This window comes from Pseudoalteromonas sp. S4492 (assembly GCF_005886115.1).
GTDB classification, from domain to species: Bacteria; Pseudomonadota; Gammaproteobacteria; order Enterobacterales; family Alteromonadaceae; genus Pseudoalteromonas; species Pseudoalteromonas gelatinilytica.
This window is the reverse complement of sequence record NZ_PNCP01000042.1, coordinates 1-104918: the sequence shown is the minus strand read 5'-3', so window position 1 is coordinate 104918 and position 104918 is coordinate 1. Positions and strand designations below refer to the sequence as shown.

Annotated in this window: 92 protein-coding genes; 42 read left to right on the top strand and 50 right to left on the bottom strand. The window is 41.8% G+C overall.

Going from position 1 to position 104918, the window contains the following annotated elements; translation table 11 throughout:
• The 7 genes from CWC28_RS22275 to CWC28_RS14305 all read right to left on the bottom strand — a co-directional run.
• Positions 1-291 (bottom strand): transposase (locus CWC28_RS22275; protein WP_502704933.1); only part of this gene is annotated, 291 nt, incomplete at its 3' end.
• Between the two features lie 333 nt (positions 292-624).
• Positions 625-1632, bottom strand: a complete 1008-nt coding sequence (locus CWC28_RS14330) for an isocitrate dehydrogenase (protein WP_063707498.1) — start codon at positions 1630-1632, stop codon at positions 625-627.
• 215 nt (positions 1633-1847) lie between these two features.
• A complete protein-coding gene (locus CWC28_RS14325) occupies positions 1848-3533 on the bottom strand; it encodes a hypothetical protein (RefSeq protein WP_138625316.1) in 1686 nt (561 codons plus the stop codon).
• An 18-nt stretch (positions 3534-3551) separates the two neighbouring features.
• Positions 3552-3935 (bottom strand): DUF3192 domain-containing protein, encoded by a 384-nt coding sequence (locus CWC28_RS14320; RefSeq protein WP_063707493.1) that lies wholly within the window; start codon positions 3933-3935, stop codon positions 3552-3554.
• 71 nt (positions 3936-4006) lie between these two features.
• Positions 4007-4780, bottom strand: a complete 774-nt coding sequence (xni, locus tag CWC28_RS14315; protein ID WP_063707492.1) for a flap endonuclease Xni — start codon at positions 4778-4780, stop codon at positions 4007-4009.
• A gap of 11 nt (positions 4781-4791) precedes the next feature.
• Positions 4792-6135 (bottom strand): nucleotide 5'-monophosphate nucleosidase PpnN, encoded by a 1344-nt coding sequence (gene ppnN, locus CWC28_RS14310; protein WP_105181842.1) that lies wholly within the window; start codon positions 6133-6135, stop codon positions 4792-4794.
• A 71-nt stretch (positions 6136-6206) separates the two neighbouring features.
• Positions 6207-7742 carry a GGDEF domain-containing protein gene (locus CWC28_RS14305; protein ID WP_063707490.1) on the bottom strand — a complete coding sequence of 512 codons (1536 nt, stop codon included), beginning with the start codon at positions 7740-7742 and terminating at the stop codon, positions 6207-6209.
• A gap of 201 nt (positions 7743-7943) precedes the next feature.
• Between CWC28_RS14305 and CWC28_RS14300 the strand changes: the two genes are divergently transcribed.
• A complete protein-coding gene (locus CWC28_RS14300; RefSeq protein ID WP_138625315.1) occupies positions 7944-9725 on the top strand; it encodes a M61 family metallopeptidase in 1782 nt (593 codons plus the stop codon).
• 20 nt (positions 9726-9745) lie between these two features.
• Here CWC28_RS14300 and CWC28_RS14295 read toward each other — a convergent pair whose 3' ends face one another.
• From CWC28_RS14295 to CWC28_RS14280, 4 genes are all read right to left on the bottom strand, one after another.
• The gene (locus CWC28_RS14295) at positions 9746-10540 is read right to left on the bottom strand and encodes a glycosyltransferase family 25 protein (protein WP_138625314.1); all 795 of its coding nucleotides are present in this window, start codon (positions 10538-10540) and stop codon (positions 9746-9748) included.
• A gap of 64 nt (positions 10541-10604) precedes the next feature.
• Positions 10605-10790, bottom strand: coding sequence for a DUF1289 domain-containing protein (locus CWC28_RS14290; RefSeq protein ID WP_063707487.1), 186 nt, complete (start codon positions 10788-10790; stop codon positions 10605-10607).
• Between the two features lie 42 nt (positions 10791-10832).
• A complete protein-coding gene (locus CWC28_RS14285) occupies positions 10833-11345 on the bottom strand; it encodes a hypothetical protein (protein ID WP_063707486.1) in 513 nt (170 codons plus the stop codon).
• 151 nt (positions 11346-11496) lie between these two features.
• Positions 11497-12234, bottom strand: coding sequence for a DUF4097 family beta strand repeat-containing protein (locus tag CWC28_RS14280; protein WP_138625313.1), 738 nt, complete (start codon positions 12232-12234; stop codon positions 11497-11499).
• A gap of 186 nt (positions 12235-12420) precedes the next feature.
• On the opposite strand from CWC28_RS14280, the gene CWC28_RS14275 reads away from it, so the two are divergent.
• The 3 genes from CWC28_RS14275 (at position 12421) to CWC28_RS14265 (ending at position 15591) form a co-directional block, all read left to right on the top strand.
• Complete coding sequence (locus tag CWC28_RS14275) at positions 12421-12843, top strand: (R)-mandelonitrile lyase (RefSeq protein WP_063707484.1); 423 nt, start codon at positions 12421-12423, stop codon at positions 12841-12843.
• 11 nt (positions 12844-12854) lie between these two features.
• A complete protein-coding gene (locus CWC28_RS14270) occupies positions 12855-14036 on the top strand; it encodes an NAD(P)-dependent alcohol dehydrogenase (protein WP_063707483.1) in 1182 nt (393 codons plus the stop codon).
• Positions 14037-14202: 166 nt separating this feature from the next.
• Positions 14203-15591: a serine hydrolase domain-containing protein gene (locus CWC28_RS14265; protein ID WP_138625312.1), complete on the top strand. Its 1389-nt coding sequence runs from the start codon at positions 14203-14205 to the stop codon at positions 15589-15591.
• Positions 15592-15604: 13 nt separating this feature from the next.
• Here CWC28_RS14265 and lacZ read toward each other — a convergent pair whose 3' ends face one another.
• The 3 genes from lacZ to CWC28_RS14250 all read right to left on the bottom strand — a co-directional run bounded on the left by lacZ (position 15605) and on the right by CWC28_RS14250 (position 19882).
• Entirely contained in the window at positions 15605-18769 is a 3165-nt protein-coding gene (gene lacZ, locus CWC28_RS14260; RefSeq protein ID WP_138625311.1) for a beta-galactosidase, LacZ type, read from the bottom strand.
• 259 nt (positions 18770-19028) lie between these two features.
• Positions 19029-19376: a cyclophilin-like fold protein gene (locus CWC28_RS14255; RefSeq protein WP_062565934.1), complete on the bottom strand. Its 348-nt coding sequence runs from the start codon at positions 19374-19376 to the stop codon at positions 19029-19031.
• A 14-nt stretch (positions 19377-19390) separates the two neighbouring features.
• Positions 19391-19882: a (R)-mandelonitrile lyase gene (locus CWC28_RS14250; protein ID WP_105181850.1), complete on the bottom strand. Its 492-nt coding sequence runs from the start codon at positions 19880-19882 to the stop codon at positions 19391-19393.
• Between the two features lie 176 nt (positions 19883-20058).
• On the opposite strand from CWC28_RS14250, the gene CWC28_RS14245 reads away from it, so the two are divergent.
• The gene (locus CWC28_RS14245; protein WP_063707481.1) at positions 20059-20973 is read left to right on the top strand and encodes an AraC family transcriptional regulator; all 915 of its coding nucleotides are present in this window, start codon (positions 20059-20061) and stop codon (positions 20971-20973) included.
• A 107-nt stretch (positions 20974-21080) separates the two neighbouring features.
• Here the strand turns inward: CWC28_RS14245 and CWC28_RS14240 are convergent, their stop codons facing one another.
• The 9 genes from CWC28_RS14240 to hisG all read right to left on the bottom strand — a co-directional run bounded on the left by CWC28_RS14240 (position 21081) and on the right by hisG (position 29283).
• Positions 21081-22043 (bottom strand): alpha/beta hydrolase, encoded by a 963-nt coding sequence (locus tag CWC28_RS14240; protein WP_138625309.1) that lies wholly within the window; start codon positions 22041-22043, stop codon positions 21081-21083.
• Positions 22044-22215: 172 nt separating this feature from the next.
• Entirely contained in the window at positions 22216-22830 is a 615-nt protein-coding gene (hisIE, locus tag CWC28_RS14235; protein ID WP_054552013.1) for a bifunctional phosphoribosyl-AMP cyclohydrolase/phosphoribosyl-ATP diphosphatase HisIE, read from the bottom strand.
• Positions 22821-23600 carry an imidazole glycerol phosphate synthase subunit HisF gene (gene hisF, locus CWC28_RS14230; RefSeq protein ID WP_054552014.1) on the bottom strand — a complete coding sequence of 260 codons (780 nt, stop codon included), beginning with the start codon at positions 23598-23600 and terminating at the stop codon, positions 22821-22823. Before hisF ends, hisIE begins: the two co-directional genes overlap by 10 nt.
• Complete coding sequence (locus CWC28_RS14225) at positions 23582-24316, bottom strand: 1-(5-phosphoribosyl)-5-[(5-phosphoribosylamino)methylideneamino] imidazole-4-carboxamide isomerase (RefSeq protein ID WP_063707479.1); 735 nt, start codon at positions 24314-24316, stop codon at positions 23582-23584. The genes hisF and CWC28_RS14225 overlap by 19 nt, the downstream gene beginning before the upstream one ends.
• Before the next feature lie 27 nt (positions 24317-24343).
• Positions 24344-24934, bottom strand: coding sequence for an imidazole glycerol phosphate synthase subunit HisH (hisH, locus tag CWC28_RS14220; RefSeq protein WP_063707478.1), 591 nt, complete (start codon positions 24932-24934; stop codon positions 24344-24346).
• Positions 24931-25992, bottom strand: coding sequence for a bifunctional histidinol-phosphatase/imidazoleglycerol-phosphate dehydratase HisB (hisB, locus tag CWC28_RS14215; protein ID WP_138625307.1), 1062 nt, complete (start codon positions 25990-25992; stop codon positions 24931-24933). Before hisB ends, hisH begins: the two co-directional genes overlap by 4 nt.
• Positions 25989-27086: a histidinol-phosphate transaminase gene (gene hisC, locus CWC28_RS14210; protein WP_138625305.1), complete on the bottom strand. Its 1098-nt coding sequence runs from the start codon at positions 27084-27086 to the stop codon at positions 25989-25991. Before hisC ends, hisB begins: the two co-directional genes overlap by 4 nt.
• Positions 27076-28377: a histidinol dehydrogenase gene (gene hisD, locus CWC28_RS14205; RefSeq protein ID WP_138625302.1), complete on the bottom strand. Its 1302-nt coding sequence runs from the start codon at positions 28375-28377 to the stop codon at positions 27076-27078. The genes hisC and hisD overlap by 11 nt, the downstream gene beginning before the upstream one ends.
• A 6-nt stretch (positions 28378-28383) precedes the next feature.
• Complete coding sequence (gene hisG, locus CWC28_RS14200; RefSeq protein WP_054563881.1) at positions 28384-29283, bottom strand: ATP phosphoribosyltransferase; 900 nt, start codon at positions 29281-29283, stop codon at positions 28384-28386.
• 344 nt (positions 29284-29627) lie between these two features.
• On the opposite strand from hisG, the gene CWC28_RS14195 reads away from it, so the two are divergent.
• Complete coding sequence (locus tag CWC28_RS14195; RefSeq protein WP_054563880.1) at positions 29628-29861, top strand: hypothetical protein; 234 nt, start codon at positions 29628-29630, stop codon at positions 29859-29861.
• A gap of 90 nt (positions 29862-29951) precedes the next feature.
• Complete coding sequence (locus CWC28_RS14190; protein WP_138625301.1) at positions 29952-30917, top strand: sensor domain-containing diguanylate cyclase; 966 nt, start codon at positions 29952-29954, stop codon at positions 30915-30917.
• Positions 30918-30944: 27 nt separating this feature from the next.
• Here the strand turns inward: CWC28_RS14190 and CWC28_RS14185 are convergent, their stop codons facing one another.
• The 5 genes from CWC28_RS14185 to CWC28_RS14165 form a co-directional block, all read right to left on the bottom strand.
• On the bottom strand, positions 30945-32228 hold the full coding sequence (locus CWC28_RS14185; RefSeq protein ID WP_138625299.1) for a cation:proton antiporter: 1284 nt from the start codon (positions 32226-32228) through the stop codon (positions 30945-30947).
• Between the two features lie 225 nt (positions 32229-32453).
• Positions 32454-33533 (bottom strand): mechanosensitive ion channel family protein, encoded by a 1080-nt coding sequence (locus CWC28_RS14180; RefSeq protein WP_171038311.1) that lies wholly within the window; start codon positions 33531-33533, stop codon positions 32454-32456.
• 65 nt (positions 33534-33598) lie between these two features.
• Complete coding sequence (locus CWC28_RS14175) at positions 33599-35131, bottom strand: DHA2 family efflux MFS transporter permease subunit (RefSeq protein WP_063707471.1); 1533 nt, start codon at positions 35129-35131, stop codon at positions 33599-33601.
• A gap of 7 nt (positions 35132-35138) precedes the next feature.
• Positions 35139-36179, bottom strand: coding sequence for an HlyD family secretion protein (locus CWC28_RS14170; RefSeq protein ID WP_105173506.1), 1041 nt, complete (start codon positions 36177-36179; stop codon positions 35139-35141).
• A gap of 13 nt (positions 36180-36192) precedes the next feature.
• Positions 36193-36618, bottom strand: a complete 426-nt coding sequence (locus tag CWC28_RS14165; RefSeq protein ID WP_063707468.1) for a MarR family winged helix-turn-helix transcriptional regulator — start codon at positions 36616-36618, stop codon at positions 36193-36195.
• A 362-nt stretch (positions 36619-36980) separates the two neighbouring features.
• Here CWC28_RS14165 and CWC28_RS14160 point away from each other — a divergent pair, with 362 nt between their 5' ends.
• From CWC28_RS14160 to CWC28_RS14140, 5 genes are all read left to right on the top strand, one after another.
• Positions 36981-39176, top strand: coding sequence for a M4 family metallopeptidase (locus tag CWC28_RS14160; RefSeq protein WP_138625297.1), 2196 nt, complete (start codon positions 36981-36983; stop codon positions 39174-39176).
• A 68-nt stretch (positions 39177-39244) separates the two neighbouring features.
• A complete protein-coding gene (locus CWC28_RS14155) occupies positions 39245-41107 on the top strand; it encodes a M28 family metallopeptidase (protein ID WP_138625295.1) in 1863 nt (620 codons plus the stop codon).
• Positions 41108-41211: 104 nt separating this feature from the next.
• Positions 41212-43128, top strand: a complete 1917-nt coding sequence (gene yoaA, locus CWC28_RS14150; RefSeq protein ID WP_063707466.1) for a DNA repair helicase YoaA — start codon at positions 41212-41214, stop codon at positions 43126-43128.
• 10 nt (positions 43129-43138) lie between these two features.
• On the top strand, positions 43139-43831 hold the full coding sequence (gene tsaB, locus CWC28_RS14145) for a tRNA (adenosine(37)-N6)-threonylcarbamoyltransferase complex dimerization subunit type 1 TsaB (protein ID WP_138625293.1): 693 nt from the start codon (positions 43139-43141) through the stop codon (positions 43829-43831).
• A gap of 76 nt (positions 43832-43907) precedes the next feature.
• Complete coding sequence (locus CWC28_RS14140; RefSeq protein WP_138625292.1) at positions 43908-44231, top strand: hypothetical protein; 324 nt, start codon at positions 43908-43910, stop codon at positions 44229-44231.
• 88 nt (positions 44232-44319) lie between these two features.
• On the opposite strand, the gene CWC28_RS14135 is transcribed toward CWC28_RS14140, so the two are convergent.
• The gene (locus CWC28_RS14135) at positions 44320-45609 is read right to left on the bottom strand and encodes an alkaline phosphatase (protein WP_138625291.1); all 1290 of its coding nucleotides are present in this window, start codon (positions 45607-45609) and stop codon (positions 44320-44322) included.
• Positions 45610-45719: 110 nt separating this feature from the next.
• On the opposite strand from CWC28_RS14135, the gene CWC28_RS14130 reads away from it, so the two are divergent.
• The 4 genes from CWC28_RS14130 to CWC28_RS14115 all read left to right on the top strand — a co-directional run bounded on the left by CWC28_RS14130 (position 45720) and on the right by CWC28_RS14115 (position 51098).
• Complete coding sequence (locus CWC28_RS14130) at positions 45720-46571, top strand: alpha/beta fold hydrolase (protein WP_063707459.1); 852 nt, start codon at positions 45720-45722, stop codon at positions 46569-46571.
• Between the two features lie 118 nt (positions 46572-46689).
• Positions 46690-48351: a long-chain-fatty-acid--CoA ligase FadD gene (gene fadD, locus CWC28_RS14125; protein ID WP_063707457.1), complete on the top strand. Its 1662-nt coding sequence runs from the start codon at positions 46690-46692 to the stop codon at positions 48349-48351.
• 48 nt (positions 48352-48399) lie between these two features.
• On the top strand, positions 48400-49530 hold the full coding sequence (gene rnd, locus CWC28_RS14120) for a ribonuclease D (RefSeq protein WP_063707455.1): 1131 nt from the start codon (positions 48400-48402) through the stop codon (positions 49528-49530).
• Between the two features lie 1316 nt (positions 49531-50846).
• Positions 50847-51098 carry a hypothetical protein gene (locus tag CWC28_RS14115; protein ID WP_063707448.1) on the top strand — a complete coding sequence of 84 codons (252 nt, stop codon included), beginning with the start codon at positions 50847-50849 and terminating at the stop codon, positions 51096-51098.
• An 84-nt stretch (positions 51099-51182) separates the two neighbouring features.
• Here CWC28_RS14115 and CWC28_RS14110 read toward each other — a convergent pair whose 3' ends face one another.
• The 7 genes from CWC28_RS14110 to CWC28_RS14080 all read right to left on the bottom strand — a co-directional run bounded on the left by CWC28_RS14110 (position 51183) and on the right by CWC28_RS14080 (position 58712).
• Complete coding sequence (locus tag CWC28_RS14110; RefSeq protein ID WP_138625290.1) at positions 51183-52013, bottom strand: sugar phosphate isomerase/epimerase family protein; 831 nt, start codon at positions 52011-52013, stop codon at positions 51183-51185.
• Positions 52014-52081: 68 nt separating this feature from the next.
• Positions 52082-52837, bottom strand: coding sequence for a gluconate 2-dehydrogenase subunit 3 family protein (locus CWC28_RS14105; protein ID WP_105181872.1), 756 nt, complete (start codon positions 52835-52837; stop codon positions 52082-52084).
• Between the two features lie 2 nt (positions 52838-52839).
• Positions 52840-54519: a GMC family oxidoreductase gene (locus tag CWC28_RS14100; protein WP_062565634.1), complete on the bottom strand. Its 1680-nt coding sequence runs from the start codon at positions 54517-54519 to the stop codon at positions 52840-52842.
• A gap of 1 nt (position 54520) precedes the next feature.
• Positions 54521-55213, bottom strand: a complete 693-nt coding sequence (locus CWC28_RS14095) for a 3-keto-disaccharide hydrolase (protein ID WP_054552038.1) — start codon at positions 55211-55213, stop codon at positions 54521-54523.
• Positions 55214-55237: 24 nt separating this feature from the next.
• Positions 55238-56458 carry an MFS transporter gene (locus CWC28_RS14090; protein WP_105181874.1) on the bottom strand — a complete coding sequence of 407 codons (1221 nt, stop codon included), beginning with the start codon at positions 56456-56458 and terminating at the stop codon, positions 55238-55240.
• 34 nt (positions 56459-56492) lie between these two features.
• Positions 56493-57545 (bottom strand): sugar phosphate isomerase/epimerase family protein, encoded by a 1053-nt coding sequence (locus CWC28_RS14085; RefSeq protein ID WP_138625289.1) that lies wholly within the window; start codon positions 57543-57545, stop codon positions 56493-56495.
• Positions 57546-57551: 6 nt separating this feature from the next.
• Positions 57552-58712 (bottom strand): Gfo/Idh/MocA family protein, encoded by a 1161-nt coding sequence (locus CWC28_RS14080; RefSeq protein ID WP_138625288.1) that lies wholly within the window; start codon positions 58710-58712, stop codon positions 57552-57554.
• Between the two features lie 163 nt (positions 58713-58875).
• On the opposite strand from CWC28_RS14080, the gene CWC28_RS14075 reads away from it, so the two are divergent.
• Positions 58876-59601, top strand: coding sequence for an AraC family transcriptional regulator (locus CWC28_RS14075; protein ID WP_054552042.1), 726 nt, complete (start codon positions 58876-58878; stop codon positions 59599-59601).
• Here CWC28_RS14075 and CWC28_RS14070 read toward each other — a convergent pair.
• Both CWC28_RS14070 and CWC28_RS14065 read right to left on the bottom strand, forming a co-directional pair.
• Entirely contained in the window at positions 59598-60458 is an 861-nt protein-coding gene (locus CWC28_RS14070) for a glucosamine kinase nucleotide-binding domain-containing protein (protein ID WP_138625287.1), read from the bottom strand. The genes CWC28_RS14075 and CWC28_RS14070 overlap by 4 nt on opposite strands.
• A gap of 2 nt (positions 60459-60460) precedes the next feature.
• Positions 60461-61189 carry a copper homeostasis protein CutC gene (locus CWC28_RS14065; protein ID WP_063707433.1) on the bottom strand — a complete coding sequence of 243 codons (729 nt, stop codon included), beginning with the start codon at positions 61187-61189 and terminating at the stop codon, positions 60461-60463.
• A gap of 390 nt (positions 61190-61579) precedes the next feature.
• On the opposite strand from CWC28_RS14065, the gene CWC28_RS14060 reads away from it, so the two are divergent.
• Both CWC28_RS14060 and CWC28_RS14055 read left to right on the top strand, forming a co-directional pair.
• Entirely contained in the window at positions 61580-64369 is a 2790-nt protein-coding gene (locus CWC28_RS14060; protein ID WP_138625286.1) for a TonB-dependent receptor, read from the top strand.
• A 73-nt stretch (positions 64370-64442) separates the two neighbouring features.
• Complete coding sequence (locus tag CWC28_RS14055) at positions 64443-64859, top strand: GNAT family N-acetyltransferase (RefSeq protein ID WP_105173490.1); 417 nt, start codon at positions 64443-64445, stop codon at positions 64857-64859.
• Positions 64860-64897: 38 nt separating this feature from the next.
• Here the strand turns inward: CWC28_RS14055 and minE are convergent, their stop codons facing one another.
• Genes minE through minC form a run of 3 tightly spaced genes read right to left on the bottom strand, consistent with a single transcriptional unit; the run spans position 64898 to position 66682 of the window.
• The gene (gene minE / locus CWC28_RS14050; protein ID WP_054552047.1) at positions 64898-65161 is read right to left on the bottom strand and encodes a cell division topological specificity factor MinE; all 264 of its coding nucleotides are present in this window, start codon (positions 65159-65161) and stop codon (positions 64898-64900) included.
• Position 65162: 1 nt separating this feature from the next.
• Entirely contained in the window at positions 65163-65972 is an 810-nt protein-coding gene (gene minD, locus CWC28_RS14045) for a septum site-determining protein MinD (RefSeq protein ID WP_063707427.1), read from the bottom strand.
• Positions 65973-65977: 5 nt separating this feature from the next.
• On the bottom strand, positions 65978-66682 hold the full coding sequence (gene minC / locus CWC28_RS14040) for a septum site-determining protein MinC (RefSeq protein WP_063707426.1): 705 nt from the start codon (positions 66680-66682) through the stop codon (positions 65978-65980).
• A 156-nt stretch (positions 66683-66838) separates the two neighbouring features.
• Between minC and CWC28_RS14035 the strand changes: the two genes are divergently transcribed.
• On the top strand, positions 66839-67120 hold the full coding sequence (locus CWC28_RS14035; protein WP_063707425.1) for a YcgL domain-containing protein: 282 nt from the start codon (positions 66839-66841) through the stop codon (positions 67118-67120).
• On the top strand, positions 67113-68138 hold the full coding sequence (locus tag CWC28_RS14030; RefSeq protein WP_063707424.1) for a lytic murein transglycosylase: 1026 nt from the start codon (positions 67113-67115) through the stop codon (positions 68136-68138). The genes CWC28_RS14035 and CWC28_RS14030 overlap by 8 nt, the downstream gene beginning before the upstream one ends.
• Positions 68139-68772: 634 nt before the next feature.
• Here CWC28_RS14030 and CWC28_RS14025 read toward each other — a convergent pair.
• On the bottom strand, positions 68773-69330 hold the full coding sequence (locus CWC28_RS14025; RefSeq protein ID WP_055021667.1) for a GbsR/MarR family transcriptional regulator: 558 nt from the start codon (positions 69328-69330) through the stop codon (positions 68773-68775).
• 250 nt (positions 69331-69580) lie between these two features.
• On the opposite strand from CWC28_RS14025, the gene adhP reads away from it, so the two are divergent.
• The 5 genes from adhP to CWC28_RS14000 all read left to right on the top strand — a co-directional run bounded on the left by adhP (position 69581) and on the right by CWC28_RS14000 (position 72909).
• Positions 69581-70591, top strand: coding sequence for an alcohol dehydrogenase AdhP (gene adhP, locus CWC28_RS14020; RefSeq protein ID WP_063707422.1), 1011 nt, complete (start codon positions 69581-69583; stop codon positions 70589-70591).
• Between the two features lie 457 nt (positions 70592-71048).
• Positions 71049-71474, top strand: coding sequence for a hypothetical protein (locus tag CWC28_RS14015; RefSeq protein WP_063707420.1), 426 nt, complete (start codon positions 71049-71051; stop codon positions 71472-71474).
• A 115-nt stretch (positions 71475-71589) separates the two neighbouring features.
• Entirely contained in the window at positions 71590-71988 is a 399-nt protein-coding gene (locus CWC28_RS14010; RefSeq protein ID WP_063707418.1) for a hypothetical protein, read from the top strand.
• Positions 71989-72094: 106 nt separating this feature from the next.
• Complete coding sequence (locus CWC28_RS14005; protein WP_063707416.1) at positions 72095-72514, top strand: YfbO family protein; 420 nt, start codon at positions 72095-72097, stop codon at positions 72512-72514.
• Between the two features lie 98 nt (positions 72515-72612).
• Positions 72613-72909 carry an energy transducer TonB gene (locus tag CWC28_RS14000; RefSeq protein WP_233999067.1) on the top strand — a complete coding sequence of 99 codons (297 nt, stop codon included), beginning with the start codon at positions 72613-72615 and terminating at the stop codon, positions 72907-72909.
• Between the two features lie 215 nt (positions 72910-73124).
• On the opposite strand, the gene CWC28_RS13995 is transcribed toward CWC28_RS14000, so the two are convergent.
• From CWC28_RS13995 to CWC28_RS13980, 4 genes are all read right to left on the bottom strand, one after another.
• On the bottom strand, positions 73125-73421 hold the full coding sequence (locus CWC28_RS13995; RefSeq protein WP_063529932.1) for a hypothetical protein: 297 nt from the start codon (positions 73419-73421) through the stop codon (positions 73125-73127).
• Between the two features lie 98 nt (positions 73422-73519).
• A complete protein-coding gene (locus CWC28_RS13990) occupies positions 73520-74380 on the bottom strand; it encodes a tetratricopeptide repeat protein (RefSeq protein ID WP_082874126.1) in 861 nt (286 codons plus the stop codon).
• Positions 74381-74552: 172 nt separating this feature from the next.
• Positions 74553-76964 carry a TonB-dependent receptor gene (locus tag CWC28_RS13985; protein ID WP_138625285.1) on the bottom strand — a complete coding sequence of 804 codons (2412 nt, stop codon included), beginning with the start codon at positions 76962-76964 and terminating at the stop codon, positions 74553-74555.
• Positions 76965-77159: 195 nt separating this feature from the next.
• Positions 77160-78428, bottom strand: a complete 1269-nt coding sequence (locus CWC28_RS13980) for a Xaa-Pro dipeptidase (protein WP_138625284.1) — start codon at positions 78426-78428, stop codon at positions 77160-77162.
• 147 nt (positions 78429-78575) lie between these two features.
• Between CWC28_RS13980 and CWC28_RS13975 the strand changes: the two genes are divergently transcribed.
• From CWC28_RS13975 to CWC28_RS13960, 3 genes are all read left to right on the top strand, one after another.
• Positions 78576-80399 carry a DUF885 domain-containing protein gene (locus CWC28_RS13975; RefSeq protein WP_119852923.1) on the top strand — a complete coding sequence of 608 codons (1824 nt, stop codon included), beginning with the start codon at positions 78576-78578 and terminating at the stop codon, positions 80397-80399.
• A 342-nt stretch (positions 80400-80741) separates the two neighbouring features.
• On the top strand, positions 80742-81239 hold the full coding sequence (locus CWC28_RS13965) for a YcgN family cysteine cluster protein (RefSeq protein ID WP_054552059.1): 498 nt from the start codon (positions 80742-80744) through the stop codon (positions 81237-81239).
• Positions 81239-81763 carry an RNA methyltransferase gene (locus tag CWC28_RS13960; RefSeq protein WP_054563794.1) on the top strand — a complete coding sequence of 175 codons (525 nt, stop codon included), beginning with the start codon at positions 81239-81241 and terminating at the stop codon, positions 81761-81763. Before CWC28_RS13965 ends, CWC28_RS13960 begins: the two co-directional genes overlap by 1 nt.
• 26 nt (positions 81764-81789) lie before the next feature.
• On the opposite strand, the gene CWC28_RS13955 is transcribed toward CWC28_RS13960, so the two are convergent.
• Both CWC28_RS13955 and CWC28_RS13950 read right to left on the bottom strand, forming a co-directional pair.
• A complete protein-coding gene (locus CWC28_RS13955) occupies positions 81790-83526 on the bottom strand; it encodes a hypothetical protein (protein ID WP_138625283.1) in 1737 nt (578 codons plus the stop codon).
• A 75-nt stretch (positions 83527-83601) separates the two neighbouring features.
• Positions 83602-84369, bottom strand: coding sequence for a hypothetical protein (locus CWC28_RS13950; protein WP_138625282.1), 768 nt, complete (start codon positions 84367-84369; stop codon positions 83602-83604).
• A gap of 212 nt (positions 84370-84581) precedes the next feature.
• On the opposite strand from CWC28_RS13950, the gene CWC28_RS13945 reads away from it, so the two are divergent.
• Positions 84582-86225 carry a M1 family metallopeptidase gene (locus tag CWC28_RS13945; protein ID WP_138625281.1) on the top strand — a complete coding sequence of 548 codons (1644 nt, stop codon included), beginning with the start codon at positions 84582-84584 and terminating at the stop codon, positions 86223-86225.
• Positions 86226-86283: 58 nt separating this feature from the next.
• Here CWC28_RS13945 and CWC28_RS13940 read toward each other — a convergent pair whose 3' ends face one another.
• On the bottom strand, positions 86284-87237 hold the full coding sequence (locus tag CWC28_RS13940; protein WP_063707399.1) for a carbohydrate kinase family protein: 954 nt from the start codon (positions 87235-87237) through the stop codon (positions 86284-86286).
• A complete protein-coding gene (locus CWC28_RS13935) occupies positions 87237-88454 on the bottom strand; it encodes an AGE family epimerase/isomerase (protein ID WP_063707397.1) in 1218 nt (405 codons plus the stop codon). Before CWC28_RS13935 ends, CWC28_RS13940 begins: the two co-directional genes overlap by 1 nt.
• Positions 88455-88591: 137 nt before the next feature.
• On the opposite strand from CWC28_RS13935, the gene CWC28_RS13930 reads away from it, so the two are divergent.
• The 12 genes from CWC28_RS13930 (at position 88592) to CWC28_RS13880 (ending at position 104801) form a co-directional block, all read left to right on the top strand.
• On the top strand, positions 88592-89863 hold the full coding sequence (locus tag CWC28_RS13930) for a sugar MFS transporter (RefSeq protein ID WP_063707394.1): 1272 nt from the start codon (positions 88592-88594) through the stop codon (positions 89861-89863).
• A 346-nt stretch (positions 89864-90209) separates the two neighbouring features.
• Positions 90210-92099: a methyl-accepting chemotaxis protein gene (locus CWC28_RS13925; protein WP_063707392.1), complete on the top strand. Its 1890-nt coding sequence runs from the start codon at positions 90210-90212 to the stop codon at positions 92097-92099.
• A gap of 19 nt (positions 92100-92118) precedes the next feature.
• Positions 92119-93198 (top strand): diguanylate cyclase, encoded by a 1080-nt coding sequence (locus tag CWC28_RS22270; protein ID WP_244926753.1) that lies wholly within the window; start codon positions 92119-92121, stop codon positions 93196-93198.
• On the top strand, positions 93199-93804 hold the full coding sequence (locus tag CWC28_RS22265; protein WP_063707387.1) for a DsbA family protein: 606 nt from the start codon (positions 93199-93201) through the stop codon (positions 93802-93804). It begins immediately after the preceding gene.
• Positions 93805-93980: 176 nt separating this feature from the next.
• Positions 93981-94733, top strand: a complete 753-nt coding sequence (locus CWC28_RS13915; RefSeq protein WP_054552068.1) for a DUF3450 domain-containing protein — start codon at positions 93981-93983, stop codon at positions 94731-94733.
• Positions 94734-94743: 10 nt separating this feature from the next.
• Positions 94744-96111, top strand: coding sequence for a MotA/TolQ/ExbB proton channel family protein (locus CWC28_RS13910; RefSeq protein ID WP_063707382.1), 1368 nt, complete (start codon positions 94744-94746; stop codon positions 96109-96111).
• Between the two features lie 3 nt (positions 96112-96114).
• Positions 96115-96642, top strand: coding sequence for a MotA/TolQ/ExbB proton channel family protein (locus CWC28_RS13905; RefSeq protein WP_054552070.1), 528 nt, complete (start codon positions 96115-96117; stop codon positions 96640-96642).
• Positions 96643-96687: 45 nt separating this feature from the next.
• Positions 96688-97101: an ExbD/TolR family protein gene (locus CWC28_RS13900; RefSeq protein ID WP_063707380.1), complete on the top strand. Its 414-nt coding sequence runs from the start codon at positions 96688-96690 to the stop codon at positions 97099-97101.
• A gap of 12 nt (positions 97102-97113) precedes the next feature.
• Positions 97114-97719 carry an energy transducer TonB gene (locus CWC28_RS13895; RefSeq protein ID WP_062568031.1) on the top strand — a complete coding sequence of 202 codons (606 nt, stop codon included), beginning with the start codon at positions 97114-97116 and terminating at the stop codon, positions 97717-97719.
• Between the two features lie 17 nt (positions 97720-97736).
• A complete protein-coding gene (locus CWC28_RS13890) occupies positions 97737-99044 on the top strand; it encodes a tetratricopeptide repeat protein (RefSeq protein ID WP_063707378.1) in 1308 nt (435 codons plus the stop codon).
• Between the two features lie 291 nt (positions 99045-99335).
• Positions 99336-102089: a beta-helix domain-containing protein gene (locus tag CWC28_RS13885; protein WP_054563805.1), complete on the top strand. Its 2754-nt coding sequence runs from the start codon at positions 99336-99338 to the stop codon at positions 102087-102089.
• A gap of 78 nt (positions 102090-102167) precedes the next feature.
• Complete coding sequence (locus CWC28_RS13880; protein WP_138625280.1) at positions 102168-104801, top strand: TonB-dependent receptor domain-containing protein; 2634 nt, start codon at positions 102168-102170, stop codon at positions 104799-104801.
• Positions 104802-104918: the final 117 nt, after the last annotated feature.

Below are 104918 nucleotides of genomic sequence, written 5' to 3'. Positions count from 1 at the left end.
CTTATGCCACCTAATCAGAATTGCTTTATTATTCAGACGCTTTGCTTTTGCTATATCGATGTGAAGGACCAAATGCGTGTGGTTACTCATAACAGCGTAGGCGCAAATATCAATACAAAATATCCTGCCAAGTTGAAGAAGTTTGTTTTCAACCCAATCGCGCCGGTGTTCATATGAACGTCCAGTTAGTGGATCTAGTCCGCACAAATAAGCGCGACGAACACAGCGTGAAATACAGTGATAGTAGGGGGTGTTTGAAACGCTAATTAAGTTTCTACGTGGGGTTGCCATGCTCTTCTCCTCCATGAGTTGAACAATTTAAGTTTAGCCATAATTTAGAGAAGTGAGAAATATTAAGTTGAATGTCTATTTAGTCTATTAGTCTTGTGGAAGAACAAAGGGTAAAAATGGGTGTCTATTTATGTGTAGTTATGTTTTTAGATCTTGTTAGATAAAAGTGGATATCCAAATAAGAATCCATTTTTAGATCTTGTTAGATAAAAGTGGATGTCCAAATAAGAATCCAATAATGTAGGGCAACAAAAAAGCCAGTCGGAGACTGGCTTTTGATAAAGAGGTGTTTAAGGGTTATTTGCTTCTAATAAGCCTTAAACAAGAGTTCTCTTATAGACGCTCAATTACAGCTTGAGTGAAGTCTGTAGTACCGTGGCTGCCGCCAAGGTCGCGAGTTGTACGGTCGCCTGTTTTGATAACATCAGCAACAGCGCTGCGGATACGCTCTGCAGTGTCAGCCATACCTAGGTGCTCTAGCATTTGGATAGATGCTAAGATCACTGATGTTGGGTTTGCAAGGTTTTTACCAGCGATGTCTGGTGCGCTACCGTGTACAGCTTCGAAGATAGCTGCATCTTCACCAATGTTTGCGCCAGGAGCCATACCTAGACCACCAACAAGACCAGCACATAGATCAGATAAGATGTCACCGAATAAGTTTGTAGTAACGATTACATCAAACTCATCAGGAGTCATAACTAGTTTCATACATGTTGCATCAACAATCATTTCAGTTGATTCGATTTGTGGGTAACGCTCAGCGACTTCACGTGCAACTTTTAAGAATAAACCAGATGTTGATTTAAGGATGTTAGCTTTGTGTACAGCCGTTACTTTTTTACGACCTTCACGAACCGCTAGTTCGTATGCAAAAGTGACGATTTTTTCAGCACCTTCACGGGTGATTTTTGACATTGCTTCTGCTTCGTTACCATCTTCAGAAACAACTTGGCCAAGACCTGAGTACATACCTTGCGTGTTTTCACGAACTGTAATGATATCGATATCGTCGTAACGAGCTTGCGTACCTGCGAATGATTTAACAGGACGAACGTTTGCATAAAGGCCAAACTTTTTACGTAAAGTTACGTTGATTGATGTAAAACCTTCACCTACTGGTGTCGTTAATGGACCTTTTAAAGTGATCTTGTTACGCGCGATTGTGTCGATTGTTTCTTGCGGAAGTAACTCACCAGTTTTTTCTAGGGCAGCAAGGCCAGCATCAACGAATTCATAATCAAAATCGCAACCTGCAGCTTTAAGGATCTCAAGTGCTGAATCAATAATGCTAGGACCAATGCCGTCGCCTTTGATCACTGTGATGGTTTGTTTAGCCATTTACTTTTCCTATTTATGAGTAGATAAACACGTAAACTCGTCGCGAAATAGCATGCGATTTACTTGTTAGAAGGTTTACGTGGATGTGTTTGAAAATTTAAGCGGCTTTTATAGCAATTTATTCAGCTTTTTGCCAGTTTATCCTGTGAATACTGACTATAAACAGACTAAAGTTCATATTTATTTAACGTTTTCGCACTTTTTAACAACACATGCTAAAAATTGTCTGCAAATTCACAGTTTTTCAGATATGCATAAAAATCTGCTTTTGATTGCCAACCAGCAGCCGATAAACTGTCGAAAATAATCTGTTCTTGCCAACTACTAAACAGCGCCTTAGGCTGAAAAACGTAATAGGTAAATAGCTTAATCGCGACCCAATGCTTTTCATTGATATCAAGCTGTTGTTTTTTTTGTTGCTCACTGCTAAGTAAATGCTGTGTCCAGCTATTGTCACCAATCAGTTGATTTAAATACTCTGTCAAAGGAGCCTGATCTAGGTGGTTCACTCCAAATAAACAGGCAAGGGGTGGGCTTATTACCTGTTCTTCGGCCTGTTCAAATACGGTTTTGCGAGAAAGGCTCGTTGATTGATGCTCGCAAAGGTATAAAACATAAGCATATAAAGGTAAAGCAACCTGCTCAAATTGAACGGTCTCTGAGTGTTTAAATAGCGCCTGAATAATTCGCACCATATTTTCAAGTCGCTTAGAAATATGCTGAAAAAGCGGGTGCGATGTGGTTGCAACCAAACGCTGAAACAAGACTTTTTGAATAATTGCTGGGGCATTATCGTATCCGACCATTGATAAACAATGGCGTAAATCTTTGGCTCTTTGCTGTTCTTTATTGTATGGCTTCACAGCAACTGTAAGTTGCGTAATCAATTCAGGGTAGGGGCTCAAAAGCTTATTCAAACCACTGTAGCTGTACTCTTTTGATACTTTTAGCGCACTAATTAACGTTAAATAGTGCTGTCTACGCTGCTGATTAAGTGGTTGTGGCTCAACAAAGTTAATGTTTTCACTAAACCATACTGTGTATAGCAAACGAGTGTCTTGGCAAGGTCTTTGTTTATCAAATATGGTTAGATTTGCTTTAAAGCGATGCCAGCGAATCTTTTCAGGGCGACTGGCATCAACCAAAATATGGCGACCATGTTCATCAGTGGTTAAATAGATAAGCACTTGTTCCGCATACTTTACTTCACTGGCTGGAATATAAGGGCCAATATGTGCAATCAGTGCTTTTATTGCATTTTGAGCAAACTCGTTCGGTGTCCGCAAATAAATATCAGCTAAGGCTTTATGCACACTAATGTGACCACCTGATTCGCGATAAGTCGTATTCATGGCAATAATATTAGCCAAAGCAACTAGGGTTGTTGCGCCATCGTAAATCATAATTTTTGGCGCGCTTAATAGGGCTTGCTTATATTTATTTAAACGCGCTAATAAATGCTGAATCGAGAGTGTATGTGGGCCTGAGTCTTTTAGCAATTTTGCTGCTAACTGATGGCGACATTGCCAAAGCTTTTTATCTTGAGGCGTCAGTGCCTGACCTGCGGCCAATTTATTACTTTGGGATTGCACACAAAGATAATTCGCTAAACAGCAGCTAATAATTTGTTCACTAATAGCTTGGTTGTAGTTAAGACTACGACACAATATACAAGCTATAACACATTGGTTTACGACTAAATTTGTGGTGTAGCCATGGTTTGATACATACAGGCTTAATTGCGCTTGCATCCCTTTTGGGCAAGCTTGGTATATTAGGTAATACCGCTCAGCAAGGTTACTTAATAAAGGGAAAATTTGTGACCATTTTTGCTTTTGATGATAAAGCTTAAGTAGCTGGTGCGTACTATCAAATAAGCGTGCCAATTCCCGTGGCGTCACGTTTTCCATCATAAGCGGTTAGGTTTCTTGTTGATAGCTTTCATAGGCACTTGGCCCCCATAATACCAGCTGACCATTTTTAAAAAGTAGGCCTGTGCATTCATCTATGGTGGTTATCCCATCAGATTTAACATGCTGAGTGCGGTAAAAAATAATCTGCCAAACATTGTCTTTGACTCGTTTAGCATAGGTTAGATCGGGGCTGCCTAAATAATCAAGCACCGCATTAAGGTTTTCAGGCTTATCAATCGTTAGTTTTGCGATGTAGCGTTTATTAAAAGCTTCACGGTCTTGCCAGATCATGGCTTGCGGATCATCTTTATAAAAAGTGATCACAAGGGTTGCTATCAGTGCATAAACACCTAACCCAAGTACCAGATATTGGAAAACCTTTTTAAACATGTGTAACTCTATAAAACTAACGCGAATTTTCAGTATACGCTCAGTTAGCAAACTGTGCTACGAGATTGCGACTAATTGAGTCTTAACTGCTTTAAACTAAAGCCTAAGTTAATATCGGTACGCAGCATAACGAGGTTTTTTGATATCACAAACATGTCCATTTCTGAACTCAGCTTGCGTTTTAGAGTTGGGTTGAGCTCATCATCGTTAATGGCTGCTTCTATTGATTCATAATCATTTATTAGTTGCTGCGCCGACTTATTACCTATCCCTTTAACGCCCGGAATATCGTTAGTTTTATCACCAGCTAAAGCCCAAAAATCAGCAAGTCGATGCTTTGGTACATCAAAGCGTTGCTTGATATCTTCAAGCTCAATGTATTGCTTTTTGAAGTAATCAAAAATTGCAATTTGCTCAGATAAAAACGGTAAAAACCCTTTGTCGGTAGATACAATCGTCGAAGCGACATTGTTAGTCGCGGCTTTGTGAGCAAGGGTGGCAATGATATCGTCGGCTTCATCGTTATCAGGTGAAAACACCACAATGCCAGTGTCTTCAATTGCTTGTTTAAAGCGTGATAAGTTTTGCTTGAGGGTGTCAGGCATTGGTGAACGTGTACTTTTGTATGCCTCGAAGTAATGATAGCGCCAGCTTTTCTCGCCATCAAACACGGCAATAGCATGAGTCGCATTACACTGCTGGCGTAATTTTTTACAAGCATGTGCCACTCGGGCACAGCTTGCTTTTATCATATGTTCTTCACTGTGATGACTCTGATTACTATCAACAGCATAGATGCGCCTAATAAGATTTAGCGCATCTATTAAAAGTAATTGGGTTGTCACATTGGCTCCTGTTAGGCTTTGATCTCATAGCAAGGAATGTACTTACTGCCAGGTAACTTCATACGGCCTTGCTCAACAAATGCTGCCAGCAGTTTGTCCATATCAGCCATAAGCGCGGGTTCGCCACTTAGCACAAAGCGGCCATGTTGCTTAATGGCTTGTAAGCCTTCATCTTTAACATTACCAGCCACGATGCCTGAAAACGCACGGCGTAAATTTGCTGCGAGTTGCTGAGTGGGTTGATCTAAATGTAAATCTAAGCCCGACATATTAGCATGTGTTGGTGCAAACGGCTGTTGGAAATCATGATCGATTTTAAGTGTCCAGTTAAAGTAATAAGCATCACCTTGGCTTTTACGGTATTCACGTACTTCAGCCATTTTGGCTTTAAGCGTTTTACCAACGCGTTCTGGGTCATCAATGATCACTTCAAACTTATCAAGTGCAGCTTTACCCAATGTTTTCTCAACGAATTTACACAGCTCAATAAAGTAATTTTCACTTTGTTTAGGGCCAGTTAAGATCACAGGTAAACACTGCTTTTCGTTATCTGGGTGAAGCAAAATACCTAAAAGGTATAACAGCTCTTCTGCGGTACCCGCACCACCAGGGAAAATAATAATGCCATGGGCAGTACGAACGAATGCTTCTAAACGCTTTTCGATATCTGGTAAAATCACTAGCTCGTTTACAATCGGGTTAGGCGGCTCAGCAGCAATAATACTTGGTTCAGTTAAACCTAAGTAACGATTATTCGTAATACGCTGCTTGGCATGACCAATGGTGGCACCTTTCATCGGGCCTTTCATTGCCCCAGGGCCACAGCCAGTACAAATATTTAAGCCACGAAGGCCAAGCTCATAACCAACTTGCTTGGTGTATTTGTATTCAACTTCGTTAATGGAGTGGCCGCCCCAACAAACTATCATGCTTGGGTCGCTATTTACTCTTAGCGCACCTGCGTTTCGCAGCATATCAAAGACCATATGAGTAATGGCTTTTTGCTCTGTTAAATCTTTTTCGTACTTTTGACAAATAAACAGAATATCGCGAATAACCGAGAAGATATGTTCATGAATACCGGTAATAATTTCGCCATCAACAAAAGCAGATTCAGGTGGGTTTTCAAGTTCGATTTTAATCCCACGTTCGCGGCTTAATAAGCGAATATCAAAGTCTTCGTATTTATTGTAAATTTCAGAGCTTGAGTCGGTGTGGCTGCCCACATTGAGAACCGCGAGCACACAGTTCCTAAATAATTTATAGCGCTCGCTGGTGGATGATTGTTCGAGTAGATCAACTTCTAGTTGCGATAGTAAATCCAGTACACCTGTAGGATTCAGTTGTTTTAACATAAGCACTCTCCCGGCTCGTCAATGAGCCTTTATCATTGTGTGTCAAAGACCTCACTTAGTAGATGAGGCCTTTATTTGCTAATGCAAACTTTATTTCGTCCCTCGTTCTTGGCTTTGTATAGTGCTTCGTCTGCACGGTCAAAGGCAATCAGCGGGGTATCACCTTTTTTCAATTGGGTTGCACCAAGAGAAATGGTGATTTCTACTTGCTTATCTTTAAATTTAAACGGAATGCCTTGAATTGTTTTGCGCAGTTTTTCAAGCGGCATAGCGGCATTTTCAATCGACATTCCTGTCATTAATAACACAAACTCTTCGCCACCGTAACGGGCAATAAAGTCTGATTTACGAATTGATTTTTGTAGTGCTTTAGCAATCACTTGCAGCGTTTTATCACCAGCACTGTGGCCATATTTGTCATTGATTGATTTAAAGTGGTCAACATCTATCACCACAAAGGTAATGTCTGATTCTTGCACATTAAATAAGTTAAATTCATGACTAAAACGCTCATCAAACGCAGCACGGTTTGGCAACTTAGTTAGGCCATCGAGTAAGCTTTTAAAGCGCTGCTCATTGAGGCGCTGTTTGTAGGTCGAAAGCTTTGTTTCTAAATGACTAATGCGGCTATTAATATCGTTAAAGCTTGCAAGTAAGTTCTCGCGTTCTGCTTGTTCTAGTTTTTCTTTTGCAATTAAATCATCACTTAATGATTTTAACTCTTCTTCTACTAGCTCTTTAAGCGAAGAAATAGACGTGGCTTGCTGCGTTTGCGTGTGCAAGTTTTTAATCTTTGCTTCAATTTGTTTGTTAAGCGTTTCGTATTCAGCGCTGAGTGATTCTGAATGCTTACTGGTAGAAACAATAGAATGATGTAAATCTTCGATTGTTTGATTTAAAGAGATCAAAAAGCTTTGAGCAGATTGGCGCTCTTTACTCATATTACGCGTGACAATGCTGATAATGTTCAGCGCCGAATCAAGCAGGTCGTCAACACTATCATTATGAGTAATTTGACTTTTGATAGTCTTAATTTGCTCGGCACTTTCATCTTCAAGCACTAAGTCATTTGCTAGGGTTAGTAGCTGTCTAGCAAGTTCAGGTTTGATTTGCGCCTCAGCTGTACTTGTTGTTGCAAGCTTAGCTTGAAGGGCTTGATGATAGATAACCACTAGCTTTGAAAGTAGTGGTACAAAGTCATGATTAGACTGAATATTATTTAATTCATGATCGAGTAAATAGCGTAATGAGCGACGGGCATCATCGGGTAAGCCTTTTACTTTTTGTAGCTGTTTACCTGCATCTGTAACGCTTTGGTTCAATTCGCGTTGCAATGTCATCTGCTTGGTTTCTTGTTGCCTTAATAGGCCAAGCACGTCATCGATAAATGGCGTCAGCAATTCAAACTTAACCCCTTTCTTAAGGGCATTTCTGAATTTAGCTAAACGATTGTCTAACTCAATGTCTAGTCCTTTACAGCTGAGCGAGAGTTTCGCTGCGAACTGAGAAAGTACATCAACTTGATGCTTGCGCGCGTCCTCGACCACTGTTCGAGCGTCGATCGCTTGCTTTAACTTTTTATTAAGAACATCATGCTGCTGCTGCACCTAGTAATACCGCCATCAAGATTCAAATTGCTATACGCTAAGTTTACAACAAATTAATACGAAATGTAGGTTCCAAGTCAAAAACTTAGCTATTTTGTCTATCAAACTTGTTGCAATGGCAGTTTATCGGTTTTTAATTCACATTTTTTCTCGCAATTGTTAGGCTATTTCGCAATTTTGATAGTAATAAAAAGAGTTGTTATGAAAAAGTTTTTGGCAATGTCTATTTTGGCGGCCTGTTCTAGCAGTGCGTTTGCAGATGTAAACTACTCACTGTCTATTACTCAGCCTGAGCATCATCTAGGTAATGTGAGTGTTGAATTTCCCCAAACTGCTCAAGCACATTTAGATATTAAACTACCTGCATGGCGAACTGGTCGTTACGAAATTTTAAACCTTGCCAATGGCGTACGCTTTTTCGAAGCAAAAGACGATGACGGTAAACCACTAAAGTGGGAAAAAATTGATCACAGCACTTGGCGTGTTCACCTAAATGAGCCAACTCAAGTTAATGTGGATTACCAAGTGTACGCAAACGAGCTAGGCAAACGTGCTCGTCACATTGATGACAGCCATGCATTTATTGATGCATCGGGCTTTTTCATGTTCAGCGAATCATTTCGTCAAGACCCGGTAACCGTAAAACTAAATGTACCAAAAGCATGGCGTTCAGTATCGGGAATGGAAAACGCGGGTTCTAAACACAGCTTTAAAGCCGCTGATTACGATATCTTAGTCGATTCACCAATCGAAAGTGGCATCAATGAGCTACATAAGTTCACCGTTGATGGCCGTGAATACGAACTCGTTATTTGGGGTGATGGCAACTACGACGTAGATAAAATGCTAACCGACCTTAAAAAGCTAGTCACAACGGGTAATGTTATTTGGGATGGTTACCCGTATGAGCGTTATGTATTTATGGTTCATGCTACGTCAGGTGCCGGCGGTGCCACCGAGCATTTAAACTCAACAATTATCCAGCGCCCACGTGACCGTTTTGGTTCTCGCAAAGATTACCTTGCGTTTATCAGCACCGCAGCACACGAATTTATTCATACGTGGAACGTGAAAGCGTACCGTCCTAAAGGTATTGCACCTTACGACTACACCAATATTAACTACGCAAAAACATTATGGATTGCAGAGGGCTCAACCAGCTACTTTGAAGATCACTTAATGGTGCGCTCGGGTATTGAAACAACGGATGAGTTCTTTGGTACGTTAACAAAAACGATTAATCGTCACTTACAAACACCAGGTCGTGAAGTGCAAAGTGCAACCGAAACAAGCTTTGATAAGTGGATCAACCAAGGCGGCGACCACGCTCGTAACTACAGCACCAATATCTATTTAGAAGGTTCATTGATCTCAATGGCACTTGATATTGATTTGCTAGAAAAAAGCGATGGCAAAATCAGTTACCGCGATGTTCACCGTGCACTTTACAACAAGCATCGTTTACCAGATGGCTTTACCCCTGATGATGTAAAAGCGATTTTAAAAGAGCTAACAGGTCGCGATTACAGTGCTTGGTGGCAAGCGAATGTGGATGAGCCAGCTGCTATCGACTTTGATTCGCTACTTGCAAAAGTCGGTTTAGGTTTAACTCGCCCAGAAGGCGCAAAATCAGTACCGAGTATTGATTCTATGGCAAAAGATAGCGGTGAGTTACTAACTCTGACTCATGTTCGTCGTGGTGGCGCTGCATGGCAAGCGGGCTTAACGACAGATGATAAAATTGTCGCGTTCAACAAAAAGCATGTGGGTAAAGATTTAACTGCCAGCCTCGAAACCTTTAAAGCAGGCGACACAGTCACTGTTGATTTCATTAGACGTGATGCACTTCAAAGCACAACGCTGACACTGAGCGAAGACTTTGATAAAGAGAAAAAGGTTAAAGCATTAAAAGATGCAACACCAGCTCAAATGGCATTGTTTAAAGCATGGATGGGTGTTGACCACCCAAATCAAGCTAAATAACAGTCAAGCAAAATAACTCGTTAATGATTTTTGATTGGTAAGAGAGGAGCTGCGGCTCCTTTCTTTTTGTTTGGTGTTTGCTGCGCTTTTACAAACTGCTTAGTGTATTGTGCGTTTAATAGTGCACTGTGAAGTTGCTGCTTTTTACGTCGCCAAAACGACTTTTTAACTTTGCTTGATCTATCACGAATATCGCTTTGTGAATTATCGGGTTGTGATACCGGGTAGGGCAGTAAAGAGTATCCGTATACGCCAGTTTCCCAAACGTGCTGTAAATCGCAGTCTACGGGGCGGCCAAATGTGGCAGTGGCTTTTAATAGCGCTTTTGCTCCGGCCAAACTAACAGCCGTTGCACAGCAGCCAGACATAAGCTTTTTATGAATAACTAAATGTTGCTCATCAGCAAGGGGTTTTGTAAAAGCAATGTCGCGATTACGGTCTTTATAAGCTGCCAACTTTATTAGTTGCCAAGGCTGTTTCAAAGTATTTATGTTTTCAATTGCACTGTGAATTGAGCGGTCGAGAACAAAGTCATCTTCTAAAATAATCGCGTATTCTAACTGCCTATCGACAATAGTTTGCCATGCTTTTCTGTGACTCAGGTAGCAGCCAATTTCACCCTTACTCAAGGGCTTATGATATTTTTTCAGGTTTAAATCAGCACTGTAATGCTGGGCAATCGCTGAATCCGACAGTGTCCTGCCATCAATTGCATCAAGGCGTTCAAATGCCAAATTTTGTGCGTTGAGCTCATGGCTTACACGGTTTAATCGTTCAGTAGAGCTTGCTAAGTTGATTACAAAAATAGCGGTCATTATCGTTACCTGATAGTCAGTTTTAATCAGGCTAACAAGCTTTAATGACGCTTGGGTGTCAGAACTATTTCGCTTTTATGTCAGGACGGGGAGTGTTTAAAATCGCTTGTTTTTCTTGCTCGGATAAAATGATCCAATCAAAAATTTCATCATTACTGCGACCACAGCCAGTACAAAAGCCGTTTAGGCGATGACATTGACCGATGCAATCTGTTTTAAAGTGGCTGGTTGGTATTTTTGATTTTGTCATAGTTAATGTGAAGGCTAATGTCTATTAGCCTTCCAAAGTGTATTACTTACCTTCAACTGGCTTACCAATTTCAAGGGTGGTAGACCAAGGCTGTTTACGCGACAGGGTTTTACCCGAGTGAATTGAAATAACAGGGTTGTTTTCGTCAAGTACAAACGTGGTGCGTAACGATTCAGCAGATTCTTTTTGTGTTTGATGCCAATTATTACCTGCTAAACACGCTTGGGTAAAGTTAACCGCACGGGTGTGATCAGCGACAGCTTGCTGCTGTTGCTCATAGTTGCCTACACAGCGGTAGGTGACATTGTCTTTATCAAGCGCTGTGATTTGACAGTTATCGGCAATAAGGTTGTATTTTGCTGTCCATGTTTCCATGTATTTAGTATTTACACGGCTACGTTTTAAGCCTTCAAAGCGGTTGTCGTAAGCACCTAATAGGGCATTGATTTTCTCGCAAGGGGTTAGGTTATCAATGGCCGCTTGTTGTTCAGTTGTCAGTCCTGTACAACCAGTTAAAACAAGGCCAGTTAGTAAGGCGGCGAGTGGCTTTTTCATATCAGGCTATCCTTTTAAATAGCAGTTCCTTAAACGTTTCCTAAAGGATACCTAAGCCCTTGTAAAAATGCTAATAAAGATTGGTGATTACAATTTAAAATGCCTTCGCAAAGGAAGGCATTTTAATTGCTAATAACGGTGAAGCGTGGGCTTACATCTTAGTTTTACCAGCAATGTTGGTCACTTTTACTGAGCCAGAACCATCACTTAGTAACTCAAAGTTTGCTGCGGTATCAACGCGAATGCTGCCCGAACCATCTGAAACGACAACATCACCCGAAATATCATTTAAGTCGATACCGCCTGAGCGATCGTGTACTTCAATATTGCCCTGTGCTTTAGCAACATTAATATTGCCAGAGCCGTCATGAATTTTAATATCATGGCTTACATTACGAACATCAATGCTACCCGAACCATCATTGATTTCTAATGTGCCTGTAATGTCATTTGCGGTAATTGAACCAGAACCATCGTTGATCACTGTATTAGCGACTTTGCTAATAATAATTTCACCCGACCCATCGTGCACATCAACATTAAATGAACGAGGGATAGAAACAGTTAAATCAATGCGAGTTTGTTTGTTGGTTTGATATTCACATTGGCCTGCACCAAGCGCAGCACGCTTACCTTTAGCTTCAAGCGTTAAGCAATACTCATCATGTGGCTTTTCTTGATAAATCTCGGCTTTAACGGTCACTTGATCACTGTCATTACCGGTAATGTGTAAAAAACCTGAGCCAGCTTCTACTTTTAAAGCGCTTAATGATGCTGCATCTAGCGTTAGGTTTTTAGTTGCTTGTAGAGGCATTTCACCCCAAGCAAATGTCTGTGCTGATAATAAGCCTGCGGCAATGAGTGAGAGTGTTTTTACTGTACTTAACATGGTTCTTCCCTTTCAAATGTGTGGTGTTATTAGCTTAGTCGCAGGTGCTGATAAAAAAGGTTTAAAGGGTTTAAAAATTCTTTACACAAATAGGCAAGAATGCGCGAGCTTCAGGCATTTATGGTTTTTCGCGATGCTTTAGACTGAAATAGTAGACCATAACCTAAGCAAGCCAAGGAGAAACACATGAGTGATTCAGCGCAAACAAACGATATGCAAGTGATTAAGTCAGGTTCTCAAGATCCAATTGCAGGGCCAGCCGAATGTTTCACAGGTAAAGTGCAAATTAGTACTTTATTTAATGCCCCTGCACCTGCACGCGTTGGTGTTGCTGTGGTGGAGTTTTCAAAAGGTGCTCGCACCAATTGGCATTCTCATCCACTCGGCCAAGTTTTATTAGTTACAGAAGGTCAAGGTTGGACACAGTGCGAGGGTGGTGAGAAAACAGTCATCAATCCAGGTGATTTAATTTGGTGTAACTGCGGAAAAAGGCACTGGCATGGTGCAACAGCCGATAGTGCAATGAAGCACGTAGCAATTCAAGAAGCACTCGATGGTAAACCTGTTGATTGGTTCGAAGCTGTTTCTGATGAAGATTATTTAGCATAAGGTACATTGGAATGTGTGACAAACATGAAACGCAAGACTTATCACGTCGTAATTTTATTAAAACGAGTTCAGCTTTAGGCGCAGGCCTGTTATTAGGTGGCTTTGCGGCGCCTTCGTTTGCAGCATCATCTGAGCAGCTTGCAAATGGCAATATAAAATCTCGAGGCTATGCGGCTTTTGATAATTCAGGCTTACTAAAACCATGGGAGTTTGAAAGACGCCCAGTTGGTGATAACGATATTTTAATCGAAATTAAATTCGCCAGTATTTGCCACTCAGATATTCATCAGATGAAAGGCCATTGGGGCGCACAGCAATACCCTCAAGTACCGGGTCATGAAGTTGCAGGTATCGTAACTGCGGTCGGTAAGAATGTGACTAAGTTTAAAGTGGGCGACCGTGCTGGTGTAGGTTGTATGGTTGATAGCTGTCTTGACTGCAATAGCTGTAAAGATCAAGGCGAGCAATATTGCCCAGAAACAAAATTCACTTATGGCTACCCTGATGAGCGGTCACCGACGGGTATCACACAAGGTGGTTACTCGAATAACATTGTTGTTCGCGATCATTTTGCAGTGCATATTCCTGAAAACATGAGCTTAGAGCATGCTGCTCCTTTATTATGTGCCGGCATTACAACGTATTCTCCGCTGCTTAAATTCAACTTGAAAAAAGGCGATAAAGTAGGTGTTGTTGGTATTGGTGGGCTTGGACACTTAGCTGTTAAATTAGCTGTGTCGCAAGGTGCTGATGTCTACGCGTTCACTAGCTCTAAAGACAAAGTAGCCGATATTAAAGCCTTTGGCGCTAAAGTGGTTGTTGTGGACGGTGAAGACGCTTACAACGAACATAAGTCACAGCTTGATTATTTAATTAATACCTTGCCAGTGAAATATGATGTCGCTAAATATGCTTCATTAGTAAAACCATTTGGCACCTACACCCAAGTGGGGATGCCAGAAGAATTTTCATTAAACATGAATGCATTAGCATTGGCTGCAAGCCGCGTAAACTTTAATGCTTCGTTAATTGGTGATATGCAAGAAACGCAAGACGTTGTTGATTACTGTGCTAAGAATAATATTCTGCCAGCAACCCAGTTAATCAAAGCCTCTGAAATCAATAATGCATGGCAAAGCGTGGTGGATAAAAAAGCGCGCTATCGTTATGTAATTGATGCCTCAACATTTTAAATAATTTTTAGATTGAGTAAGCCAAACGCCATACCCAGTATGGCGTTTTTTGTTGTTCCTTTTTTATTCGGCGATTTGTCGCTTAAAGAGCGAATACTGCCGTAAAAACATATCATTATTTTTTTCTTTTGCTAACTTAAACTCTTTGGCCCCTCAAGGAGTAATAATGAAAAAAATAACCTTACTAAGTACGTTGTTGTGCTCCAGCTTTTTTGTTTGTAGCGAAGAAATAGATACAACCTTGAACGCTTATGCCGCTGGGTACGTCGCCAATTTTACCTGTAGTGCCACGTTTAACGCTGGTAAAAGCAAAGATCAAATCGATATTGATGAACTTACCGGTATTTACCCTTTAATCGCAGACACCGTAAAAACACTGCAAGCGAACATTGATACTGAGCACAAGCGAGTCATTGTTGATTACGATAAAGATAAACAGCGCATATCGGTGTGGCGTCCTCGTTTAGGCTGTGTTGATTTACCCGTAGGGGCAAGCCTTAAAGCTGCAACACTCGTGCAAGCACCGTTTAAAGAAAATTTAGCCTACCAAAAGGATGATGGTAAGCCTTGGCAAACGTTAAATGGTGTTAATAAAGCAACGGGTAATAAGGCGCTTGATGAGATTATTGCTCAGGCTTTTACTCGTCATTATGGTGAAGGCGCACGCACTTCAGCAATTTTAATAGCAAGCCCTGAGGCAATTTTAGCAGAGCAATATAAAGCAGGCTTTACCCCAGAAACCGCACAGCGTACTTGGTCTGTTGCAAAAAGTATTGGCGCGAGCATCATTGGTGTGGCGGTAGCACAAAAACGACTTGATGTTACAAAGCCTACGGGGCTTGAAAGCTGGTCTCACCCGCTTGACCCTCGTGGCGAAATTACCCTTGAAAACTTGCTTCATATGGCATCGGGCTTAGACAGTAATAAAGCGGGCAATCGTACGGATCGTGTGTATATGGGCGGCGGTTTAGTGTCTGACACTGCAACGCATACCGCATTAGAAGTAAAGCCAGGCAGTCGCTGGAAATACGCTAATAACGACACCATGTTAGCGTTACGTACCTTACGAGAAACGTTTAACGATGAAGCGAGCTATTTGCGTTATCCGTATGACAATTTACTCGATAAAGTCGGCATGCAGCACACATTTTTAGAGTCAGATTGGCAAAGTGACTTTATTTTGTCATCGCAAGTGTGGACTACTTCAAGGGATCTTGCTCGCTTGGGGCTATTACATCTAAATAATGGTCGCTGGCAAGGTGAGCAAATATTACCAAAAGACTGGTTAAGTTATATTAGTGAACCAGCTCCTGCTCAACCCCCAGAAACGGCACCGGGATACGGCGCACAGTGGTGGCTTTATAACGAACGTTTTCCTGAATTACCAAACGATACTATTGCGGCGCGAGGCAACCGTGGTCAATATTTGGTGATTATTCCAAGCGAGCAGTTAGTGATTGTTAGGCGAGGGTATGACCTTGCGGGTCTTAAAGGCTTTAGTGAACATGACTTTACCCGTGATGTTTTAAAAGCACTGGGTAAAGTCAGTCACTAATTTAGATTTGAGGTTAATGGCTAAGTGGCGTTAACCTCAATTGCAAGCGGTAGTGTTGCTGAACACTTGGCTCTAAACGGTAATTGTCATAAGGCTTAGCTCCCCAACTGTTATCACCACCGACACCACGTTGGCGTAAATCAATATTTAGCTCAGTCAATGGTCTTGGAGTGATATCGGTAGCATGACGGTTTGTGCCAGTTTTAGGATAGTCAAAGTCGGCAACCGTATTATGGTGTGCAGTAAAGTCGAATTTTGGCTCTCCCTGAACTTTTAAACCAACCCCTTGCGAATTACGAATTTCAAGCCAGCGGGTATCGCTGCGATTTCCATTTTCTTGTGGACGAATATACTGGGTGTATAAATCGGCTACTGAGCTTGAGTAAATACCTAAATCTGCTGCATATTTACGGTCCTGATAGTTTTCCCATGGTCCTCGACCATACCACTTTACAAAATCAAAGCCGTCAGGCATTTGTAGCTGTAACCCAAAGCGAGGCATTTCAGGTAGCCCTTTATCAAGGGTTGCTTGGTAATCAATGTCGACTTGGCCAAATTCGCCAACAGTGTAACTTATTTGGGCATCACTATTTAAACTTGGAAAATGAAGCGTGAATGTCACCTTTGCTTTACCTGCTGATGAGACAACATCTACATGCGTAACCTCAGCAAGTTGCGATGCATTTTTATAAGCTGCAGCAGATTTTTCCCATAACCGGTTGCCATTATCTTTGTCGGTCATCGCTCGCCAAAAATTTGGAAATACACCTTGCTTGATTAGCTCTACTTCGTTTGAACGATAGCTCGAAAGTCGCCCTGTCTCTTTATTAAATATCAGCTTAGTTTTAGCTGTACTAACTGTGACCTGAAGGTCAGATTCTGCAACTCTTAGGCTGTCATCAGCTTTTAAGTGGGCAAGAGACAAACTACTTTGTAAAATAAATTGCTCGCTTGCGACGACCAGCCCTTTATTTCTAACGCCTTCTTCTTGTTTTAGTTTGAATTGAATATTGAGAGTATATTCTGCATTTTTTAATCGCGTGTAGTCATTGAGTTCACTAAGAGTAATCAACTCACTTTGTTGAGCGGGTGTACTTAATTGCTTTAATGAACCTTGCTTAACAACTAAGCCATTTTCAAGTAGCTGCCAGTGTGTATCTAGATAGCTTAAATCACGGAAAAAGTTTCGATTGCTGATCTTAAATTGGCTTGCTGAAACCATTTTTACAGCGACATTCTGATAAAGCTTTTTAACTTCAAATAAGACTGGGTGAGGTACTCGGTCTGCACCAATTAGACCATTTGCCAGATAATTATTAGCATTTCGTGTACCTTCAGGTTCAAAATCACCACCATAAGCGAGTATACGTTTGCCTTGCTCATCCGTTTTATAGAGACCTTGATCCACCCAATCCCAAATGCTACCACCTTGAACTTGCGAATGCTGGTAAACGAAATCCCATAATTCTTTTAGATTGCCTCCGCTATTTCCCATGGTGTGGGCGTATTCAACCCAAATGAAAGGTTTATCAGGGTAATTACCTAAGTATTGGCTGGTAATTTCATCTCGGTCAGCATACATCCATCCCACAACATCAGTCATGGTTTCTTTATACCAGTTAGCTCGGGTTTCGTATTGTACAATGCGATTGCTGTCTTTTGATTTGGCAAGAAGATAAGCCTCACGAATACTCGGGCCTGGGCCTATCTCATTTCCTAAAGACCACGAAATAATAGAAGGGTGATTTTTATCTCGTTCAATCATGCCATTTACGCGATCTAAAATGGCTTCTTTAAATTGTGGATCATTACCTAGGCTATCTTCTTCAAAGCCATAACCATGAGATTCAACATTTGCTTCATCGATGACATATAGACCATATTTGTCGCATAAACGGTACCAGTAAGGATCATTGGGGTAATGTGATGCTCTTACGGTGTTGATGTTATTAAGCTTCATTAACTCAATATCTTTACGCATGCTTTCACGACCAATTGCTTGGCCATTTTCAGGCTCATGCTCATGACGGTTAACACCTTTAATCATAATTGGTTGGCCATTTACTAACAATAAGCCATCTTTTATTTCAACATTTTTAAAACCAATAGCTTCGCGAACGACTTGTTGCTCTTGCCCATCTTGTGTCAAAGTAAGCTGTAAGTCATACAGCTTAGGGACTTCAGCCGACCAAGCTGTGATGTCTTTCAATGTTGTATTGAAGCTAATCGTGTGTTTTTCTCCAGCTTCGCTTTTTAGTTTTTGTGTGTTTTGCCAAAGTAGGGTGTCACCATCGAAAATAGCACTATGTAATGTTGAGCTGCTAGCATCATCGTTCGTATTTTCTACAGTGACGTCTAAATTAAGCAAGCCATCTTTAAAATTGTTAATTAGCGATGTTGCAGCATGGAAATCCCATAATTGAGTTTTTGGCACGACTTGCAAGAAAACGTCACGTTGAATACCACTAATCCGCCACATATCTTGATCTTCTAAATAACTGCCGTCACTCCAACGGAATACTTCAACAGCAAGTGTGTTCTTACCAGGCGAAACAACCTCTGTTATATCAAACTCGGCGGGGAGTTTACCGTCTTGGCTATAACCTAGTTTTTTACCGTTCACCCAAACATAAAAAGCAGAGCGAACTGCACCAAAATGAAGGATAATACGCTTATCTTGCCAATCGTCAGCTATCGTGAAATCTCGTCGGTACGAACCGACAGGGTTATAGTCAGGCGCATAAGGCTTATTTTTTTTAAAGCCATAACCATGATTAACATAAATAGGGTAGTCGTAACCTTGTAATTGCCAGTTCGAAGGAACTGGTGTGGTAGGCCAATCAGAAACGTCAACACTCGGTTTAAAGAAATCCATAGGACGTAAACTTGGTTTCTCAGCAAAATTGAAGTGCCAGTCTCCATTGAGCGTATGGTATTGTGATGATGCTTTGTCATCAGCAAGTACCGCAGCATTCTCTGAATTGTAACTTGCAAAATACGCACGATCTGCGAGTGTCCCGACAGAAAAAACAGCCGGGTTTTCCCAATCGTTTTTAGGACTGCTTGATACATTACTTTTATTTACTTTGGTTGAGTTTTGCTGACATGCAGTGAGTAGGAATGAGCTGCTTAATAAAAGTAGCGGAAGTTTAAACTTGCCAAAAAGAGAGCGGTTCATTGTAAGTCCTTTAATTGTGTGTTCTTTTTATTGTTAATACAATATTACTTTTTAGCGTGATTTGTAAAGATGAAGCAAAAATACCAAGACTGATTGGCTTTTGTTTTTTATTCATAAAATTCAGTTGGTTATGGTTGTGTAGGATGCTGTATGAAGAGAGCTCGGACAAACAGGCAAGAAAATGAGAGTATTAGGCAAGATAAAAGCTGCTTTTAGAATGCATAAAAAGCAGCTTTGCTAACTGGAGAGTTAGTATCTACTACAAGGGCTCTATAGTGACATCCGCTTGGCCTAAACTTTTAAAAAACTGACTATCGCCCGTTATTTTACCAAGTTTTATCAGACCATTTGCATAACTTTGCTGCTTATAAAAGAGCGCAAGGTTACCCCAAGGTGCGTAATAAGTAATGTCTCCTGCGTTAGCATCGGTGCCAGCAGGTAAGCCTTGTAGATTTAATTTCTCTGGTAAAGTGGCAATTTTCTCAGCATTGGCAAAGTCTTCTACTTTTAGAGTCAGTGGTAGAAGTTGATAAAAATGCTTAGCGGCATTGTTACTTTCTAGAGTCGCTTGCATAGTTTTGCCGTTACTGGTGAACTTTATTTGCATTTCACTTACCATCTTTACTGCTTTTTTAAATATTGCTTATCTGTTACTGGCTCTAACCAATCAACAACCTTACCGTCTTTTGATTCTTGAATAGCTAAGTGCATCATGGCTGTTTTATCTGTAGCACCGTGCCAATGTTTAACATTAGCAGGAATATGTACAACGTCACCTGGTTTTATAACCTGAGGTTGTCCATGCCACTGATTAACCCAGCCCATACCTGATGTAACAATTAAGGTTTGGCCAACAGGGTGGGTGTGCCAGTTTGTGCGAGCGCCGGGCTCAAACGTTACCATGGCACCAGCGGCTTTCGCTTCGCCATGAGCTTGGAAACTAGGCTCGACGCGTACTTTGCCCGTGAAATACTTGTCGAGCCCAGTCATTGGGTACTGAGTGCCATTTTTTTGCACTGTGATTTGCGGTAATTCTAAACGTTGTGAAGAGGCGTTTTCTGCATGACTAAATGCACTCATCGTTAAGATAAGGGTACCGATAATATACTTCATACTTTTCTCCATGTGTTTGTAACCGAACGAATCTTCATTTTGGCTAAAAACTGTGCCTTTAAAAAGTACAATGCACGCAAGTTATTGCCTATTAGTCCGAGGCGGCAAATTTACCACTGGTCAATATTGTATAACCGAGCGTATAGTTAAGTATCTTGAATTTAATTGGGTTGGTTATGCATTCAGATTATGATGCTATTGCTAAAATGAGCGCTGCTTTAGCAGATAAGATTGCGCCGCTTATTGGGCAGCAAGAAACCGCTGATAGCGTGATTGAGGATTTGTTTTTTTATCGACAAACACAGGCCGCCACCTCTTGTTCAATGTGTGTGGTTGAACCAAGTATTGCACTGGTGCTACAAGGGGCAAAAAGCATGACCTTGGGCGAAGATGTTTTCAAGTATGACCCACACAAATATTTGATTACCTCTATTGATTTGCCTGCAAAAATGCAAGTTCTTGAAGCAAAAGACGACGCACCTTATTTAGGCTTAGTGTTAAAGCTTGATTTGGCTATGTTAGGTGAACTGATTTCGCAAATACCGCTCGACAAATTAAACAAGCAATCACTGAACAAGGGGATGACCTTAGGCAAAATGACAGAGCCGCTACTTAACGCTTTTACGCGATTAATTGAGCTGGTTGATGATCCTGAGTCTATGCCTGTGCTGGCACCATTAATAAAGCGCGAAATTTTTTGGCGTGTACTTAATAGTGAGCATGGGGCGGAGCTTCGCCATATAGTATCGACAGGTAGCCAAGGGCTGAGAATTGCACGTAGTGTTAAATGGTTAAAAGAAAACTATGATCAACCCTTGAGTGTAGAGGACTTAGCGGGTCTTGCGAAAATGAGTAAATCGACTTTTCACCATCATTTTCGAGATCTAACTTCAATGAGTCCGTTACAATATCAAAAGCGTTTAAGGTTAATGGAAGCAAGAAGGTTGATGGTTGGCGAGAGTATGGATGCGTCAGGTGCTGCTTTTAAGGTTGGCTACGAAAGCCCCTCACAATTTTCTCGTGAGTATTCTCGGTTTTTTGGTTTATCACCAAAACGAGATGTTGAGGCGTTTTTAGCAACGGCTAAATAGCCCGTTACTTATAATACCAATGGGCAATAATAGTTAGTTAAACGAATTGGTATAAAAAACGAATGGGCATATCCCTATGTCCCATTCGTTACCATGACACGCTTTACTTAAAGACTTGCTGTGAAAAACTCAGCAATCTTAGTGAATGGAATTAAAGCCACATCATCATATAAATCAACATGACCTGCATTTGGCACAACCAATAATTGCTTAGGCTCAGCAGCTAAATCATAGGCTTGTTGGCTAAACTCAAATGAGTGAGCTTGTTCACCAGCAACAAACAGTAATGGACGTGGTGAAATAGTTTCAATATCGTTAAATGGATAAAAGTTCATAAAACGCACATTGCTGCTTAATGTTGGGTGTGTAGTTAAATCTGCTGATGAGCGCTCTGGTGTATATTCGCCACGCTCAGTGCGATAAAAGTCATAAAACTCTTTTGCAATTGGGTGTGAGCTTTCATCAATGTGATGCGGACAGCCACCTGTGTACTGCACTTCGCCACCTAGGTACTCAACATTACGTTGCTCAGCGGCTTCATCAAGCATACCTTTACGCATATCAAGGTCGATAGAGTTACCTAAACCATTGCGCGTCGCGCCACCCATGTCATACATACTCACTGTTGCTACAGCTTTGATACGTGGGTCAATTTTAGCGGCACTAATGATGAAACTACCACTACCACATACACCTAAACCACCAATGCTTTCTTTGTTGACGTATGAACGGCTAGCAAGGTAATCGACACCAGCACTGAATGACTCTGCGTATAAATCAGGCAGCACAGTATTACGTGGTTCGCCGTCACTTTCGCCCCAGAAGCTAAGATCAATTGCCAAAGTTACAAAGCCTAGCTCTGCAAGTTTAGTTGCATATAAAGTAGCACTTTGCTCTTTTACCGCACCCATAGGATGACCAATTACAAGTGCCGGATGGTTCGCGCCTTTCTCAGCATTTTTTGGTGTAAAAAGATTACCGACTACATTCATCTGTAATTGGTTTTTGAAAATTACTTTTTCAAAGTTAACAGCATCGCTTTGGTAAAAATTATCCGTTGAGGTAGTCATAACACTCTCCTATTTTGTGATTAACAGGGACTGCAATTTGTTTTCACAATGCAGCTTTGATGAGGTTATTGTCGGATATTTATGCAGTTTGGCGTTATATTAGAACAGTCGATTTATTGCCTAAAAGTGTCGAATGTATAAAAAGCTGCAGCAAGCGCTGCAGCTTATTCATTTACTTGTGGCGGCCTTGTAAACAGCTCACCACATCAGCCAGCGATAGGCCTTGGCGCTGCAATAACACAGTTAAATGATACAGTAAGTCTGCCGATTCATTGGTTAATTCATCGTTATCATGTTTCATGGCTGCAAGGGCAACTTCAACACCTTCTTCACCCACTTTTTGGCAACTACGGCTTAAGTCTTTTGCGAACAAAGACGCTGTGTAGCTTTTGCTTGGATCATCGTCTTTACGCGAAACAATCACTTGTTCAAGCTCAGCTAAAAACGACAAGCTAGGTTTAGCATCATCGCCAAAACAGCTTTGTGTACCTAGGTGGCATGTTGGCCCAAGTGGGTTTGCCAGTACTAATAGTGAGTCGTAATCACAGTCGGTGTGCACAGAAACTACTTCAAGGTAGTTTTCTGATGTTTCGCCTTTGGTCCATAAGCGCTCTTTAGAACGCGAGTAAAAGGTTACTTTTTGCTTGTCGAAAGTGGCAGCTAATGCATCTTGATTCATAAAGCCTTGCATTAAAATTACCCCAGAGCGTGCGTCTTGCACGATAGCTGGGATCAATTCGCTTTTGGCAAAGTCGACTTGAGAAAGAGTGTCTTTGGTTAATTGCATAGTCTTGCCGCTACATTATTATCAGTTAAAAATTGTTTTAGTTCGCCAATATCAATGACGTTCTTGTGAAATACGCTGGCAGCGAGCGCACCATCAACTTGGCTTTGCTGAAATACATCAACAAAGTCTTGCATCGTCCCTGCGCCACCTGAAGCAATCAGAGGAATATCACACAGTGCACGCATTTTTGATAGCTGAACATTGTCGTAGCCTTTACGCACGCCATCTTGATTCATGCAATTTAGTACGATTTCACCAGCGCCTAGGTCTTGCACGCGCTTAACCCATTCTTCGGTTTTGTAGCGAGTACGGCTTGATGCATTTGGGTCGCCAGTCAGCTGATACACTAAATACTCGCCAGTGTTTTCATCATAAAAGCTATCAATACCCACAACCACGCATTGTTTACCAAACTCATCGTGTAATTCTTTGATAAGCTCTGGGCGAGCAATAGCGGGGCTGTTAATACTGATTTTATCTGCACCACGTTCTAAAACACGTGCTGCATCGGCAACAGATTTAATGCCGCCTGCCACACAAAATGGAATATCAATGTGGCGCGCAATGTTCTCTACCCAATTGACATCAAGTAGGCGTTTTTCGACGCTGGCACTGATTTCATAAAACACCAGTTCATCCGCACCGGCATCGCTGTAAGCTTTGGCAAGCGTTAAAATATCACCAACCACTTCATGGCCTTTAAATTTAACACCTTTAACGACTTGGCCGTCTTTTACATCTAAACAAGGGATTATGCGTTTTGATAACATGCTAGCGCCTCCTCAACATTAAAGGCACCATCAAGCAATGATTTACCTAAGATAACACCGCCAACGCCCAGTTTTTTCAGCTTTGCAATATCATCCAGTGAGCTTACACCGCCTGAAGCTTGAACTTTAATCTCGCTGTTGTGGTTGGTTAAATCTTCATAAAGTGCAAACGAAGGACCAGTCATGGTGCCGTCTTTACTGATGTCAGTACACAGAAAATCAACCACGCCAAGTGCCACGTAAAAATCAACAAGTTCGAACAAACCAAACTCAGATTCACTTAACCAACCATGTGTTGCGGGTGCCCAGCCGTTGTCAGTTTTATTAACATCTAATGCGATAACAAAGTGAGAGCTGCCAAATTTTTCAATCCACGCCTTTACTTGTTCGCGCTTTTCAACGGCCATTGAGCCAATCACGACTTGATTAGCACCGGCTTCAAGCCAGTCAGCAACATCTTGCTCAGAGCGAATACCACCGCCCACTTGATAAGGCACATTAAGCGCTTTAGTCGCAGCTTGAATATGCTGCCACTGTTTTTTATTTGGATCGCGCGCGCCTTCTAAATCCACTAGGTGCAGTTTGCCTGCGCCGCTGTTTGCGTACTCTTGTAAGCGTGCGCCAAGTTCGTAAGGGTAAAATTGTGCTGTATCATACTTACCTTGGTATAAGCGCACAATTTGGTTTTGTAATACATCGAGTGCTGGAATAATCACGTTTATTTCTCTTATTTTTTGCTGCGCTTACAGCTGCCAATCTAAAAAGTTTTGTAAAAGTCGCGTGCCTACTTTGGCGCTTCGCTCAGGGTGGAACTGCATGCCTGCGTAGTTATCTTTGGCAACTATCGCTGAAAAAGCTTGCCCGTATTCACCGCTAACTAGGGTGGCATCGTTTACTGTGTGCGCAAAGCTATGCACAAAGTACACTTGATCTTGCGCAGATAACCCTTTGGTAAGGGCATGCTCTTTTAGCACGCTTAGGTCATTCCACCCCATATGTGGTGAGGTTAATGTGCCCACTTCTAAGTGCTTAACAACACCCGGAATTTTGCCAAGGCAATCAACATTACCTTCTTCTGTGCTGTCGCAAAGTAATTGCATGCCTAAACAAATGCCCATTAGCGGGCGCTGATATTCATCAATTGCTTGCTGCCAACCACCGTCTTTTAAGCGTTTCATCGCAACAGATGCATGACCTACGCCAGGTAAAATGGCACGTTCAAAGCCTTTTAGTTGCTCAGGTGAGGTGATCACCTCAGGCGTTTTCCCTAAGCGCTCAAAGGCAAAACGAACTGAGTTAATGTTGGCACAACCGGTATTAATTATGGCAATCATAAACACCCCTTAGAGCTGGCAGTTTGTTGTGAGGCATCTTTTGCAATCGCAGCGCGAAGTGCTCTTGCAAACGCTTTAAAAAGGCCTTCAACTTGGTGATGACAATTACCATCGCTAACCGACAAAATAAGGCTCATGGCGGCATTATCACTTAAGCTTTTAAAGAAGTGTTCAACCATTTGCACGTCTAAGTCGCCCACTTTTTCACGGCTAAAATCGGCATTTAATACAAACGAGGCGCGGCCCGATAAGTCAATTTGCGCTTCTGCTTTACATTCATCCATAGGGAGTGCAAAGCCATAGCGACCAATTTGCGTTTTTGTTCCTAGCGCTTGTTTAAGGGCAAGGCCAAGTGCAATGCCGATATCTTCAACTAGGTGGTGTTCATCAATGTGTAAGTCGCCAGTGGCTTGAATATTAAGTCCGATATTGGCGTGTGTACGAATTTGGTCAAGCATGTGGTCGAAAAAGCCAAGGCCAGTGCTAATTTCGCCATTTTTTGTTTGGTCTAAATTAACTTGCACATCGATTTGCGTTTCTTTGGTATTGCGAGTGACACGGCCTTCACGGTTCGCGGTTGTCAGCTTAGTGACAATGGTATCCCAGCTGCCGTCATACAAAATACCTTCGCAGCATAAGTTATTAGCAAGTCCGATATCTGTTTGGCGGTCGCCAATCACAAATGAGCGTGCTAAATCGACTTTACCTGAGCGCATCAGCTCAGTAAGTAAGCCGGTTTTTGGTTTACGGCAGTCACAATTTTGTTCATCAAAGTGCGGGCAGATCAGAACTTCATCAAATTTAATCCCTTGGCTGTTTAAGATATCCATCATCTTGTCTTGGGCAATATCAAAATCAGCGGTTGGGAAGCTATCAGTGCCTAAACCATCTTGGTTTGAAACCATCACAAGGCGGTAACCTGCCGCTTGAAGTTGCAATAGAGCAGGGATCACATTCGGCAAGAACACTAATTTTTCTAGGCTATCAACCTGTTTGTCGGTGATAGGCTCTTCGATAATCGTGCCATCGCGGTCAATAAATAAATACGGGTTGCTCATGATAATTCCTGTTCTACTGTATTGCTGGTCAGTGATAAGCCATCTAACCAAATTTTTACTTGTTCTAGTTCTTGCTCGTTACCGATAGAAATTCGTAACCAATCATTTTCGCCATATAAAGTGAAGGCACGCATCACGAGTCCTTGCTCAAGTGCGATATTAAATGATTGTTTGTCTTTTAGTTTTAAGGTGACGAAGTTACCTTCACCGCTCAGTACTTTGATAACAGCAGGTGATTGCTCAAGCCAGCTTTTCAGTTTGGCTTTTAAGCTATTTAGAATAGTCACCTGACGGCGCATTGAAGCGATGTTGTCGCTACTTAATGCATCTGCGGCAATGCTCGCCACCACCGTAGATACAGGGTAAGGCGCAATCACTTTACGAATAGGTGCAAGTAGCTCGCTGTTGGCTAGCGTGAAGCCTGTTCTTAAACCCGCAAGTGCAAATGCTTTTGATAAGGTTCTTAATACCACAAGGTTACTAAACTCGTTGATCAGGCTTGCCGCTGTTTGTTCTGGGCAAAATTCTATATAAGCTTCATCCACCACTACAATCGCTTTACCCGCAAGTTGTTGGGTGATTTTTCTGATTTTGTCTAGGCTTGTCATGCTGCCGGTAGGGTTATTTGGATTACAAATAAACACCAGCTTTGAATCAGCAACCGCAGTGACAATCTCATCAACGGTGCCTTTTAATAACAGCTCTTGAGTTAAACCGTTAATCGCAATGTTGTGGGTATCAGCAGTGACTTTGTACATGCCGTAAGTTGGTAAAAAGAGTGCAATGCTATCTTTAGCAGGGCTACAAAAAGTACGTACTAATAGCTCAATACCTTCGTCAGCGCCACGAGTCATCAGTACTTGCTCTGGCTCTAAATTAGCATAGCAAGCGTAACGAGTGATCACTTGCTGAGGCTGCGGATCAGGGTAGCGATTTAAATCAGTTAAATTGATATTTGGCGTACGTGAATACGGGCTTTCATTGGCATTTAACCACGTTGTGCCTGTTAGTTTTTCACTTTTCGCTGAACTATAGGCTGTAAGCGCTGCAATGTTATCTGGCAACAGCGTTTTTATTTTTGAATTATCGCTCATTGTTCATAGCCTCAAGACGAATTGAAACAGCATTAGCGTGAGCATCAAGCCCCTCTGCTGCAGCTAAAGGTAAAATTGCTTTAGATAATTCACGTAAGCCATTTTTACTGATGGTTTGCACTGTGTAAGTTCTAAAGAAGTCCAGTAAGTTTAAGCTCGAATAGGTCGCACTGTAACCATACGTTGGTAGTACGTGGTTCGTACCCGATGCATAGTCTCCGGCAGACTCCGGAGTGTAATCACCCACAAATACTGAACCGGCATTTTTCACTAAGTTTAAATAAGGCTGCGCATCAGCAAGCTGTAGAATAAGGTGCTCAGGACCATATTGAGCAGACACAGCAAAGGCTTGCTCAACCGAGTCGACTAATATCAAGCTTGAGTTAGCAAGGGCTTGCTCGGCAGTGTCTTTACGACTTAATTTTGCTAGCTGCTCTGTTAATGCTTGCTGTGTTTTTTCAATAATGCGCTCGCTGTTACACAGTAAAATAACCTGTGAATCGGCACCGTGCTCCGCTTGCGATAATAAATCTGCCGCAATAAATTCAGGGTTTGCACGCTCATCAGCGATCACTAGCACTTCAGAAGGGCCCGCTGGCATATCAATCGCCATGCCCGGTATAGTTTGCGCAACAAGTTGTTTTGCCATGGTGACAAAGCTATTTCCCGGGCCAAAAATCTTGTTCACTTTAGGCACTGACTCTGTACCGTAAGCCATAGCTGCAATCGCTCCGGCGCCGCCACTTTCTATAATGGTTTTAATACCACATAGTTTTGCCGCATATAAAATGGCAGGGTTGATAGTTTCATCGGCTTTCACAGGTGTAGTTAGTACAACGGTTTGTGCACCACTTAACTGTGCAAGCACCCCTTGCATGATCACTGACGATGGCAATGGCGCACTGCCACCTGGCACGTAAATACCTACCGCTTCAATGGCTTGATATTTAAGTTCACACAATACGCCTGGTTGTGTTGTTAACTTAATGTCTTTAGGTAATTGTGCTTGGTGAAAACGTTTTACATTGGCGTAGGCCGTTTCGATGGCGGCTTTTAACTCGTTTGATAATAAGTGCTCAGCTTGGTTTATTTCTTCAATTGGCACTAATAAGCGCGGTGTTTCGCGCTTATCAAACTCTGTTGCCATCTTTAATAACGCTGCGTCACCTTGTGTTTTAACTGCATTTAAGATGTCGATGCAAATTGCTTCAACCTCTTTACTTGCCGTAACAGCAGGGCGGGTAAGTACCGCCTGCTGTGCTTGTTGATTTTCCTCATTCCAGCGAAACATGGATATTTACTCCATCATTTTTTCAATAGGCATAACAAGAATTGAGTTGGCACCCAGTGCTTTTAACTGTTCCATAGTTTCCCAGAAAAGGGTTTCGCTGCTAACCATGTGTAGTGCAACATAATCGTCGCTGCCAGCAAGTGATAGTAAAGTAGGTTGGCCAGTGCCTGGAAGTAAGTCGCATACTTCATCAAGCTTTGCTTTTGGTGCGTGTAGCATGATGTATTTACTTTCTTTTGCTTGGCGCACACCACGTAGACGCGGCATTAACGTGTTGATTAAATCAAGTTTGCTTTGATCAGTAAGGTCTTTGTTTTGAATTAAACATGCATTTGATTCTAAGATAGTGTCGCCTTGCATTAAGCCGTTTGCTTCTAACGTTGCACCAGTAGACACTAAGTCACAAATTGCATCAGCTAAACCAGCACGCGGTGCGACTTCAACAGAGCCCGTTAACATGACTGTGCTTGCGTTAATGCCTTCGCGTTTTAGATATTGGCTTAAGATTTCTGGGTAAGTAGTGGCAATGCGTTTACCTTCGAACCAGCTTTTATCTTGCGGGCCAAGTTCTTGTGGCCATGCAAGTGCTAGGCGGCAGTAACCAAAATCAAGTTTAGAAAGTTTATTTACTTCAAATGCCACACCTTGGCGTTCGCGTTCGGCTTGAACTTCGACTAGTACGTTTTCACCAACGATACCTAAGTCACACACACCGTCCATAACAAGACCCGGAATATCGTCATCGCGTACACGAAGTACATCAATTGGCATGTTGGTAGAGTGTGCGATTAAACGTTGTTCACGAAGATTTAATTTAACACCAAGTTGTTTTAGTAACTCTTGGCAGTCTTTTGATAAGCGGCCGCCTTTTTGGATGGCGATTCGTAAACGGTTGGTATTGCTCATTATTCATTTTCCTTTAATTCAAAAACTAAAAACCCCGAGGGAACCTCAGGGCGAAAATAAATAATTTGGTTGATTGCTCGCCAGAGGTTCCTTTTAGGAATAACCTCTCAGCGAAAAACCTGACAGGCTATTCCGGTGAATGATGGTGATGATGGATAGTTGTCAGATTGAAGCGCATAATTTTTCCTGTATTGCACTCGTTTGTGTAAACCAGTGCGTAAATCTGTTTAAATAAGTTACGTATATAGATAAACATGCTTTGCTAATCTTTGGCAAGCATTTTTTTGCGAAATTAAAGTATATGCTATAACTGCCGATAATAAATGGATAGATAGGAGGTACAAATGGATATCATGATCCCCTTTTTAGGTCGAATTACGCGCTTACAGTTGGAAAGTAAAGGTGCGTTTCATATTGCGGGCGTAAAAGATGCGAACGTGCAGCGAATTGAGCTTGAAAAGCGTCAAAAACGTGAAATAGAACGCCGTAAAAAAGCCGCAAAAAAAGAAGATAAAGGCAACAAAAGTGCCATAGAAGAAGATGAAGAGGGTAATAAACACCTAGATACATGGGCTTAATACTCAATATAAAATTTGTTTTTATGCAACTGTGCGGTTTTTTCTGCTAACGTTAAGAAACACTTGTGTTGTAACTTACAAGGCAATTCAATGGAACGACCCTCAGTGCAATTAAATGAGCAAGCTAGGCTTGAAGAGCTTCGCTCATTAGATGTTTTAGACTCTCAAAGTGAACCCGCCTTTGACCGAATCACTCGCCTTGCCCAGCAATTTTTCTCTGTACCAATTTGTGTTATCAGTTTAATTGACGAGCACAGACAGTGGTTTAAGTCATGTGTAGGGCTTGATGTAACAGAGACCGCAAGAGACATTTCATTTTGCGCCCATGCTATTTTATACAAAGACCCGCTTGTGGTTGAAAATGCTTTAAACGATAAGCGCTTTGCAGACAACCCACTGGTAATGGGTGACCCAAATATTCGCTTTTATGCGGGCTGCCCAATTACACTTAAATCAGGAAATAGAATTGGCACTTTGTGCCTTATCGATCATCAACCGCGCAGTTTTAACAAACAAGAAATTAAATCGTTAATAGACTTTGCTGCAATCGTAGAACGAGAGTTTGCAATCATGCAGTTAGCAACTACCGATGAGCTTACTTTATTGCCTAATCGTCGCGGTTTTATTAGCACAGCAGAGCATTATCTTGATTTGTGTATTCGCCAGCATTTAAAAGCAAAATTAGTGTTTATTGATTTAGATAATTTTAAAGCAATTAACGATAAATTTGGTCATGCAGCCGGGGATAGAGTACTGAGAGATTTTGCAGGATTACTAGAAAACTGTTGTCGCAAGGCTGATTTATATGCACGTTTGAGCGGTGATGAGTTTGTGATTTTATTTACAGATTTAAATACCAGCGAATGCGACACCATAATGCAACGCTTGTTGTTGTCATTCAGTGACTTACCTAATAGCTTTAATAACCAAGTTGAACTTGGCTTTTCTTATGGTATTGCCGATTTTTCTGATCAGCAACCTTGTTCACTGACGAAGTTACTCGCTGTTGCAGACGCGCGAATGTATGCCGATAAAGCACAAAAAAAGGCTCGATAATCGAGCCTTTAAAGTAAAAAGTACTGCTTAATTTTTCGCTTCTGCTGATTGAATACTACTTTGGATCAGCGGCGAAATTGTTAAACCTTGTACGATAATCGAGAAGATCACTACTACGTAGGTGACAATAACAATTAGGTTGTGAAGATCAGAGCCTGCAATCATTACTTGATCGCGTGGGATGGCAGCTGCCATTGCCAGCGCTAAACCACCCCGCAAGCCACCCCAAGTGAGTATTTTCACTGAGTGCTTATCGTATTGGCGATACTTTTTAAAGAATACAAATGGCGCACCTACACTTATGAATCGCGCTAGCAACACCACAGGTACCATCAGTAAACCTAAGCCAATTTCTTCAAGAGTAATAGGCATGGTGACGATGAGCATACCGATAATCAAAAACAGCAAGGCGTTTAAAAAACTATCGGTGGCATGCCAAAAGTCTTTCACGTAGCGAGTATCTTCAGGCCCCGTACGCTCTGTTGCTTTTGAACGAGTAATATTGCCAAGTAAAATACCACTGGTGACCATAGCAAGCGCACCTGAGATTTCCCAAATATTCGCTGCTGCAAAGCCGGCTGTTGGAATGGTCAAGGTTAGTAGCAAACGAATGTTCACATCGCGGCTATTAATAATTAAAAAATGCCCGACTAACGCAATCACGAGACCAAACACGATACCGCCAATTGCATCAACTAAGAACAATTCAGCAACGTCAGGAAAGGTGGCTTCGGTGCCATAAAAGGCCACTGAAAATATCGTTGTGAAAATCACCAAACCAATACCATCATTAAACAAAGACTCACCTTCAACTTGCACAGAAATACCTTCTGGGGCTCGCATTTGTTTAATAATGGCTAACACTGCAATCGGGTCGGTTGGGCTGATCAAAGCACCAAACAACAAGCAGTAAATAAACGGTACAGGCCAGCCTACAAAAGCAAACAAATAATAGCTTAAGTAACCAACAATGACCGTTGAGGTTATGGTTGAAAATAACACTAATGCGGTAATTTCCCACCGTTGTTTACGAAGGGCTGCTAAGTTGATTTCCAGCGCACCCGCGAACAGTAAAAACCCGAGCATGCCTTTTAATAGCAACTGATTAAAGTTGATACTTGAGACAATTTGAGTCATTTCGAGGGCCGTGCTATCACCGAGCATTTTAACCGCAAGTATAAGAAGTAAAGAAATAACAACAGAGCCTGTTGTTATAGCAATCGTGGTTTGCATTTTGAGGATATATTGGTTAGCAAAAGCAATAAAAATAGCTAATGCTGAAAGAAAACAAATGAGGTACCAAGCATTCATTGTTTGACCTTAAATATTTGTATAACAAGACGCAGAAAGCTGTCACTTTCTGGCCGCATATAGTACGCCTCTAATATAGGTATGTCACAGTGTTTATGCGATTTTTATGACATTTTAGAGTAAAAATTCAAGGGGCTGATTGCATATGTATAATCGCTGTTAATAATGTCTCAAAAGAGACAAAATAGACCTGATAAAAGCGCAATAGTGATAACCTCAGTTAGGTCAATCAGCCTGCTTAAATTGAGCTGATTCTTGGCTGGTATTAATTGCCCTAATTGGATAAGGGATCACAATTCCTTCTTCTGCGTAACGTTGATGTAATGCTTTGATAAACGCAGATTTCACCCAAAAGCGATTAAAATACTCTTTTACTCTTAACATGACTGTAAAGTTGATACTTGATTGATCAAAGGTATGAAAGACCACAAAGGTCTCGTAATCGTCGATGCCCCATTCATGGCTTTTTAAAATCTCTCTTGCTACATCCAAAGTCACTTGCTCAACTTTTTCAAGGTCTGAGCCATAATGAACACCCACCTCAACGGGAACGCTGAGCTCTTTTTCGGGATAAAAGTAGTTAATGATGCGTGATTTAGACAGCTGACTATTGGGGATCACTATCATGTTGTTCGGCAACATTTTTACCCAGGTTGAGCGCCAACCAATTTTTTCAACAAACCCTTGGTCACCACTTTCAAGTTCTATAAAGTCGCCGACCCGAATAGGTTTATCAATCACCAACTGAACGCCAGAAAAGAAGTTTTCGAGTGTCGGTTGCAAAGCCAAAGCGACGGCAAGAGAGGTAATGCCCAAAGAGGCAATAATCGGAGTGATTGATATGCCTAACGTACCTAATAACACCAATAAACCAACACATACAATTGCACAGCGGATCAAGCCTTTAATGATGCTATGACTATTCGAAACCACTACTGAGCGGGCACTGTAATAATCAACGGTGCCAAATAAGAAATGGTCTAAAAATAACACTAAGGCAAAAATACAAATGGCTTTAGCGGTGGCCGCAATAGGTAAGGGGTGTTCGGCCATAAAGCCGGTGGTGTTTAATAACTGACCAAAAACGATCACAAGCACCATCATTGTGCATAAGGTTAATGGTGTAGAGAGTGAGTCAACCAGTAACGAGTCGAACACAAAGTCAGTACGTTGTGTCCATTTTTTTAGGCAGTAGATGATTACAAACTTTAATAAAAACAAAGTTATGGCAGCTAAAATTGTGCCGCCAATAACGATTAACCAAGGCTCATTTAGCCACTCGCTTTGTATCAGTTCAGTAATCATGCTTAGTCCTTAAACCCTAGGTACTTAGCTTTGCTGCAAGTTATGTACCTAGGGAAAATATAAGGCTATGCGGGTTGTAAACTGGGTTTTTTACTGCTGAATAATAAGATTAACGGCGTGGCAGCTAAGGTGATCCACATCATTAATCTAAAGTCTTGCAGGTAGGCTAGTGTTGCTGCTTCTTGATTAACCATGGCGTTGAGTTGGCTAAGTCCTTTTGCAGAATCAGTATTGACCAGACCAGCATTCGCAGCCTGTTGTAAAGATTGATTAAATGGCGTTATAAACTCGCTGAAAAATGCATGATTGATCTGCATTCGCTGCGCTAAGTAAGTCATCACAATCGAAATACCAATACTACTGCCAATGTTACGCATCAGACTAAATAAAGCGGTCCCTTCATTGCGGTATTTTGGCTCTAATGTCGCAAAGCTAATAGTTGATAGAGGCACAAATAAAAAGCCTAATCCCATGCCTTGTATCACCCCAGTACTAATAATATCGAATGAACTACTATCACGGGTAAATAACGTCATTTGCCATAGCGAAAACACGGTTAAGCCAAGCCCGAGTAAAAGTTTGTAACGAATGTCGACTTTACCCGAAAGCTTACCTACGATGATCATCGCAACCATGGTGCCCATACCGCGTGGAGCAAGCAGTAGCCCAACATCGATTACTGGGTATCCCATGAGTGATTGCATAAATGGGGGGAGCAACGCCATCGTCGCAAGCAGTATAATACCGATGATAAAAATGAAGATAATACCAATGGTAAAATTACGGTCTTGAAAAATAGCGGGGTCTATAAACGGGTGTGATTTAGTAAAAATATGTGCAACAAACAAATAAAATGCACCTATTGCTAAAATGGCTTCAACGACGATTTCTGAACTCGCAAACCAATCTTCTGATTGGCCTCGGTCTAGCATCATTTGTAAAGCACCAATCGCGATAGCTAAAAAGGCAAAGCCCAGGTAATCAAAGCGCCTTGAATTATCAATCGCAGTTTCTTTAACAAAACTTGAGATACCTAACCACGCCAAAATACCAAACGGTAAATTGATATAAAACACCCAGCGCCAGTTATAGTACTCAGTCAACCAGCCACCTAATGAAGGGCCTAAAATTGGCCCGAGCATCACACCGACGCCCCACATTGCCATGGCTGAACCATGTTTTTCTACAGGGTAGGTGTCGAGTAACACTGATTGAGAAAGCGGGACTAAACTGGCGCCAAAAACGCCCTGTAATAATCGAAATAAAATTATTTGGTCAAGATTTTGCGCCGCACCGCAAAGCATCGAGGCCACGGTAAAACCAATAACCGACCAACTAAATACGCGTTTTCGGCCAAATTTAGCTGTTAAAATACCGGTTAAAGGCATGCATATTGCGGCTGCAACAATATAAGACGTTAAAACCCAAGAAATTTGGTCTTGGCTTGCCCCCATTGCACCTTGCATATGGGGCAAGGCGACGTTGGCAATAGTGGTATCGAGTGCTTGCATAATCGTTGCAAGCATTACTGAGATGGCAATCAGTCCTTTGTGGCCATCAGCGTTCTCGTTGCTATCTGCTGTGGTTGATTGCGTCATGGTAGGCCTACAGCGTAATACCGAAAAGGCTGCGTTTATGACCTGTTTCAATATGTGGAATTGCGCTTAAACCTGCTCTTAACTCAGGTAAATCAGCCGATTGCTCAATACTAATGCGAACAGGAACACGTTGCGCCACTTTTACCCAGTTACCAGTACCATTTTGTGCCGGTAAAATTGAAAACTCTGCGCTGGTGGCTGGACTTAAGCTATCTACAACCCCATGCCAATGCAGATCTGGGTAGGTATCAATTTCAATATCAACTGCTTGCCCTTGGCGAACATAAGTAAGCTCTTTCTCGGTTAAGTTAGCCTCTAGCCAAAGATGCTGACGAGACACTTGTGTCATCGCTGCATTACCGGTCGCAAGGTATTGGCCATGCTTAGGCGGCTCGCTAACAATCCCCGTCAATGGTGCATAAATGTTTGTTCGTTTAAGGTTTAACTTAGCTTGATCGAGTTGAGCAATCGCGGCTTTGTAATCTGGGTGTTGTTCAACGGGTGCATCGACTGAGCCACCTAATGATTGAGCGATACGCTCAAGATCCGCTTGTTGTGCTACGACACCTAAGCGGGCTAGATCACGGTTTTGATCTGCTTCATCGTATTCAGAGGCTGAAACATAATGTTTTGTCAGTAGGTCTTGTTGACGCTTTTGCTCTTTTTCGGTGAAATTTAAGTGGCTGTTAGCTAACGCTATAATCGCTTCTTTTTGATGGTAACTCGCTTTAAGCTCAGCAAGGGTTGTTTTTACTTGCGCAACTTTTGCTTCTGCTTGTGCAACAGCCATTTTATAAGGCGTTTGATCTAAACTAAATAACAGTTGGCCTTGTTCGACAACTTGGTTTTCTTTGACAAAAATTTGATCAACCACGCCCGAAACTTCTGGGCTTACACGCACTATATCAGCCTTTACATAGGCATTATCAGTTTCGACGGTTTGACCTCCAGCTAAATATAGATAGCCACCAATAACAGCCATTACTGCCGGTATTCCAACTAACAGAAAGGCACGTTTTAAGCCATTGCTTTTGCTCGACGCTTGCATAGTTACTCCTGCATTATTCTTTGTTTAGCAAAGTGTTACGGATAATTTGTAGGGCGTGTTTAAACTCGTCAGCTTGCTGTTGGCTCAAATCACCAAGAGCATGTTCGATGACCTTATTACCCGCTAGCTCAATTTCTTTTAGATGATCATCAGCGTGCTCGGTTAAATAAATAAGGTAGGCACGACGGTCACTCGGATCAGGACGACGCTCAACTAATTGTTGTTGCTCAAGTTGGTCTATTAGCCTTGCCAGAGTCATAGGTTGTACTTCGAGTTTATCGGCTAATTCAACTTGTCTAACACCTTGTTGTCGGGCGACGTACTTGAGTGCTTTTGCTTGTGCGAGGGTTATTGATGAGCCTTCTAATTGCTGGATAAAGTTTCGGCGCATTAATCGCGTAACATCCGCGAGTAAAAAACTGCAGTTGTAATTAGACATAGTAAACAAACCATATAGTAACGTTTGCTTATTATATGCTTGGCTTTGCTTTTTTCAATACTTAATGATGATCTATTTTGTTGTAGCTAAAAATAAAATAGGTACGAATGTATCCAATTTGTTAACGATCTGTAATTATATTTTTACATTTCAAGGTTCTTTAGTTAACAAAATAATCACAATTAAATATTTAACTTATTGTTTTTTAATAATATGCATGGTTTTTTGAATAATTTAAATGTAAATTTTTTGTTTCATTTTCAATTTCGCTCCATTCAATCTAGGCTGGTCACTAATCGGGAACATTGCAGTCCGGTTACTAGGAAAATATTAAATACATAACAATCTAACGGAGCGTAAACGTGAATTTATCTAAAATCACATTAGCAACTCTTGCTGCTTTTGCTTTGACTCAAGCAACAAGTGCAGTAGCTGCGAACAAGAAATACCTAAACGAACAAACAGGGATTAACCAAGCTTTGCAAACCAATGCATCATCAGTATTGAGTGCAAATCCAAATCAGTTAGTTGGTTTAGGTGCAGGGAATGATTTAGTTGTATTAAAAGAAATCAAAACCAGTAACGGCAACACCACGCGCCGTTATCAGCAGATGTATCAAGGTCTACCTGTTATCGGCGATACGGTTAGCCTTACATTTGATGGTAATGGCCAATTAAAGCGCGCACATGGTGCAGCGGTGTATGACATTGCCGCCGACATCGACTCAGTGTCTCCGGCACTGAACAAGAAAAAAGCAATGGCAAAAGGCCTTGCTAACTCACCAGCTGCAATTAAATCAGTTGGGTTAAAAAAGCATAATGAAAAAACACGTTTAGCTATTTGGCTGGATGAAGACAGTGTTGCACACCTCGTGTATGAAGTATCTTATGTGACGTATGGCGACAACCCATCTCGTCCATATCAAATTATTGATGCTAACAGCGGTGAAGTTTTATTTAGCTTCGATAACTTACAACATGCCAGTGCAACAGGCCCAGGTGGTAACTTAAAAACGGGTAAGTACATTTATGGTACTGATTTTGAGAGCCTAGATGTTGCTCAGTCGGGCAGCACTTGTACGATGAACAACGCCAATGTAAAAACCATTAACCTAAATGGTGGTACAAGTGGTTCGACAGCATATTCATTTACATGCCCAGAAAATACCTTTAAAGAAATTAACGGTGCGTACTCGCCTTTAAATGATGCGCATTATTTCGGTAACGTAATTTTTAATATGTATAACGATTGGGTTGGTACTGCGCCATTAACTTTCCAATTGCAAATGCGCGTTCATTACGGCAGTAATTACGAAAATGCGTTTTGGGATGGTAGTGCTATGACCTTTGGTGATGGTCAAAATACCTTCTACCCACTGGTTAGTCTTGATGTATCGGCGCATGAAGTAAGCCATGGTTTTACCGAGCAAAACTCAGGCCTCGTTTATTCTGGTAAATCAGGTGGTTTGAACGAAGCGTTTTCTGATATGGCAGGTGAAGCGGCTGAGTTTTATATGAAAGGCTCAAACGATTGGTTAGTGGGTCAGGAAATCTTCAAAGGTAACGGTGCACTTCGTTACATGAATAACCCAACCCAAGATGGCAGCTCGATTGACCATCAAAACAATTACTACTCTGGTATGGATGTGCACTACAGCTCAGGTGTATTCAACAAGGCATTTTATAACCTTGCAACCACACCAGGTTGGGATACGCAAAAGGCATTTGTTGTGATGGCGCGTGCTAACCAACTTTACTGGACAGCCAGCACAAACTGGGATTTAGCAGGTAATGGCGTGATGGATGCGGCGTGTGATTTAAGCTATGACCCAGCAGATGTTCAAGCGGCACTTGCGGCGGTGGGTGTGACTTCAAGCTTAAGTGCGGGTAGTAGCTGTGGCACGACTGAGCCACCTCCAAGCGGTGATGAAGAACTAACTAATGGCGTTGCGCGCACAGGGATCAGTGGTGCAGCGAAAGATCAAATGTTCTTTACTCTTGAAGTGCCAGCAGGTGCAACGAATTTACAATTCAATACAACTGGTGGAAGTGGTGATGCAGACCTTTACGTTATGTATGGCGCAAAACCAACACTGAGCAACTTTGATTGTAAAAGCACTTCATCTACTAGCACAGAAAGCTGCGCTATTAGTAATGTGCAAGCGGGTACTTACTATGTAATGGTAGAAGCGTGGAATCAAATTTCAGGTGTATCACTTACAGGTAGCTTTGATTCGGGCAGCGGTGGTGGTGTAACACCAATTAACCGCACTGAGTCTAACTTAAGTGTTGGTACAAATAGCTGGACTCGTTTCACGCAAGACCTCGATGCGGGTTACTCGTCACTGGATGTGACTATTTCTGGAGGCTCTGGTGATGCTGACTTGTATGTGAACTTTGGTTCGCAATCGACAACATCTAGCTATGACTGCCGTCCTTATAAAAACGGCAATAGCGAAACCTGTACATTTACAAACCCACAAGCGGGTACTTGGTATATCGACCTTCGCGGCTATCGCGCTGCAAGTGGTGTAACTCTCACCATTTCGGCTAACTAGCCACCCTTTTAGGGAGCTTCGGCTCCCTTTTTTATTTTATTAAAATACACATCATAAAAGGATTGATTATGACAACCCGTCTAACGCAGTGCCTCGTGGGTTTTGCCACGCTATCACTGAGCAAAGTAAGTTATGCAGCGCAAGACGAAACAATTTGGGTCACCATTGATGCCCTTGCTGCACAACATTTTCAACAAGATACAGTGAGTAAACGTAAACAAAGCAGTAATTTTGCGATGCAAAAATCGGCTTTGAATCAAGTTAATTTTATGCGCGTTAACAAGCAGGATATTGCTGGTTTAAGTGAGTTTATGCACGATAACTATCATCGCTGCGGTGGTTTTGTCGCCCATGAATCATTAGCAGATGCCGAGCTTTATACTCAGCAATTAAATGCGGTTTCGCAAGGTACAATGAATGCGAGCCTTGTTAATTACAGTATTGATAATGCCGCGACAGTTAATGCGCTACTATCATCGATTGATAGTAGTGAACTGAGTGATACGGTTAATAGCATGATGAACTTTCATAACCGATATTATGCAGTGCAAAGTGGTGTTGATGCAGCAGATTGGTTAAAGGGCCATTGGCAACAAATAGCCAGTAGCCGCAGTGATATAACTGTTGAGTATTTTAACCATAGCTTTTCTCAATCATCAGTTATTGTGACCATTCCTGGTGCAGAAAAAGCAGATGAAATCGTCATTATTGGTGGTCATTTAGACTCAATCAATCAGTCTAATCCAAGCAATGGTCGAGCTCCTGGTGCAGATGATAATGCCTCGGGTATTGCAGTGCTCACACAAACCCTAAAAGCAATAGTGGAAAATAACTACCAACCTCAGCGGACCATACAAATTATGGGTTTTGCCGCTGAAGAAGTAGGCCTTAGAGGCTCAAAAGATATTGCCCAAAGTTATAAAACACTGGGTAAGAATGTTGTAGGCATGGTGCAGTTTGATATGACTGGTAATAACGGCAGTAGCACAGATATTGTGATGATGACCGATTACACAAACTCGTCGCAAAATCAGTATTTATCGCAGTTGCTCGATGCTTACCAGCCCTCAGTGAGCTATGGCTTTGATCAATGTGGTTATGGCTGCTCAGATCATGCCTCTTGGTATCAACAAGGGTTTGCCGCCTCAATGCCATTTGAATCAACAATGAGTGACATTAACCCTTTGATCCACACATCAAATGATGCCCAATTTGATGCGGCTCACGCGAGTAAATTTGCAAAACTAGCAGTGAGTTATGTTGCTGAAATGGCAAAAAATGCCGGTGATGTAGTAACGGAGCCGACTAATCAGCTTGAAAATGGCGTAGCTAAAACGGGTTTGGCGGGCGCAGCAAAAGAGCAGCTATTCTTTACGCTTGAAGTACCTGCAATGAGCAGTAACCTTGAGTTTGTAACTGAGGGGGACTCCGGTGATGCCGATTTATACGTTAAATTTGGCAGTAAGCCGACCTTACAGGACTTTGATTGTAAAAGCACAACCTCTACAAGTAATGAAAGCTGTGTGATGTCGTCAGTTCAAACTGGCACGTATCATGTCATGGTTGAAGCGTGGAATGAGATTTCGAACGTGTCACTCACGGGAAGTTATAGCACCTCAGGTGGCGGCGACAACGTTGATCGAACTGAGACAAACGTGAGTGTGGCTACCGGAAGTTGGCAGCGCTTTACTCAACAAATACCAGCAGGCCTTGGTAATTTAACGGTGACGATTACTGGTGGTAGTGGCGATGCAGATTTGTATGTTAACTATGGCTCAGCGTCAACAAGTTCAAATTATCTATGTCGGCCTTACAAAAATGGTAACGAAGAAAGTTGTCAATTTGAGAACCCACAAAGTGGAACTTGGTACATAGATTTACAAGGTTACCGAGCTGCATCGGGCGTGACATTAACGATTCAAGGACAATGATTTAAATGCAATCATACTTTTAACCGTGAGGAAGCCTTGCTTCCTCATTTAGTCTTGCCCTTGGCAAGTCAGTTACGTAAAATCTGCCCATCACTTTTAATCTATTGGCGAAGTTTATCAAACAACTTTTCAGTGCCACTGGCCCCCTTGCACTTTCTCTTGATGGATATACTCCTCGGCAGCCACAAATTGACATGGCTGTTGCAGTTGACGATGCCTTAAAAAAACGTCACCAATTAGTGGTTGAGGCGGGCACAGGCACGGGTAAAACCTATGCTTACTTAGCGCCTGCGTTAAAATCAAAAGGCAAAACCATCATCTCTACGGGTTCAAAAGCACTACAAGAGCAGTTGTTTCACCGTGATTTACCCAATTTAGTCAAAGCACTGAGCGCCACTAAAAAAGTCGCCCTTTTAAAAGGCCGCGCAAATTATTTGTGTACGTATCGTTTAAGTCAGCATGTTGCGCATGTGCCAACTGATGATCCTGATGTAATGCATCAACTCGCGATGGTAGCAAAGTTTGCAAGTGAAACCCGTTCCGGCGATTTAGCAGATTGTATCGGCATAGAAGAAGACGCTAAGGTACTGCCTTATGTTAGCTCAACCGCAGATAACTGTTTGGGTAAAGAGTGCCCCGATTTTCAAGATTGCTATATTCGTAAAGCCCGCTTAAACGCCATGGAAGCTGATGTGGTGGTGATCAACCATCATTTATTCTTTGCCGATATGGCTGTAAAAGACACAGGCTTCGCTGAATTAATGCCTACGGCAGATGCCTATATTTTTGATGAGGCGCATCAGCTTAGTGAAATTGCCAGTGACTATTTTGGTGAAAGTGTTAGCACTAAAAAGCTGGTGGATTTAATTAATGACTTACGAGCAATATACCGTGCAGATATCCCGGATATGCTGCAATTAGGTAAAACCCTCAACAAGTTAGAAACCAGCGTGGCAGATTTACGCTTGCAGTTTGGGGTTGATGGTAGCCGTGGTGATTGGCGTGAAAAACTGGCCGATAAAGAGATTTGTGCAGCACTGCACCGGGTCATTAGCGACCTCGACTTTTTATACCAAGTTTTAAAGTTATGCTTAGACCGTAGCGAAAAAATAGAGCATCCGTTTGAGCGTACACTGGCCTTTAAAGGTCAGTTAGAGCGGGTATTTGATACCGCACAAACGGGCTATAGTTATTGGTACGAAACCACTCGCCGATACCTAACGGTAAACATTACACCACTTAATGTATCGGCTAAATTCGCACAAATGATGAAAGACACTGGGGCAGGTTTTGTGTTTACATCGGCCACTTTATCGGTCGATAACGACTTAGCGCACTTTAACGCTAGCCTTGGCTTAAAACCAACGCAAAGCATGATTGTTGAAAGTCCGTTTGATTATCAACAACAAGCACTACTTTGTTTGCCGCGCTACTTACCTGAGTCTCATGCGAATAATATGCCCCACGCAATTATCAAGCTGACCCTTGAGTTGATTAAATCAGCAAAAGGTCGCTGCTTTGTGCTGTTTACTAGTTATCGTATGATGCATTTAGTGGCTGAAGGTTTAACCACACAAATGGATTATCCGGTTTATATGCAAGGGCAAATGTCTAAACGCATTATCCTTGAGAAGTTTACCCGTCACGGTAATGCCGTTTTACTCGGCACAGCCTCATTTTGGGAAGGCGTAGATGTTAGAGGCAGCACATTAAGTTGTGTTATCATTGACAAATTGCCGTTTGCCGCACCAGATGACCCATTATTGCAAGCAAAAATGCAAGATTGCCAGCTGCAAGGTAAAGACCCATTTGCGCATATTCAATTACCTCAAGCGGTGATTGCACTAAAGCAAGGGGTAGGGCGACTTATTCGCGATAGTAAAGATAAAGGTGTGCTGGTTATTTGCGATAACCGCTTAGTAACACGCCATTACGGCCAAGTATTTTTAAAAAGTTTGCCGCCCATGCGCCGCACACGCGATTTAGCAATGGCAAACGCGTTTTTAGAACAGATCAATTAGAGTAACTTAGATGATTAAACACAATATTCTTGCCTTAGATGCATCAACTGAAGCGTTATCGCTGGTGCTACATTATCAAGGGCAAACATTTCATCATTTTGAAGAGTGCCCACAGCAGCACAGCCAAAAGATTTTGCCTTTAATTGATGAGTTACTCGCAAAGGCGCAATGTAAATTAACCGACTTAGATGTCATTGGTTTTGGTCAAGGGCCGGGTAGCTTCACGGGCGTGCGCATCAGTGTTGCAATTGCTCAAGGTTTAGCTTATGCCGCACGTTTACCTTTGGTTGGCGTATCAACATTGCAGATGATGGCGCAACAAGCATTTGAACAACACCAAGCAAGTGATGTGTTTTCTGCGATTGATGCGCGTATGGGTGAGATTTATTTCGCTCATTATAAAGCTGATGATAATGGCTTAATGCTACTTGTTGATGAAGAGCAAGTTATTAAACCTGAGTTGCTAACGTTACCCGAAACAGCGGCGACTGCGGTGGGTACTGGCTGGCAGACCTATCCTTCGCTTGTTTCAGAACTTGCAAATGTAAGTTTAAATGAAACTATTTTACTGCCTGATGCGAAATACATGCTGGCCTCGGTTGCAACGGCTTTTGCTAAAGGTGAAACAGTGACAGCAGCCAATGCACAGCCTAAATATGTTCGTGATACAGTGACTTGGAAAAAGCTACCAGGCCGAGAGTAACTGAGAGAATAACGGGACTTGCGTGCCCGTCAGTTATGGCACATAATTTAGTCATGTTTGATGTGGAATTACGAGTTTGACTTTACCTATTGGCTCAGGCTTTTATACCGGTGACATTCCCGGTCAATATAGCCGTAAAAATACCGTTGCTGATAAGCCTAAAGCGATATCAGACCAAGCGGCTGAGCAAAAATCGTCAACCGAATATGTTAAATCAAGCCCTCAAGCTGTTGCTATTGCTGATGAGTTTAAAGCTGAGTCGCAAAGCTATCAGCAAACAATTTATGACAAACCAAGCAACCCAAAAACCAGTCGCGCTATTTCAACCTATACGGAATTTGCTAACTTAGAGCGTCGCGCCGAAGTGCAAAGCCTTATTGGCGTTGATGTATATGCTTAGCTAATTGCTAATACTGAATTCACAAAAAAGCCTAAACAAAATGTTTAGGCTTTTTTTATGATTGGATTGGATTACTAAGGTATATAAATTACTGCTTAATAAAATCAATCAGCTTGTCGGCAATCGCGGTATTGTTTTGCGAACCGTAGAAATCTTCTGCACGTTTACCATAGGCAAACACTTGCACATCAATAGCGGTGTGGCCGCCAGTAGTCCAACCCGTGAAGCTGGCATGATTGATGATATCTTTTACAGCAAGTAGCAGTGCTTTCTCGCCCATTTTCTTAGCTTCGCTTAGCTTAATGCTGTTAGCATCAGTGAATTCGATATCAGAATACTTTTGCCATACTGCTTTTAAGTCATCGCTTTCAAGTAGATCTTTTGTGATAGTGCCAGCTGTTGCTTTAACACCTTTAATTACGTCAGTTTCCCACTTATATTGACCATGAGCACCAAGTGTTAAGCCACCTGTTGAGTGGTCGGCAGTGATAACAAGCAGAGTATCAGGGTTTTTATCAACATACGCTTTTGCTTGTTCAATCGATTTAGCAAAGTCGTCCATTTCGCCCATAGCACATGCGATGTCGTTTGCATGACCACACCAGTCAATTTGGCTGCCTTCGATCATCACAAAGAAACCTTTGTCGTTTTGACCATCAAGTAAATCAAGCGCTTTAGTTGTCATTTGCGTAAGGCGCGTTGGATTTTCGTCAAGCGCAAACGGTAAACCTACTTCAGCGAATAAACCAAGTGCTGGAACCTGTTTTAAGTCACTCATTGCTGCAAAGTCATCGCTGTACTGATAACCTGCTGCTTTAAACTCTTCCACTAGGTTACGGTCTTCACGAACGTAATATTTCGTGCCGCCACCTAACATTAAATCAACCGGTAATTTACCCGCGATTTTGTTATCGATATAGTCGTTAGCAATCTCGTCGTAGTTACGGCGTGATTCGTTATGTGAAGCAAAGCTTGCTGGTGTAGCGTGGTTAATTTGCGAAGTAGCTACGAGTGCTGTTGTCATACCGCGCTCTTTGGCAACTTCAAGCATGGTTTTTACTGGTTTTTTATCAGTATCAACAGCAATTGCACCATTATAACTTTTATGACCACTGCTCAGTGCTGTTGCACCAGCAGCGCTGTCTGTTACATAGGTATGATCGTCTGGGTAGGTATGAGCCATACCACGTAAAATCGAATCGAAAACAGTTGGGTCAACAACTTTAGTATTTGGATCATCTTTAAAGTAACGATATGCAGTTGTGTACGCTGGGCCCATACCATCACCAATCATATAAATGATGTTTTTTGGTGCTGATTCAGCCATTACTGAGCCTGCTGAGCATAATAATGCTAAAAGACTTAATTTTAATTTCATTGATGTAACCTTATTATTGTGCCCTTATTTATACTGCGAGGATTATTGTATACTAGCCAGACGATAAATAAACGCCTTTAAGTTGAAACGCTTAATAAATAGGAGCAATTGTGCAACCTTTTTCTTTTCAAACTGGCACTCAGGCAATGCATGGCCTAACCTTTGGTCATGGCGAAGAGGTTGTGATTGCCTTACATGGTTGGCTTGATAACGCACATAGTTACATACCTATGTTACAAAATGCGCAGCTAAATCAGCGTTGGTATTGTCTTGATTTTCCTGGCCATGGTTTATCTGATTGGCGAAGTAGTGACGCCCATTATTACTTTATTGACTACATTGATGACGTCTATAAGTTTATTGAGTCGCTTGATGTAACGAAAGTGCATTTAGTTGGTCATTCTATGGGCGCCATGGTGGCTGGCGTTTTTGCTAGTTGCTTCCCTGAAAAGGTCGCATCGGTAAACTTTATTGAGGGGATCGGCTGCGCTACAACTAACAGCAATGAAGTGAGCAGCCAACTTCGAAAAGCAATATTAAATAGAGCGCGGGTAAACAGCAAAGGCCCTCGCGCATTTGACTCAATAGCGCACATTATTAGTGCAAGGCTTGCAAGTGGTGACCTTGAATACCCACAAGCAGAGCTTTTAATGACACGAAATAGTTACGAAAAAGCAGGGAAGTGGTATTTAACAACCGATCCAAAGCTTAAAAATCACTCAGGATTTCGCTTTGATGAGGCGCAATGTATTGCAACCATCAAACAAATTAACGCACCATGTCAGCTTCTCTTAGGAGATAAGGGTTACCCTTTTGTTAGGGATAACCTAGAGGCATATGGTAAATATTACAAGGAGTTAAAAATTCATGAGATACCTGGAGGTCACCATTGCCATATGCAAAGTCCTGCATTAACCTTAGAGCACATTCATGCATTTATTGGGCAGTATAAAGCAAGTTAATTGTATAATTGCACCAAATGTGGGATTATCTGCACCATTAGAGTATTTACTCCATTGAGAAACGGCCTTAGTTAGATTAAGGTTATTAAAAAAATATAATTATAAACAGGAGCTAAGAGTGGAAAAAATCTGGCTTAAACGCTACCCAGAAGGTATGCCTGAAACAATCGACCCTGAGCATTATCACTCGCTACTCGACTTGTTTGAAAAAAGTTTTGCTGACTATAGTGACCTTCCAGCCTTTACCAACATGGGTAAAGTGTTGACCTATAGTGAGTTAGACAGTGCTACAAAACGTGTTGCGTCGTACATTCAAAATGATCTTGGTCTGAAAAAAGGCGACAAAGTAGCGGTTATGATGCCGAATCTACTGCAAACGCCTGTGACTATTTTAGGTGTTCTTCGTGCAGGCTGTGTAGTGGTAAACGTAAACCCACTTTACACCGTGCGTGAATTAGAGCATCAGTTAAATGACTCAGAGTCATCAGCAATTTTCATTCTTGCTAACTTTGCCGATACCCTAGAAAAAGCATTACCAAAAACCAACGTTAAGCACATTGTGGTTACCCAAGTGGGTGACATGGTGGGCGGCCTTAAAAAGCACATCGTTAACTTTGTGGTTAAGCACGTTAAGAAAATGGTGCCTAGCTACACATTGCCAAATGCAATCAAATTTGCAGATACGCTTGCTGGTAACGAAGCAAGCTATAAAAAGCCAGCAGTTGATTTAAATGACTTAGCATTCTTGCAATACACAGGTGGTACAACGGGTGTATCTAAAGGTGCAATGCTTTCTCATGGCAACATGGTTGGTAACCTTGAACAAGTATCAGGTTGTTTAGACAAAGTATTAGAGCGCGGAAAAGAAGTGGTTATTACGGCACTGCCGCTTTACCACATCTTTGCTCTGACTGCGAACTGCCTAACATTTATGAAATACGGTGGTTTAAACGTACTTATTACGAACCCTCGTGATATGCCTGGCTTTGTAAAAGAGTTAGCACAACACAAGTTTACCGCGGTAACGGGTGTAAATACGCTATTCAATGGTTTACTAAATACCCCAGGTTTTGCTGAGCTTGATTTCTCAACATTAAAAATGTCACTTGGCGGTGGCATGGCGGTACAACGCCCAGTTGCTGAAAAATGGCAAGCTGTAACGAAAACCAAATTAATGGAAGGTTATGGCTTAACTGAGTGTGCACCACTTGTTACGGTCAGCCCTTACGACCTTGAAGGTTATAACGGTTCAATTGGTTTACCAGCACCTAGCACTGATATTAAGCTTATGCTTGAAAATGGTGAAGAGGCAGCAAAAGGTGAGCCAGGCGAGCTTTGGGTTAAAGGCCCACAAGTTATGCAAGGTTATTACAACCGCCCAGATGCAACAGCCGAATGCTTAAAAGACGGTTGGTTTGCAACGGGTGATATTGCAACTTACGATGATGAAGGTTTCTTCTATATTGTTGATCGTAAGAAAGACATGATTATTGTATCTGGCTTCAACGTGTTCCCAAATGAGATCGAAGAAGTTGTAGCTATGCACGAAGGCGTGCTTGAAGTGGCAGCTATTGGTATCCCTCATGAGGTCAGTGGCGAACAAGTTAAAGTTTTTGTCGTGAAAAAAGATCAATCTTTAACTGAAAAAGATATAATAAAACACTGTCGTGATAATTTAACGAACTATAAGGTGCCTAAACTCGTTGAGTTTAGAGATGAACTACCAAAAACAAACGTTGGTAAGATTCTAAGAAGAGCCTTAAAGGACGAAAAGAAATAATTAAAGCCGGCATTAGCCGGCTTTTTTATGGTATAGAAAGGGGTATAAGTGCAATATCAACTGATCGAAACACAAAATCAATTAAATGATTTTGTAGAAAAAATTACAGGTAAACCGGTACTGGCAATTGATACCGAGTTTATGCGTCGTCGTACGCTTTACCCTGAAGTTGCACTTATTCAAGTATATGATGGTGAGCATTTAGCGTTAATTGACCCTCTGGCTGAGTTGTCGCTTTTTGATTTTTGGCAAGTACTCAAAAACCCAGAAGTGTTAAAAGTATTGCATTCACCGTCAGAAGATATTGAAGTGTTTCAAAAATACGCTGGCTTTGTACCAACACCACTGTTTGATACTCAATTTGCACTGCAAATATTAGGTCATGGTAACTGCATGGGCTTTGCGCACATGGTTAAAGAGTTGCTTGATATCGAAATTGATAAAAGCGAATCACGCACTAATTGGCTACAGCGCCCACTAACAGAAAAGCAACTAGATTACGCCGCTGCCGATACGTATCATTTACTGCCTTGTTTTGAAATTATTAAAAAACAAATTGATGAAGCTGGCTTTTTTGACATCGTGATCAGCGAAAGCGAGTTAGTTGCGCAAAAACGTGCTTACCAAACACCTGCAGAGCAGCTTTACAAAGACATTAAAAATGCTTGGCAATTACGACCGCACGACTTAGCTGTATTACGCGAGCTTGCTGCATGGCGCCGTGAAAAGGCAGAGCGCAAAAACCTCGCTCTTAACTTTGTAGTAAAAGAGCACAACATGGTTGAAATTGCTAAGCGTAAGCCTGCAAGTTTAAATGCGTTACGCAGAGTGCCGGGTGTTGAGCCAATGGAGGTGAACCGTTCGGGCGTTGAAATTTTAAAATGTATTGAGCGTGGTAAAGCTGTTCCTGTCAGCGAACAACCTGCACAATTAAAACGTTTAATTGATTTTCCGGCTTACAAAAAAGCCGCTAAAGATATTAAACAAAAAATTACTAAAGCTGCAAAAGAGCAGGGCATTCCTGAAGATGTATTGGCCTCTAAAAAACAGATTAACCAGCTTATCAGCTGGAATTGGAAGCTCGATGCTGATGAGCGTAAAGCTGCATCAAAGCCAGATCTGTTTAACTCATGGCGCTATGAGTATGTGAAAGACGTACTTAAAGAGTGGCAAAATTAAGTAATTACCTCAAAGGGCTTTTTATGCGTTGACTTGCATTAAAAGCCCTGAAACTTACTGCGTTTACGCGTAACCTCTAACCAATGCAGTAAGTTATTATCATATCGTTTTAATCGTTGTTTTTGTTTCGACGTTAAATAATAAAATGGCGCGAATATAAAGTAGCCATGACCAATGATTACCACACAATTAAAGCCATATTTAGAAAATTGTTTAATTTTTTTAGTTTTGTTCGGTTCAATATGAACATTCCCAAACACTGAACTGTAAAAAATTCCATGACGACATATAGTCAGCTCATTTTTACTGCTCAATACCAACAAAATAATTATTAACGATGTAAGCATAAAAGCTAGCAAAAATAGCTCATAAAGCGGGTGCTTTTGGGATGTCGCTTTTAGAATAGACAATGTTAAAACAGCTAAAGTCACGAGGATCGCAAGTGTGCTTTTCTCTGAACTCTTCCTTAAATTCAATACGTTCATTCTCAGTCCTTGAGAGGCTTTTTTAATATAGTACTTCGCTACTTAGATAATACAATCTGCCGAACAAATGAAAGTAAACGCTGTTTTTAATGTTTTATTATTATTTTTTGTAGTGTTATTTATTTAGCTTGTTGAAATTAAATGAGATATTAAACGATGAAAGATATAAGAATATATGTAAAAGAGGGTGGTGTAATAACTCAAGGTATATATCTTCATTAAGGATACTGAGTCATTGAGAACGCCAGAATTATTCTTTTCGTATATTTACATGGAAATGCACGATGCGAATATATTATAGTGTTTAACTTTACATTAAAGTCTTAAAAAACTTTGTAATAGCAATGCCTTAAGTAATTTTTTAAAACTATATAAAGATCAGGAGGGGACCACATAACAAACCGCTGTAGACCTAGTAGAAACTTGCTTGTTAATATAGCCCATTCCTTTTTGCCTCTATGCGAGATGGGGGTACATCGAAGGATATTCCCGCAAATTATTTTGACATTGGTATTCTTAAAATATAAACGGATATTATGAATGGAAATTTAGGAGCGCTTTTGTGAAAGGGACTGCATTCATTCTTCTCATCGTTGTTGTTTTTGGTGTTCTTAAACTCATTGCTCCGAAGATTGTGCCGTTTTTGCCGGAGTGGGCAAATGGACTTATTTTTCTCATTGTTTTTTTAGTTTTATGTTTTCAATTTGGGCGATTTATCTTTAAACACCGAAGAAAGGACGATTAGCTGTTTGTTTTAAAGCGTATAACAAACAATTTAAGCCGTCGTTCAGTCGTTTCCACAGTGTGTTTTTGGCATCAAAGGATTAAGATATGGAAAACTATGTACTAGCTGGTTTGGGGTTACTGGTACTGTTCAATATATTGATTAGTTTAGTAATTTATAAAAGAAATGATTTTGAAACTTTTCAAAAAGTAGCACAAATAGTACTGGTTTGGTTACTCCCTGTCATAGGTGGAGCGGGAATCTTGATATTCTATAAAAGTATAGATAAACCAATCAGGAAACCAGAAAGCTTTGCAAAACGTTCTGAAGGCAATAGCTCCTGGCAAGATGAACCCTAATAAAGAGCTATGAGTAAAGGACTATTTAAATTAAATCCAAGCCATGAGCTCACGTGTTTAAAGCGAGCTCATTCCTAAAAAACCTTATAACCCAAGTAAGATCTTATCTAAGTTTTGTTTTGATTTAGCAACGCTTTGTAGTGGGGTTAGTCCGCTTGGGTATTCTTCTTGCTCAAGCACTAACCACTTGGTGTTGCCGTGCGACTCTAAAGTATCGATGATGGCAGGCCAATCAATGTTGTTTTCGCCGATAATCGGGCTCATATTGCTACCCTCAATCGTACGTACTTTAATGTGCGTAGCAAGTGTGCGGTTAGGGTACTTTTTAATAAAGTAGATTGGATCTTTAGCAGCGTAATTGACCCAGCCAATATCTAACTGCAATGGCATAGTCTTGGGGGTATTAGTGGCAATGTAATCCCAAAACGTTGCATTATTAAAAGCATTAAACTCTTTATTATGATTGTGAAAACCGATCTTCATATTAAAGCGGGTCGCATAATCACTGACTTTAGTAAGCTCTTTAACCAGAGATTTAACTCCCTCAGGATGCCATGCTCTTTCATCCCAAGGTACATAAAGTGTTGTAACGTCAAGGGTCTTGTAAAACAGCAGAGTGCTATCAATTGTCTTTTCACTCAGTGCATCAAAGCCTATATGGGCACTACTGGCAACTAAGCCTAATTCACTGAGCTTTGCTTTTAAGGCTGCTGGATTATTTGAATATGGGCCAAAGTCTCCGGCAAACTCCACGCCGTCAAACCCCATTTCGGCAAGAGACTTAAGCGTACCATGAAAGTCATTTTTTAAGGTGTCTTTGACTGACCATAGCTGCACACTCACTGGCAGTTTTGCGAATAATTGACCACTAAATACAAGGCTAATAATGAGCAATAAAATGCGGGTTTTAAACATTCTTCAATCCTAAAAAAAGCAGGGGGCTGACCCCCTGCACTGTGTTACAAATAACACAAGGGGGAAAGTTAATCGATATAGGCGTACTCGCTTAAACCAAGCTCAGCTAAAACCTGATCTAAATGGGCTTTTGCTTCATCAGAAGGCCCAGGGTAATCACCTGCAATAGGCACATTGCCAAGGTAACCAATGTCTTTACAGCCTTCAGGCGTACAAAAAAATGCTGCCAGCACTAATTCTTTAAAGCGTAAAAAGGCTTTACCAATGCGCTGAAATTGAGCAGGTGTTTGCTCGTTTAAAAACGCAATATCGTCTAAAATCGCGCGATGTTGCTTTTCGTTAAGTGCAACAAATTGCTTTTTAAAACGAAGCTGTGCCTCATCGTTAAGCCACGCTAATGAATTTAAAATTTTAATTCTATCGCGTTGTTGGCCTTCATACGGTGCGCTCACCCATTCATTAATAACAGCCGGTACTTGTAGCTCACTGGCTGAAGGAATAGCGCCTTCGCGCGGTACAATGTAATCAGATAAAAGCGCTACTAACGTGAGTTCGTCTGCTGTTAAGGTCAGTGGCCAAGGTGATTCTGGTGGCATCACCAAATTAGGATCTTGACCATAGCCTTTAGCGGTTACAGGCTTGATATCTAAATCAGGCCAATGCTCTTTTGCAGAGACTGCAACGTCATCTTCCAGTGCGTTTGTGCAGCCAGCAGTTAAACCAATCGCCGAGCCCGCAGCTAATAGACCAAGCCATTTTAAAGACTCACGGCGGCTCATGTTTGAAACATAGTTATATGAGTCGTGTTCGTTACGATGATGCATAATTAAAGTACCCCGTTATCAATTTGTTGAGCAAGCCAAGTTGAATTACGCATTGCCAGTGTCATGATGGTGAGCGTACAGTTTTTATGAGGGTTAGAAGCAAATACACCGGCATCCATTACAAATAGGTTATTACAATCCCATGTTTGACCCCATTGATTGGTGACAGAGTCTTTCTTTGAGCTGCCCATTCGTGTGGTGCCCACTTCGTGAATGATTTCGCCACCTTTTGAAATTGCTTTTTCAGCAGGTGGGAGTTCGCCAACGGTCGCACCCATGTTTTCTAGAATTTGCTTCGCAGTTTTTAAACCATGTTCGATTTGCTTTAATTCTCTGTCAGACCACTTAAAGTGGAACTTTGATACCGGAATACCCCATTTGTCTTTAACGTTTTCGTCAATTTCCATGTAGGTATCTTTGTTCGGTAACATCTCACCACGCAGAGCAAAACCAACGTAAGAGCCATATGCATCACGAATTTGCTGTTTAAGGGCAGGGCCATAGCCTTGTTTATCACCCGATACACCCGAGCCTGGTTGTCTAAAGCCACCGCCAATTTCAAAGTGATAACCACGTGGGAAATCTAATTCATTGTTAGCTTGTGCTTGATGACCCCACCAAGGAATAAATAAGTGATTAGCGGTATGTCCATCTTCGTTATAACGTGGGCGACCTTTAAGTGCCGGAATTTGCGCACCTAACCATGCACCCGTCGAATCCATCAAGTTTCGACCTACTTGGCCACTTGAGTTAGCAAGGCCTTTAGGGTGCTTTTTATTCTTTGAGTTTAATAAAATACGTGCTGATTCACAGGCGCTGGCGGCTAAGATAACCACATCGGCATCAATAGCATGTTCGGTTATTGTGTGTTTATCAACATAGGTGACGCCAGTGACTTTACCTTGCTCATCAACTTTGACTGATTTAACCATGGCATCGGTAATAACTTTTAAGTTGCCGGTGGCTTTTGCCATAGGTAATAGCGATGTAGTAGTTTGAAAAGCAGCACCAATTGAACAACCAGAGCCACAAGGCGTTGCATAAAAACAGGCCATGCGATCATCTTTAGGGCGGGTTAATACCGCACGGTGCATAGGCACTGCTTGAATGCCCATTTTCTTTGCAGAAGCGGCAATTAAAAGCTCAGGAACACGCGGCTTTGGTGGTGGCTGTAAAATACCCGGTGACGAATCAGGCATATCTTCATGGCCAGTATTGGTGCCACATACACCCACAAGTTCTTCGGTTTTATCGTACCAAGGTGCTAAGTCAGCGTATTCAAATGGCCAGTCGGCACCGTGACCATCTCGGCTTTTGCCTTTAAAATCGTGTTCACTAAAGCGTAATGAATAGCGGCCCCAGTGGTTAGTTCGACCACCTAACATACGTGCGCGCCACCAATAGAAGTCGCTTCCTTTGGCGCTGGTATAAGGCTCATCAGGTACTTGCCAGCCGCCATCAACGGTTGCGTCGTAAAAGCCAAAGTTTTTGTCTTTGTTACCTGCACCCATAAGTGGGGCTTCGTTGTTACGACGAAACATCGGGCTTTCTGTTTTCGGGTCATAATTACGGCCCGCTTCAAGTAATAACACTTTGTGACCAAGCTTGGTTAACGTGTATGCGGCCATTGCACCGCCAGCACCAGAGCCAACAACTAATACCTTATGTTTAAAATCAGACATCTTATAGCTCCTTGATTTTTATATTTTTAAACCACACTTTGTCACCATGGTCTTGAAGCCCGATATGACCTTGTTCAGCCGTTGCAAAGTTTTTCCAGGTTGCAAACTTACTGCCTTTTACAAGGGTGTTCCATGTTGTACTGCCAATTACAATGCTGGTGGTGCTAATACCGTTTTGCCAAACTTGTAAGTGGTTGTCTTGCATTTTAATGCGTACATGGTTCCAGCTATTTGCTGGTTTGTGCGCCGCAACTGGCGCAGCAAATAAATCGTAAATTGACCCTGCTAAGTGCGAGTCAATTTCGGTATCTGGGTGTTCTTCGTTATCGATAATTTGAATTTCAGGTGCATGAGAGTAAATCATCTGTCCGGTTTCATCAGCTAATACAAAAATACCGCTATTGCCTTTAGTAGAGATTTTCCAGTCAATCTGTAATTCAAAGTTTTGGTACTGCTTTTTAGTAAGCAGATCACCGCCACCTTTGGTTAATGTCATAGCGCCATCTTCAACGACCCATGCAGGATTTAAAGATTCGCTTTTAAAATTACGCCACTGCGACATATCTTTGCCGTCAAACAACAACTGCCAGCCAGCTTGCTTTTCTTGTTGTGTTAGCTGATTGTCAGCCGCATTAGCGAGTGCACAGCTACTAACGGTGAGCATTAAAGTCAGTGCTTTAAGAGATTTAAACATAGTGTTCCTCGACGATTTACTTGCTTAAGACGCACATTTTTCGGTGCGTTTGTTTTTATCAATTACTAAATGCAACCCAATGAATGCGACGATTAAAATAATTGGGAAGATCAGTAGGTTTTGTAATACAGCCTGTCCGGCTAAAATTTCAATTTGTTCAGCGCTTGCGCCACTTGCTTCTGCTGATGAGCGTGCCGTATCTATCCAGCTACCAATTACAGGGTTCCAGATGCTCATAGCAAACATGCCTGCACCGCCCATTAACGACATACCCAGCGCCCCTGACTTTGGAATGTATTCAGCAACGCAGCCAAGCATGGTCGGCCAAAAGTAGGTTACGCCAAGTGCAAAAAGCATCGCTGCTAGATAAATCATGCTGCCCTCGGCTTGGCTCATCATAAAGATACCTAAGCTTGCACAAATGGCAGATCCAAGTAATACACCAGTAGGGTTGAGCTTATGCACAATGGGGCCTGCAAAGAAACGACCAACCGCCATTAAGCCGGTGATCAGGGCTAATACCACCATAGGAGAGGCACCCGATGAACCTAAAATACGCTCAATCCATTGTTGTGTGCCAAATTCAGTGGTTGCGGTAAACGTCATACAGGCAATTAAAAAGATGTATAACGGCGTAAATAAGTGGCGAATATTGCTGCTGGTAGAGTGAGTACGCGTATCAAAGCGTGGAAATTGTGCTTTGATCAGCATAGCGCCATAGATAACCGTAGGAATTAAAATTAACGCTACTTGCCATTGCCAGTTTAAACCTGCTCCCGACATAAAATTCGAAGCAAGTGCGCCAATCACAATGCCACCTGGGAACCAAACATGAAAACGGTTTAGCATAGTGGTGGTGTTTTTAGGGTACATTTCTGCAATTAGTGGGTTACAGCCAGCTTCAACAGCGCCGTTGGCAAAACCAATTAAAAAGGTAGAAACTAGTAAGCCCCAAAAACCATCAGCTGTTATTGTCAAAACAAGACCAAGTAAATGACAGATAAACGCTAACGCCACTAATTTTTTCGCGCCAATGGCATTATAAATAATACCGCCGACCATAGTCGCGACCGGAAAGCCTAAAAATGCCATGGCATTAACCCAACCTAATTCGGTGTCGGTTAAGCCAAACTCACTGCCAAGTTGACCCAAAATACCAGCACGAATGGCAAAGGTCATGGAGGTCACAATCAGTGCTATACAGCAAAGCCGAAAGACAATGCGGTTATAATTATTGTTGTCCATATTGTGTGTCCTGTGTGTTCTATTGTTGTCGGTTTTATAAACCTAAAATTCGATTATTACGCTCAGTGTTTGTTGCGCCACTGGCAAAATCGTCAAAGGCTTTGTCGGTTGGGTTTATTAAGTGTGCTTTAATAAACTCAGCGCCTTCTCTTGCCCCATCCTCTGGGTGCTTTAAGCAACATTCCCATTCAAGTACAGCCCAGCCATCAAAACCATATTGAGTTAACTTGCTAAAGATTTGCTTAAAATCTACTTGGCCATCACCTAAAGAACGAAAACGCCCTGGTCGGTCTTGCCAGTTTTGAAATCCGCCATAAACACCTGAGCGGCCATTTGCGATAAATTCGGCATCTTTGACATGAAACGCCTTAATGCGCGAATGATAAATATCGATAAACGCTAAATAGTCGAGCTGTTGCAATACAAAATGGCTCGGATCATAAAGAATATTAACGCGTGGGTGATTATTGGTTGCTGCTAAAAAGCGCTCAAATGTCACACCATCATGCAGGTCTTCACCCGGATGTAATTCATAACACACGTCCACGCCATGCTCGTCAAAGCAATCTAAAATGGGTAACCAGCGCTTAGCAAGTTCACTAAAGCCTTGTTCAACAAGTCCTTGTGGACGCTGTGGCCACGGGTAAAAGGTATGCCATAAAAAAGATCCCGAGAACGTCGCATGGGTTGTTAAGCCAAGGTTTTTACTTGCTTTAGCAGCCATCATCAGTTGCTCTGTTGCCCACTTTGTTCGCGCTGCAGGGTTGCCTTTTACATGCTCTGCGGCAAAGTTATCGAACATTTCATCGTAGGCAGGGTGAACAGCAATTAACTGGCCTTGCAAATGTGTTGATAACTCTGAAATTGTAAGTCCATACTCTGTGGCAATACCAGTGACTTCATCGCAGTAATGCTGGCTTTGAGCTGCTTTTTCTAAATCAAAAATAGTCGGGTTTGAGGTTGGCACTTGAATCGCTTTGTAACCTAAACCACTTGCCCATTCACATAAACCACGAAAGCTATTGAAGGGGGCTTTATCTGAAATAAACTGCGCCAAAAATATTGCTGGCCCTTTGATTTTATTCATTCTTTATTATCCAATCTGTAATTTGTGCCATTTAGTATCTTGCTTCGATGAAGCAACAACTTGCTCAATAAACGCCATACCACGCACAGCCTCATTGATGCCAGGTACATCAAATGCTGAATTTGTTGCGTTATCGCCTTGCTTAAATGCGTGGATCTGCGCTGCAAAATTGCGGTAAATATTGGCAAAGGCTTCAAGGTAGCCTTCTGGGTGACCGGCAGGGGCACGCAGGGCATTTTGCGTATCAGGGTGTAATTCCCCCACGCCTGCTCTAAGTAATGTTGCGGCTTGATTGTGGCCTCTTAGCCATAAGCTATTAGGCTCAAGTTGCGACCACTCAAGACTGGCTTTATCGCCATAAATACGCAGGCGTAAGTTGTTTTCATCGCCAATAGCAATTTGGCTTGCCAATAAAACGCCTTTACAACCATTATTGAACCTAAGAAGCACAGTGCCATCATCATCGAGGGCTCGGCCTTCAACCACATGATTTAAATCAGCACAAAGCTCAGTGATTTCGAGATCAGAGACATACTCGGCTAAGTTAGCTGCATGCACGCCAATGTCGCCCATACAACAACTAATGCCAGACTTACTGGTGTCTAAACGCCAGCTTGCTTGTTTTGAACCTTCGTCTTCGCTGTGCGCTAACCAGCCTTGAGTGTACTCAACAATGACTTTACGTATACTGCCGAGCTCGCCTGCTTTTACGCGATGCTTGGCTTCTTTGACCATAGGGTAACCGGTGTAAGTGTGGGTTAACCCATATAAAACCTGCTGTTTTGCAATAATGCTTTGTAATTGCTCTGCTTCTGCGAGAGTAAGCGTTGCAGGTTTATCTGAGAGCACATGAAAACCATGTTCAAGCGCCATTTTCGCGACCGGAAAATGTAAGTGGTTTGGCGTAACAATAGCCACAAAATCAATACGCTGATCAGTAGGTAATTTTGCCTCTTCGGCAAAAAGCGTTTGGTAACTGTCGTAGCAACGGCTGCTATCAAGCCCAAGTAGTTCGCCAGTTGCTTTACATTTGTTTGCGTCTGAACTGAATGCGCCTGCAACAAGCTCTATCATTCCGTCTAATCGCGCTGCAATTCGATGGATAGCGCCAATGAAGGCACCATCGCCACCGCCTACCATTGCCATGCGGATCTTAGCTTTGCTCATCTTAAGCGCTCCTAAATTTAAATAGCGTCTGCTACTGTTAATGTCATGTTATTGATAATAGGAAAGCTTAGCCAATAAGCGCTAATAAAAATTCGGTTGACAATGCAACAAAATCGGCGTTTAAAATATATAGGGCTGTTCTTTATTGAGACAAAATTAAGCGATGGATATTCAAGAAATAATAAAAAAAGCTGGCGTAAATCAGCTAATTGCTGCATTTGATTTACTGCCAGATATCCTCTTTTGGGTAAAAGACACAGATAGTAGAATCTTGCATTGTAATCAGCATTTTATTGAGCATCAGGGTTATAAAACACTGGAGCAAATATTGCTAAAAACAGACTTCGATTTTTCACCAAAGCACCTTGCGTTTCAGTACGTCAATGACGATAAACGGGTGATGGAAGGCTACATAGTGACTGACCGTTTAGAGCTGAACCAAACCCAACAAGGTGAGCTTGGTTGGTTTTCTACATCAAAGCATGCTTTAAAAGATCACGATGGCAATGTGATTGGCACTTACGGAGTAACCCGACATCTACAAAAAACCTCAAAAGCGCTTTCTCATGTAAGGGCAATTGAAGAGCCGGTAAAATTTATTCGCGAGCATTACCATCGTCAGATCAGCATTGATGAATTAGCAGAGCTTGCGCATTTGTCGGTAAGTGCTTTAGAGCGCCGCTTTAAAAAGCATTTAGCAAAAACACCTAATCAATTTATTAACGAAGTGCGTCTCGAAAATGCCCGCAAGCTACTGATTGAAACGCAACTGCCCATTTCACAAGTGGCCTACCAGTGTGGGTTTTCGGAGCCGAGTTACTTCAGCAAACAATTTCGGCGTTTGTTTGGTGAAATTCCCTCACAAATGCGCTCGCAATTAGGAGATTAAATTGCAGCTCTTGCCATTAAAATAGCCCCTTGCTCTGCACTGGCAAGGGCGGGGGTTAAATGCGCTTTACTGGCATCAGTTAAGTAAGGCGTGATGGCACTGGCAATGCCGCCCATCAAGGTGACGTTTTCAATACCTTGTTTTTCAAAGTAAGCGATATAGCGGCTAATGTATGCGCACGCTTCATTGATTAATTGCTGACAAAAAGTATCGTCAGAATGGCTAAAAACTAGGGGCGCAAATTTGGCAAGCTCTGCAGGGCGCGCTGATATTAAACGCTGACTTAACGCTTGGCTTGAGTCACAATTAAGCTGGGTGAGTAGGGTATCTATTGCAGCTGAACTTTGCGCAACACCATCAAGTACTGCAAATGCTTTACGGCAAAGTTGTAAACCTAACCAACCACCACTGGCACCATCGCTCAGTAATAAACCATAACCCCCTAATTCGCTAAATTGGTTTTGCAGCTGGTAACCCGCACAAAAGCCCGTACCAAGAATAATCACCGCGCCATCATGGTGTTGATGAGCGCCTTTACAGGCAATCAGCATATCTGTTGACAGGGTAAACTTGGCAAAAGGGTGCTGCCACTTGGTCATAGCTTGGTAAGCTGAGTCGATATTAGCTCCGGCAAGCCCTGCATGCACATAAGTGTTTTTTAGCTCGCTTAAGGCAAGCCCTGCCTCATGAAAAGCATGTTCAGTCGCGTGGAGTATTGACTCTTGGCTTTGTTGGTAGCTGGTGGCCACGTTTGCCGAGCCACTTATAGCTTCGCTGAGTAGAGTGCCGTTTTCGTTTTCTAAACGGACTTTACACTTACTGCCACCACCATCAATTCCTAAAAAATACGTTGCCATGCTTAATCCTTTGAAAGAAGCTTATTGATAGCCTCAGCATTAATTGCACCATTTTCGTTGTGCACGCATGAGTGTACATGCACAGCTGCCTTTGCTGAATGGTTTTTTATTAATTGCCAAAGTGTTGGCGCGTTTTCTAAAGTAACGCCACCACCGATAACAATTTCTATCTGATTAGCGCTGTGTGCTAAGTATGTGTTGAGCAGCTTGTAGCCATCTACAGCACTTTGACCGCTTTGCCATGGCGTGCCTGCTGTTAAGATGCGGTCAACGCCTAAGCTAATCAGTTTCTCAAGTGCGCTTAACGGGTTTGTAAGGGTATCGAATGCACGGTGAAAGGTCACCATCAGGCCATGCTGTTTGGCTGTGGCAACTAAAGAGCGGGTCACTTCTAAATCAAGTTCGCCGTGTTTAATTGCACCAAATACCACGCCATGCGCCCCCGCGTTCGCTGCCAGTGTAATTTGTTTTTGCATTAGGTTGCGACATTCAGCGCTAACAAAAAAGTTGCCTGCTTCGGGGCGTATCATCACCACTAACTCTGCACTATTAGTCAGGTTTTTCACCGCACAGTCAATCGCATTAACACTTGGTGTTAAGCCACCTAGGTGTAAATTACTGCACAATTCAAAGCGTTTCGCGCCTAAGTTACTAGCCATTGAAATGTTGTTAGCAAGCTGCTTTAAGCACCCTTCGTTTAGGCATACTTCAAGAAATTTACCATTATTCATGGGCGTGTTTTTACCATATCTATTACACCTATTTTTTAGTTACTCAATTTGTGAGTGATTAACAAATACATGGAATTTAAAATTATTATTTATTATCAATAATTTAAATGTTAGTTTGAGTTTGTTTTGCTGAGCCTATAAACTCAAAATCGCTGAGCTTAACTATAATTCAGAAAATATAAAAATGAATATAAAATATTCCTAACGCCGATTTTGTCATATCTCTCACCGAATTTTTATTATCACTTTTTGACCGCTCACCCTATTCTGAGTTTGAGTTTAACAAGCTGTTAACTACCGAAAATCAGTTTAAAAACCGACAACAATAAATCGTTTTTGCAGGGGCTAAAGGCTCTTAAACAAAAACAGAACACACAACTGGAGATAGGCATGGGCAAGCAAACTGTAATAAAAACAAAAGGGCAAGGAAGGCATTTTAAGCGTAATGCAATTTTAATATCGCTACTGGCTGCAATTAATACAAGCTATGCAGCAGAGCAAGCTAATGATGATGTAGAAGTGATTGAAGTACGAGGTATTCGTTCTTCAACTGCAGAAAACTTAGCAATAAAACGACTTTCAACGGCGACAGTTGATGCAATCACCGCAGAGGATATTGGTAAGTTTCCTGATAAAAACGTCGCTGACTCATTGCAACGTGTATCGGGCGTTTTGATTGACCGCGACGGTGGCGAAGGTAGCCGCGTGAGTATTCGTGGTACGTCACCGGATTGGACTCTCACCCAATTAAACGGTAACTATATTGCTTCATCAGGTTCTGGTACTCCTACCCGTAGTTTTAATTACACGTTATTGCCTTCAAGCATGATCAAAAGTGTAGAAGTGTACAAAAGTGCTGAAGCACGCATCGATGAAGGTGGTATTGGTGGTACGGTTATTTTACACACCCGAAAACCTCTTGAGATGGAAGCAAATTCAGGGGCGTTAAGTGCAGAGGTGACTTACGATGATGTGTCTGAAGACACTAAGCCGCAAGTCAACGTGCTGTATTCTTGGAAAAATGACGACGAAAACTTTGGTGTACTGGCCGGTTTTACTCGTCAAGATCGCACCGTAACAACCATCACTAACAACGCATCACACTGGCGTTTTCACTCAGATACCGTTGAAGGGGCAGAGCGCCCAGCGCTGGTAGACCAAGCCACTGGCGAAGTGTATAACAATGTATGGGCGCCTCGTGCGATGAGTGTTAATAACTCAAACCAAGACCGTACACGCGATGGTTATCAAGTCGCTGTGCAGTGGGCACCGAGTGACAGACTTGATTTAAACTTTAACTATTTTGGTGCCAAGTTAGGCTACGACCAAACAGGGCAAAGTATTACTTTTGCCGAGTGGAACGATAACCACAACCCGTATTACGGCATTGTACTTGATGGCGATACCGTGGTTGCCTACGGTAATGGCGATAATGGTTTACTGAATGATAATAACTGGGGTGATGCCGATGTAAATGACGGTGTGGCTGTTCGCCGTGGTTTGTTATCGCCGCAGTTAACAGGGCGTGAGCGTTTTGGCGAGTCAAAATCAAACACCTATGATTTTGAAGGTACTTATTATGGCGACACTTACAGCATTACAGTAAAACTTGGTCATACTGAAGCTGAAGGCGGAACCTCAAAAGAAACCTACGCCAATATTGATGCACGTTTAGGCTCAGTAAACAGCTGGTTGTGGTCAATTGAAAACGGAAAACCAAGCTACGAAGTGTCGACTGATTTAGCCTCTGATAAAGAAGCATATCAATATTACGATTGGTTTGACTCATACTCATCTGAAAATGAAGACTCAGAAGATTACTTTCAAACAGATGTGAAATTTGACCTTGATGGCAGTTTTTTCACTCGTGTTTATGTGGGTGGTAAATACCGCGACCACGAAATTAAAGGCATTCGTAATGACTTTCGTTGGGATGACGGCATCGCTGATAACGGCGGTTACCGCGGTTACTTACCAGGTACTGAGTGGTTCCATAATCCAGATTTTCACCCAGATGCGCCAACATTGGTAAGCGACCATGTGGTTGATAACAGTGCAGGTGATACAGGCGCATTTAACTTTTTAGCGTTTGATTTTGGAGCGCTTGATAACTACTTAAAAGAAAACTTTAGTCAGACAGTGGTGCCAACACTTTCGGGTACCTATGCCCTAGAAGAAAAAATTTGGTCTGTTTACACCCAAGCGGATTTTGAATGGCAAGATTTCCGCGGTAATGTTGGTGTGCGTTATGTAAATACAGAGCTGAGCACCTTGACCTACGATGATGTTATAGGTCAAGACGATGACGACACGGATCCAAATGAGCGCAGTAGTGATGGCAGTGAAGTATTACCAAGCTTTAACCTTGCATGGGATGCAACTGAAGATCTAGTGGTGCGCTTTGCCGCAGCACGCACTATGGCAAGAGTGAGCTATTCAGACTTAAGCCAAGCAGAGTCATACGGTCCTCCAGTGAACATTAACTCGCCTGATTCATGGACAGGCCGTGGTAATGGTACCTCGGTAAACACAGGGCTTGAACCTATGTTATCTGACCAATTTGATTTAGGTATTGAATGGTATTACGGCGATGGCTCTGCACTGGGTGCCACGTTATTCTCAAAAGATATTTCTAACTTACCAATCTCGACAGTAGAAATTGTAGAGCGTGAACATGATTGTTGTAACGGCCCAATTGAGGTCGAAATGAACACCAAAGTGGGTGGGGGTGATGCAAAATCAGAAGGTTTAGAGCTGTTCTTCCAGCACTCGTTTGATAATGGTTTTGGTATTTTAACTAACTATACCTACACAGATACCAGCACCAGCGAAGTCTCGACAGACGGACAAAAAACAGAGGCCGAAATACCAGGCACCGCTAAGCACCAATATAATGTGTCGGTGTACTTTGAGAATGACGACTTTAGTGTTCGTGCGTCATATAACTGGAAAGATGACCGTGCCAACGGTATTCACCAAGGCTACAACTTATATACCAAAGACTATGGTCAGCTAGATGTGAATGCCTCGTATAACTTAACAGAGGATCTTTCGTTTACCGCGTCAGTGGTGAACTTAACAGAAGAAATAGAAGAAGGATATTGGAAACAAAGCAATCGCTTTACCTATAACCAATATTCAGGCCGCCGTTTTTACTTAGGCGCAAATTATAATTTCTAACCCAAGACATGTTGTTTGTTGCAACCTAAAAAGGTACTTTTATTAAAGTACCTTTTTCTTTTTTAAGACAATAATGATTGAATTTGTAAAAACAACGGAGCAAGACAAAGCCTATTTACTCGACTTAAGATTAAATACCATGGTTGAGCACTTAGAGAATCAAGGGTTATTTTTATCACTTGAGCAACATCAAGCAAGAGTGGCAGAGCATTTTGAGCACAGTCATTTAGTTTTAAATGATGGGCAATGTGTAGGCGCTGCAAAGTTCATCTTGAGTGACCAAGCTATCAGTTTGTTACAGCTACAAATTGAACCTAAAGAGCAGGGCAAGGGGTTAGGCACTAAGGTGTTAGATGCACTCAAAGCGCAAACAGCAGAGATTAATTTAACGGTGCTAAAAGCGAATCCAGCGTATGGATTATATCAACGGACAGGGTTTAAAACGCTAGGCGAAGACGACTATGAGTTTCATATGCAGTGGCAGAAATAAAAAAGGGCGCTGTTAAAAAACTAAGCGCCCAATTTTGACTATTTCTTTTCTTCGTCAGGTAAGGTGACGTTTAGCTCAAGTACTGCTAAGTCATCTTCGTTTTGATCAAACTGAACCTGAACTGCATCAGTGTTTACATTCACGTACTTACGAATAACATCAAGGATGTCTTGTTTTAGCTGTGGTAAGTAATCTGGTGTACCACGCTGTGAACGTTCGTGCGCGACAATGATCTGCAATCGCTCTTTTGCTAATGACGCACTGCTTTTCTTTTCTGAGCGGAAGTAGTCAAGTAAAGACACATTAACCTCCAAAAATCCGTTTGAATAAGCCTTTTTTCTCTACGTCTAAGAAACGAAAATCAACAGTTTCGCCTAATAAACGATTGATAGCATCTGTATACGCTTGGCCTGCATCCGATTCAGAATCTAAGATAACCGGTTGACCAGAGTTTGATGCACTAAGTACAGCTTGTGATTCTGGAATAACGCCCAGTAATTTAATCGCTAAGATTTCTTGTACGTCTTCTACTGAAAGCATTTCGCCTTTTTCAACACGCTCAGGATTATAACGTGTTAATAGTAGGTGTTCTTTTACGCTTTCTAGGCCTTCTTCAGCACGTTTTGACTTGCTGTGTAAAATACCAAGAATACGGTCAGAGTCACGTACTGATGATACTTCTGGGTTCGTTGTTACAATCGCTTCATCAGCGAAGTACATTGCCATCATTGCACCGGCTTCAATACCCGCTGGTGAATCACATACAATGTAATCAAAATCTTTTTTCAGCTCGTTAAGTACGCGCTCAACACCGTCACGGGTTAGGGCGTCTTTATCACGTGTTTGTGAGGCAGGTAAAATGTATAATTTATCGACGCGCTTATCTTTAATAAGTGCTTGATTTAGGTTTGATTCACCATTGATTACGTTTACGAAATCATAAACAACACGGCGTTCACAACCCATGATAAGGTCAAGATTACGCAGACCAATATCAAAGTCGATAATAACGGTTTTAAAGCCTTTAAGCGCTAAACCTGTGCCAATCGCAGCACTCGATGTGGTTTTACCAACACCACCTTTACCAGAAGTAACGACAATCACTTTTGCCATGAGATTTATCCTTTAACCAAAGCTGAAATTTCTAATGAATCATTTTTTTGTTGGATTTGTACTGCGCTGCCCCAGTGTTCACCCTGAAGAGAGTCGCTGATCCAATAACTACCATTAATTGAAACAAGTTCTGCTTCTAATTTTTGGCAAAATATATTTGCTTCGTTGTAACCTTTTGCCCCTGCAATTGCACGGCCGCGTAAGGTGCCATAAATATGCACATTACCATCGCTAATCACTTCGGCACCATGACTTACAGCGCCAATCACGATTAAATCGCGGTCTTTAGCATACACTTGTTGGCCCGAACGTACAGTGCCATGAATAACTTGCGCAGGCAGGTGAACGGTTTTTTCAACGATAGATGTATTTGTTTGTTGTTTAGCGGTCGCACCCTTAACGTCTTGTGAATAATTTAACACCGACAGGCCCGCAGCTTTTGCGATTTCGTTTTGCTCTTGAGAGCCATTACAAACCCCAACCGGGTTTAACGAAAGACCACTTAACATTGATTTTAAGAAAGAGAAATCAAGCGCTTCATCTTGTACGTCGCTTAAGTTGATTACGATAGGCGCACCGGCAAAGAACTTAGGTGCTTGGGCGATTTTCTCATCTAACTGCTTACTTAAAAGGGCTGTATCTGCTGAAAATAAATGTAAAACAGATAACGTAAAAAGGTTCCCTTTTAATTCAAAAATTTGTTCCGACATACACGCTCAATTGAATTGTCTGGATTAGCATTATTTAAGTATAAACACAGGCTGAACAAGGCATATACAGTAAAAATCTAATCTATTTTTTCTAACTTATTATATGACTCATGTTATAGTGTGCGCCTTCGTTAAGCAAGATATTATAGGGTCATAATGCTAACTGCGGTGTATAAAAGTATTAAAAAAGCGGATACATACCTTTTTGTAGAAAAAAGAGATGATTTCTCTCGCGTACCTGAACCTTTACTAGAAACGTTCGGTCAACCTAAGTATGTGATGATCATCAATCTAGCAAGCCGTGAAAAGTTAGGCGTGGCAGATTTAGAAACGGTTAAGCAAGCGTTAATTGATAAAGGCTTTTACTTGCAATTACCTCCGCCGGAAGAAAATCTGTTAACCCAATTTAAAAAAGACAAGGGAGTTGAGAGTGATTAAAAAACTTGCCGTTATTTTACTCAGTGCTTCATTAAGCACTTCAGTATTGGCAGAAGAAAAGACACAAGCTGATTTTGACGTTTACGTTGCTGCATTAAAAAAAGAAGCGATTGAAAAGGGCTATGATCAAGCACTTATCGACCAAGCATTCGCAACGGCTAAATTTAAAAAGAAAGTTATTTCAGCAGATAAAAATCAGCCAGAAGTAAAAGAAACCCTCGAAACCTATTTACCTAAACGTGTGCCGCAATGGAAAATTGACCGCGCCCGTAAATTATACAAAGAACACCAAGACGTACTTGAAAAAGTAGCCAAAGAATACGGCGTTCAAGCGCGTTTTATTGTGGCACTTTGGGGCCTTGAAAGTAACTTCGGTAAAATCCAAGGTGGTCACAGTGTAATTGCATCATTAGTCACACTTGCTTTTGATGGTCGCCGCGAAACCATGTACAAAAACCAACTTTGGGCAGCGCTTGATATCTTAAAAGAGGGCCATATCACCCTTGATAAGTTCAAAGGCTCATGGGCTGGTGCAATGGGTCAAACACAGTTCATGCCAACGTCGTTTAACTCATATGCAGTAGATTACAACGGCGATGGTCGTAAAGACATTTGGACCACAGAAGAAGACGCTTTTGCCTCAATTGCTAATTACCTTAAGCAAGAAGGTTGGAACGATGATTTAACCTGGGGTCGCCAAGTTAAATTACCTGAAGGCTTTGATAACGCAAACATTCTTAAGCGTGGCACTAAAACCCGCAGTCAATGGCTAGAGTATTGGAAAAACTCAGAGCGCAGCCTTGCAGACTGGCAAGCTCTTGGTGTGCGTAAAATGGATGGCAGCGACTTACCAAATGTGGACATAACCGCCGCAATGGTAATGCCAGATGATACCAATGGTCGTATGTATCTAGCCTACGATAACTACAAAGCACTTATGCACTGGAATCGTTCGTATTACTTTGCAACCAGTGTTGGTTACTTATCAGATCGCATCGGTTACCCAGCGATTAAGTAATCGAGTAATAAAAGTTAGCAAGTATCAAGGGTAAAGCGATAAGTTTTACCCGAGCAACTTGCTAACTTTACTCTTGTAACTTGTAACTTATTCGGCGTAAAAACGCCTCCTACAAACTTTACTCTTGTAACTCGAAACTTTCCCCTCAATCGCGCTAAAGCTCGACCTACAAGAGAGCGCGCGAAACAAGTTTCACGCCTACGATAGAAAACATTAGGCGCTAGGATTTAGGCTCTGGGACGCGATATTAAATCGCTGCTACATGTTCGGCGTTAAAACGCCTCCTACAAACTTTACTCTTGTAACTCGAAACTTTCCCCTCAATCGCGCTAAAGCACGACCTACAAGAGAGCGCGCGAAACAAGTTTCACGCCTACGATAGAAAACATTAGGCGCTAGGATTTAGGCTCTGGGACGCGATATGAAATCGCTACTACATGTTCGGCGTTAAAACGCCTCCTACACCAAGAGGTGATATTGATGTAGGTCGTCATTTATGGCGACAATATTTTGAACATTATTTCGTAGGAACGGCTTCAGCCGTGAACCTCAAATAATCGGCGTTGAAACGTCTCCTACAAACTTTCCCCTTGTAACTCGCTAACTTTACTCTCGCCCCTAGCAACTCGCTAACTTATTCCCCTTTCCCCGGCTTTTTCAAAATCTTGTCTTTAAAATCAAGAACCTTACCAATGCCAGAACCTAGTTTCATTAGGCTTTGAAGTTGTTCAGGGCTTAAGCGTTGTAGCTCTGCTGACCATTTGGTTACGGTTTCGAGTAGGTCGTGAATTTCTTGCATTTGCTGCTGAGCAAAACGCTCATCATCAGTATGGGCTTCTTCTAAAATATTATCGCGAAGCAGGCTAAGGGTTGGGTCTATCTCGCGTTTTTTACGCTCTTCGAATACGCGGTTGGCCATATCCCAAATGCTGCCAGCAGGGCCGTAGTATTCTTTACGGTCACCCGGAATATGATGCACTTTAATTAAGCGCCAAGACTGTAGCTCTTTAATGCCCATGCTGACGTTTCCGCGCGAGATACTTAAGGTATCGGCAATTTCATTGGCGGTCATTGGCTCTTTAGTAATGGTTAATAATCCACACATTTGACCAATGGTGCGGTTAAAGCCCCAACGGCTACCCATTTCACCGCAGTGCATAACAAAAGCTAAGTTTTTTTCAGATAGGCTCATAATTTTTAGTATTCAAAAATTTCAGAAATTAAATGCTAGCACGCTCGGGGTATAACTAAAAGAAATAGCCACTATGCAATCTGCTACTACTAAAGTGTAGATACGCCATATTTTAAATTTAAGTTATTGAATTTAAAGTGTAGTTTAATTAAATGCCGTGGTGATTAGCTATTTGATGTGGATCAATAATAGTGACAGTTAATAAGTTTATCGTATAGGCTGAAATCCAATAATACCATGGAGGAAGGTTATGAAAGCTGCAATAAATAAAGAGTACAAAGGTAAATTAACTATCGAAGATATCCCATGCCCAGAGGTGGGAATTAACGATGTGCTAGTTAAAATTGCCGCATGTGGCGTGTGTCACACAGATTTACATGCTTGTCATGGAGATTGGCCAGTCAAACCAAAAATGCCATTAGTACCGGGTCATGAAGGGGTAGGTACAATCGAAAAAGTAGGCGCAAACATTAAACACTTATCAGTAGGAGACCGTGTTGGTGTTCCTTGGTTGTATAGCGCCTGTGGTCATTGTGAGTTTTGTTTAGAAGGCAAAGAAACCTTATGCCTTGAGCAGCACAACACTGGGTATTCAGTTGATGGTGGTTACGCTGAGTACTGTGTAGCCCATGGCGATTACGTGGTTAAAATTCCTGAAGGATTAGGGTTTGCAGAAGCCGCACCACTATTTTGTGCGGGGGTTACAACCTATAAAGCGCTTAAAGTGACTGATGCCAAAGCGGGTGATTGGGTTGCAATTGTCGGTGTTGGCGGCCTAGGCCATTTAGCAGTGCAATACGCAAAAGCGATGGGCTTTAATGTAATTGCCGTTGATACCGGCGAGAGCAAGTTGGCACTAGCCAAAGAGCTTGGGGCAGACATTACCATAGATTTTATGAAGCAAGTGCCTTCAGAAACCATTTTTGAACAAGTAGGCGGCGCACATGGTGTTGTGTGTACTGCTGTTTCAAAACCCGGTTTTGAGCAAGCCTATAAAAGCGTGCGCCGTGGCGGTAAATGCGTGCTTGTAGGTTTACCACCCGAAGATATGCCATTGCCAATTTTCGATACCGTGTTAAATGGTGTGTCTGTTGTAGGCTCTATCGTTGGTACGCGTAAAGACTTACAAGAATGCCTCGACTTTGCAGCCAAAGGTAAAGTTAAAGCCATTATTGAAGAAAAACGCCTAGAAGATATCAACGATATTTTTGACGACATGCTAAAAGGCGATATCACAGGCCGAATCGTGATGACGCTTTAAGCTGAGTCAGTTAACGCTGTCAGGTTTGTTGAGTAATCAATTGAATCTGACAGTTTTTCATATGCTAGAAAATAGGGGGGTTGTAACTCGTTATTGCCTCTAGATGAGCTAACGTAATTACTCAATAGGTCTGCTTTGAGTGATCCGATACAGTGCTATGCATTTAATGCTATTGGCTAAACTCCATAAATCTGACATACCACATAACTTTTATGTTATTACCAATACGAGGGACTGTGTAAATATATTAGTTTTCTTGTTGTGCTTCCATATTCAAAAAATAAGCGATGAGCGCAATTTATCTTTCTGAATCTCTCTAGTATTAATAAAAAATTATAGTTGGTAATACATACGTTATTTGTTAAGAATAGATTTATTAATACATGAGCGTGACATCTGCAGAAAGATGCGCGAAGCGCGCAATATAAAATTGTTATACGTCGAACAGGCATCACAGATGATTTTTAATAAATTCATTAGAGTATTCAAAGAAACGAAAGGGATGCCAAAGTTATTCCAGTTTCAGCATATGCTTAACTCAATTACATATTCACTAATGGTACTTTTTGCTTTCTGGCCTTGGCCAAACGGAGAGTATTCGTTGAATGGGCGCAGCCTTACTTACCAAGAATTTTGGTTAACAGGCATGGCACCTGGTTTCCTATTATTTTGCATACTAATCATTTCAATTTGCTTCGCTTCAGTGAATAAACACTGGGCTGGCCGTGTAGGTACTTTTTTATACTGGGCATCTATTATTGCCTTCATGTCTTTCTATTCTTTAACTGGGGTAGTAATAGGTGGGGCATTAATTGCTTTTTGGGCGTACTATGTGTTTTATAGCACTGAGATGAGGCAGTTTTTTGCTCAGTCAAAAGTATAACAAACAAATTATTGCACTCGCTACCGCTCGTTGGGACTCAAAACCTTGGCGTGCGCTTTCGTGCCTAAACAATAGCACATAGTTTTTCGTTATCTACTTAGAGAGCCTGAGTTAAATGGATGCATTGAGTAAGCTTCAAGAAAAAAATAAAATCCACTCTAAGCATCAGCGTAATGCTAGCTGGAGCGCAGTTTGGGTGTTTTTACTAATGAGCCCATTGTTATTTAGCTATGGCAACGAATTTTACTTTTCTGTGATAAAAAACATTCAAATTGAGGCTCCGCACCCATTTATAGTCTTATTTGGCTCGTTATGTTTTGGTTTACCTTTATTAGCTATCGGTGAATGCATTCTTTTCAAGCGCGTTAATAAATTACTTCTTTTAATTATCGCAGAAGCTTGGTTTATCTGGTTTTGGGTTGTTAATCCATTATCTTGGTTGGCTTTTTTACCATTGATTCCTGCATTTGTTATATTGCAAATACAACTCCCTCAAATAAGAACAGGTAAGTAAAGGGGTTATAACAAGACAGTAAGTGGGTAAATTAACAGTTGGCTGTTTTCATTGTGTTCAACAGTGTCAGCGAACTATAAATTTATTAATTAGGAGAGAGTTATCCATGGAAGCACTAGAACGAATCACTGAAAGAGTATGTCGCAACGGTCATCCAGATGACCCGGAGACACCAAGACCATTACTTTCAATTGATGAGTTTTTCGAGGGAAACGATGTAGTAGGAAGCATAGGATGCAATTTAATTGATATTCCGCATCCCAATGATTTTTTAAGAGTATTTAAGGCTATTATCCACCGACCTGATGTGAAGGATATTAGAATCCAAGTGTCTGCTTTTGATGATCCAGATTGGCCATTTTCGGATACAGTGTACATAATGACCTCTGCTTCTGAATCTGAGGTAGGTTCATGGTTCCCTGAACACTTAAAACCCGACGAAATTTGGGAGGGCTTTGTTAATCAAGATTACGAGGCTTATGAAATACCCGCTGAAACCCGCCCAGTAGCAGTTTGGTGGGATTAATAAGCAATTTATCAAACATTGATTATGTGCTTAATTATTAGAGCGTAAGATCCCGTTGTATTACTTACAACCTAAATGGGTCGGTAACTGTCAAAAGGATGTTCAAAATTAAAAAGCTAATATTGATTTGTCTTATCTATGCTTTATCGGGGTGTGCTTCTTCTGATGTGGAACCTGTTCCAAAAGGCTGGGTTTTGCTTTCGTTCGATATTGATAGCAATGGAAATCCTATTAATATCAAAGTTCTTGAGTCAAATCCGTCTATCGTTTTTGATAAAGAAGCTATTATTGCCTTGGAGAAATGGAAATTCAAACCTAAAGTTGTAAATGGTGTTCCAGTTGCTCAAAAGGAAATGCAAGTGAGATTGGATTTTGAGTTGAATGACGAAAATTAATAATCCAATAAAAGCTCATATTACTCATTCTTTGTTTTAAACAATCACAATAGGCTAAAGCGGGTGCTAATCTTGAAATTGAAAAGGAATTTCTTTTTAAATTCGACGATACTCGTTTCAAGCATATAAATGCTACACCAGTTAGAAACACGCTAACCTGTCGGGTTAATTTATAAATGAGACTATACATACTCAAATTTATAAAACTTGAATGCTTACCAACCATCCAAATATGTACCTAGTTCTTTACCCTTTTCAATATCCTCTTTAGCTAAATAGCTGATACGACTTTGTTCATTTCGCATACTAAATCGATGAAATGAAATACATAAAAGCAAATACATCAACCAGAAAAATAACAGAAACCCTGTGAATAATAAGGCTTTTTCAATGAGATCAAGTCCATCCCTAAAAAACACTATTGGAATACCGATTAATGCAACTAGCCAAGAGATATAAAAGAACGATGCTTTTGCTGCAGTCTTTATAATTGTCGAATTGTAGTATTTCAATGGCAGACCTTTTGGTATTTCATAACATGTATAGCTAAAGTTTGGCTGTTATCCTATCAACTCTCATCGAAGTTACAGTACAGACTGTAATAGCCTATCTAACTCTTGCAGTATTCCGCTAGTAGTGCATTAACGTAATCTGCACCAAGCTCTTTTGCTTTTTTCCAATTCTGACAAGCGGCTTCTAAATCGCCTAAGGCTTTGAAGGAGTTTGCCATATTAGCGTAAGCGCGCTGCAATGTAATTTCATCCTTCGGGATAATTTCAATTACAGTACCATAATCAGCAATTGCCCCCAGATGATCGCCGTTGTCATCTTTTAACGCTCCTCTATTTAATAATGCGCTAGAAAAGTTTGGTGCAATCTCTATCGCTTTATCATAATCAATCATTGCAGCATTAGAAGCATATAATTCATTTTTTGCTATCGCTCTCGAATAAAGAGCGTCTACGTCTTTGCTATTCACTTTAAGTGTATTTGTCCATTGCGCAATGGCAGCAGAAAGATTGCCTTGATTATAGTAATCAAAACCTTTGTTAAAAAATTCGTCTGCTGTTGTTGCCTCAAATGGCGGAAAAAATTGATTGTTTTTATCGAATGGCGCTCCAAACCCTTCAAATTTTGCATCAAACTCGTATCCTCTTTTGTACATATCTAATGTCCAATACACCAAGTTATCTGCGGTTACAGGGAAGGGACTCGTTTTTCCTGATAAATCCCATACACCATTTTCGGTCTTAACTGGCTCTAAAACTTTATATCCGTAACTATTTTTCAGAAGTAAAGCCAAATTATTTAATTTGGCTTTACTGTCAGAAAGAAAATGAAAATCGAAAGCGAGCATTGAATACGGTGTTAAGCCATTCGACCCCATGCTGAAATAAACAGAATCTGCACTATTAATTTCATCGTTATAATTTTTAGAGAACGCCGCCCATGTGAAGTATGTGTTTTCCATTGTGATTCCTTTAAATGAAACTAGCGTTGTAACTAGAAAAATTGTCTTAAAATTCACAAAATCTCTGCAAAATTATCTGTCATTTATAATCTATCATCTTATGTTTATTACCAAAAATCCAAACAAAAAAGCGCGACCTAACTAAGCCGCGCTTTTTGCTATCAATTCACAATTAAAGTGTGTAGCTAAAAGTTAATTTAGCATTACGCTCTTCTCCTGGCATGCCGCCTAAGAACATTGCTTTTGAGTAATAGGTTTTGTTAAACAAGTTATTTAGGTTTAACTGTAGTTTCCAATCATCTGTTTGGTATTGAATTGCGGCGTCGTAAACCGTGTAGCTCGGTACGTAGCCATCAGGAATACCAAACGAGGTTGAATGAGTGCTGCGGTCATCAACATACTTTACGCCTGCGCTAATTGTAAGTGGCTCGGCTAAATCAAACCATTTAGCGTCATAGCTTAACCAGCTGCTTGCTGTTACATAAGGCACACCTTTTTGGCGAGAATCAAAGCTTGATGAATTTGGATTTTGCTTATCGCGCGCGTCTTGATACACCGCGTTTACGTTAAGTTTCCACTGCTCGTTTAAATCGGCATTTAAATCAAGTTCAACACCTTTGGTTTGCTCTTCACCATCGTAAAAGCTTTTTGGTACTGAGGCATCAGATACACCGGTTTCGTAATCTGGGTTGGCATACTCAAGGTTTGTACGGGCACTATCAAATATCACAAGTGAGGCTAGTAGTTGATCGTCAAAGGCTTTTACACGCATACCAATGTCGTTACTGACTGACTCGGCGTCATCGCGGTCTGCTTCGTTACCCGATACACTGCCAAGCACGCTGTAGGCTGTACGACCTTTAGAGTGGTTTACAAAGAACGAGATATCATCGCTCAGTTTGTAGGTTGCACCTAGGTTGTAGGTCATTCCGCTGTCTGATGTATCTGCTTCTGGTGTTGGCTCGGCGGCACTGGCGCGGTAGCGTGCATCAACACCAAAGTGTTCGTAGCTTTGTTTGATACGGTTAAAGGCAACGCCTACTCGGGTTGTAAAGGTATCGTGAATATAGGCAACATGTTGAATACCCACACCCCAAGCCTGAACCTTTTTGTTGTAATCGCTGGTTTTTAGCGGATCGTAATCAAAAAAGCTGCCTTCGCCCCAGTTCGGGTTACGAATATCAAAAATGTAAGGTAATTGACCTTGGTAAATAACCTCTCCATCTTTGTTTTTAATGACCTGATCAGCATCGTAAATTGAGTATTGTTTGAAACGAATATCGCGGTCTTCGTAGTTAGCGTTTACAAGTAGTTCGTTATCAATACCTGCAAAGCTAAAGTCATAACGCAAGTCAGCAAAGTATTGCCATGATTTTTCGTCAGCTTCAACTTGGCGGTATTCTTGGCGACGCGCGGCAAATGGGTAAAGTACGTCATCAACCACTAAAGGAGCACGCGGATCAGCATTGATCACGCCATTACGGTTCCAATAAACATAGTTATAAGCACCCGTTTGGCGGGCAAAGCTCGATTTGTAATTACGGTATTGTAGTTGCTGATTTAAAAATAAATTATCAGTGATGAAGTAGTTATGGGTTAACTTAAAGCGCAGCTCTTCGCCTTCGTTATCATTTGCCATTGGCGAGATAATACCGTTATGACCAAAGGTGTAAGGCGTTAAGCCATCATTTGCTGCCAGTGAGTCTGCTAATTGTTGGCGTTGCTGTTCGGTTAGTTGTAGGCCTTTTGCCGTTGCATCGTTAATTAAATCGGCAGCGGTTACTTCACCTGCGGTTTTACCATTCACTGAGTCGCTGTTAAAAATACGAATAGGGTGGCCAATTGAATCAACGGCAATGGCATCTTTGATATAAGCGGCAGAAATCATGATGTCTTGTTTGTCGCTTAAAACGTATTTTAACGCGCCATAAATTTCATCGCGGTCGTCTTTTAAGTCGCGGTAGCCATCGCTGCGAGCGGTTTTTGCGTTAACGCGATAAGCAAGGTTCTCTGTTAATGCTGCTGTGCTATCAAAGCCTAATGAGTAACTATCCCATTGACCAAGCTCGGCATTAACGGTGTGTTTTTCAGTGAATTGTGGTTTCTTTTCAATAAGGTTGATAACACCGCCTGCGCTACCCATACCATATAAGCCCGTTGCTGGGCCTTTAAGTACTTCTACAGATTCAACATTGGTCATTGAGCGTGTAGGGTTAAAGGTGTTACCTAGGCCTGCACCGCCGTACATGCCATCGTATGTATAGTTAGCGCCTAAACCGCGGATCACTAAGTTATCGCCAATGCCGTAGTTATTACCGGCTTGGGTTACACCACTGATGTTGCGCACTAAGTCTTGTAAGTTGGTTGCGCCTTGTGAGTTGATAAGCTCTTGATCAACAACTACAACCGGGGCTGGCGTTTCCATTAGGGTCATATTTGATTTAGTGGCAAGGCCCGAATCAAGTACTACACGGTTTTGTTTGTCGTAAACGGTGATACGTTCAACTGAGTCTAAATCGTTGGCGTTTGCATTGAATGCGCTTAAGCAGGCAAGGGCTAAAATTGAGTATTTATGTGTCGTCATTATAGGTAAATTGTCGAAATTTTCCAGCAATGATAATGCGAGCTATTTTCATTTCAAGTTTTATTTATCTGTTTTAGGTAATTTCTTAATTCTCATACAGGTTGCTAACAACTGGTTTTATGGTTGTTAATTTTGTTTACGATATAGATACAAGAAAGGTTGCTGGCTTCACTCATGCAAAGCCAGCATAATAGCTTATTTAAAAACCTTGCCGTCTTTCATTACAAATTGTACATCTTCAAGTACTGCAATGTTTTCAAGTGGGTTGCCTTTAACGGCGATAATATCGGCTAAGAAGCCGCTTTTGATTTGCCCAAGTTGATCATCCATTTTTAGCAGTTTAGCGCTATTGATGGTGGCAGACTGTAAGGCTTGCAGTGGTGTCATACCAAATTCAACCATACGCGAGAACTGCTTCGCGTTATCGCCATGAGGGTAAATCGCGGCATCAGTACCAAACACCATGTTTACGCCAGCTTTTACTGCACGGCTAAAGCTATCACGTTGCTTTTTAGATACTTGGCGTTCTTTGTTGAGGTTTTCTTCTGCAACCCCGTTTTGTTCACCAAAGGCAAGGGTGTACTCAGTGTTGTAAATATCCATTGAGAACCAAGTGCCGTGTTTTTTGGCAAGTTTAATGGCTTCGTCATCAACAAAACTAACGTGCTCAACACTGTCTACACCGGCAACAATGGCCGCTTTAATACCACTGGTACCGTGCGCATGGGCTGCAACGGTTAGGCCACGTAAATGAGCTTCGTCAACAATGGCGTTCATTTCGTCTTGGCTATATTGTTGAATACCGACTTTTGTGCCTTTTGAAAATACCCCGCCTGTAGCGCAAAACTTAATGGCATTAGCACCGTACTTAATGTTTTCACGTACTTTAGCGCGCACAGCCCATGGGCCATCAGCAACGCCTTCGGCGGTGTATTTCATTTCTGGTGGTAAACGGTTGTTATCACAGTGACCGCCAGTAACACCTAAAGACGGGCCAGCTGCCCAAATACGTGGGCCAACAATATCGCCTGCGTTAATGCCATCGCGTACTGCAATCACGCTGTAGCCTTCTGCGCCTAAGTTACGCAGCGTTGTAAAACCTGCATACAGTGTTTTTTCGGCAAAGTGTGCCGCTTTAATTGCTTTACGCGGAATCGATTGACCAATTCGCTCACTGCGCGGCACGGTAGGATCGCTCGTTAAATGCACATGCATATCCATTAAACCCGGCACCAAAGTCAGTTCTAATAATTGAATGTGCTTATCGCCGTCTTTTAAGTTTGGCTGTTTATTGCTTTGTACAGCTGTAATTTGACCATTATCTATACTGATAAGTGGTGATTTAATCAGTTTACCTGAATTTACATCTACCATGGCTTTTGCCGATAAGTAGGTGGTTGCGTAGGTATTTAGAGAGGTTAGGCAAGTTAGGCCTAGGCTAATAGCAAGAGCTGTCTTTTTCATTTTTATTCAAAATTGGTAAGTCGAGCCGCCACTCTAGCAATCAGCTTGCAAAGTGTAAATAAACTGCGATAAGTTGCAGCGATACTTGCTAAATAGGGAACTAAACCCTCATAATTTACGCGTACTTAATATAAGGGCAGGGAAAGAATGAAAAACGTAAAACTAGCACTACTTAGTTCGGCGGTGATGTTTGCATTACTTGGTTGTAATGAATCAACGCCAAGCAACGAAAAAACAACTCAGGCAGTAAGCAAACAAGCACCAAGCGCAACGTCAGCCACAGAGCAACTTGATACATTACTAGCAGACTACTTTGAAGCAGGCTTAAAGTTTAATCCAATTGGTGGTACTTACATTGGCCGTAGCGAATATAACGACCAATTTATTGCACCTATTAGTAAAGCAAACCGCGACGAGCAGCTTAACTTTGTTAAAGAATACAAGAACAAATTAGCAAATATCGACAAAGCGCAATTAAAGGGTCAGTCATTATTGAGCTACGAAATTCTAGCCCGCGATTTAGACCTTGCGATTGAAGGCGCTCAGTTTCCAAGTTACTTAATGCCAATTAACCAAATGGGTGGGGCACATAATACCTTTGCTGCATTAGGTTCTGGGCAAAGCGCACAACCTTTTAACACGGTTGAAGATTATCAAGCATTTGAAAAACGTGCTGACGGTTTCATCGCTTGGTTAGACAGTGTTGAACAATCAATGCGCCAAGGTATGAAAGACAAAGTGGTTCTTCCTAAACCGCTTGCTGAAAAACTATTACCGCAATTTCAAACTCATATCGTAGAAAAACCAGAAGAGTCATTATTCTGGGGGCCAATTGCTCAGTTACCTGAATCTTTCAGCGACGAGCAAAAAGCACAGCTAACAAGCGCGTACACGGCGATGATCAGCGAGCGTTTAGTGCCTGCGTATCAAAAAATGGCTGACTTTTTAGCGAATGAATATATTCCAAATGCCCGTGAAAGCATTGGTTACAGTGACCTACCAAATGGTAAAGCATGGTATGAGTACCAAATTAAACAGCATACAACGCTGAGCTTAAACGCCGATGAAATTCATGACATTGGCTTAAGCGAAGTATCGCGCATTTTATCTGAGATGAAAAAAGTCAAAGAGACTGTCGGTTTTGAAGGCGATTTAAAAGCGTTTTTTGAACACCTAAGAACCTCAGATGAGTTTTACTACGATACGCCTGAAGAGTTAATTGCCGCGTACGAAGCTGTAAAAGAAAAGATTGATGCTAAGCTGCCGCAAATGTTCGATATTGCGCCAAAAGCGCCATACGTTGTAAAAGCCGTTGAAGATTTCCGCGCTGAATCAGCTGCGGGTGCATCTTACCAGTCGCCAGCACCAGATGGCTCCCGCCCAGGTATTTTCTATATTAATACCTTTAACCTAAAAGCACAGCCTAAGTTTTTGCTTGAAACCTTGTCTATTCACGAAGCCGCACCGGGTCACCACTTTCAAATTGCCTTGCAACAAGAAATTGAAGGACTACCGCTGTTTCGTAAATTTGGTGGCTACACGGTATTTGCAGAAGGTTGGGCATTGTATGCAGAAAGTTTAGGTAAAGAGCTTGGCTTATTTACCGACCCTTACATGTGGTATGGCCGTTTATCAGATGAGCAATTACGTGCAATGCGCTTAGTGCTTGATACTGGTTTCCACGCAAAAGGTTGGACACGTCAACAAGGTATTGATTACATGTTGGCTAACTCATCAATGGCCGAAAGCGACATTATTGCCGAAGTTGAGCGTTACATTGCATGGCCGGGCCAAGCGCTGTCGTACAAGTTAGGTCAGTTCAAAATTCAAGAACTACGTGACTACGCGAGCAAAGAGCTAGGCGATAAGTTCGACATTAAAGCTTTCCATACGCAAGTGCTGATTGATGGCGCATTACCTATGCCAATTCTTGAAGAGAAAATTAAGCGTTGGGTTAACGAGCAAAAATAATATACCAAACAAACTCAAGGTGCGAGTTTCAGTTGGAATTAAAAGCGATTTAGGCAAGGCATTGATTGCAAGTAATAGTGGTTCTATTGTTAAAATCAATAACGCAGTATAAGTCGCTTTTAAACCAACCCCTTGGGCGCTTCACAGGCACTTACTCTCATCGTTGTTACTTCTTAAAAGGGAATGCCATTCTTGCAAAGTAACGCCTTGATATTAAGGCACCTGTGAAACGCTGAATTCTGCATCTTGAGATGGCTTGGGTATCGCCCAAACTCGCTAAACTTTGCGCGCATGCTGGCTTTACGCTAGAATGCGCGCTGTTTAGGGGCTTTGAGTAATACCATGTTAGAAGATCAATTTTGGCTTAAGCGCTCGCTTGAGCAAATGTCACAACCCGAATGGGAAGCCATTTGTGACGGCTGTGGTAAATGTTGTTTAAACACATTTATCGACAGTGAAGACGAAGATGAATTTACCGCAACGGATCAACTTCGCGAGGGTGAAGAACTGATCTTCACTAATATCGTTTGCCAATACCTAGACAACGACACCTGTGGGTGTAGCGAATATGCGAACCGCCAAACCTTGGTGCCTTCATGTGTAAAGCTCACTAAAGAAAACCTCAAAGATATCTTTTTTATGCCGCAAAGCTGTAGCTACCGCCGCCTTTACGAAGGCCGTGGCCTTGCGTCTTGGCACCCGTTATTGAACGGTGGTAGTAAAGATATGATGCATGAGCTGGGTATTTCTGTGCGTGACAAAACAGTGAAAGACTGTGATGTAGATCTAGATGACTTTGACCTTTACGTGGCCGAATGGCCAACCAGAGACATTGATTAATGAGCACACTTAAAGCAAGCATTGGCTTGTTAAACCCAAAAAGCCCAACCAATGTGGGTGGCGTATTACGTGCCGCGGGTTGTTACAACGCTAAGCAGGTGTTTTTTACTGGTAGCCGCTATTTACGTGCAAATAAGTACCATACCGATACCAAAAATGTGCTTGAGCACATTCCGCTAACGCAAGTTGAAAGCCTTGAGCAAGCAAAGCCTGAAGGTGCCACAACGGTGGTGATTGAGCTTGTTGAAGGTGCAACGCCGCTGCCTGAATTTAAGCACCCTGAAAACGCATTTTATGTATTTGGCCCTGAAGATGGCTCAGTCAGTAAAGACGTGCTGAAATGGTGTGATGAAGTAGTGTATGTACCAACCATTGGCTGTATGAACCTAGCCGCAACCTGCAATGTTGTGCTTTACGACCGACTTGCCAAACTCGGTGGTATTGAGAGTTCAAACGACACCATTTGCAATAGTCGAGACACTAACAACTCACTTAAATGGCAACAAAAAAAGAGCGCTAAATAGCGCTCTTTTTAGATTCAAACTCAAAACTACTTTTTAGTAATTTGTACGTTACTTTCAAGGCCAATGCCGTTGTCGGTAATGTCTGTGGCAAAATACACACCTACAGGTTGGTCGCGTAGGGAATCAAGCTCAGCCATTTCTTCATCACTTAATTGACCCGTTGCAGCAATCGTATCAAGCAAAGGTAATAAGATTTTTTGTACGTCGAATGCCATGTTCACAAAGCCATTTTTAGTGACACTTTGCGACTCTAAAGTCTCGGCAATCTGCGCTGACTTATCACCCGTAAAAATCACAATATGATTGCCTTTAAGGGCCATTTTTATATCAAAGTTAAGTGGCACAGGCGATGGAATGTATTCATTGATCAGTACGGCATCACCATTGGCTGGTAGTTTTATGTTAGCAAGCGGCGGCACAAAACCTTGCGCAATTGAATACAAGCCATGGGCATCAGTAGCCGATAAGGTAACGATGGCATCAAGTTTGTCTATTTGTGGGCCATTGTAGTCATCGATAGTAAATGCAGCGTCTTGAACGCTCACACTCATACCTTGTACGCCATTAGCAAAGCCCGACATCATAGCAAGGCCAGCGGTGCTTACTTCTTGCATTTCATTTTGTAGTGCGACAATTGGGCCACAGTTAAACTCAGCTGACTTAATTGCACCCGTTAATGTATTGGCTAGTGGCAGTACTTTTGCTACATCAATACCATAAGCAACACTCATCATTTGTCCGTCAAGCCCGGTGGTGTGTTTTGGTACAAAGCCACGCACGGCTTGTAGCGTATTTAGTAAGTCTTGATCTGTGCTTTGCAGTACTGCTTTTACGTCAAAGTCGGCGTAGTCGGTGGTAATACGGGTTTTTGTTGTGCCTGATACAGTCGCAGGCCATTTAGCGGCAATGGCTGCAATGTCATCTTGACACTCAGGTGTTGAAATCGCTGCTAATGCATTCGCTTGCTGGGCTTTATCAAGTAGCTCTTTAAGCATCTGGTGTAAGCGAGAGTCTTCTTTGCCTGTTACAGCATTGGCGATACGTTGATGATCAACAAAGCCAACCGAGTTGCCATCAAGCGAGAAAGTTTTAATTAGCTCAGGCAGTTTTTTAGTCTCAGCCAGTGATTGAGCCGGTTTTTCTACGCCAAGGGCAATACGTAAATCTTGATCATTAGAAAGCGCAGTGGTTAGCGTGATGGTAGCCCAATTGTTGTGAGTTGATGCAATTAGGTTGAAGTTATCTAAGCCTTCAAGCTCAATGGCAAAGCGTGTGTAGCTTACGCCTTCAAGGCTTTCAGTTGTATACGCAATACCGGCTTCATCAGCAGATTGCTTAATGCTATTGATAATGCTGCTTTGATCAGCGACCTGAAAACGCACAATCGGCATTAAACCTTGCGCATACATCATGCCTTTGTAGTCATCACCAAAGCCCCAAATCGATTTGAAGGCATCGTAAGAGCTCAGTGATTGTTGGTATTTTTCCATCAGTGATGCAAGGAATAGGGCATTCTTATCATCAACAGTTTTAAGCTCAGCAATGATGGGCGTTAAATCGCTCGTGCCTTTCATTGCATCTGGCATAAGCGCAAAGTATTTGCTGTACGGAAACGGTTTAAGTTGACCATAAAAAACCGCCGTGTCGGCAGGTACGTAGGCAAGCTCAGGTAAATCTACATCAACACTGGCTTTATTTTGTGAGTACAACAACGCACCTGCAACAATCGCAATTGCGCCCCCAGCAAGAAGCTTATTATTCATAGGATGAATTCCTTTTTCTTTAATTAGTTAAAAAACATACCATGAAATAGAAACAAATTACTAGCAGGCTAACGACTAAAACTGATAGCTCACGCTTATTTGCGGGCCGTGGGTAAATGTATCATAACTAAAGAAGTTTTTATTTCCGCGTTGGCCTGTTTGGTAATCTACATAGGTGGTTTTATAGCTCATTCCCAGATCCCAATGCGGACTTATTTGATACACCGCACCTAATTTAAAGCTGCCAGTCAATTTAGCGTTTAAGTTAAAACCACCGAGATCCCCTGCGGTTGTTAACTGCCAATGTTCGCTTAATTGTTTGTTCAAGTGAAAGCCAAAAATGAGGTCAATCCAATCTTCATCTCTGTCGACCATTGACACTTGCGACATAAAGTTAGGGTCAAGATCGAATTCGTAGCTGTTATCCCAACGACGAATACCCACATAGTTAACCCAATCGCCCATCGAAGGGCTAGAGAAACGGTAGGCAACACTTAATTCGAGCACGGCTTGGCGCACCCGAGCACTGAGCACCCCAAGTTTTGGGGCGTTATGAGATTTACTTAAATCCATATAGCCCCAGTCAGCAATAAAGCCCCAGTTTGATTGATGATAGCCCTCAAAATGGAGCATAAATGCGCTATCGAGGTTGTTTAAAATGGTATCAAATTCGACTTCAAGGGGAGCTTCTATAGTGCCGATTGCCGAACTGCCATCAATCGCAGTGGCCATTAAATAAGGCTCTACAGAAAATTGCCATTGGTCGGCATAAACGGTTGGTGAGGCGAATACTAAACCGAAAGATAAAAGCGTTAACATACGAGGTTGTTTTAAAGTGAGCATAATCAAATCCTTTTAAATAAATCACAGTATTAATTATAGAAACGCTTGGGCTTTTTTTCCTTGATTTGATGATGAATTATTTTCGTTTTGTTATTCAACGCAAAGCACAGTTTTAATCTTTCAGCTATGTCATATTTTAATAACAATAATAACGACATGGAGTAGATGTTTTGCAGGTAACTCATTTTTTTAAAAGCGCTACAGCGATTGCTATGACCGCCATTTTAGCTGGCTGTAGTGTTAAACCTTTGCCACTTGATCCAAGCGTTGGTGATACAGGTCAGCCATTATCGGCAGTTGCACTAAAAAGCGATGTGCAATTTTACGACTTATCACTTGAAGTGTTTCCTGATGATAAACGCATTAAAGGCGTGTCGAAAACGCAGTTTAAAATGCTATCTGCAAGCCAATTTGTTGAACTAAAACTTGATAGCCGATTTTTAATCACTGCCATAACCTCTGACGATAAAACACTTAACTATACCCGCAATGCAGGTGTGCTAAATATCGATTTAGGTAAGCAATACGCTGCGGGCAGCACAGTGAGTGTTGCGGTGGCCTATGAGGGCAACCCCCATATTGCTAAAAACGCCCCTTGGGATGGCGGGTTTGTATTTGCTGAAACCGAAAGCGGCGAGCCGTGGATAGCTACCGCAGTGCAGGGCGAAGGCTGTGATTTATTCTGGCCATGTAAAGATCATTTTGCTGACAAAGCCGATAGCATGCGCATAAGGCTCACAGTACCAAATGGTTTAAGTGCGGTAACCAACGGGGTATTGCAAAGCGTAAAACCAGTCGGTGCACACAAACAACAATTTGATTGGCTGCTATCTGTGCCTGCAAGCGACTATAACATTGCTCTGAACATAGGCCCGTATCAACGTATTGAGCGCAGTTATACCAGTATTAATGGCACTGAGGTTCCGATTGAATTTTGGGCACTTGCTAAACACACACAGCAAGCGTCGATGCTAATAGAGCAGGATTTACGTTCTCAAGTCGCGTTTTTTGAGCGCTTTTTAGGGCCTTACCCATGGGGGAATAACAAACTGGGCTTTGTTGAAACACCGTATTTAGGTATGGAACATCAAACGATCAATGCCTATGGTAAAAAATATAAGCGTGATGCAGGCGGTTATGATTGGTTATTACAGCATGAGTTAGCTCATGAGTGGTTTGGTAATTTAATGACCCATGAAAAACTCAACGATGCATGGCTACACGAAGGCTTTGGCAGTTACATGCAGCCAAGTTATAGCTTGTATAAATTCGGTGAAGCGGCCTATAACCACAGCATGTATAAGTCGTATTTAGGGCTGAAAAACTGTAAAGCCATTGTTCTTGATGGCGATATAACCTCAGATCAAGCATTCAACCCAGATATTTATGGCAAAGGCAGTTGGACTTTACATACCTTACGCTGGTTGATTGGTGATGAGTTATTTTGGCAAGCCACCCGTGAGCTGCTTTATGGGGTGAACGATACCAAGCAATTGGCTTACCCAATTTCACCACGGTATCGAAATACCGATGAGTTTATTGCTATTGTTAACCGCTTAACGGCGAAAGATTATAGCTGGCTGTTTGATGTGTATTTAAAGCAGGCTCAATTACCGGAAATTGATGTTATTCAATCAGCTAACAGCTTAACGCTGAGATGGAACAAAAACACTTTGCAAGGTAAGCCATTCCCTATGCCAGTTCCGGTGCAAATAAACGGCTCGTTGCAAACTTATTCTGTTGAAAATGGCGAGATTAGCATTGCTTTAAAAGCGGGGGATCATGTGGTGATCGATCCAAACATGAAGGTGTTTAGGTATTTACCAATTATCGATAAATGTAAAGCTGAGCAATAGCGAATAAGCCCGGCATTAATTACTAATGCTGGGCTTATTACTCAACCTAAACAAAGCTCTAGGCTAAATCGGCTGCGCTTGGTAAAGACGCAAATGCACCATAGCGGCTTACTGCAAAAGCGCCAGCTTTAGCTGCATAAGCAATGGTTTGTTCGATATTCTCTGGCGTTTGGCAAAACGCTTTAAAGCTTTGTTTGTTTTCACAGTGCTGACCAATCTTTGACAGCATGCCGCCAATAAACGCATCACCTGCAGCTGTGGTATCAACCACTTTTGTCGCTGGTGGGCTAACTTGGCCTTTAAAGTCTGCGTGATAAAAGCTGATTGCTTCGCCGCCATTGGTAACCAGCAAACAGGTTACACCGGCCTTTAAAATGGCATCGATAGTATGCTCAAGTGACATTTCTTGATGGCTTTTTTGATTTAAAAACTCAAGCTCTTCAAATGAGAGTTTAACGATATCTGCCAGTGAAATAACATGCCACATTCTATCTATAGTATGGCGCATACTTGGCCATAGGTTTTCGCGCAGATTCATATCAAAGCTACAAATTGCACCGGCTTTTTTCGCCTGCGTTAAACCATAAATTGTGGTTTGATAGATGTTGTGCTCAGTTAAACTGTTGCTGCATACATGCATGATGGCGTGATTTGCAAACATTGCATGGTCATAATCGTCTATGCGATACAGTAAATCGGCGGCTGGTGGGCGATAAAAACTAAACGAGCGTTCGCCACTGTCATCAAGTGATACAAACGCCAGCGCTGTTTTCGCGGCATCGGTGAATGTACAGTACTGGGTGTTTACCGCATGCTGGTCAAGTTCTTGTTTAATAAAGTGACCGAACATGTCATCGCCTAACATGCCGCAAAAGCTGGTGTTTAGGCCTAGTTTTGCTGCTGCAACAGCCACATTAGCAGGTGCGCCCCCTGCGTATTTAGTAAATGACTCTGGTTGTTTACCATCTGATAAAAAGTCGATTAATGCTTCGCCAAAACACACTAAACTCATTATGCATTCCTCAAGGTTAAGGTTCTTAATACTTCGTAGCAGGCACCCATAGTATGGTAGTCGGTTTTGCCTGCTGGCGATTTTTCGTCACTGTATGGTTGGTTTTGTGCTGATAAAATGCGATACCACGCACCATATTGGTGATCTACCATATGTTGCCAACTGTATTGCCAAATTTTTTCGTACCATTGCCAATAGCTTTCGTCATGTGTGGCATCAGCGAGTAGGGCCGCTGCGGCTAATGATTCGGCTTGCACCCAAAAGTATTTATCGCTATCACAAATTTGTTTATCTGGTGCAAAGCCATAGAAAATGCCCCCATGTTGCTGATCCCACGCGATGCTTAAGGTTTCATCAAACAGGCTTTTAGCACGCGTTACCAGCCAAGGTTCATCAATATGGCGGTTTAAAATAAGTAACAGTTTTGCCCACTCAGTTTGATGCCCTGGTTGAAATCCCCAAGGTCTAAATAAATGCTGCGGGTCATCTTTGTTGTAATCTAAATCGATTTGCCAATTTTTAGCGTAATGCTCCCAGACAAACTGTTGGCTCTGTGCTGCCAGTTTTACGGTAAAAGTTTCGGCAAGTTGTTTAGCACGTTTTAAATAACGGGTCTCGTTGGTTGCTTCAAAACACATGAGTAAGGCTTCGCATAAATGCATATTGGCATTTTGGCCGCGATAGTCATCTGCACAGCTAAAATCGGCATTTTGCTCATCTAAATAGGCATTATGCTGGGGTTCAAAGTAGTGCTGCTCTAATAAATCCCAAACCTGAGAAATTGTATTTTTGCAGTCGTTTACCCCTGCTTTTAAGGCTACTGCGTTTGCAAGCATAACAAAGGCAAGCCCGTAACAATGGTTAGTATCGTCTAACACAGTGACTGCGCCGTTATCTTCTTGCTTAATAAGCCAAGCATAACCACCAGATGCTTGCTTATGCGCATGTTCAAGGTGGGCTAAACCATGTTTAGTTAGGCTTAAATATTCTGGCTCTTTGAATTCGATGTATGCCATCGCATAGTTAAATACAAAGCGGGTACTCGAAACTAAATGGCGAGTGTGTTTATCGTAAATCGCGCCATTATTTTTAAAGAACTGATAAAAGCCCGCTAAGCCATGAGCTGAATGGTCAACACAATGGGGGTGATAAAAAGCAAGGGTATCTTGGATATGCTGCTTAAGAAAATCAGGGCTTTTAAAGTCAACTGTTGCCATGGTCTATCAATAAATCTGTGTACATTTAGCAACTATAGCAGGAAATAAAAATATTGGAACGTTCCTAGTAAATCTTTGTGCTATTTTTACTTCAATGTGTAGAATCAAAGGTAACTTGTTAACGGAGTGAAAACCACGTGAGTGAAATAAATACAAACCAATCGTTTGTCGCCGATGGTTCGCAGCAAAATAAAAACTACCTGCTACCACTGACGGCAATGACAACCCTGTTCTTTTTATGGGGTTTCATTACAGTTTTAAATGACGTGTTGATCCCGCGCTTAAAAGGGGTATTCGATTTAACCTATACAGAGGCAATGCTGGTTCAGTTTTGTTTCTTTGGTGCTTACTTTATTGTTTCGCTACCAGCGGGCATGTTGGTTAAAAAACTGGGCTATAAAAATGGCGTGCTAACAGGCTTAGTCGTGGCATCAATTGGCTGTATGTTATTTTACCCAGCAGTTGTTGTGCATGAATATTGGTTATTCTTAGGTGCGTTATTTGTTTTAGCATCAGGTATTACCGTATTACAGGTATCTGCTAACCCGTATGTTGTGGCGTTAGGTCCTGAAAAAACGGCGTCGTCACGTTTAAATTTAGCTCAAGCACTTAACTCACTTGGTACTACAGTTGGACCATATGTGGGTGGTATTTTATTCTTTGGTACAGCGGGCACACTAGCTGCAAACGCGGCCACTGCTGAATCTGTAAAAGTGCCATACCTTATGCTTGCAGCAGCACTACTGACCATTGCTGTGGTATTTGCCTTCTTTAAATTACCGGTTATTTCTGAGCACTCAGAAGAGCAAGACTGCAAAGCAAAAGGCCACAGCCTAGCTGAAGCGCCTCATTTAATGATGGGTGTTGTAGGTATCTTCTGTTATGTAGGTGCAGAGGTTTCAATTGGTAGCTTCTTAGTAAACTACTTTGGTGAAGCACACATTGCTGGCCTTGAAGAGCATGCGGCTGCAAGCCTAATTGCTTATTATTGGGGCGGTGCAATGGTAGGTCGTTTCATTGGCTCTGCAGCACTGCAAAAGATTGCGCCTTCAAAAGCGTTATTCTTTAATGCCATGATGGTAATTGTATTACTGTTAGTGACTATTTTCACTGAAGGTAATGTTGCGCTTTACTCAGTACTTGCGATTGGTTTATTTAACTCAATCATGTTCCCAACGATTTTCTCAGTTGCAATCGAAAGCTTAGGATCACTGACCAGTAAAGGGTCGGGTTGGTTATGTTTAGCAATCGTGGGTGGTGCATTAGTACCGTTAGTGCAAGGTGTGGTTGCAGATACTGTTAGTATTCAACAAAGCTTCTTTGTACCAGTGATTTGTTATGCATTTATCGCTTGGTACGGCTTAAACGTTGTTCGCTTAGCTGATAGCTGGAAAAAACGCATCGGCTAACAATTACGATTAATAAAACCCCGCACTGAGTTGCGGGGTTTTTTTGTGCCATTTTTTGCTAGAGCCAACAAAACTTGATGACAAAATGATTTAATGAATACGTATTCAGGGGTGGTTAAAGTAGTAATTTGTAGGAACGTTCCAAGGTTGTTTTTGCTGTTATTTATTAAAGGCGACTTAAGAAGTTGAATGTGCTGCCGTTAACAAAGTAATTGATTTTCAAAGAAAGCGTACTTTAATAAAAGGAACGTTTTTCTAGTTTTAGCTTAATTTTATAAGACAAAGAGCTTTAAATTTGTTAAATATAAAGAGGCTAACAACGAAAAAAATAACAAACAGGTTTGTCATGCAAAGCACTCTAAAATTTACCACCAAGGTAACTGTGGCTGCATCACTGGTTTTAGTGATAGTGCTCGGTTTATTCACGATTAATAACTTCATCTCTATGCGCAGCCAAACGCAGGAGCAGCTTTCGCTTGTTCTTCAAGAGATTTCTCAGTCAGTGTCGCAAAACATAGCTAACTGGTTAAATGCTAAATTAGCGATTGTTTCGTCTGTTGCTGATACCTATCAACTTGGTGATAGCAAAGAGCTTACGCTCACACAGCTCAATACTGCTGACAAAGCCGGTGGTTTTAAAAACACCTACATCGGTATCACTGACGGCACCTTTGTATTGAATGACCAATCGGTTGTTTTACCACCGGATTACGATGCTACAACACGCCCGTGGTACAAACTTGTAGAAAACAAAACGAACACAGCATTTACGGCGCCTTATATTGATGTAACCACCAATGAACTAACTATTTCGGCTGTAGCGCCAATGCAAGCTAACGGTGTGTTTAGCGGTGTTGCAGGTGCTGACATCGACATGAAAACCATAACAAAAATCGTCAACGAAATTGACTTTCTAGGGTTTGGTTATGGCTTTTTACTAGATAGTGAAGGCCGTATTTTAAGCCACCCAGAAACTAAATTTAACGACAAAAACATGCGTGATTTATTCGGCAAGAGCCTGTCATTACAATCTGAGTTTGTAGAAGTACAAGTGGGTGGTTTAGACAAATTAGTGTCATTCACCAAAATTAAAGGAATTCAAAACGTTGATTGGTATTTAGGTGTGGTGATCAACGAAGAAATTGCTTATTCATCGGTTGCCTCATTTAGAAATATGGCGGCTATTTACATGCTATTGGGTATTGTCGCGATTGTATTAATGATGCAATTTTTGCTTCGTTATTTAATGCGCCCAATGCAGCGCTTAAACGATGCAATTAAAGATATTGCAGAGGGAGAGGGTGATTTAACCCGTCGTCTTGAGGTTGAAAATAATGATGAGTTTGGCGAGCTAAGCCATTACTTTAATGCGTTCATCGAGAAAATTCATACATCAATTGAACAAGTTAAAAATACCACCGTTGAGCTTGAGCGTTTAGTTGAGAGTTTAGTTAACCAAACTCAAGGCACATTAGCCATGTATGCTGATCAAACAAAGCGTACAGATAACGTTGCCACAGCTATTAACGAGCTGACATCGAGCGCAGTAGAAATCTCAAACAGTGCAAGTCATGCGTCAACGTTAGCAACGAGTGCGAATAGCCAATCATTACAAAGCCAATCTGCATTAGCTGATAACTTAACAGCAATTAATGCCTTGTCTCGTAATATGGAGCAGGCACAAAAAACCATTAATAGTTTAGATGCGCACACTGTAAGCATCGGCCAAATACTTGAAGTGATCAAAGGTGTTAGTGAGCAAACTAACTTACTAGCCCTAAATGCAGCTATTGAGGCGGCCCGTGCGGGTGAAGCAGGTCGTGGCTTTGCGGTTGTAGCAGATGAAGTACGTCAACTTGCGCACCGTACCCAGCAATCAACACAAGAAATCGAAGACACTATTTCTCAGTTACAACAAGGCTCTGCGTCTGCGGTTGAGGTAATGACAACCAGTATTCGCGATAGTGAAAAGAGTGTTGAACAAGCTCATGTTGCGGGCGAAAAAATGGCTGAGGTTACCCGTGCTATTGAGTCAATCGATGAGGTGAACCACAGTGTTGCAAATGCCACAACTGAGCAAAACCAAGTAATTCAAAGCTTAGACAGTGACATACACTCAATTAGTGAGCTGTCTACTCAAGGTCAAAGTAATCTTAATAACACCTTGAGCGAGTGCACTAAATTAAAAGCCCAGTTCTATGAGCTTGAAAAATTGGTACTTAAATTTAAAGTTTAGTTGTTAAGAGACTGCAATTTTGGATCAAAATTGGCTTAATGCCATAACGTTAAACAGTGTCGACACGGCGGATAAACAGCGCCGTGCCTTCACCTTATTTACCATGGCTTTTTTTGCCATCGTACTAATCACTTCGTTAGTGTTATCTAACTATCAAATTTACGCCTTGCCGCTCACTATTATGTTAGTGGTGAGCGATGTCACTATTGTACTTTGCATGATGTATTACTTTCGCACCGGCGCGTTGGTGTCTATTAGTTGCATTATTTTATCGATTATCTTGCTGCTCTGTGTGGCCTTGGTGTACACCGGCGGCAAAGAAAACACCGCTTTATATTGGCTTATGTTTTACCCCATTGTGGCTTATGTCACCTTAGGGTTAAAAGTAGGCAGTGTGTTGGTTGGGATTATGTATGCTAGTGCAGTTGCACTGCTTTTTAGCCCTAACTTTGGCCAAGCACATTACGGGCAAGTTGAAACCTCGCGCTTTTTAGCATCATTTAGTTTAGTGATTTTATTCTCTGCAATTAGTGAATACTTTAGACAAAAAAGCCATCAAAAAATTGCTGACATCACTTTAATAGAAAAACGCGATGCATTGACTGACCCACTAACAGGCCTTGCCAATCGTCGTTATATTTATGAGCATATTCAACCGCGTCTTGAAGCTGAAGCGGCAAACTACTTACCTATGTCGGTATTATTAATTGATTTAGACAACTTTAAATCACTTAATGACAGTTATGGTCATGATTTTGGCGATCAGGCTTTAATAGCCTTTACCTCTATGCTGCACGATAAATTACGTGGCACAGATATAAAAGCCCGTTATGGCGGTGAAGAGTTTATTATTTTGCTGCCAAAAGCAGGGCTTAACATTGCCCATGCAGTGGCTGAAAAACTGCGTAGTTATGTCGCCGAAAAACAGATCCCTTATGATGTGGGGCAGTCTGTGACTATTACGTGTAGTATTGGCATTGCTAGCCTCGAACGAGGCAGCCAATTTAGTAAAGCGATTAAACAAGCAGACGACAACCTCTATAAAGCCAAAGCAAAAGGGCGTAATGTAGTGGTCTCTGATCTAACTGAGATAAGCTAAATGGCAAAGCTAATTTATGTATACGACCCAATGTGTAGTTGGTGTTGGGGCTACAGAGAAACCTGGTTAAAACTAAAAGCGGCCCTTGGCGATAAACTGGCTATTGAATATAAAGTGGGTGGCCTCGCGCCTGATTCAGATGAGCCTATGCCAAAAGAGATGCAGCAGTTTTTACAGCAAACATGGCAGCGTATTGAACAGCAACTTGGCACGCCATTTAATCATGAGTTTTGGCATTTAGCGCAACCACGCCGCTCTACTTACCCAGCATGCCGTGCAGTGCTTGTTGCAAGACAGTACAATAAAGAGCACGAGATGCTCTATGCCATTCAAAAAGCCTACTACTTAAATGCACAAAATCCATCGGACATCAGCACCCTTGCAAGCCTTGCTGAGCAAATTGGCTTAGAAAAAAACGCATTTATTCACGAAATTGAAAGTGAAAAAATAAATTCGTTACTCATGGCCGAAATAAACCAAGCGAGAAGCTTACCTATTCAAGGCTTTCCGTCTTTAGTCCTTGAAAATAAAGGGCTCTACGTTGCTATCCCGATTAATTATCAAGACTGGCAAAGCACTTACCAGCAAATCCTATCCCATATTTAGTTCCCGAAACCCTGCAACTTTTGCCTTATCTTTGTGCAATATAAACTAATTGTTACAGCTGTCATATTTTTGTATTTTTTGCGCAACATGCTTGTCATTTTTCATCGTTATCCTTTCGCACAATAAAACAACCCAACTAGCAAATTAAGCTAACTTAACGAGTAAAGGTGTATGCGATGAAAGGCGTTAAACCACTGATTTTAGCAGGTATTGTAGCGGCATCTGCAGCAGTACATGCAAACGATCTAGATAAAGTAATTGATAAAAGCAGCGAGATAAACAAATCTGCAGCGCAATCACAAACTAAAATCGACAAGATTGCAGATTCAATGCAAGGTCGTTTACAACAATTCAAAGCCCTTAATAAAGAAATTGACGGCTTAACTGTTTATAACGCGCAACTTACTAAGCAATTAAACAACCAAATTGCTGAAATGGACGCGTTAAACGAGTCAATGGATCAGGTATCGGTTATCGAGCGTCAAATTACGCCGTTAATGATGCGAATGATCACAGGTCTTGAGCAATTCGTTGCACTAGACGTGCCTTTCTTAACTGAAGAACGTAGCAAGCGTATTGCATCATTAAAAGAAATGATGGATCGCGCAGACATCACTTCTAGTGAAAAATTCCGCCGCTTACTTGAAGCTTACCAAGTAGAAGTGGATTACGGTCGCACTATCGAAGCGTACACATCATTACTGAATGTAGATGGCCAAGAGCGCGAAGTGGATTTCTTACGCATCGGTCGTTTAGAACTTATTTATTTAACACGCGACGGCAAAAAAGCAGGTAGCTGGGATAAAGAAACAAAATCATTTGTTGAATTACCAGATTCTGCAATCAGCCAAATCAACAAAGGTTTACGCATTGCACGTAAGCAACTTGCCCCAGATATGTTAACACTGCCAGTCCACGCTGCTGAATAAGAGGTTTGAGATGAAATTATTAACGAAAATGACAAAGATGGCCGTGTTTGCAGCAGGCCTTGGTTTTGCTGGTAGCAGCCTAGCGGCTGAGCCAATGGATTTAGACTCATTACTAAAAACATTAGAGCAAGGTAAAGCACAGCAAAGCGTTGAGAATAAGCAACGTGAGCAAGAGTTCGTGGCGCGTCAAAACGAACAAGTACAAATGCTTAAAGATACGCAAGCAAAGCGTGCTGCAATGCTTAACGAGTCTGAGCGTTTAGAAACTCAGTTTGAAGAGAACGAAGTAAAGCTAGCTAACTTAACAGACACGCTTTCAAACCGTATGGGTTCACTTAAAGAGCTATTCGGTGTGTTACAACAAGTAGCGGGCGATTCAAGCAACAAATTCATGACGTCAGTTGTTTCTGCTGAGCTTCCAGGTCGTAGTAACTTCATGGATGAGCTGGCACAAAAAATGGGTTCAACGTCAAAGCTTGCTTCAATCGATGATATCGAAAAAGTATGGTTTGAATTACAACGCGAAATGACTGAGCAAGGTAAAGTATCTCGCTTTACAACAGATGTTATCGTTGAAGGTGGCAGCAAAGCACAAAAAGAAGTGGTGCGTGTTGGTGCATTTAACTTAATCGCAGATGGTAAATACCTAGAGTACACACCGGCTACGAACACAATCAGCCAGCTTACGCGTCAGCCAAGCAGCCGTTACACTGCAACTGCGACTGACTTACAACAAACAAAATCAGGTGTTGTGCAGTTCGCGCTTGACCCTACAGGTGGTTCAATTTTAGGTCTTTTAGTACAAGCACCAGATACTGAAGAGCAAGTTCACCAAGGCGGTACAGTAGGTTACATCATCTTAGGTGTTGGCTTAATCGCTTTACTAATCGCACTTGAGCGTTTTGTATCTCTGATGATTATGGGTAGCAAAATCCGTCGTCAGCTTAAAGACACCGTGGCACGTGATGACAACCCACTTGGTCGCGTAATGAAAGTGAAAGATCAGTACCCAGATGTAGCGTACGACACGCTTGAGCTTAAATTAAGCGAAGCAATCATTCGTGAAATGCCAAAAATTACTCGTAACCTGACGCTAATCAAGATTATCTCTGTGGTAGCACCGCTACTTGGTCTACTAGGTACGGTAACCGGTATGATTAACACCTTCCAAGCAATTACCTTGTTCGGTACAGGTGACCCTAAACTAATGGCGGGTGGTATTTCTCAGGCACTTGTAACAACGGTACTTGGTCTGGTTGTGGCTATCCCAACAGTATTCTTATACACACTTCTTAACACGCGCTCTAAAAACATGCTGTTGATTTTACAAGAGCAAAGCGCAGGTATCATCGCAGAGCGAAGCGAGAAAGGAGCATAAATCATGGTGCTATTGATTGATGCAATCAATGCTCTACGTGATTTCCTCGACACAGGTGGCCAAGTTCTCTTGGTCATCGGGGTCCTCATCTTCGCGATGTGGTTATTGATACTTGAGCGTTTTATGTATTTCTTTGGTGGCTTTAAACGCTACAAGAAAGACGTAAAAAGCACTTGGAGCAATAGAGCAGAGCGTAACAGCTGGAACGCAGAGCAAATTCGCCAAGCGATGATTTCACGCGCTGGCATGCAACTAAATAATAACCTTGCGCTAATCAACGTAATGGTTGCGTTATGTCCACTTTTAGGTCTGTTAGGTACCGTAACCGGCATGATCGAAGTATTTGATGTAATGGCAATCACAGGCACAGGCAGTGCACGTTCGATGGCATCAGGGGTGTCTAAAGCCACTATCCCAACAATGGCCGGTATGGTGGGTGCACTTTCAGGGGTTTTCGCCTCAACGTTCTTACAACGTCGTGCAAAACGCGAAGTGCAATTACTTGAAGACAACATGGTCTTAGACCACTAAACGAATTTTAGGGTGATGTGAGCATCACCCACTAGGAGACTAACAATGAGAGCGCCACTAGGTAACTTATTTCAAGAAGACGACGCAGAAGAAATCAACATGACGCCAATGCTAGACGTTGTTTTCATCATGCTTATCTTCTTTATCGTAACAGCATCATTCGTAAAAGAAGCCGGTATTGATGTAAACCGTCCTGAAGCGGCAACGGCAGTGAAAAAAGAACGTGCCAACATCTTAGTTGCTATTTCTGACAAAGGTGAAATTTGGATCAACAAACGCCAAGTAGATATTCGTGCAGTACAAGCAAATATCGAACGCTTAAAAGCAGAAAACCCACAAGGTAGCGTGGTTATTCAAGCTGATAAGAAAGCCACAACCGATGTACTTATCAAAGTAATGGATGCATCGCGTGCTGCAGGCGCATTTGATGTGTCGATTGCTGCGCAAGAAGCATCATAAGGAATGTGAGCGATGCGTTATATAGTTGCATTAATCATCGCGGGTATCGTGACTGTCATGCTGTTTTTAGGCATGCAGGCACTGATCACCGGTGGTGAAGGGGCCATGTCTGAGCCCGTAAAAGGAAACGTACTTGATTTTGTTCGTCTGAAAAAAGAAGAGACAGTGCAAAAGAAAGAACGTAAACCGCAAAAGCCACCAACGCCAAAAGAGCCACCTCCGCCAATGGAATCACCGCAAATGCAAAACAGTGATCCTAACGCGAGCAATGCGAACTTTGACTTTGGTGCCAGTGTTGAAGCCGACGTTAACTTAGCCGGTGGTTTAGCCCTTGAATCAAGTGACGGTGAATACCTACCGATTGTAAAGGTAGCGCCTGTTTATCCGCGCCGAGCTTTATCGCGTGGTATTGAAGGCTATGTGATAGTTGAGTTTACAGTAACTAAACAAGGCACAGTACGTGACCCGAAAGTAGTGAAAGCTGAACCAGAATCACTGTTTGACCGCGCTGCGATGGATGCAGCACTTAAATTTAAATATAAACCGCGCGTTGTTAACGGTGAAGCTGTTGAAGTAGCGGGCGTACAGAACAAAATTTCTTTCCAAATTAACGGTTAGAAAAGAGGAATGCGATTATGAAACCTTTAAAAGTTGCCGTGATTTGCGCGGCTGCTTTCACAAGCAGCCTGGTAATTCCAAGCGTTGTTAGCATGTTACCAGGTGTCACACTGGCAACAGCTTACGCTGAAGAACAAAAAACCAAACGTGTACCTGCACTGCGAGAAAAAGTGTATAGCCAATTAGCACGAGCACAAAAGCTAGCTGATGATGGTGATGCAAAAGCAGGATTAGCAGCCCTTGATAGTATTCAAGAGCGCTCTTCAAGCATGAACTCGTATGAAATTGCCATGATGCATAATTTCTACGGTTTTATTTACTACAACGAAAACGACTTAGATAAAGCAATTGCGTCGTTTGAAAAAGTAGTAAACGAAGATGCGATTCCAGAAACATTACGTGTAAGCACCACCTTTAGCTTAGCGCAACTTGCAATGGCTAATAGCGATTACGAAAAGGTAATCAAATATTTAGCGCAGTGGGATGTGATTAACGACAAGCCTAAAACAGATGCTTATTACGTATTAAAGTCACAAGCATATTATCAGCTTAAAGATTACCAAAAAGGCATTGAAAACATTAACCTTGCTATCGCAGAAGCCGACAGCAAAGGTGAAATGCCAAAAGAAAACTGGTTAATCTTACAGCGTGCTATGTACTACTCACTTAACCAGTCTGACAAAGTGGTCGAGGTACTTGAGCGTTTAGTTAAGCTTTACAACAAGCCTGAGTACTGGGTTCAGTTAGGTGGCATGTACGGTGAAACGGGCGCAGAGAAAAAGCAATTAGCGATTTTAGAAGCGGCATATCAACAAGGTTTCCTGAAATCTAAATCAGATTTACGTCAATTATCACAAGTGTATTTATACAACGGCCTGGCTTTTAAAGCGGCGAACGTGATGAGTAAAGCAATGCAAGACGGTGTCGCTGAAAAATCAGCGAAAAACTATGCCTTTGTTGCAGAAGCGATGGTACAAGCAAAAGAGGGTGAAAAGTCACTTCCGTACTTTGCAAAAGCCGCTGATTTAGTTACGCATGGTCAGTACGAACAACGTATTGCAGAGGTAAGCATTAATCTTGAAAAATACGAAGAAGCAGCGGATGCAGCACGTAAAGCCCTAGATAAAGGCGGCTTAGAGTTTGAATCAAATGTGTATGTTGCTTTAGGTATGGCGCAGTACAATTTACAAAACTTTGATGCCTCGATTTTAGCGTTTGAGCAAGCGGAAAAACACAAAAAGTCACAGCGTTTAGCTGAGCAATGGATCAAGTATGTGAAGCGTGAAAAAGTGCACGCCGAAACATTACGTACCGCTTTACTCTAAATCGTATTCAACAGGTAAGCGTACAAAAGAACTAATTTATAATCGCAACACCAAAGCTGCCTTCGGGCGGCTTTTTTCCGTTCCTAAAATTAACTAAACTACTCTTTTTTAAATAATTAATATTGTCATTTTATGTTTATTAAAGTGTAACTAGTTTGTCATACAGCTCCCGTAAGGTAGTCGCAGTTTAAAACTCAAGTGACCCAAAAGCATTATTTTGCAGTGCTTTTTCGGTGACTTGAGTTTATGCGCTAACACAATAATTAAATATCTATCTTAACGGAGTGAACAATGAAATTATCTGGCTTATTCAAGGTTAGTCTTGTAGCTACAGCAATCTCACTAGCAGGTTGTGGCGGTGGTGATATCAACATCAACGTAGAAGAAACAGTTGAGCAACCAACTACACCTACTAACCCAACTACACCACCAACAACTGAAGAGTTACCGGGTGTATACAGCCAAAGTCTTTCGAACGAAGTGTCTGCTGCATTAGGTCGTGATGTGACAGTACAAGTTCTTTCAGGCGTAATCACTGAAGATACAACATTATCAACAGACGCATTTTGGGCGCTTGATGGTGCTGTATTCGTTGGTAACGATAAAGCAGACAGTGCAACGTTAACAATTGAAGCGGGTGCGGTAGTATTTGGTAACAGCGGTTCTGATTACCTAGTTGTTAGCCGTGACTCTAAAATTGAAGCTACAGGTACTAAAAACGACCCGATCATCTTTACTTCTAAGCAAGACGTAGTTGGTGAAGAAACATCTGCAGGCCAATGGGGCGGTATGGTGCTTCTTGGTAACGGTATCTCTAATAAGTGTCCTGCTGAAGGCGATTGTGCTCTTCAAGTTGAAGGTGTTGAATCTGGTGCTGTATTCGGCGGTACAGACAATACAGATAGTTCGGGTACTTTAAAGTACGTTGTTGTTAAAAATGCTGGTTATGAAATTGCCCCAGATAATGAATTAAATGGTATTACATTTGGTGCTGTTGGTTCTGGTACAACGGTTGAGTACTTACAAGTTCACAACAACTCAGATGATGGTGTTGAATTCTTCGGTGGTGCGGTAAATCTGAAGCACGTTGTATTAACAAGCATCGACGACGATAGCATCGACTGGGACAATGGTTACCAAGGTAAAATGCAATTCGTTTACGTTGAACAAGATCCAGATTCAACAGATGCAAACCGTGGTATCGAAGCAGATAACGACGGTAGCACACCTTCTAAAGAACCAAAATCATTACCAATCATCTCTAACTTAACAATCATCGGCAACAACTTCGACGGTGAAGACGATGCTGAGGGTATCTACCTTCGTGAAGGTACAGGTTTACACCTTTACAACTCTGTGATCACTGGTTCTGACGAAATGGGTGAGTGTTTAGAAATTGAAGGTGCTGAAGACGGTGTAAGCGAAACAGTTAATAACGCTAACGATGGTACTATCTTAATTCAAAACACTTTCATGTCGTGTACTAATGGCGAAAACTTCAAAAACCCAGTTGATGGTAGCGGCAATTCATTACTAGAGCTTGAAACGTGGTTTACAGCACAATCTGGTAACGTAATCAATGATAAGCCAATGCTTGGTGCAAACGGTCAACCAATTGCAGGTTCTCCATTACTAGGCGCGGGCCAAGATGTAGCAAATACTGTTGATGCGTTCTTCGATACAGTTGACTTTGTTGGTGCACTGAATGATTCAGATGACTGGCGTGAAGGTTGGGCATTTGGTTACGGTGGCGGTGAAGTAACTGCACCACCAGCAGTAGCAGGTTGTCCATCAGGTACAACGTCAATTTCTCCAGTTGATGGCAGCACAACAACATGTGAAGTGTCTGGTCGTATCACCGCTGATTTAACTCTTACTGCGGGTAACTACTACGCATTAAGCGGCGCAGTATTTGTAGGTGAAGATAATGCAGATTCAGCTACTTTAACAATCGAGCCAGGCGTAACAGTATATGGCCGTACAGGTGATGATTACTTAGTAATTAGCCGTGGTTCAAAAATTAATGCTAACGGTACTAAAGATGAGCCAATCTCGTTCACTTCAAGCCAAGATGTAATGGGTGGTACTACAGCCGCTGGTCAATGGGGTGGTTTAGTACTTCTTGGTAACGCACCATCAAACAAGTGTCCAGCAGAAGGTGATTGTGCACTTCAAGTTGAAGGTGTTGAGTCAGGTGCGGTGTTCGGTGGTACTGATACAACGGATAACTCAGGTACATTGCGTTATGTTCGTGTGATGAATGGTGGTTACGAAATCGCACCAGATAACGAATTAAACGGTATCACGTTTGGTGGTGTTGGTTCTGGTACTACTGTTGAGTATGTGCAAGTTCACCAAAATGCGGATGACGGTGTTGAGTTCTTCGGTGGTAACGTACAAGCGAAGTACTTAGTACTAACAAGCATTCAAGATGACAGCATCGACTGGGACAATGGTTTCCAAGGTAAAATGCAGCACATTCTTGTTAAGCAAGCAGCTGATAACTCAGACGCGAACCGTGGTATTGAAGCAGACAACGATGGTTCTACACCGTCTAAAACACCTAAGTCAAACCCAACAATTGCTAACTTAACAATCATCGGTAATACCTTTGATGGTGAAGATGACTCAGAAGGTATGTACTTCCGTGAAGGTACGGGTGCGCAAATCTATAACGCAATCGTAACGGGCCCTGAAGGTATGGGCGAATGTCTAGAGATTGAAGGTGCTGCTTCAGGTGAAAGTGAAACAGTTAAGAATGCTCAAGATGGTACCTTAATGATTAAATCATCAGTGATTGCATGTTCTGAAAACTTCAAAGACCCAAGTGGTGTAGATTTCAGTGTTGAAAACTGGTGGACAAACACATTAGGTAACTTAGTTGCTACAGGTCAAACGCAAGTTGTAAATGGTATTTTCACTATCGATACAACAACAGCGACAGACGTTAAAGCAATCGACGGTTTCTTCGATACAACAACGCACATTGGTGCAGTATCTGCTGATAACAACTGGACTGAAGGTTGGACAGTAGGTCTGGAATAACACAGTAAGCGAGGTGCTAAACAACGTGTTTAGCACCTTTAAACAACTTTCTGTAACTTATTTCAGATAGAGGTAAACATGAAACAATATTCAAAACAGTTCAGCTTAACAGCACTAAGCGCAGCTATCTTATGCGGATTGAGTGTCTCAGCACACGCAGCTGAAGCAGACGAAGAAGCTGTTCTTGAAGAAGTTGTTGTAAGTGCAAGTCGTTTAAAAGGCACTGCAACAGCTGTTCTAGAAGAGCGTAAACAGCAAGCATTCGTTGCTGATATTATGGGCGCAGAGCAAATTTCACGTAGTGGTGATAGTGACGCTGCTGCAGCGCTACGCCGTGTAACAGGTTTAACACTTGTTGATGGTAAGTTTATTTATGTACGTGGTCTAGGTGAACGATATTCAAGTACACAGTTAAATAATTCTGCTGTACCAAGCCCAGATCCAACGCGTTCTGTATTACCACTGGATTTATTTCCATCAGGTATTATCGAAAGCTTATCAGTACAAAAGTCATATTCACCGTCAATGCCAGCATCTTTTGGTGGTGGTAACGTTGATATTCGCTTGAAATCAATTCCTGATCAGTTTGTATTTGATGTGACGGGTCAGCTTGGTTATAACACGAATAACTTTGATGATGGTCTTGAATACAACGGTGGTTCGGATGACTGGTACGGTGTTGACGATGGCACACGCGAAATTCCGCGTCCTATCCTTGATGTATACCAAAGTGGTCAATCGCTTGATGATTTAACACCTGAGCAAAGCCGTGCTTTAGCACTGTCGTTAAATCGCGATTATGATCCAAAATCAGCAAAGGTTGATCCAAATACAAAGTTCACTGCCACGTTAGGTAACAGCTTTGAATCTGATAAATGGCGCTACGGTTTCTTATCGTCGCTTAGCTACGATAATAAGCACGTTGTTTCAGATGAGTATCAAGGTCAAGGTTTCTTGATTGGTGAAAACTCAACAACCATGATCCGTGGTTATGACCAAGTACTAAGTACAGAACACACGGTTAAGACATCAGGAATGGTTACGGTTGGTGTTGAGTATGACAAAGCGCATAAAATTGACTACACGGCTTTAATCTTACGCGATACTGAAGATAAAATTTCAGACCGTTTAGGTATTGACCAAAACAACAATACCTCTGATAACAAGCGTGTACGCTCGTACGATGTTCGTTATGAAGAACGTGAACTGATTGTTAATCAATTAAAAGGTATGCATACCTTTGAATGGTTAAATTATGCTGGCCTCGATTGGAAGTATTCAATTGGTCGCTCAAATCGTTACGCACCAGGTAATATGGAAACGCGTTTTATTGTTACTGATGCTAACGAAGATGGGTTTTACGATACAGTTAACGAAAGCGCACTAACGAATGCAACAACAGCTGCACGTTACACTTTCCAAGATTTGGATGATGAAGTAGAGAACTACGGTTTTAACTTTACGTTGCCTATCATGCTAGATGGCGTGGATGTTGAGCTTAAATCAGGTGCTGACTTTATCTCTAAAGAGCGCTCAGCAACTAACCGTCGTTTTGATATCAATACACGTGCATTCTCAGATGTTGACTTAAACGGAAATGAGTTAAACACCATTTTATCTGATGATGTACTTACAAACGCGTCACTAACGCAGCCAATCTTAAACGACACAACGGTATCAGGCGATGACTATAAGTCAGCGCAAAAAGTGGATGCATACTACTTCGAAGCTGATTTCTTCTTCAATAACACATGGCGTATTACAGGTGGTTTACGTTGGGAAGATTTCCGTCAAGTATCTGTTCCGCTTGACCCATTCACTGGTGGCCTTGCATCTTCAATCGATTATGATGAGTTAGATCAGCTCGCATTCCGTGAAGATGACGTTTATAGCGCACTTGCATTAACTTATGTACAAAGTGACGAAACGCAATGGCGCTTAAGCTATGGTGAAACTGTTGTTCGCCCAGATTTACGTGAGATTTCTGATGCAACTTACATCGATCCGCTTACTGAATACCCTGTAGGTGGTACGCCAGGTCTCCGTACAACCCAAATCAAAAACTATGATTTCCGCTGGGAAAACTATTTTGATACGGGCGAGAACTTCTCTGTTGGTGTGTTCTATAAAGACATGGTTGACCCAATTGAGTCTGTTCAATCACCTGCACAAGATGGTCCACCTCTGGTACGTATTGCTAATGCAGAAGATGGCTATGTTGCGGGTGTTGAATTTGAATACTTGAAAGATTTCGCTTTCTTAGGTGGATTCTGGCAAGACGTATTCATGACTGGTAACGTGACTTTAAGTGACTCAGAAATCAACATGGACCGTCAGGCGATTGTTGAACAAACAGGGGTTTCTGCAGCGGTTACAAATTCAACACGTCGCATGACGGGTCACTCAAAATATGTTGTAAACATGCAGTTAGGCTATGACGCACCTAGTGGGCAACATGCTTCAACGCTAATCTATAACGTATTTGGTGAGCGAATTATAATTCCTGGCATTGAAGGTCAAGAAGATTGGATGGAGCAACCTTTCCACTCTCTAGACTTTAACTACACCTATTTCCCTGATTTCAACTCAAGCTTGAAGTTCAAAGTGACGAATATCTTGGGCGCAAAATCTGAAATAGAGTCAGCGGGTACCTTAACTCGCTCTAAAGAGAAAGGCACTGAGTTCTCAATTGAGTACAAATATCAGTTTTAAATCTCTGACCAAGGAAGGATACAATAATAAATCCTAACGTTGATTCAGCCCTGCACTAGCAGGGCTTTTTTGTTTCTATACCCAAACCACCTCAAGATGCAGAATTCAGCGTTTCAC

What these genes read in the sequence shown, in the direction of transcription:
- CWC28_RS14290 (WP_063707487.1), bottom strand. Translation starts at nt 10,790, where the DNA reads ATGACAAAATCAAAAATACCAACCAGCCACTTTAAAACAGATTGCATC.
- CWC28_RS14005 (WP_063707416.1), top strand. Translation starts at nt 72,095, where the DNA reads ATGGAAGCACTAGAACGAATCACTGAAAGAGTATGTCGCAACGGTCAT.
- CWC28_RS14060 (WP_138625286.1), top strand. Translation starts at nt 61,580, where the DNA reads ATGGGCAAGCAAACTGTAATAAAAACAAAAGGGCAAGGAAGGCATTTT.
- hisG (WP_054563881.1), bottom strand. Translation starts at nt 29,283, where the DNA reads ATGAGCAATACCAACCGTTTACGAATCGCCATCCAAAAAGGCGGCCGC.
- CWC28_RS13960 (WP_054563794.1), top strand. Translation starts at nt 81,239, where the DNA reads ATGAGCACACTTAAAGCAAGCATTGGCTTGTTAAACCCAAAAAGCCCA.
- CWC28_RS14110 (WP_138625290.1), bottom strand. Translation starts at nt 52,013, where the DNA reads ATGTTTAAAACCCGCATTTTATTGCTCATTATTAGCCTTGTATTTAGT.
- CWC28_RS13885 (WP_054563805.1), top strand. Translation starts at nt 99,336, where the DNA reads ATGAAATTATCTGGCTTATTCAAGGTTAGTCTTGTAGCTACAGCAATC.
- CWC28_RS13880 (WP_138625280.1), top strand. Translation starts at nt 102,168, where the DNA reads ATGAAACAATATTCAAAACAGTTCAGCTTAACAGCACTAAGCGCAGCT.
- CWC28_RS14285 (WP_063707486.1), bottom strand. Translation starts at nt 11,345, where the DNA reads ATGAAAAAGCCACTCGCCGCCTTACTAACTGGCCTTGTTTTAACTGGT.
- CWC28_RS14000 (WP_233999067.1), top strand. Translation starts at nt 72,613, where the DNA reads ATGTTCAAAATTAAAAAGCTAATATTGATTTGTCTTATCTATGCTTTA.
- CWC28_RS14270 (WP_063707483.1), top strand. Translation starts at nt 12,855, where the DNA reads ATGTGTGACAAACATGAAACGCAAGACTTATCACGTCGTAATTTTATT.
- CWC28_RS13895 (WP_062568031.1), top strand. Translation starts at nt 97,114, where the DNA reads ATGCGTTATATAGTTGCATTAATCATCGCGGGTATCGTGACTGTCATG.
- adhP (WP_063707422.1), top strand. Translation starts at nt 69,581, where the DNA reads ATGAAAGCTGCAATAAATAAAGAGTACAAAGGTAAATTAACTATCGAA.
- hisC (WP_138625305.1), bottom strand. Translation starts at nt 27,086, where the DNA reads ATGAGCGATAATTCAAAAATAAAAACGCTGTTGCCAGATAACATTGCA.
- hisIE (WP_054552013.1), bottom strand. Translation starts at nt 22,830, where the DNA reads ATGCAATTAACCAAAGACACTCTTTCTCAAGTCGACTTTGCCAAAAGC.
- CWC28_RS14320 (WP_063707493.1), bottom strand. Translation starts at nt 3,935, where the DNA reads ATGTTTAAAAAGGTTTTCCAATATCTGGTACTTGGGTTAGGTGTTTAT.
- CWC28_RS14330 (WP_063707498.1), bottom strand. Translation starts at nt 1,632, where the DNA reads ATGGCTAAACAAACCATCACAGTGATCAAAGGCGACGGCATTGGTCCT.
- tsaB (WP_138625293.1), top strand. Translation starts at nt 43,139, where the DNA reads ATGATTAAACACAATATTCTTGCCTTAGATGCATCAACTGAAGCGTTA.
- CWC28_RS14135 (WP_138625291.1), bottom strand. Translation starts at nt 45,609, where the DNA reads ATGAAATTAAAATTAAGTCTTTTAGCATTATTATGCTCAGCAGGCTCA.
- CWC28_RS14275 (WP_063707484.1), top strand. Translation starts at nt 12,421, where the DNA reads ATGAGTGATTCAGCGCAAACAAACGATATGCAAGTGATTAAGTCAGGT.
- CWC28_RS14245 (WP_063707481.1), top strand. Translation starts at nt 20,059, where the DNA reads ATGCATTCAGATTATGATGCTATTGCTAAAATGAGCGCTGCTTTAGCA.
- CWC28_RS14175 (WP_063707471.1), bottom strand. Translation starts at nt 35,131, where the DNA reads ATGACGCAATCAACCACAGCAGATAGCAACGAGAACGCTGATGGCCAC.
- lacZ (WP_138625311.1), bottom strand. Translation starts at nt 18,769, where the DNA reads ATGAACCGCTCTCTTTTTGGCAAGTTTAAACTTCCGCTACTTTTATTA.
- CWC28_RS14085 (WP_138625289.1), bottom strand. Translation starts at nt 57,545, where the DNA reads ATGAATAAAATCAAAGGGCCAGCAATATTTTTGGCGCAGTTTATTTCA.
- CWC28_RS14080 (WP_138625288.1), bottom strand. Translation starts at nt 58,712, where the DNA reads ATGAGCAAAGCTAAGATCCGCATGGCAATGGTAGGCGGTGGCGATGGT.
- CWC28_RS13990 (WP_082874126.1), bottom strand. Translation starts at nt 74,380, where the DNA reads ATGGAAAACACATACTTCACATGGGCGGCGTTCTCTAAAAATTATAAC.
- CWC28_RS13945 (WP_138625281.1), top strand. Translation starts at nt 84,582, where the DNA reads ATGACCGCCATTTTAGCTGGCTGTAGTGTTAAACCTTTGCCACTTGAT.
- CWC28_RS14055 (WP_105173490.1), top strand. Translation starts at nt 64,443, where the DNA reads ATGATTGAATTTGTAAAAACAACGGAGCAAGACAAAGCCTATTTACTC.
- CWC28_RS14090 (WP_105181874.1), bottom strand. Translation starts at nt 56,458, where the DNA reads ATGGACAACAATAATTATAACCGCATTGTCTTTCGGCTTTGCTGTATA.
- minC (WP_063707426.1), bottom strand. Translation starts at nt 66,682, where the DNA reads ATGTCGGAACAAATTTTTGAATTAAAAGGGAACCTTTTTACGTTATCT.
- CWC28_RS14165 (WP_063707468.1), bottom strand. Translation starts at nt 36,618, where the DNA reads ATGTCTAATTACAACTGCAGTTTTTTACTCGCGGATGTTACGCGATTA.
- CWC28_RS13950 (WP_138625282.1), bottom strand. Translation starts at nt 84,369, where the DNA reads ATGCTCACTTTAAAACAACCTCGTATGTTAACGCTTTTATCTTTCGGT.
- CWC28_RS14015 (WP_063707420.1), top strand. Translation starts at nt 71,049, where the DNA reads ATGATTTTTAATAAATTCATTAGAGTATTCAAAGAAACGAAAGGGATG.
- CWC28_RS14035 (WP_063707425.1), top strand. Translation starts at nt 66,839, where the DNA reads ATGCTAACTGCGGTGTATAAAAGTATTAAAAAAGCGGATACATACCTT.
- hisF (WP_054552014.1), bottom strand. Translation starts at nt 23,600, where the DNA reads ATGTTATCAAAACGCATAATCCCTTGTTTAGATGTAAAAGACGGCCAA.
- hisB (WP_138625307.1), bottom strand. Translation starts at nt 25,992, where the DNA reads ATGAGCAACCCGTATTTATTTATTGACCGCGATGGCACGATTATCGAA.
- minD (WP_063707427.1), bottom strand. Translation starts at nt 65,972, where the DNA reads ATGGCAAAAGTGATTGTCGTTACTTCTGGTAAAGGTGGTGTTGGTAAA.
- CWC28_RS13985 (WP_138625285.1), bottom strand. Translation starts at nt 76,964, where the DNA reads ATGACGACACATAAATACTCAATTTTAGCCCTTGCCTGCTTAAGCGCA.
- CWC28_RS13890 (WP_063707378.1), top strand. Translation starts at nt 97,737, where the DNA reads ATGAAACCTTTAAAAGTTGCCGTGATTTGCGCGGCTGCTTTCACAAGC.
- CWC28_RS14070 (WP_138625287.1), bottom strand. Translation starts at nt 60,458, where the DNA reads ATGGCAACGTATTTTTTAGGAATTGATGGTGGTGGCAGTAAGTGTAAA.
- CWC28_RS14300 (WP_138625315.1), top strand. Translation starts at nt 7,944, where the DNA reads ATGAAAAAGTTTTTGGCAATGTCTATTTTGGCGGCCTGTTCTAGCAGT.
- CWC28_RS14195 (WP_054563880.1), top strand. Translation starts at nt 29,628, where the DNA reads ATGGATATCATGATCCCCTTTTTAGGTCGAATTACGCGCTTACAGTTG.
- CWC28_RS14010 (WP_063707418.1), top strand. Translation starts at nt 71,590, where the DNA reads ATGGATGCATTGAGTAAGCTTCAAGAAAAAAATAAAATCCACTCTAAG.
- CWC28_RS13955 (WP_138625283.1), bottom strand. Translation starts at nt 83,526, where the DNA reads ATGAATAATAAGCTTCTTGCTGGGGGCGCAATTGCGATTGTTGCAGGT.
- CWC28_RS14250 (WP_105181850.1), bottom strand. Translation starts at nt 19,882, where the DNA reads ATGAAGTATATTATCGGTACCCTTATCTTAACGATGAGTGCATTTAGT.
- CWC28_RS13940 (WP_063707399.1), bottom strand. Translation starts at nt 87,237, where the DNA reads ATGAGTTTAGTGTGTTTTGGCGAAGCATTAATCGACTTTTTATCAGAT.
- CWC28_RS14115 (WP_063707448.1), top strand. Translation starts at nt 50,847, where the DNA reads ATGGAAAACTATGTACTAGCTGGTTTGGGGTTACTGGTACTGTTCAAT.
- CWC28_RS14155 (WP_138625295.1), top strand. Translation starts at nt 39,245, where the DNA reads ATGACAACCCGTCTAACGCAGTGCCTCGTGGGTTTTGCCACGCTATCA.
- CWC28_RS14240 (WP_138625309.1), bottom strand. Translation starts at nt 22,043, where the DNA reads ATGACTACCTCAACGGATAATTTTTACCAAAGCGATGCTGTTAACTTT.
- CWC28_RS13900 (WP_063707380.1), top strand. Translation starts at nt 96,688, where the DNA reads ATGAGAGCGCCACTAGGTAACTTATTTCAAGAAGACGACGCAGAAGAA.
- CWC28_RS13965 (WP_054552059.1), top strand. Translation starts at nt 80,742, where the DNA reads ATGTTAGAAGATCAATTTTGGCTTAAGCGCTCGCTTGAGCAAATGTCA.
- CWC28_RS13905 (WP_054552070.1), top strand. Translation starts at nt 96,115, where the DNA reads ATGGTGCTATTGATTGATGCAATCAATGCTCTACGTGATTTCCTCGAC.
- CWC28_RS14065 (WP_063707433.1), bottom strand. Translation starts at nt 61,189, where the DNA reads ATGAATAATGGTAAATTTCTTGAAGTATGCCTAAACGAAGGGTGCTTA.
- hisH (WP_063707478.1), bottom strand. Translation starts at nt 24,934, where the DNA reads ATGATTGCCATAATTAATACCGGTTGTGCCAACATTAACTCAGTTCGT.
- CWC28_RS14255 (WP_062565934.1), bottom strand. Translation starts at nt 19,376, where the DNA reads ATGCAAATAAAGTTCACCAGTAACGGCAAAACTATGCAAGCGACTCTA.
- CWC28_RS14180 (WP_171038311.1), bottom strand. Translation starts at nt 33,533, where the DNA reads ATGATTACTGAACTGATACAAAGCGAGTGGCTAAATGAGCCTTGGTTA.
- CWC28_RS13910 (WP_063707382.1), top strand. Translation starts at nt 94,744, where the DNA reads ATGAAATTATTAACGAAAATGACAAAGATGGCCGTGTTTGCAGCAGGC.
- CWC28_RS14190 (WP_138625301.1), top strand. Translation starts at nt 29,952, where the DNA reads ATGGAACGACCCTCAGTGCAATTAAATGAGCAAGCTAGGCTTGAAGAG.
- CWC28_RS13925 (WP_063707392.1), top strand. Translation starts at nt 90,210, where the DNA reads ATGCAAAGCACTCTAAAATTTACCACCAAGGTAACTGTGGCTGCATCA.
- CWC28_RS13975 (WP_119852923.1), top strand. Translation starts at nt 78,576, where the DNA reads ATGAAAAACGTAAAACTAGCACTACTTAGTTCGGCGGTGATGTTTGCA.
- CWC28_RS13915 (WP_054552068.1), top strand. Translation starts at nt 93,981, where the DNA reads ATGAAAGGCGTTAAACCACTGATTTTAGCAGGTATTGTAGCGGCATCT.
- CWC28_RS13935 (WP_063707397.1), bottom strand. Translation starts at nt 88,454, where the DNA reads ATGGCAACAGTTGACTTTAAAAGCCCTGATTTTCTTAAGCAGCATATC.
- CWC28_RS14025 (WP_055021667.1), bottom strand. Translation starts at nt 69,330, where the DNA reads ATGAGCCTATCTGAAAAAAACTTAGCTTTTGTTATGCACTGCGGTGAA.
- CWC28_RS14100 (WP_062565634.1), bottom strand. Translation starts at nt 54,519, where the DNA reads ATGTCTGATTTTAAACATAAGGTATTAGTTGTTGGCTCTGGTGCTGGC.
- CWC28_RS14095 (WP_054552038.1), bottom strand. Translation starts at nt 55,213, where the DNA reads ATGTTTAAATCTCTTAAAGCACTGACTTTAATGCTCACCGTTAGTAGC.
- CWC28_RS14295 (WP_138625314.1), bottom strand. Translation starts at nt 10,540, where the DNA reads ATGACCGCTATTTTTGTAATCAACTTAGCAAGCTCTACTGAACGATTA.
- CWC28_RS14105 (WP_105181872.1), bottom strand. Translation starts at nt 52,837, where the DNA reads ATGCATCATCGTAACGAACACGACTCATATAACTATGTTTCAAACATG.
- CWC28_RS14170 (WP_105173506.1), bottom strand. Translation starts at nt 36,179, where the DNA reads ATGCAAGCGTCGAGCAAAAGCAATGGCTTAAAACGTGCCTTTCTGTTA.
- CWC28_RS13980 (WP_138625284.1), bottom strand. Translation starts at nt 78,428, where the DNA reads ATGAAAAAGACAGCTCTTGCTATTAGCCTAGGCCTAACTTGCCTAACC.
- hisD (WP_138625302.1), bottom strand. Translation starts at nt 28,377, where the DNA reads ATGTTTCGCTGGAATGAGGAAAATCAACAAGCACAGCAGGCGGTACTT.
- CWC28_RS14280 (WP_138625313.1), bottom strand. Translation starts at nt 12,234, where the DNA reads ATGTTAAGTACAGTAAAAACACTCTCACTCATTGCCGCAGGCTTATTA.
- ppnN (WP_105181842.1), bottom strand. Translation starts at nt 6,135, where the DNA reads ATGTTAAAACAACTGAATCCTACAGGTGTACTGGATTTACTATCGCAA.
- CWC28_RS14265 (WP_138625312.1), top strand. Translation starts at nt 14,203, where the DNA reads ATGAAAAAAATAACCTTACTAAGTACGTTGTTGTGCTCCAGCTTTTTT.
- CWC28_RS14075 (WP_054552042.1), top strand. Translation starts at nt 58,876, where the DNA reads ATGGATATTCAAGAAATAATAAAAAAAGCTGGCGTAAATCAGCTAATT.
- CWC28_RS22265 (WP_063707387.1), top strand. Translation starts at nt 93,199, where the DNA reads ATGGCAAAGCTAATTTATGTATACGACCCAATGTGTAGTTGGTGTTGG.
- CWC28_RS14185 (WP_138625299.1), bottom strand. Translation starts at nt 32,228, where the DNA reads ATGAATGCTTGGTACCTCATTTGTTTTCTTTCAGCATTAGCTATTTTT.